This window comes from Streptomyces sp. YKOK-I1 (assembly GCF_054660435.1).
In genome coordinates, this window is the sequence record NZ_BAAGDR010000001.1 from 9,328,915 (window position 1) to 9,441,816 (window position 112,902).

100 protein-coding genes and 5 pseudogenes (2 of these 105 cut by a window edge) are annotated in these 112,902 nt (G+C 72.7%); 42 read left to right on the top strand and 63 right to left on the bottom strand.

Annotated elements, in window-relative coordinates:
- Together ACYQ8Q_RS41495 and ACYQ8Q_RS41500 are read right to left on the bottom strand one after the other, a co-directional pair.
- A protein-coding gene (locus tag ACYQ8Q_RS41495; protein WP_460072168.1) for a hypothetical protein crosses the window boundary here: on the bottom strand, nt 1–31 show its beginning. Its footprint begins 161 nt before the window's first position; the window shows 31 of its 192 coding nt (coding positions 1–31); it begins with the start codon at nt 29–31; the stop codon falls past the left edge of the window.
- Between the two features lie 107 nt (nt 32–138).
- Nucleotides 139–1,317 carry a phytanoyl-CoA dioxygenase family protein gene (locus tag ACYQ8Q_RS41500; RefSeq protein ID WP_460072170.1) on the bottom strand — a complete coding sequence of 393 codons (1,179 nt, stop codon included), beginning with the start codon at nt 1,315–1,317 and terminating at the stop codon, nt 139–141.
- 110 nt (nt 1,318–1,427) lie between these two features.
- Here ACYQ8Q_RS41500 and ACYQ8Q_RS41505 point away from each other — a divergent pair, with 110 nt between their 5' ends.
- Both ACYQ8Q_RS41505 and ACYQ8Q_RS41510 read left to right on the top strand, forming a co-directional pair.
- Entirely contained in the window at nt 1,428–2,477 is a 1,050-nt protein-coding gene (locus ACYQ8Q_RS41505) for a LacI family DNA-binding transcriptional regulator (protein WP_460072172.1), read from the top strand.
- Between the two features lie 155 nt (nt 2,478–2,632).
- Nucleotides 2,633–4,243 (top strand): MFS transporter, encoded by a 1,611-nt coding sequence (locus tag ACYQ8Q_RS41510; protein WP_460072173.1) that lies wholly within the window; start codon nt 2,633–2,635, stop codon nt 4,241–4,243.
- Nucleotides 4,244–4,441: 198 nt separating this feature from the next.
- On the opposite strand, the gene ACYQ8Q_RS41515 is transcribed toward ACYQ8Q_RS41510, so the two are convergent.
- Entirely contained in the window at nt 4,442–6,355 is a 1,914-nt protein-coding gene (locus ACYQ8Q_RS41515; protein ID WP_460072175.1) for an RICIN domain-containing protein, read from the bottom strand.
- 175 nt (nt 6,356–6,530) lie between these two features.
- Between ACYQ8Q_RS41515 and ACYQ8Q_RS41520 the strand changes: the two genes are divergently transcribed.
- Together ACYQ8Q_RS41520 and ACYQ8Q_RS41525 are read left to right on the top strand one after the other, a co-directional pair.
- Nucleotides 6,531–7,163 carry a TetR/AcrR family transcriptional regulator gene (locus ACYQ8Q_RS41520; RefSeq protein WP_460072177.1) on the top strand — a complete coding sequence of 211 codons (633 nt, stop codon included), beginning with the start codon at nt 6,531–6,533 and terminating at the stop codon, nt 7,161–7,163.
- Nucleotides 7,164–7,206: 43 nt separating this feature from the next.
- The gene (locus ACYQ8Q_RS41525; protein ID WP_460072179.1) at nt 7,207–8,880 is read left to right on the top strand and encodes an FAD-binding dehydrogenase; all 1,674 of its coding nucleotides are present in this window, start codon (nt 7,207–7,209) and stop codon (nt 8,878–8,880) included.
- A gap of 7 nt (nt 8,881–8,887) precedes the next feature.
- Here the strand turns inward: ACYQ8Q_RS41525 and ACYQ8Q_RS41530 are convergent, their stop codons facing one another.
- Nucleotides 8,888–9,235 (bottom strand): DUF488 domain-containing protein, encoded by a 348-nt coding sequence (locus ACYQ8Q_RS41530; protein WP_460072181.1) that lies wholly within the window; start codon nt 9,233–9,235, stop codon nt 8,888–8,890.
- Between the two features lie 133 nt (nt 9,236–9,368).
- On the opposite strand from ACYQ8Q_RS41530, the gene ACYQ8Q_RS41535 reads away from it, so the two are divergent.
- A complete protein-coding gene (locus ACYQ8Q_RS41535; RefSeq protein WP_460072183.1) occupies nt 9,369–10,784 on the top strand; it encodes a M1 family metallopeptidase in 1,416 nt (471 codons plus the stop codon).
- Nucleotides 10,785–10,937: 153 nt separating this feature from the next.
- Here ACYQ8Q_RS41535 and ACYQ8Q_RS41540 read toward each other — a convergent pair whose 3' ends face one another.
- The gene (locus ACYQ8Q_RS41540; RefSeq protein WP_460072185.1) at nt 10,938–12,155 is read right to left on the bottom strand and encodes a saccharopine dehydrogenase family protein; all 1,218 of its coding nucleotides are present in this window, start codon (nt 12,153–12,155) and stop codon (nt 10,938–10,940) included.
- A 142-nt stretch (nt 12,156–12,297) separates the two neighbouring features.
- Between ACYQ8Q_RS41540 and ACYQ8Q_RS41545 the strand changes: the two genes are divergently transcribed.
- The gene (locus ACYQ8Q_RS41545) at nt 12,298–13,005 is read left to right on the top strand and encodes a TetR/AcrR family transcriptional regulator (protein ID WP_460072187.1); all 708 of its coding nucleotides are present in this window, start codon (nt 12,298–12,300) and stop codon (nt 13,003–13,005) included.
- A gap of 90 nt (nt 13,006–13,095) precedes the next feature.
- Here ACYQ8Q_RS41545 and ACYQ8Q_RS41550 read toward each other — a convergent pair whose 3' ends face one another.
- A complete protein-coding gene (locus ACYQ8Q_RS41550) occupies nt 13,096–13,998 on the bottom strand; it encodes a LysR family transcriptional regulator ArgP (protein WP_460072189.1) in 903 nt (300 codons plus the stop codon).
- Nucleotides 13,999–14,075: 77 nt separating this feature from the next.
- On the opposite strand from ACYQ8Q_RS41550, the gene ACYQ8Q_RS41555 reads away from it, so the two are divergent.
- Nucleotides 14,076–14,693, top strand: a complete 618-nt coding sequence (locus tag ACYQ8Q_RS41555; protein WP_460072191.1) for a LysE/ArgO family amino acid transporter — start codon at nt 14,076–14,078, stop codon at nt 14,691–14,693.
- A 119-nt stretch (nt 14,694–14,812) separates the two neighbouring features.
- Nucleotides 14,813–16,123: an MFS transporter gene (locus ACYQ8Q_RS41560; protein ID WP_460072193.1), complete on the top strand. Its 1,311-nt coding sequence runs from the start codon at nt 14,813–14,815 to the stop codon at nt 16,121–16,123.
- Between the two features lie 437 nt (nt 16,124–16,560).
- Here ACYQ8Q_RS41560 and ACYQ8Q_RS41565 read toward each other — a convergent pair whose 3' ends face one another.
- The gene (locus ACYQ8Q_RS41565) at nt 16,561–17,016 is read right to left on the bottom strand and encodes a cyclic nucleotide-binding domain-containing protein (RefSeq protein ID WP_460072194.1); all 456 of its coding nucleotides are present in this window, start codon (nt 17,014–17,016) and stop codon (nt 16,561–16,563) included.
- A 279-nt stretch (nt 17,017–17,295) separates the two neighbouring features.
- Nucleotides 17,296–17,517 (bottom strand): hypothetical protein, encoded by a 222-nt coding sequence (locus ACYQ8Q_RS41570; protein ID WP_358985033.1) that lies wholly within the window; start codon nt 17,515–17,517, stop codon nt 17,296–17,298.
- Between the two features lie 174 nt (nt 17,518–17,691).
- On the opposite strand from ACYQ8Q_RS41570, the gene ACYQ8Q_RS41575 reads away from it, so the two are divergent.
- From ACYQ8Q_RS41575 to ACYQ8Q_RS41585, 3 genes and pseudogenes are all read left to right on the top strand, one after another.
- A complete protein-coding gene (locus ACYQ8Q_RS41575; protein WP_460072196.1) occupies nt 17,692–18,162 on the top strand; it encodes an ATP-binding protein in 471 nt (156 codons plus the stop codon).
- A gap of 213 nt (nt 18,163–18,375) precedes the next feature.
- Nucleotides 18,376–19,179: pseudogene (locus ACYQ8Q_RS41580) on the top strand (SigB/SigF/SigG family RNA polymerase sigma factor); the annotation flags it as partial.
- A 266-nt stretch (nt 19,180–19,445) separates the two neighbouring features.
- Nucleotides 19,446–19,877: a hypothetical protein gene (locus ACYQ8Q_RS41585; protein ID WP_460072197.1), complete on the top strand. Its 432-nt coding sequence runs from the start codon at nt 19,446–19,448 to the stop codon at nt 19,875–19,877.
- Between the two features lie 8 nt (nt 19,878–19,885).
- Here the strand turns inward: ACYQ8Q_RS41585 and ACYQ8Q_RS41590 are convergent, their stop codons facing one another.
- Nucleotides 19,886–22,123 carry an FUSC family protein gene (locus ACYQ8Q_RS41590; RefSeq protein ID WP_460072199.1) on the bottom strand — a complete coding sequence of 746 codons (2,238 nt, stop codon included), beginning with the start codon at nt 22,121–22,123 and terminating at the stop codon, nt 19,886–19,888.
- Nucleotides 22,124–22,143: 20 nt separating this feature from the next.
- Entirely contained in the window at nt 22,144–23,529 is a 1,386-nt protein-coding gene (locus ACYQ8Q_RS41595; RefSeq protein WP_460072201.1) for an NAD(P)/FAD-dependent oxidoreductase, read from the bottom strand.
- 225 nt (nt 23,530–23,754) lie between these two features.
- Here ACYQ8Q_RS41595 and ACYQ8Q_RS41600 point away from each other — a divergent pair, with 225 nt between their 5' ends.
- On the top strand, nt 23,755–24,216 hold the full coding sequence (locus tag ACYQ8Q_RS41600; protein WP_460072203.1) for a MarR family winged helix-turn-helix transcriptional regulator: 462 nt from the start codon (nt 23,755–23,757) through the stop codon (nt 24,214–24,216).
- Between the two features lie 327 nt (nt 24,217–24,543).
- Here ACYQ8Q_RS41600 and ACYQ8Q_RS41605 read toward each other — a convergent pair whose 3' ends face one another.
- The 6 genes from ACYQ8Q_RS41605 to ACYQ8Q_RS41630 are packed head-to-tail and all read right to left on the bottom strand — an operon-like array spanning nt 24,544 to nt 30,316.
- A complete protein-coding gene (locus ACYQ8Q_RS41605; RefSeq protein WP_460072205.1) occupies nt 24,544–26,262 on the bottom strand; it encodes a PP2C family protein-serine/threonine phosphatase in 1,719 nt (572 codons plus the stop codon).
- The gene (locus tag ACYQ8Q_RS41610) at nt 26,259–27,308 is read right to left on the bottom strand and encodes an anti-sigma regulatory factor (protein WP_460073714.1); all 1,050 of its coding nucleotides are present in this window, start codon (nt 27,306–27,308) and stop codon (nt 26,259–26,261) included. Before ACYQ8Q_RS41610 ends, ACYQ8Q_RS41605 begins: the two co-directional genes overlap by 4 nt.
- Entirely contained in the window at nt 27,308–27,751 is a 444-nt protein-coding gene (locus ACYQ8Q_RS41615; RefSeq protein WP_460072207.1) for an anti-sigma regulatory factor, read from the bottom strand. Before ACYQ8Q_RS41615 ends, ACYQ8Q_RS41610 begins: the two co-directional genes overlap by 1 nt.
- Nucleotides 27,748–28,164 carry an STAS domain-containing protein gene (locus ACYQ8Q_RS41620; RefSeq protein ID WP_460072209.1) on the bottom strand — a complete coding sequence of 139 codons (417 nt, stop codon included), beginning with the start codon at nt 28,162–28,164 and terminating at the stop codon, nt 27,748–27,750. The genes ACYQ8Q_RS41615 and ACYQ8Q_RS41620 overlap by 4 nt, the downstream gene beginning before the upstream one ends.
- On the bottom strand, nt 28,161–29,060 hold the full coding sequence (locus ACYQ8Q_RS41625; protein ID WP_460072211.1) for an STAS domain-containing protein: 900 nt from the start codon (nt 29,058–29,060) through the stop codon (nt 28,161–28,163). The genes ACYQ8Q_RS41620 and ACYQ8Q_RS41625 overlap by 4 nt, the downstream gene beginning before the upstream one ends.
- A gap of 38 nt (nt 29,061–29,098) precedes the next feature.
- The gene (locus ACYQ8Q_RS41630; RefSeq protein ID WP_460072213.1) at nt 29,099–30,316 is read right to left on the bottom strand and encodes a PP2C family protein-serine/threonine phosphatase; all 1,218 of its coding nucleotides are present in this window, start codon (nt 30,314–30,316) and stop codon (nt 29,099–29,101) included.
- Nucleotides 30,317–30,433: 117 nt separating this feature from the next.
- Between ACYQ8Q_RS41630 and ACYQ8Q_RS41635 the strand changes: the two genes are divergently transcribed.
- Nucleotides 30,434–30,928 (top strand): MarR family winged helix-turn-helix transcriptional regulator, encoded by a 495-nt coding sequence (locus ACYQ8Q_RS41635; RefSeq protein ID WP_460072215.1) that lies wholly within the window; start codon nt 30,434–30,436, stop codon nt 30,926–30,928.
- Between the two features lie 187 nt (nt 30,929–31,115).
- On the opposite strand, the pseudogene ACYQ8Q_RS41640 reads toward ACYQ8Q_RS41635, so the two are convergent.
- From ACYQ8Q_RS41640 to ACYQ8Q_RS41680, 9 genes and pseudogenes are all read right to left on the bottom strand, one after another.
- A pseudogene (locus ACYQ8Q_RS41640) lies at nt 31,116–31,244 on the bottom strand (STAS domain-containing protein); the annotation flags it as partial.
- Between the two features lie 90 nt (nt 31,245–31,334).
- Nucleotides 31,335–31,769 carry an ATP-binding protein gene (locus ACYQ8Q_RS41645; RefSeq protein ID WP_460073715.1) on the bottom strand — a complete coding sequence of 145 codons (435 nt, stop codon included), beginning with the start codon at nt 31,767–31,769 and terminating at the stop codon, nt 31,335–31,337.
- Nucleotides 31,770–31,888: 119 nt separating this feature from the next.
- Nucleotides 31,889–33,787 (bottom strand): AMP-dependent synthetase/ligase, encoded by a 1,899-nt coding sequence (locus tag ACYQ8Q_RS41650; protein WP_460072217.1) that lies wholly within the window; start codon nt 33,785–33,787, stop codon nt 31,889–31,891.
- A gap of 165 nt (nt 33,788–33,952) precedes the next feature.
- On the bottom strand, nt 33,953–35,047 hold the full coding sequence (locus ACYQ8Q_RS41655) for a glutamate--cysteine ligase 2 (RefSeq protein ID WP_460072219.1): 1,095 nt from the start codon (nt 35,045–35,047) through the stop codon (nt 33,953–33,955).
- A 116-nt stretch (nt 35,048–35,163) separates the two neighbouring features.
- Nucleotides 35,164–37,368: a 1,4-alpha-glucan branching enzyme gene (glgB, locus tag ACYQ8Q_RS41660; protein WP_460072221.1), complete on the bottom strand. Its 2,205-nt coding sequence runs from the start codon at nt 37,366–37,368 to the stop codon at nt 35,164–35,166.
- Nucleotides 37,369–37,373: 5 nt separating this feature from the next.
- Nucleotides 37,374–38,735 carry a maltokinase N-terminal cap-like domain-containing protein gene (locus ACYQ8Q_RS41665; protein WP_460072223.1) on the bottom strand — a complete coding sequence of 454 codons (1,362 nt, stop codon included), beginning with the start codon at nt 38,733–38,735 and terminating at the stop codon, nt 37,374–37,376.
- 43 nt (nt 38,736–38,778) lie between these two features.
- Entirely contained in the window at nt 38,779–40,497 is a 1,719-nt protein-coding gene (treS, locus tag ACYQ8Q_RS41670; protein WP_460072225.1) for a maltose alpha-D-glucosyltransferase, read from the bottom strand.
- Nucleotides 40,498–40,529: 32 nt separating this feature from the next.
- The gene (locus tag ACYQ8Q_RS41675) at nt 40,530–42,473 is read right to left on the bottom strand and encodes an alpha-1,4-glucan--maltose-1-phosphate maltosyltransferase (protein WP_460072227.1); all 1,944 of its coding nucleotides are present in this window, start codon (nt 42,471–42,473) and stop codon (nt 40,530–40,532) included.
- Between the two features lie 158 nt (nt 42,474–42,631).
- A complete protein-coding gene (locus ACYQ8Q_RS41680; protein ID WP_358992175.1) occupies nt 42,632–42,931 on the bottom strand; it encodes a DUF5133 domain-containing protein in 300 nt (99 codons plus the stop codon).
- A gap of 226 nt (nt 42,932–43,157) precedes the next feature.
- Between ACYQ8Q_RS41680 and ACYQ8Q_RS41685 the strand changes: the two genes are divergently transcribed.
- Complete coding sequence (locus tag ACYQ8Q_RS41685; RefSeq protein ID WP_460072228.1) at nt 43,158–43,670, top strand: pep a2; 513 nt, start codon at nt 43,158–43,160, stop codon at nt 43,668–43,670.
- Between the two features lie 26 nt (nt 43,671–43,696).
- Nucleotides 43,697–45,814, top strand: a complete 2,118-nt coding sequence (gene glgX / locus ACYQ8Q_RS41690) for a glycogen debranching protein GlgX (RefSeq protein ID WP_460073717.1) — start codon at nt 43,697–43,699, stop codon at nt 45,812–45,814.
- Nucleotides 45,815–45,858: 44 nt separating this feature from the next.
- Here glgX and ACYQ8Q_RS41695 read toward each other — a convergent pair whose 3' ends face one another.
- A complete protein-coding gene (locus ACYQ8Q_RS41695) occupies nt 45,859–46,662 on the bottom strand; it encodes a VOC family protein (RefSeq protein ID WP_460072229.1) in 804 nt (267 codons plus the stop codon).
- 105 nt (nt 46,663–46,767) lie between these two features.
- Here ACYQ8Q_RS41695 and ACYQ8Q_RS41700 point away from each other — a divergent pair, with 105 nt between their 5' ends.
- The gene (locus ACYQ8Q_RS41700; protein WP_460072231.1) at nt 46,768–47,103 is read left to right on the top strand and encodes an ANTAR domain-containing protein; all 336 of its coding nucleotides are present in this window, start codon (nt 46,768–46,770) and stop codon (nt 47,101–47,103) included.
- Between the two features lie 21 nt (nt 47,104–47,124).
- Here ACYQ8Q_RS41700 and ACYQ8Q_RS41705 read toward each other — a convergent pair whose 3' ends face one another.
- Complete coding sequence (locus ACYQ8Q_RS41705; RefSeq protein WP_460072233.1) at nt 47,125–47,916, bottom strand: RNA polymerase sigma factor SigF; 792 nt, start codon at nt 47,914–47,916, stop codon at nt 47,125–47,127.
- A 262-nt stretch (nt 47,917–48,178) separates the two neighbouring features.
- Here ACYQ8Q_RS41705 and ACYQ8Q_RS41710 point away from each other — a divergent pair, with 262 nt between their 5' ends.
- The 4 genes from ACYQ8Q_RS41710 to ACYQ8Q_RS41725 all read left to right on the top strand — a co-directional run bounded on the left by ACYQ8Q_RS41710 (nt 48,179) and on the right by ACYQ8Q_RS41725 (nt 50,986).
- Nucleotides 48,179–48,634, top strand: a complete 456-nt coding sequence (locus tag ACYQ8Q_RS41710; protein WP_460072235.1) for a MarR family winged helix-turn-helix transcriptional regulator — start codon at nt 48,179–48,181, stop codon at nt 48,632–48,634.
- Nucleotides 48,631–49,458 (top strand): ABC transporter ATP-binding protein, encoded by an 828-nt coding sequence (locus ACYQ8Q_RS41715; RefSeq protein WP_460072237.1) that lies wholly within the window; start codon nt 48,631–48,633, stop codon nt 49,456–49,458. Before ACYQ8Q_RS41710 ends, ACYQ8Q_RS41715 begins: the two co-directional genes overlap by 4 nt.
- Nucleotides 49,418–50,278, top strand: coding sequence for an ABC transporter permease (locus ACYQ8Q_RS41720; protein ID WP_460072239.1), 861 nt, complete (start codon nt 49,418–49,420; stop codon nt 50,276–50,278). The genes ACYQ8Q_RS41715 and ACYQ8Q_RS41720 overlap by 41 nt, the downstream gene beginning before the upstream one ends.
- A 189-nt stretch (nt 50,279–50,467) precedes the next feature.
- The gene (locus ACYQ8Q_RS41725; protein WP_460072240.1) at nt 50,468–50,986 is read left to right on the top strand and encodes a hypothetical protein; all 519 of its coding nucleotides are present in this window, start codon (nt 50,468–50,470) and stop codon (nt 50,984–50,986) included.
- A gap of 13 nt (nt 50,987–50,999) precedes the next feature.
- Here ACYQ8Q_RS41725 and hemC read toward each other — a convergent pair whose 3' ends face one another.
- The 9 genes from hemC to ACYQ8Q_RS41770 form a co-directional block, all read right to left on the bottom strand.
- Nucleotides 51,000–51,935: a hydroxymethylbilane synthase gene (gene hemC / locus ACYQ8Q_RS41730; protein WP_460072242.1), complete on the bottom strand. Its 936-nt coding sequence runs from the start codon at nt 51,933–51,935 to the stop codon at nt 51,000–51,002.
- Between the two features lie 115 nt (nt 51,936–52,050).
- On the bottom strand, nt 52,051–52,827 hold the full coding sequence (locus ACYQ8Q_RS41735) for an NPP1 family protein (protein WP_460072244.1): 777 nt from the start codon (nt 52,825–52,827) through the stop codon (nt 52,051–52,053).
- Between the two features lie 155 nt (nt 52,828–52,982).
- A complete protein-coding gene (locus tag ACYQ8Q_RS41740; RefSeq protein ID WP_460072245.1) occupies nt 52,983–53,966 on the bottom strand; it encodes an ATP-dependent DNA ligase in 984 nt (327 codons plus the stop codon).
- A gap of 67 nt (nt 53,967–54,033) precedes the next feature.
- Nucleotides 54,034–54,477: a hypothetical protein gene (locus tag ACYQ8Q_RS41745; RefSeq protein WP_460072247.1), complete on the bottom strand. Its 444-nt coding sequence runs from the start codon at nt 54,475–54,477 to the stop codon at nt 54,034–54,036.
- 70 nt (nt 54,478–54,547) lie between these two features.
- The gene (locus ACYQ8Q_RS41750; RefSeq protein ID WP_460072249.1) at nt 54,548–55,237 is read right to left on the bottom strand and encodes a response regulator; all 690 of its coding nucleotides are present in this window, start codon (nt 55,235–55,237) and stop codon (nt 54,548–54,550) included.
- The gene (locus ACYQ8Q_RS41755) at nt 55,234–56,442 is read right to left on the bottom strand and encodes a sensor histidine kinase (protein ID WP_460073718.1); all 1,209 of its coding nucleotides are present in this window, start codon (nt 56,440–56,442) and stop codon (nt 55,234–55,236) included. Before ACYQ8Q_RS41755 ends, ACYQ8Q_RS41750 begins: the two co-directional genes overlap by 4 nt.
- Nucleotides 56,443–56,591: 149 nt before the next feature.
- Nucleotides 56,592–57,749 (bottom strand): sensor histidine kinase, encoded by a 1,158-nt coding sequence (locus ACYQ8Q_RS41760; protein ID WP_460072251.1) that lies wholly within the window; start codon nt 57,747–57,749, stop codon nt 56,592–56,594.
- A gap of 103 nt (nt 57,750–57,852) precedes the next feature.
- Entirely contained in the window at nt 57,853–58,896 is a 1,044-nt protein-coding gene (locus ACYQ8Q_RS41765; protein ID WP_460072253.1) for a zinc-dependent alcohol dehydrogenase, read from the bottom strand.
- Nucleotides 58,897–58,965: 69 nt separating this feature from the next.
- Complete coding sequence (locus tag ACYQ8Q_RS41770; protein ID WP_460072255.1) at nt 58,966–59,892, bottom strand: SGNH/GDSL hydrolase family protein; 927 nt, start codon at nt 59,890–59,892, stop codon at nt 58,966–58,968.
- A 297-nt stretch (nt 59,893–60,189) separates the two neighbouring features.
- Between ACYQ8Q_RS41770 and ACYQ8Q_RS41775 the strand changes: the two are divergent.
- The 6 genes and pseudogenes from ACYQ8Q_RS41775 to ACYQ8Q_RS41800 all read left to right on the top strand — a co-directional run.
- Nucleotides 60,190–60,654 (top strand): annotated as a pseudogene (locus ACYQ8Q_RS41775) (MarR family winged helix-turn-helix transcriptional regulator); the annotation flags it as partial.
- 1,025 nt (nt 60,655–61,679) lie between these two features.
- Entirely contained in the window at nt 61,680–62,405 is a 726-nt protein-coding gene (locus ACYQ8Q_RS41780; protein WP_460072257.1) for a response regulator transcription factor, read from the top strand.
- 156 nt (nt 62,406–62,561) lie between these two features.
- A complete protein-coding gene (locus tag ACYQ8Q_RS41785) occupies nt 62,562–63,794 on the top strand; it encodes a cytochrome P450 (RefSeq protein ID WP_460072259.1) in 1,233 nt (410 codons plus the stop codon).
- Between the two features lie 41 nt (nt 63,795–63,835).
- Nucleotides 63,836–64,039, top strand: a complete 204-nt coding sequence (locus tag ACYQ8Q_RS41790) for a ferredoxin (RefSeq protein ID WP_460072260.1) — start codon at nt 63,836–63,838, stop codon at nt 64,037–64,039.
- The gene (locus ACYQ8Q_RS41795) at nt 64,036–65,208 is read left to right on the top strand and encodes an NAD(P)/FAD-dependent oxidoreductase (protein WP_460072262.1); all 1,173 of its coding nucleotides are present in this window, start codon (nt 64,036–64,038) and stop codon (nt 65,206–65,208) included. Before ACYQ8Q_RS41790 ends, ACYQ8Q_RS41795 begins: the two co-directional genes overlap by 4 nt.
- A gap of 145 nt (nt 65,209–65,353) precedes the next feature.
- A complete protein-coding gene (locus tag ACYQ8Q_RS41800) occupies nt 65,354–65,866 on the top strand; it encodes a MarR family winged helix-turn-helix transcriptional regulator (protein ID WP_460072264.1) in 513 nt (170 codons plus the stop codon).
- Here the strand turns inward: ACYQ8Q_RS41800 and ACYQ8Q_RS41805 are convergent.
- Nucleotides 65,856–66,113 (bottom strand): annotated as a pseudogene (locus tag ACYQ8Q_RS41805) (MFS transporter); the annotation flags it as partial. The gene ACYQ8Q_RS41800 and the pseudogene ACYQ8Q_RS41805 overlap by 11 nt on opposite strands.
- 233 nt (nt 66,114–66,346) lie before the next feature.
- On the opposite strand from ACYQ8Q_RS41805, the gene ACYQ8Q_RS41810 reads away from it, so the two are divergent.
- From ACYQ8Q_RS41810 to ACYQ8Q_RS41820, 3 genes are all read left to right on the top strand, one after another.
- Complete coding sequence (locus ACYQ8Q_RS41810; RefSeq protein WP_460072266.1) at nt 66,347–66,727, top strand: DoxX family protein; 381 nt, start codon at nt 66,347–66,349, stop codon at nt 66,725–66,727.
- A complete protein-coding gene (locus tag ACYQ8Q_RS41815; protein WP_460072268.1) occupies nt 66,724–67,191 on the top strand; it encodes a peroxiredoxin in 468 nt (155 codons plus the stop codon). Before ACYQ8Q_RS41810 ends, ACYQ8Q_RS41815 begins: the two co-directional genes overlap by 4 nt.
- A 100-nt stretch (nt 67,192–67,291) precedes the next feature.
- The gene (locus ACYQ8Q_RS41820) at nt 67,292–69,634 is read left to right on the top strand and encodes an ATP-binding SpoIIE family protein phosphatase (RefSeq protein ID WP_460072270.1); all 2,343 of its coding nucleotides are present in this window, start codon (nt 67,292–67,294) and stop codon (nt 69,632–69,634) included.
- 34 nt (nt 69,635–69,668) lie between these two features.
- Here ACYQ8Q_RS41820 and ACYQ8Q_RS41825 read toward each other — a convergent pair whose 3' ends face one another.
- Nucleotides 69,669–70,106, bottom strand: a complete 438-nt coding sequence (locus tag ACYQ8Q_RS41825) for a cupin domain-containing protein (RefSeq protein WP_460073720.1) — start codon at nt 70,104–70,106, stop codon at nt 69,669–69,671.
- A 268-nt stretch (nt 70,107–70,374) separates the two neighbouring features.
- On the opposite strand from ACYQ8Q_RS41825, the gene ACYQ8Q_RS41830 reads away from it, so the two are divergent.
- Nucleotides 70,375–70,611 (top strand): hypothetical protein, encoded by a 237-nt coding sequence (locus tag ACYQ8Q_RS41830; protein WP_460072271.1) that lies wholly within the window; start codon nt 70,375–70,377, stop codon nt 70,609–70,611.
- Nucleotides 70,612–70,812: 201 nt separating this feature from the next.
- Here ACYQ8Q_RS41830 and ACYQ8Q_RS41835 read toward each other — a convergent pair whose 3' ends face one another.
- Complete coding sequence (locus ACYQ8Q_RS41835; protein WP_460072273.1) at nt 70,813–71,643, bottom strand: aldo/keto reductase; 831 nt, start codon at nt 71,641–71,643, stop codon at nt 70,813–70,815.
- A gap of 152 nt (nt 71,644–71,795) precedes the next feature.
- Between ACYQ8Q_RS41835 and ACYQ8Q_RS41840 the strand changes: the two genes are divergently transcribed.
- Nucleotides 71,796–72,764, top strand: coding sequence for a TauD/TfdA dioxygenase family protein (locus ACYQ8Q_RS41840; protein ID WP_460072274.1), 969 nt, complete (start codon nt 71,796–71,798; stop codon nt 72,762–72,764).
- 2 nt (nt 72,765–72,766) lie between these two features.
- Here ACYQ8Q_RS41840 and ACYQ8Q_RS41845 read toward each other — a convergent pair whose 3' ends face one another.
- From ACYQ8Q_RS41845 to ACYQ8Q_RS41860, 4 genes are all read right to left on the bottom strand, one after another.
- A complete protein-coding gene (locus ACYQ8Q_RS41845) occupies nt 72,767–73,300 on the bottom strand; it encodes a hypothetical protein (RefSeq protein ID WP_460072275.1) in 534 nt (177 codons plus the stop codon).
- A 5-nt stretch (nt 73,301–73,305) separates the two neighbouring features.
- Nucleotides 73,306–74,367 carry an LLM class flavin-dependent oxidoreductase gene (locus ACYQ8Q_RS41850; protein ID WP_460072277.1) on the bottom strand — a complete coding sequence of 354 codons (1,062 nt, stop codon included), beginning with the start codon at nt 74,365–74,367 and terminating at the stop codon, nt 73,306–73,308.
- Between the two features lie 66 nt (nt 74,368–74,433).
- Nucleotides 74,434–75,939 (bottom strand): metallophosphoesterase family protein, encoded by a 1,506-nt coding sequence (locus tag ACYQ8Q_RS41855; protein ID WP_460072279.1) that lies wholly within the window; start codon nt 75,937–75,939, stop codon nt 74,434–74,436.
- A gap of 118 nt (nt 75,940–76,057) precedes the next feature.
- Nucleotides 76,058–76,870, bottom strand: a complete 813-nt coding sequence (locus ACYQ8Q_RS41860) for an MHYT domain-containing protein (RefSeq protein WP_460072281.1) — start codon at nt 76,868–76,870, stop codon at nt 76,058–76,060.
- A gap of 367 nt (nt 76,871–77,237) precedes the next feature.
- Between ACYQ8Q_RS41860 and ACYQ8Q_RS41865 the strand changes: the two genes are divergently transcribed.
- Complete coding sequence (locus tag ACYQ8Q_RS41865; protein ID WP_460072283.1) at nt 77,238–79,637, top strand: M4 family metallopeptidase; 2,400 nt, start codon at nt 77,238–77,240, stop codon at nt 79,635–79,637.
- Between the two features lie 62 nt (nt 79,638–79,699).
- On the opposite strand, the gene ACYQ8Q_RS41870 is transcribed toward ACYQ8Q_RS41865, so the two are convergent.
- Together ACYQ8Q_RS41870 and ACYQ8Q_RS41875 are read right to left on the bottom strand one after the other, a co-directional pair.
- The gene (locus tag ACYQ8Q_RS41870) at nt 79,700–80,884 is read right to left on the bottom strand and encodes a glycoside hydrolase family 64 protein (RefSeq protein ID WP_460072285.1); all 1,185 of its coding nucleotides are present in this window, start codon (nt 80,882–80,884) and stop codon (nt 79,700–79,702) included.
- Between the two features lie 133 nt (nt 80,885–81,017).
- A complete protein-coding gene (locus ACYQ8Q_RS41875; protein ID WP_460072287.1) occupies nt 81,018–81,773 on the bottom strand; it encodes a dienelactone hydrolase family protein in 756 nt (251 codons plus the stop codon).
- A gap of 208 nt (nt 81,774–81,981) precedes the next feature.
- Between ACYQ8Q_RS41875 and ACYQ8Q_RS41880 the strand changes: the two genes are divergently transcribed.
- Entirely contained in the window at nt 81,982–85,353 is a 3,372-nt protein-coding gene (locus ACYQ8Q_RS41880) for a S8 family peptidase (RefSeq protein WP_460072288.1), read from the top strand.
- A gap of 72 nt (nt 85,354–85,425) precedes the next feature.
- Here the strand turns inward: ACYQ8Q_RS41880 and ACYQ8Q_RS41885 are convergent, their stop codons facing one another.
- Both ACYQ8Q_RS41885 and ACYQ8Q_RS41890 read right to left on the bottom strand, forming a co-directional pair.
- On the bottom strand, nt 85,426–86,046 hold the full coding sequence (locus ACYQ8Q_RS41885) for an L-threonylcarbamoyladenylate synthase (RefSeq protein ID WP_460072290.1): 621 nt from the start codon (nt 86,044–86,046) through the stop codon (nt 85,426–85,428).
- Between the two features lie 22 nt (nt 86,047–86,068).
- A complete protein-coding gene (locus ACYQ8Q_RS41890) occupies nt 86,069–86,662 on the bottom strand; it encodes a TetR/AcrR family transcriptional regulator (RefSeq protein WP_460072292.1) in 594 nt (197 codons plus the stop codon).
- Between the two features lie 135 nt (nt 86,663–86,797).
- Between ACYQ8Q_RS41890 and ACYQ8Q_RS41895 the strand changes: the two genes are divergently transcribed.
- Nucleotides 86,798–88,324, top strand: a complete 1,527-nt coding sequence (locus tag ACYQ8Q_RS41895) for a helix-turn-helix domain-containing protein (RefSeq protein WP_460073722.1) — start codon at nt 86,798–86,800, stop codon at nt 88,322–88,324.
- A 120-nt stretch (nt 88,325–88,444) separates the two neighbouring features.
- On the opposite strand, the gene ACYQ8Q_RS41900 is transcribed toward ACYQ8Q_RS41895, so the two are convergent.
- From ACYQ8Q_RS41900 to ACYQ8Q_RS41945, 10 genes are all read right to left on the bottom strand, one after another.
- Complete coding sequence (locus ACYQ8Q_RS41900) at nt 88,445–89,662, bottom strand: cytochrome P450 family protein (RefSeq protein ID WP_460072294.1); 1,218 nt, start codon at nt 89,660–89,662, stop codon at nt 88,445–88,447.
- Nucleotides 89,659–90,903, bottom strand: a complete 1,245-nt coding sequence (locus tag ACYQ8Q_RS41905; protein WP_460072296.1) for a cytochrome P450 family protein — start codon at nt 90,901–90,903, stop codon at nt 89,659–89,661. The genes ACYQ8Q_RS41900 and ACYQ8Q_RS41905 overlap by 4 nt, the downstream gene beginning before the upstream one ends.
- Complete coding sequence (locus ACYQ8Q_RS41910; protein ID WP_460072298.1) at nt 90,900–91,547, bottom strand: GTP-binding protein; 648 nt, start codon at nt 91,545–91,547, stop codon at nt 90,900–90,902. The genes ACYQ8Q_RS41905 and ACYQ8Q_RS41910 overlap by 4 nt, the downstream gene beginning before the upstream one ends.
- Nucleotides 91,519–91,905 (bottom strand): DUF742 domain-containing protein, encoded by a 387-nt coding sequence (locus ACYQ8Q_RS41915; protein WP_460072299.1) that lies wholly within the window; start codon nt 91,903–91,905, stop codon nt 91,519–91,521. Before ACYQ8Q_RS41915 ends, ACYQ8Q_RS41910 begins: the two co-directional genes overlap by 29 nt.
- A complete protein-coding gene (locus tag ACYQ8Q_RS41920) occupies nt 91,902–92,324 on the bottom strand; it encodes a roadblock/LC7 domain-containing protein (RefSeq protein WP_460072301.1) in 423 nt (140 codons plus the stop codon). The genes ACYQ8Q_RS41915 and ACYQ8Q_RS41920 overlap by 4 nt, the downstream gene beginning before the upstream one ends.
- The gene (locus ACYQ8Q_RS41925) at nt 92,321–93,715 is read right to left on the bottom strand and encodes an ATP-binding protein (RefSeq protein ID WP_460072303.1); all 1,395 of its coding nucleotides are present in this window, start codon (nt 93,713–93,715) and stop codon (nt 92,321–92,323) included. The genes ACYQ8Q_RS41920 and ACYQ8Q_RS41925 overlap by 4 nt, the downstream gene beginning before the upstream one ends.
- Before the next feature lie 197 nt (nt 93,716–93,912).
- On the bottom strand, nt 93,913–94,380 hold the full coding sequence (locus ACYQ8Q_RS41930; RefSeq protein WP_460072305.1) for a hypothetical protein: 468 nt from the start codon (nt 94,378–94,380) through the stop codon (nt 93,913–93,915).
- Between the two features lie 207 nt (nt 94,381–94,587).
- Entirely contained in the window at nt 94,588–95,892 is a 1,305-nt protein-coding gene (locus ACYQ8Q_RS41935) for a DUF3500 domain-containing protein (RefSeq protein ID WP_460072307.1), read from the bottom strand.
- A 121-nt stretch (nt 95,893–96,013) separates the two neighbouring features.
- Nucleotides 96,014–96,382 carry an ArsR/SmtB family transcription factor gene (locus tag ACYQ8Q_RS41940; protein WP_460073724.1) on the bottom strand — a complete coding sequence of 123 codons (369 nt, stop codon included), beginning with the start codon at nt 96,380–96,382 and terminating at the stop codon, nt 96,014–96,016.
- 215 nt (nt 96,383–96,597) lie between these two features.
- On the bottom strand, nt 96,598–96,972 hold the full coding sequence (locus tag ACYQ8Q_RS41945; protein WP_055633293.1) for a roadblock/LC7 domain-containing protein: 375 nt from the start codon (nt 96,970–96,972) through the stop codon (nt 96,598–96,600).
- 220 nt (nt 96,973–97,192) lie between these two features.
- On the opposite strand from ACYQ8Q_RS41945, the gene ACYQ8Q_RS41950 reads away from it, so the two are divergent.
- The gene (locus tag ACYQ8Q_RS41950; RefSeq protein ID WP_460072309.1) at nt 97,193–97,645 is read left to right on the top strand and encodes a flavodoxin family protein; all 453 of its coding nucleotides are present in this window, start codon (nt 97,193–97,195) and stop codon (nt 97,643–97,645) included.
- Between the two features lie 7 nt (nt 97,646–97,652).
- Here ACYQ8Q_RS41950 and ACYQ8Q_RS41955 read toward each other — a convergent pair whose 3' ends face one another.
- Nucleotides 97,653–98,105 carry a hypothetical protein gene (locus tag ACYQ8Q_RS41955; protein WP_460072311.1) on the bottom strand — a complete coding sequence of 151 codons (453 nt, stop codon included), beginning with the start codon at nt 98,103–98,105 and terminating at the stop codon, nt 97,653–97,655.
- A gap of 410 nt (nt 98,106–98,515) precedes the next feature.
- Between ACYQ8Q_RS41955 and ACYQ8Q_RS41960 the strand changes: the two genes are divergently transcribed.
- Complete coding sequence (locus tag ACYQ8Q_RS41960; protein ID WP_460072312.1) at nt 98,516–100,786, top strand: M4 family metallopeptidase; 2,271 nt, start codon at nt 98,516–98,518, stop codon at nt 100,784–100,786.
- Between the two features lie 157 nt (nt 100,787–100,943).
- On the opposite strand, the gene ACYQ8Q_RS41965 is transcribed toward ACYQ8Q_RS41960, so the two are convergent.
- On the bottom strand, nt 100,944–101,642 hold the full coding sequence (locus ACYQ8Q_RS41965) for a hypothetical protein (protein WP_460072314.1): 699 nt from the start codon (nt 101,640–101,642) through the stop codon (nt 100,944–100,946).
- Nucleotides 101,643–101,840: 198 nt separating this feature from the next.
- Between ACYQ8Q_RS41965 and ACYQ8Q_RS41970 the strand changes: the two genes are divergently transcribed.
- From ACYQ8Q_RS41970 to ACYQ8Q_RS41980, 3 genes are all read left to right on the top strand, one after another.
- Nucleotides 101,841–102,113, top strand: a complete 273-nt coding sequence (locus tag ACYQ8Q_RS41970; protein ID WP_460072316.1) for a hypothetical protein — start codon at nt 101,841–101,843, stop codon at nt 102,111–102,113.
- Between the two features lie 14 nt (nt 102,114–102,127).
- Nucleotides 102,128–103,171 carry an L-glyceraldehyde 3-phosphate reductase gene (gene mgrA / locus ACYQ8Q_RS41975; RefSeq protein ID WP_460072317.1) on the top strand — a complete coding sequence of 348 codons (1,044 nt, stop codon included), beginning with the start codon at nt 102,128–102,130 and terminating at the stop codon, nt 103,169–103,171.
- Between the two features lie 168 nt (nt 103,172–103,339).
- Complete coding sequence (locus ACYQ8Q_RS41980) at nt 103,340–104,161, top strand: chitosanase (protein WP_460072319.1); 822 nt, start codon at nt 103,340–103,342, stop codon at nt 104,159–104,161.
- Nucleotides 104,162–104,175: 14 nt separating this feature from the next.
- Here the strand turns inward: ACYQ8Q_RS41980 and ACYQ8Q_RS41985 are convergent, their stop codons facing one another.
- Both ACYQ8Q_RS41985 and ACYQ8Q_RS41990 read right to left on the bottom strand, forming a co-directional pair.
- Nucleotides 104,176–104,685 carry a molybdenum cofactor biosysynthesis protein gene (locus ACYQ8Q_RS41985; protein ID WP_460072321.1) on the bottom strand — a complete coding sequence of 170 codons (510 nt, stop codon included), beginning with the start codon at nt 104,683–104,685 and terminating at the stop codon, nt 104,176–104,178.
- 85 nt (nt 104,686–104,770) lie between these two features.
- Nucleotides 104,771–106,102, bottom strand: coding sequence for an alpha/beta fold hydrolase (locus ACYQ8Q_RS41990; RefSeq protein ID WP_460072323.1), 1,332 nt, complete (start codon nt 106,100–106,102; stop codon nt 104,771–104,773).
- Between the two features lie 241 nt (nt 106,103–106,343).
- Between ACYQ8Q_RS41990 and ACYQ8Q_RS41995 the strand changes: the two are divergent.
- Nucleotides 106,344–107,306 (top strand): annotated as a pseudogene (locus ACYQ8Q_RS41995) (helix-turn-helix domain-containing protein); the annotation flags it as partial.
- A 976-nt stretch (nt 107,307–108,282) separates the two neighbouring features.
- Complete coding sequence (locus tag ACYQ8Q_RS42000; protein ID WP_460072325.1) at nt 108,283–109,836, top strand: MFS transporter; 1,554 nt, start codon at nt 108,283–108,285, stop codon at nt 109,834–109,836.
- Nucleotides 109,837–109,962: 126 nt separating this feature from the next.
- Here the strand turns inward: ACYQ8Q_RS42000 and ACYQ8Q_RS42005 are convergent, their stop codons facing one another.
- Complete coding sequence (locus tag ACYQ8Q_RS42005; RefSeq protein WP_460072327.1) at nt 109,963–110,520, bottom strand: HEAT repeat domain-containing protein; 558 nt, start codon at nt 110,518–110,520, stop codon at nt 109,963–109,965.
- 66 nt (nt 110,521–110,586) lie between these two features.
- Nucleotides 110,587–111,297, bottom strand: coding sequence for a 2-phosphosulfolactate phosphatase (locus tag ACYQ8Q_RS42010; RefSeq protein WP_460072330.1), 711 nt, complete (start codon nt 111,295–111,297; stop codon nt 110,587–110,589).
- A gap of 150 nt (nt 111,298–111,447) precedes the next feature.
- Here ACYQ8Q_RS42010 and ACYQ8Q_RS42015 point away from each other — a divergent pair, with 150 nt between their 5' ends.
- Nucleotides 111,448–112,902: the beginning of a glycosyl hydrolase gene (locus tag ACYQ8Q_RS42015; protein ID WP_460072332.1), read on the top strand. The gene runs 1,560 nt beyond the window's last position; 1,455 of the gene's 3,015 nt are visible here — the first part of the coding sequence; its start codon is at nt 111,448–111,450; the stop codon falls past the right edge of the window.

A 112,902-nucleotide genomic window follows, 5' to 3' on the forward strand; every position in this document is an offset into this window, starting at 1 on the left:
CGCCGGTGAGGAGCATGTCGACGTTCTTCACACCCCCACCAACGTGCGGGGGCGTCACAAAGTAATGCCCCGTTACTTTGCCGCGGGCCGTGACTCGGTGCACCGCGGCGCTCGCGGCGCGGCCCGGCGCACGCCGGTTCAGCTCCTGCGCCGCTCCGCGCCCGCCGCCAGCTCCCGCCGCAGCCGCTCCGGCTCCCAGCCCTCGGCGACCGCCTGCCAGAGGGTGTCCGCCTGGGAGGGCGGGGCCAGACCGTCGACCGGCGGGTCGAGATCGAGGTTGGTGGGGAAGGGGTAGCCCTCGGCGGTGGCGGCGACCACGCGGCGCAGCCAGTCCTCCCCGGCCCCCTCCGCCTTCCGCTCCCGCAGGACCGGGAACAGCGCGTTCGCCATCGCCGCCCGGTCGACCGTCTCCATCGCCCGGCCGAACGCGGAGGAGATCTGGAGCAGATTGGCCATCCGCCGGATGTCGGGGGAGACGTTGTGCCCGGCCGCGTGGAACAGCGCCGGGTTGAAGAAGGCCGCGTCCCCCTTCTCCAGCGGGAGCTGGACGTGGTGCGCGTCGAAGTACGCGATGAACTCGGGCAGCCGCCAGGCGAGATAGCCGGGCTCGAACTTCTGCGAGTGCGGCAGGTACAGGGTCGGACCGGACTCCACGGGCATGTCGCAGTGGGCGACCGCGCCCTGGAGGGTCAGCACCGGAGACAGCCGGTGCACATGCGCCGGGTACGCCGCCGCCCGCGCCTGGGACAGGAAGCCGAGATGGTAGTCGCGGTGCGGGCTCTGCGCGGCGCCGCCCGGGTTGACCACGTTGACCTGCGAGGTCACCTGGTAGGCGGGGCCGAGCCAGGCCTCGGCGATCAGCTCCAGCATGTCGTTGGCGTAGTAGTCGGCGAACACCTCCGGCGCCCGCAGGGCCATCTTGTCGAGGGCGTTCCACACCCGGTCGTTCGCGCCCGGCTTGGCGAAGTGGTCTCCGCGGGCCGTGCCCGAGGCCCGCTCCTCCTCGATCAGCGCCCGGAACGCCTCCGACGCCCGGTCCACCACCGCCGGGTCGGTGTACGCGCCCTTGAGGACCACGACACCCGGACCGTCCAGCAGGGTCCGCACCAGCTCGCCCTGCACCTCCCGGCGCCCCTCGGCGGTGGCCGTCAGCTCGCGCAGCCGGCCGCTGTCGTAGAGCGGGACGTCGCGCTCGATCCGCAGGGCCGAGGGGTGGTCGGCGGGGTCGGTGCGCTGCTCTACGAGCGAGCGGAACACCTCGAGATCGCAGTCCTCCTCGGTCAGCCAGGTCCGGGAGCGCACAGGGGTGGGGATCATCACGGGTCCTTTCTCAGCCCTCGCTTTTCTGCCAGTCTTCTGAGGGAGAACCCCTCATTCAAGGCTCGGCAGTACATCAAAAACACATCAGGAACCGTGGGAAATCAGGCATGCGACACCCCTATACGATCAAAGAGATCGCCCGCCAGTCCGGCCTGAGCACGGCCACGGTCGACCGGGTCCTCAACCGCCGCGGCGGTGTCCGCGAGAGCACGGTCCGCGAGGTTCGGCGGGCCGTCGAGGACCTCGACCGCCAGCAGACCCAGGTCCGCATCGGCGGCCGTACCTTCATGATCGACATCGTGATGCAGGCGCCGGAGCGGTTCTCCACCGCCGTACGCGAGGCCCTGGAGGCCGAACTGCCGTCGCTGCACCCCGCCGTGGTGCGCTCACGCTTCCACTTCCGGCAGACCGCGCCCGTCGGCGAACTGACCGGCATCCTCGACCGGATCGCCCGGCGGGGCTCGCAGGGGGTGATCCTCAAGGCGCCCGACCTGCCCGAGACCACCGCCGCCGTCGGCCGGCTCACGGCCGCCGGCATCCCCGTCGTCACCCTGGTCACCGATCTGCCGGCGAGCGCCCGCGTGGCGTACGTCGGGATCGACAACCGGGCCGCCGGGAGCACCGCCGCCTACCTCCTCGGCCAGTGGCTCGGCGACCGGCCCGGCCATGTCCTGACCACCATCAGCCGGGGCTCCTTCCGGGGCGAGGAGGAGCGCGAGATGGGCTTCCGCAGCGCGATGCGCCTCGCCCACCCCCGGCGCGCCCTGGTGGAGGTCACCGACAGCGACGGCCTCGACGCCACCCAGCGCGACCTGGTCCTCGGGGCGCTGCGCCGGGACGAGGACATCGTCGCCGTGTACTCCATGGGCGGCGGCAACCTGGCGACGCTGGCCGCCTTCGACGAACTGGGCCGCACCTGCGCGGTGTTCGTCGCCCACGACCTCGACCACGACAACACCCGGCTGCTGCGCGAGCGCCGGCTGTCCGCGGTCCTCCACCACGATCTGCGCCAGGACGTGCGACGCGCCTGCCAGACCGTGATGCGGGCGCACGGGGCACTCCCGGACGACGGGCCCGCGCTGCCCTCGGCGATCCAGGTGGTGACACCGTTCAATCTGCCCCCGGAGGTCTCCGCGCAGGCCCAGCCGTCGGGGTGAGGGATGTCGAGGATCCGGGGAAAGCGGGCCCCGGATGTCGAGGGTCCGCGTCCCAGGGTCCGTGGCTCGCCTGAAGCGGCCGGTGTCACGGACAGTGGCGGCCGTCAGCCCCACTCCAGCGCCCGGTGCCCGGGCGCCGTCAGGAAGAGTCCTCCGTGAATGTCACGACCACGGCGCACGAGCCGCGGGAACGACGGACCGCCACACTCGTCATGGCCTGCGTCGGTGTGTTCGTCGCCTATCTGCCGGTGACCACCGTCTCGGCGAGCCTGCCCGCCATCCAGCGGGCCCTGAACGCCTCGACCGCTCAGCTGTCCTGGGTCTCCGACGCGTTCGTGCTGCCGATGGCGGCCCTCATCCTCACCGCGGGCGTCTTCGGCGACGTCCATGGCCGCAAGAAGGTCTACCAGGCCGGACTCGGCCTCAGCGCCCTGGGCGCACTCGTCGCCCTGTGCGCGCAGAACGTCCAGACGCTCTGGGTCGGCCAGGCGCTCGCCGGGCTGGGCTCGGCCGCCCTGCTGCCCACCACCCTGGCCCTGATCAGCCACGCCGTCCCCGACCCGCGGGAGCGGGGCAGGTTCATCGGCCTGTGGGCCACCTCCCTGACGGCCGCGCTGGCCCTCGGCCCGGTCATCGCGGGCGCCGTCCTCGACCACGTCGACTGGCGCTGGATCCACCTCCTGCCGATCCCGGTCTCCCTCGCCGCCCTGGCCTGCGCGGCCAAGCTGCTGACCGACTCCCGCGCGCCGGGCTCCCGGCGCCTGGACTGGCCCGGCCAGCTCACCGCCGCCCTGGCGATCACCGCGTTGGTCTACGGCATCATCGAGGGCGGCGCCGGGTCCTTCACCGACGTCGAGGTGATGGTCGCCCTGTTCACCGCCGCGGTCTGCGCCGTCGCGTTCGTCCTGGTGGAACGCGCCAGTGACAGCCCCATGCTGGACCTCACCCTGTTCCGCAGCCCGGCCTTCACCGCCACCACCCTGATCGCCATGATCAGCTTCCTGGGCCTGATCGGGTTCTTCTTCGCCCTCAGCCTCTACTTCGGCATGGTCCAGCGGCTGTCCACGCTCGACGCCGCCTGGCGGCTGCTGATGGTGTCCTCGGTCCCGCTCGTGCTCGGCGCCCCCGTCGGCCGGCTCGTCCACCGGGTCCCGGCGCGGCTGCTCATCCCCGGCGGGCTGCTGGTCTCCACGGCCGCCCTGCTGACCCTGACGGACATCGACGCGCACACCTCGTTCGGCTCGCTGGCCTGGCGGCTGGCGCTGCTGGGCCTCGGCATGGCCTTCGTCATCACGCCGATGACGGCCACCGCCGTCGGCTCGGTGCCCTTCCGGCAGGCCGGCATGGCCGCCGCCGGCAACAACGCCTTCCGCCAGGTCGGCGCCGCCCTCGGCCCCGCCGTGCTCGGCGCGCTGCTCTCCGGCAAGGCGGTGGACGCCCTCCCGGGTCACCTCACCGGGGCGGGCCTGGGCGCCGGGACGGTCCAGCAGGTCATGGGGGTCGCCGAACGGGGCGGCATCGGCGCCGTCGCCGGGATCGACCTGGGCGCGGACACGCCCCGGGTCCTCGGCGCACTGTCCGAGGCCTTCCTGGACGGCCTGCATCTCTGCCTGATCGTCTCCGCCGTCCTGACCCTGCTCGCCGCCGCCGTGGGAGTGCTCCTGCTCGGCCGCGCGCAGCGTACGGCACCTCCCGCGGTCGGCGGTCCCGGCGCGGACGGCCCCGCGGCGGCTCCCTCCCTGGCGGGCGACCACGCCGGAGGCTGATCCCGGCGTATCCGGCGCACGGCGTACCGAGCGGCACGTCGGCCGGGTACCGGCGCCGCCCGCGGGGACGGGCGGCGCCGCGCGCCCGCCGGTGCCCGGGCACCGGCGGGGCCGCGAGCGGTCACGACACCCCCACTCCCGCCGCACGCCCCGGTACGAGGGTCCCGGGCACCGCCCGCCGAACGCGCCCCGTCCCGCTCAGCCGACGGCGAGACGCGCGATCGACAGGGTCGTGGTCGTCGGCGAGGCGCCGGACAGAGCGGAGCCGTAGTCCGGGGCCGCGGACACGAAGGCCCAGGCGAGGCTGCCGTCCGCCAGGGTCGTCAGATCACCGGAGACGTGCGCGTCGACGACCTCGTCGTCGGAGACCGGCTTCCCGGTGGGGTCGATGACCCGCAGATGCGTCCCGGTGAACTTGCCGGTGCAGGTGCCGTCCTTGCAGCTGGCGTTCGCGACGCTCTCCCAGGAGACCAGCAGGTTCTTGCCGTACGGGGCGATGTGGACGTTGACGTGGTCGGTGCCGGGGTCGTCGGTGAGCGTCACCGTGCTGCCGGGGGTCCCGGCGTCCTTGAGCAGGGCGACCGTCACCTGGTGGGTGTCGGTCTTCGGGGTGACGGTCCAGCCCCGGCCGCTGCTGTCCGCGCTGTTCTTCACGGCCGAGGCCGCGCCCCGGTCCGCGAAGGCGGTGGCGTACCCGCCGGTGGAGGTCTTCACCAGGTCGCCGGAGGAGCTGGGGTACGCCCCGCCGCAGTAGCCCGCCCAGCACTGCTCGCGCTGCACCACGGGGGCCTCGTCCGGTGCCGCGATCCCGGTGCTGACGAACAGTCCGGACCGCCAGTCGTCGAAGCACAGTGAGGGGAAGGCCCCCGAGTCGCCCGGGGCCAGGGCTATGCCCTCGTTGTGGCTGCACCCCCAGTCCCAGCCACCGGACTCGGTGGCCCCGGCGGCGTCGAGATAGGCGAGCTTGTCGCCGTAGTGCCCGTCGGTGAAGCCGCCCGCGCCGTGCACGACGAAGTAGGCGCCGTACTGGCTGCCGTTCCACTGGAGCGCACCGTCGAGCACCGGCGAGGTGTCGTTGCTGGCGGTCCCGGTCAGCTTCTTGCTGAAGAGCGCGGAGCCGTTCTTGTACCGGATCAGGGCGGCGGCCGTGTCGTTCCACTTGTTGGAGTCCGCGACCCTGGTCAGGAGCGCGAACCCGTCGTCGTGGGCGACCAGTCCGCCGACCTCCTCGGTGCCCGGGACCACCGTGTCGCTGCCCTCGCGGGCCAGCTTCGAGGACAGCGAGGTGACATGGACGCCGTCCGACGCCGGCCACGCCACCCGCACCGAACCGTCGGGCGCCGCCTGGGTGGCGACCCGCGTCCACTGCGGGAGCCCGTTGTAGCCGGACTCCTGGTACGGGAAGGCCGTGGGCAGGGTCACCGTGGAGACGGTGAGGCGCCCGGCGAGCGAGCTCCCGGACGCCGTGGACGCGGAGGTCGGACTCTGGGACGGGGAAGGGGAGGCCGAGGGCGACGCCGACGGGCTCGCCGAGGCGCCGGTGCCGGGCACCGCCGCCAGCTTCCACTGCTGGTTGGTGCCCCCGTTGGACTTGTACTGGACGATGCCCGCGCCCTCGGCGGTGGACTTCGCCTTGACGTCCAGCACCTTGCCGCTGTGCCGGTTGACGACCTTCAGGGCGCCGCCGGTCAGCTCCTCGATCTTCCACTGCTGGTGCGCGGCGCCCGCGTCGGCGCTCTGGTCGACGACGGCGTTGTTCGCCGTCGAGGCGCTCCTGACCTCCAGCACCTTGCCGCTGCCCCGGTTCACCAGCTCGTAGTAGCCGTCGTCGGTCGCCCGCAGCCGCCACTGCTGGTCCGCGCCGCCGTCGTCGGCGCCCTGGACGGCCTTCGCGGCGTCGGCCGTGGACGCCCCGGCGACCTCCAGCACCTTCCCGCTGCGCACCGACACCAGCCGGTAGTAGGCGTCGCCGTCGATCGTCGCGGCCTCGGACTTCGACGGGGGCGAGAGCAGCAGGTACGGCCCCAGCACGGCGGGCACGCCGATCAGCAGGCCGGTCGCCGTCCACCGCTTGCGATGGCGCCCGCCGGACCGCCGGTTGAGGTCGCTCATATGACAGATCTCCTTCGATGACACCGTGCGGACCCGGCAGAGGTCGCCGGATCCGTCTCTCAGTGGTCACCGAAGCCACAGAGGTTGCCGCGCCCGATCACATGCGAATCGAGTGCGAACTCTTTCGATACATGAATGCATCCGATACATTCGCGTATCGAACGGAGGTCCGACAGTGGCGACGGAGCAGAACGAACGGGCGACCGCCCGGGTCACCCGGCGCCGGGTGCGCACCCGGGCCAATCTGCTCGACGCCGCCTTCGCCGTGTTCGCCGCCAAGGGATTCGGGCGGGTCTCCATCGAGGAGGTCTGCGAGGCCGCCGGCTACAGCCGGGGCGCCTTCTACTCCAACTTCGCCACCCTGGACGAGCTGTTCTTCGCGCTCTACCGGGAGCGTGCCGACCTGATCGCCCACCAGGTCGCCGACGCCCTCGCCGGCGACGGCCCCGATCTCGACGTACCGGCCTCCGTGGACCGGGTCACCGAGGTGCTGCTGCTCGACCTCGACTGGCTGCTGGTGAAGACGGACTTCCTGGTGCACGCGGCACGGGACCCGGCCGTCGCGCAGACCCTCCTGGAACACCGGGCCCGGCTGCGCCGCGCGATCGCCGACCGGCTGGCCCGCGCCCGTGGTCACATCCCGCTGCCCGCCGTCCTCGGCGACGCCGACTCCGCCGCCCACGCGGTCGTGGCCGCGTACGACGGGGTCACCACCCAACTGCTGCTGGACCAGGACGTGGACGCCGCCCGCGCCTGGCTCAAGCAGCTGCTCACCGCGCTGCTGACCGACGGCAGCGCACCGGAATAGCACCTCTTCGCAGCTCCCCAGTCAGAGAAAGGCAACGGTCGCCATGGACGCGGACGTCATCGTCGTCGGAGCGGGCCTCGCGGGCCTGGTCGCGGCGCACGAACTCACCAGCAGGGGCAGGCGGGTCGCCCTGGTCGACCAGGAGAACGCCGCCAACCTCGGCGGCCAGGCGTTCTGGTCCTTCGGCGGGCTGTTCCTCGTCGACTCCCCCGAGCAGCGCCGCCTCGGCATCAAGGACTCCCTCGACCTCGCCTGGAACGACTGGCAGGGCAGCGCGCAGTTCGACCGCACCGAGGACGAGGACTCCTGGGCGGTGCGCTGGGCCCGCGCCTACGTCGAGTGGGCGGCGGGGGAGAAGCGCACCTGGCTGACCGGGCACGGGATCTCGTTCGTGCCGACCGTCGGCTGGGCCGAGCGCGGCGACCTGCGCGCCGACGGCCACGGCAACTCCGTGCCCCGCTTCCATGTCGCCTGGGGCACCGGCACCGGCGTCGTCGAGCCGTTCGCCCGCTACGCCAAGCAGGCCGCGAAGGACGGCCTGCTGACCTTCCACCACCGTCACCGCGTGGACGAGCTGGTCATGACGGACGGCGCCGCCCGCGGCGTACGCGGCACGGTCCTCGCGCCCGACGACTCCGCCCGCGGAGTCGCCTCCAACCGCGAGGCGATCGGCGCGTTCGAGCTGACCGCCCAGGCCGTCGTCGTCACCAGCGGCGGCATCGGCGCCGACCACGAGATCGTGCGCCGCTACTGGCCCGAGCGCCTGGGCACCCCGCCCACCGAGATGGTCACCGGCGTGCCCGCCTACGTCGACGGCCGCATGCTCGACATCAGCGCCGCGGCCGGCGTCCGGCTGGTCAACCGCGACCGTATGTGGCACTACACCGAGGGCATCCAGAACTGGGACCCCATCTGGCCCGGCCACGGCATCCGCATCCTGCCCGGCCCGTCCTCGATGTGGTTCGACGCGCTCGGCCGCCGGCTGCCCGACCCCTGCCTGCCGGGCTACGACACCCTCAACACCCTCAAGTACCTGCGCACCACCGAGGACATCGCGGGGTACGACCACTCCTGGTTCGTCCTCAGCCAGAAGATCGTCGAGAAGGAGTTCGCGCTCTCCGGCTCCGAGCAGAACCCCGACATCACGGCCAAGGACCGCCGGGCCGTCCTGCGCGACCGGCTGCTCGGCAAGGGCGCCCCGGCCCCCGTGCAGGCGTTCCTCGACCACGGCGCGGACTTCGTCGTCGCCGACACCCTCGACCGGCTCGTCGAGAAGATGAACGCGCTCACCGACAAGCCGCTGCTCGACGCGGACGGACTGCGCCGCCAGATCCGCGCCCGCGACCTCCAGATCGACAACGCGTACAGCAAGGACGCCCAGGTCCAGGGCATCCGCAACGCCCGCCGCTACATCGGCGACCGCCTCGGCCGGGTCGCGACCCCGCACCGCCTCCTCGACCCCGAGGCCGGCCCGCTGATCGCGGTCAAGCTGCACGTGCTCACCCGCAAGACGCTCGGCGGCATCCAGACCGACCTCGACTCCCGCGCCATCGGCGCCGACGGACAGCCCATCGAGGGCCTGTACGCGGCGGGCGAGGTGGCCGGCTTCGGCGGCGGCGGGGTCCACGGCTACAACGCCCTCGAAGGCACCTTCCTCGGCGGCTGCCTGTTCTCGGGCCGCGCGGCGGGCCGGGCGGCGGCCGGCCAGACCGGCTGAGCCGGCGTCAGCCCAGCAGCCCCAGCAGGACGGCCGCGTGACTCTCCTGCGGGGACTTCGCGGCCGTCAGCAGGGTCACCGGCCCCTCCTGGACCAACGCCCGCACATGGTCCAGGAGTTCGGCCGCCTCGGGAGCGGCCAGCTCCGCCTCGTAACGGCGGGAGAACTCCTCGTACGACGCCTCGCCCGCGTGGTACCAGCGGCGCAGCTCCGTCGAGGGGGTCATCGCCTTGGGCCACTCGTCGATCCGCGCCGCGTCCTTGGCCAGGCCGCGCGGCCACAGCCGGTCGACGAGGACACGGACGCCGTCCCCGGGCTCGGGCGGTTCGTAGACACGGCGCACACGGACAGTCATGCCGCCGAGCGTAGGGCCTGCCCACGACCGTCCCCCGACGGCGCGCGGCTTGACCTGGAGGAGGGCGAATCCGGGCGGCGCGTTGCCTAGTCTGATGGGCGTTTGATCACTCGCCACCCCCCAAGGAGCGCACGTGACCCTCTCCCGCAGACGCCCCGCCCCGCTACGGCGGGAAGCCGTCGTCGCCACCGTCCCGATCGCCGTGGCGGCCCTGCTGACGGCGGCCGGACCGGCCACCGCGGCCGGTTCGGCGGGCGCGCCCGGCGTCGGCGACCCGTACTTCCCGCTCGCCGGGAACGGCGGCTACCACGTCTCCCACTACGGTCTGACGCTCGGTTACGACCCGGGCAGCGGCCACCTCACCGGCCGGGCCGTCCTGACCGCCCGCGCCACCCAGCGCCTCAGCCGCTTCGACCTCGACCTCAAGGGCCTGAGCATCACCGGCCTGACGGTCGATCACCGCACGGCCGCCCACCGGCGCGACGGCCAGGAACTCGTCGTCACCCCCGCCCGCCCGCTCCGCAAGGGCCAGACCTTCCGCGTCACCGTCACCTACCAGGGCAAGCCCGGCCCCGTCACCGACCCCGACGGCTCCCTCGACGGCTGGATCCCCACCGACGACGGCGCCTTCGTCGCGGGGGAGCCGCAGGGCGCCATGACCTGGTTCCCCGCCAACAACCATCCCCTCGACAAGTCCGCGTACGACATCACGATCACCGTCCCCAAGGGTCGCACCGCCGTCTCCAACGGCGTCCTGCTCGGACAGCGCACCCGCAACGGGAAGACCACGTTCCGGTGGCGCCAGAAGGAACCCATGGCCGCCTACCTCGCCACCGCCACCGTGGGGAAGTTCCAGGTCAAGCAGTACACGACCCGCGACGGCGTCAAGGTGTACGACGCCGTCGACCCGCGCGAGGCCAACGCCGCCGCGCCGGTGCTGAAGAAGCTGCCGTCCGTGCTGGAGTGGGAGAGCGGGCTCTTCGGGCCCTACCCCTACCGCGCCGCCGGCTCGATCGTCGACCACGCGCCCAACGTCGGCTACGCCCTGGAGACCCAGACCCGGCCGCTGTACGACAGCGCGCCCAGCCTGGACACCCTCGTCCACGAGAGCGCCCACCAGTGGTTCGGCGACTCGGTCTCCCTGACGTCCTGGAAGGACATCTGGCTCAACGAGGGCTTCGCCACCTACGCCGAGTGGCTCTACTCCGAACAGCACGGCGGCGACAGCGCCCAGAAGAAGTTCGACGCCCTGTACGCCACCCCCGCCACCGACGGCGTCTGGGCCTTCCCGCCCGGCAACCCCGGCAGCGGCGCCAACATCTTCGGCAGCCCCGTCTACGCCCGCGGCGCCATGACCCTCCAGGCCCTGCGGGTCGCGATCGGCGACCGGGCCTTCTTCCGTGTGCTGCGTGCCTGGGCGCAGCAGCACCGTTACGGCCACGGCACCACCGCCCAGCTGGAGCGGCTCGCGGAGCGGGAGTCCGGCCAGGACCTCGGGCCGCTGTTCCAGAAGTGGCTGTACCGGCCGGGCAAGCCCAGCACCCCGTGACGGCCGGGGCGGCGCGCGTCAGGTACCGCGGCGCGCGCCGGTCCGCCGCCCCACACGCCCACGGCTTGGTCCGTGTCCCGATGTGCCGATCGGGAAGAAGAGGTCGGGGTCCTCACCGGGACGGAGGTGAAACGGACGAGACAGGGAAATCCCTCACTGCTCCCGCATGCCCCAGGGGGAGCCGTACGCCGTCAGCAGGTCGAGGAAGGGCCGGGCGGGGAACGCCTCGGGCCCGAGGACACCCGTGCCGGACCAGGCGCCGCCGGCCAGGAGTTCCAGCGCGACGACGGGGTTGACGGCCGTCTGCCAGACCACGGCCTGGCTGCCGTACTCGGCCATGGACCACTGGTTGTCGACCACGTGGTACAGGTACACCTCGCGCGGCGCGCCGTCCTTCACGCCCCGCACCCAGGTGCCGGCGCAGGTCTTGCCGTGCATGCGCTCGCCCAGTGTCGCCGGGTCGGGCAGACAGGCGGCGACCACGTCCCGGGGCGAGACCGGCACCGGGCCCGCCGCGCTCGGCACGGTCACCGGCGCGGTGCGGTCCAGCTCCAGCTTGTGCAGCGTCTTCAGGGTGTCGACGAACTCGCGGCCCAGGCCGTACTTGAAGGTGACCCGGCGGGCGTCCACCCAGCGCGGGACGAGCAGCACCTCCTCGTGCTCCACGTTGACGCACTCCACCGGGCCGATGCCCTCGGGGAAGTCGAACACCTCCGGCTCGCTGAAGGGCGCGGTGGTGAACCAGCCGCGGTCGGCCTCGTAGACCACCGGAGGGTTGAGGCACTCCTCGATGGTGGTCCAGATGTTGAAGGAGGGCGCGAAGTCGGCGCCGTCGACGGTGAGGTTCGCGCCGTCCCGGATGCCGATCTCCTCGATCTCGTCGAAGAGCTCGTCGGCGGCGTACCGCGCGAACACGTCCGACAGCCCCGGCTCCACCCCCATGCCGACCAGGGCAAGTCCGCCCCTCGCCGCCCACTCCTCGGCCTGCGCGAACTGCGCGTCGCCGAGCTTGACCCCGCACTCCTCGTAGGGCCGCTCCGGATGCGGCCGGGACAGCGACATCGCCATGTCGACATAGGTGGCCCCGGCGGTGCGCGCCGCGCCGAACAGGGGCATCACGAAGCGCGGGTCGGTGGCGTTGAGGAGCACGTCGCAGCGGTGCCGGGCGAGCAGCGCGGCGACCGCCTCCTCGTCGCCCGCGTCGACCCGCTCGGCGGTGAACCGGTCGTCGCCGTCGAGCGCGGCGACGGCGGCCGCGGCACGGGCGGGGTCGTAGTCGGCGACCACCATCGCCTCGAAGAACGGGCGCCGGGCGGCGATCCGGGTGACGGCGGTGCCGACGCCGCCGGCACCCACGAGCAGGACACGCATGACGAGAACTCCCTCGGTCGAAGAGGTGCAAGGTGTGCGAAAGGTGTGCGAAAGAAGGGGGCCCTGTCCGCGATACAACGCCTTTCCCTGCCGTAAGGTCAATGGCGTTGGCATAAGGAGGCGGCGGGGAAAGGCGGCGAGGATGCCGAAGACGGTCGTACCGGAGGAGAAGCGGAGGCGGCGCAGGCCCACCCGGAGCGGCACCGTGCTGTCCGAGCGGCTGATCGTCGAGGCCGCGCTGCGGCTGCTGCGCGAGCACGGCAGCAGTGGACTGACCGCGCGCCGTCTCGGCCTCGCCCTGGACTGCGACCCCAGCACGCTCTACCGCTACTTCCGGGGCATGGACGAGCTGACCCTGGCCATCGGTGACGCGCTGATCGGCGAGGCGCTGCGTGGCTGGGAGCCGACGGGGGAGTGGCGGGCGGACCTGCACGCGATCGGGCTGCGCATCCACGCCGCGTACGTCGCGCATCCGCAGGCGGCCCAGCTCACCGCGAGCCGGGTCACCGGCCGGGCCAACGAACTGGCCGCCGACGAGGCCGTCCTCGACGTCCTGCGCACCGCGGGCTTCCCGCTGCCGGAGACGGTCCGGGTCTACCACGCCTTCATCGACCAGACGCTGGCCTTCGCCGCCCTGGACGCGGCCTCCCTCGCCCTGCCCCGCGCCTCACAGCGCGCCGACGACGCCAAGTGGGCCTCGACCTACGCCCGCCTCCCCGCCGCCACCCACCCCCGCATCGCCGAGGCGGCCCCCCTGCTCTCCGCCCGCATGGTCACCAGCGCGTACCCGACGGCCCTGGCGATGCTCCTGGACAGCGCGGCGAACACCCTGGACCGCCTCGCCTCCTGAGGCCGGGAGGCGGGCGCGTCGGCGTCGGTGTCTCGCGGCTCGGCTCGCCGGGAAGGCGCACCCGGAGAGTGGCGCGGGTGCCCGGCGCGGTCAGCGTCTGAGCGTCCGTGCCGCCTCCTCCGCCACCGCCTCGGCGACCGCCGCCAGGGCCGGTGAGTCGAGTTTCCACTGCTGCCAGTGCAGCGGGACGTCCAGCGGGCGGTCGGGGGCCAGCGGGATCAGGCGGCCGGTGCGCAGGAGGGCGCCGGCCTGGGCCTCGGGGACCATGCCCCAGCCGAACCCGGCGGCCACCGCGGCCACGAAACCCTCCGAGGTCGGCACGGCGTGTCGTACCGGACCCGCACCCGGGGCGCCGCGCCGCAGCCCGCGGACGAACGCGTCCTGGAGGTCGTCGCTGCGGTCGAAGGTCATCACGGGGGCCCGCCCCAGGGTCTCCCCGAGGGGGCCGTCCTCGAGATGCCGGGCCACGAAGTCCGGGCTGGCGGCGGCCAGATAGCGCATCGTGCCCAGCGCCCGCACCGAACACCCGGTCACGGCCTCCGGCGAGGAGGTGACCGCGGCCATCACGAGCCCCTCGCGCAGCAGCTCCGCCGTGCGGGTCTCGTCCTCGCGATGGAGTTCGAAGCAGAGCGGCGGTTCCTGCGGCACCCGGGTCAGGGCGGGCAGGAACCAGGTCGCCAGCGAGTCCGCGTTCACCGCGACCGTCACCCGGGTCGGCTCCCCGGCCCCGCTCATGCCCAGCTCGGACCGCGTGTCGCGCTCCAGCCGGGCCAGCTGCCGGGCGAACCGTACGACGATCTCACCGGACTCCGTCGGCCGCACCGGCTTGGTGCGCAGCAGCAGGACCCGGCCCGTGCGCTGCTCCAGCGCCTTCACCCGCTGACTGACCGCCGACGGCGTCACGTGCAGGACGGCCGCCGCCGCGTCGAAGGTGCCCTCGTCGACCACGGCCAGCAGCGTCCGCACCTGCTCCAGCGGGAGGTCGGTCATCATGACGTCATCACGAGCGCTAATGGTACGTAAAAATCTTTAGCTGTACGTGCGGTGATCGCCTCCTTAGCGTGGAGGCCATGTCCACCGCACTCGCCGCCGCGGCCGCAGGCTTCGGCACCGGTCTCTCGCTCATCGTCGCCATCGGCGCCCAGAACGCCTTCGTCCTGCGGCAGGGGATCCGCCGCGACGCCGTCCTGGCCGTCGTCGGGATCTGCGCCCTGTCCGACGCCCTCCTCATCGCCCTCGGGGTGGGCGGAGTGGGCGCCCTGGTGGTGGCCTGGCCGGACGCCCTGACCGTGGTCGGCTGGGTCGGCGGCGCGTTCCTGCTCGGCTACGGGCTGCTCGCGGCCCGCCGGGTGGTCCGGCCCGGCGCGGACGCGCTGCGCGCCGACGGCGAGGCGGCCGGCTCGCGCCGCCGGGCCGTGCTCACCTGTCTGGCGCTGACCTGGCTCAACCCGCACGTCTACCTCGACACCGTCTTCCTGCTGGGCTCGATCGCCGCCGACCGCGGCCCGCTGCGCTGGACCTTCGGCCTGGGCGCCGCCTTCGCCAGCCTGTGCTGGTTCGCCGCCCTGGGCTTCGGCGCCCGGCTGCTCGGCCGCTTCCTGACCCGGCCCGCCGCCTGGCGGGTGCTGGACGGTCTGGTCGCCGCCACGATGATCACCCTCGGCGTGCTGCTCGTCACGGGCGCCTGATTCCGTAGCGCGTTCATTCCACACTCTGAGACCGCATGTCCAAAAGGGCCGCGTCACCACAGGTGCTGCTGAAATAGTGGCCCCCGACCCGAAAGATGTAACGAGCAACCAGGACGCGCGTGGACACCAGCGAGAGCAGCGGCACGGTACCCGGGGCCGGTACCGACGACGGGCCGAGTACCGACGAGACGCCCCGGCGCGGCTGGCGCCGCTGGGCGATGGACACCCGCCCCCTGCGCCGCCCCGCCTACCGCAGACTGTGGTCCTCGACCATCGTCACGGCCGTCGGCAGCCAGCTGACGGCCGTCGCCGTGCCCAAGCAGATCTACGACATCACCGGGTCCTCCGCCTGGGTCGGCTACGCCAGTCTCGCCGGGCTGGTGCCGATGGTGCTGTTCGCGCTGTGGGGCGGCGCGGTCGCCGACACCGTGGACCGGCGCAGACTGCTGCTGATCACCAACAGCGGGATCGCCGTCACCTCGGTGCTGTTCTGGCTCCAGGCCGTCGCGGGCCTGGACTCGGTGGCCGTCCTGATGGTGCTGCTCGCCGCCCAGCAGGCGTTCTTCGGCCTCAACGCGCCCGCCCGCAACGCCTCGATCGCCCGGCTGGTCCCGGCGGGGGAGCTGGCCGCCGCCAACGCCCTCGGTTCCACGGTCATGCAGACCGGACTGGTCGCGGGCCCGCTGCTCGCCGGCGCCCTGATCCCGGTGATCGGTCTGCCCGAGCTGTATCTGCTCGACGCCCTCGCCCTGACCGTCACCCTGTGGGCCGTCGTCCGGCTGCCCGCGCTGCCACCGCTCGCGACCACCGCGGCCAGGCGGGCCGGGGTGCGCGAGATCGCGGAGGGCTTCCGGTACATATCCCGGCACAAGGTCCTGCTGCTGTCCTTCCTCGCCGATGTCGTCGCCATGGTCTTCGGCATGCCCCGCGCCCTGTTCCCGCAGCTCGCCGACCGGACGTACGCCTCCTACGGCGAAGGGCTCGCGCTCGGCCTGCTGTTCGCGGCGATCCCCATCGGAGCGGTGCTGGGCGGACTGTTCTCCGGGACGTTCTCGCGGGCCCGTCGGCACGGCTGGATGGTGATCGGCGCGGTCGTCGCCTGGGGCGCCGCGATCACCGGGTTCGGGCTGAGCACCAGCCTGTGGCTCGCCGTGCTGTTCCTGGCCGCCGCCGGGGTCGCCGACATGGTCTCCATGGTCTTCCGCGGCGCGATCCTGCTCTCCGCCGCCACCGACGAGATGCGCGGCCGGATGCAGGGCGTCTTCACGGTCGTCGTCGCCGGCGGGCCGCGGCTCGCCGACGTCCTGCACGGCACCGCGGGCGCCGCCTTCGGCCCCCGCGCGGCGGTAGCGGGCGGCGGTCTGCTGGTCGTCGCCCTGATGCTGGGCCTGGCCACCGCCGTACCGGCCCTGCGCCGCTACCGCGTCTGACGGCCCCGGCGCCTGAACCACCCGACCGGTCACGTCCCGGTGGTTGTCACCTCGGACGGTCCCGTCCGGTGGTTGTTGCGCTGGTGGTCGTGTCCGGGTGGTTGTCGTGTGTGGGGATCGGGTCCGGGTGGTTGTTGCGCTCGGTGGTCGTGCCCCGGTGGTTGTCGCGTGTGACGGTCCCCTCCGGTGGCTGCCGCGTCCGATCGGTCGCGTCCCGGTGGTTGTCGCGCTTGGTGGTCGTGCCCCGGTGGTTGTCGCGTGTGAGGGTCGGGTCCGGTGGTTGTCGCGCTCGGTGGTCCCGTCCGGTGGTTGTCGCGTGTGATGGTTCCCTCCGGTGGCTGCCGCGTCCGATCGGGGCGCGTCCCGGTGGTTGTCGCCTCGGACGGTCCCGTTCCGGTGGTCGCCGTGTTCGCCCGGGGCTCCCGGGTCCCGGCGGGCTACAGCGACCGGTGCCGGTGCGTCCCGTACTGGTCCAGCAACCGGCCCCGGGTCATCTCCAGCCGGTGGGCGAGGATCTCGGCCACGATCCGCACCAGCGTCACCCCGAGCGCCGGATCCTCCTCGCACAGCTTCAGCACCGGCTGCGCCTCGAACTCGTAGGCGCGGACCGGGCTGAACGCCTCGGCGCCGAAGTCCCACTCGTACGGTGGGAACAGCCAGGACCAGCCGAGCAGATCACCGGCGCCGAGGCTCGCGACGGTGACCCGCTGCACCGAGGTCACCTGCTGGATGAGGGAGACCGCGCCGGAGCGGACCACCCAGAAACGGTCGGCCCGGCCGCCCGCCTCGAAGATCAGGGCGTCCTCCGGGAAGGAGACCTCCCGGGCCAGCTCCATCAGCCTGCGGCGCTGGGGCGGGGGAAGGGCGGTCAGCAGTTTGGTCGCTTTGGTCATGGCGCGGTGCTCCTCGCCGGGCGATCGGTCGCGGTGCTTGTCTCCACAGCCCATTTCAGCCGCTGCCGGCCCACCGGGCACCTCGGCGGAGGTGACTTTCGGCACCGGGGCAGGAAAAAGCCCTGGCTGGACGGGGGAAGCCAGCCAGGGCCGTCAAGGATGGTGTGCGAAGGAGACAGAGGCTCGACCTCGCTCACCGCCTATGGGTGAACCGTAAACCATCCGCGGAGATTTCGCGTACCCGGAAGCCGGTCACGTGACCCGTTTCACTTCGCCGGGTCAGTGCCGCACACCGGCCCGGCCCGGCGTCACGATCTCGTCCAGGATCCTGAGCACCGCCTCGTACGCCAGACCCCGCACCCGCGCCTCGCGCGCCGCGTCCGGATCGTCCCGCTCCAGCTCACCGCTCCGGGCCCGCCAGCTCCGCAGCTCCTCCCGCGCACAGGCCCTCGCGCGCTGGATGCGGCGCAGCAGCTCACCCGCGTCCACGACATCGGTCATGCCTGATATGTACCCTCCGCGGGCCGCTCCGACGACTCCCGGCGCCCCGCAGGTTTGGAGTCCGCCGGGGCGGCCAGCCGCAACGGAGAGGGGCCCGCGCAGCCCGGAGGGGAGAGCACCGGGCGCACCCCTCGGTCCGACCAACCGCACGGGAACGGCCAGGGGAGCGAAAGGATGCATGTCAACGAAACGACCGACCGTACGGACGCACTCGACGCACTCGACGCACTCGACGCACCGCGCGGACCCGATCCGGACCCGGAGCAGGGCCCCTGCCGGCCCTGCGACGTCCGCCGGGCCGTACGGCGGGCGGTGACCGGGCAGTGCGGGGGCGGCGGCCGTCCGTACGACGAGCAGGCCCTCTGCGACGCCCTGCTCGTCGCCTCGGAACTCACCACCAACGCCATCCTCCACGGCGGCGGTGTCACCGCGTACGACGTCGACCTCGACGGACCCGCCGTCCGGGTCTCCGTGAGCGACCGCAGCGACCAGCTGCCGGTGGTCGCCCCGACGCTCGACGAGCACGGGCGGACCCGCACCGGCGGCCGGGGCTGGCCGATCGTGTGCCGGCTGGCCCGTGACGTCCAGGTGTCCGGCCTGCCCTCCGGCGGCAAGCGCATCACCGCCGTGGTCCCCGTGTACTGAAAGACCTGTGCACCGGAGGACCTGTGCACCGAAAGGCCGTCCCCCGAACGGAGTTTGTTCCTCCGGCCCCAGGGCAGACGGAGGTTCGTGCTTCGGACCGGAGGCGCGCCGACGGGAGTGGTATGTCCGCTCCGGGCCGCTCCCGCGAGCCCCGGACGACGGCGGCCCTCCCGTGGTCAATCCCCGAGACGACCGTTCAGGAGCCGATCCCTCATGCTCATCGACCTGTCGACCAGCCGTTCCGCAGGATCCGCCCGCCCCACGGGGCGGACCCGGCGGCCCCATGACGACGCCCCTGACACCGCCCGCCAGTTCGCACGGCTCACCGGTCTCGCGCAGGGACCGGAACGGGACGCCGTGCGCGACGAGATCGTCACCGCCTGGCTGCCCATGGCCCACCGCATCGCCGGCCGGTTCCGCGACCGCGGCGAGGCCGTCGAGGACCTGCGGCAAGTGGCCGCGCTCGGCCTGGTGAAGGCCGTCGACCGCTTCGACCCCGAGCGCGGCGCCTTCGAGAGCTACGCCGTGCCCACCATCACCGGCGAGATCAAGCGGCACTTCCGGGACCGGATGTGGGCGCTGCGCGTCCCGCGCCGGGTCCAGGAACTGCGCAACAAGGTCCGGATCGCCCGCCGTGAGCTCACCCAGAACCCGGGCTCCCCCGAGCCCTCCGTCGCCGACCTCGCCGCCCGCACGGGCCTGACCGAGGACGAGGTCCGCGCCGGTCTGGAGGCCCTGGACAGCTTCAGCACCCTCTCCCTGGACGCCGAACTGCGCACCGACGACGAGGGCCACAGCCTCGCCGACACCCTGGGCGGCCCGGACTCCTCGTACGACACCGTCGTCGACCGCGAGTCCGCCCGGCAGGGCCTGCGCGGCCTGCCCGAACGCGAACGCGCCATCCTCTACATGCGCTTCTTCGAGGACATGACCCAGAGCCGGATAGCCGACCGGCTCGGCATCTCCCAGATGCACGTCTCCCGGCTCATCAGCCGCCGCTGCGCTTCCCGCCGGGCGAGGAGCCGGCTGGCGGCCGCAGCCGGGGCGCGGTGCTGGGCGCCGTGCCCGGCCGGACACTCGACGTGGTCGGCACCGACATGGGCAATGTGCAGACCGTCGACCGGGCCACCGGGCAGCTGCGTCGGCATGGTCTCGGCGCACACCGACCGCCCGCCGGCTGGGCTGGCACGAACGCACGGTCCTGCTGGACGCCCTGGAGTATCCGCACGCCCTGGGCCGGGGACGCGAGGTCTGACACCCGGATGCCGGGGAACCCGCAGCACATGAACGAATCCGAGTTCCCGCCGGACGCACGGCCCGTCGACATGTACCTCGGCCTTCTGCGCCTCCGCATGGAGAGCGAGGACTACCGGCTGCTGATGAGGATCGTCGGCCCGGCGTTGCGCGCCCTGGAAGAACAGCCACCGGAGACTCTCGACTTCGCCCTGGATCCGGACGACAGCGACGAGCTGCCCCAGGAGATCCGCGACGAGGCCGCCCTGGTCATCGCCACCGCCCTCACCGGCCGCCTGGACAACCAGCTCGTCGAGATCCACGTCGACGGCACCGGCCCGGTCCGGGTGGTCACCGACGCGGTCACCGCCGAGGACCCCGTCCGGCTGGCCGAGATCGCCGGCTGCATCCGGCAACGGCAGCACGACCTCGAGCAACTGCGCGGCATCGCCGCCGCGAGCGACCTGCCCGCCGACTTCTGACGGTCGCGTCATACCGGTGCCCGGGGCCCGCCGGCCGGCACCCCCAGCGGCCGTGTCACCGGCACCCCCAGCGGCCGGGCGAGCCCCAGCACGGCCTCGTCCAGCCGCTGGAGATGCCGGAGCACCCGGTCGGTGACCCGGCCGTAGCGCGGGGTGCCGATCCCGCCCGGTTTCAGCAGCGAGGCCACGCTCGGCCCGCCGACCACCTCGGCCGTGGCGGGCTCCCCGGCGACCCGGGCGGCGATCGCGCGGATGTTGTGCAGGATCCGCTGCCCGGCCCCGCGCAGCCGCGGATCCGCCGCGATCGAGGGATGCGTGGGCAGCAGCTCCGCGGTCGCGGCCAGCGACCGGGCGTGGTACGCGCAGGTCTCCAGCAGCGCGACCACGTACTGCGCGGTGTCCCGCCGGGTCCGCAGCGGGGTCACCGGATGCGTCAGCGGCTGGGTGGCCGCCCGCAGGTCCGCCAGTGCCTCGTCGAGATCCCGGGCCAGGTCCAGCAGCTCGGCCGGCGGCTCCCCGCTGAGCTGGTCCACCGCGGCCGAGGTGACATCGGCCAGCCGGTCCAGCACCGTCGTCAGCAGCTCGTTCGTCCGGCGGTCGGTGTGCACCGGCAGCACCAGCGCCGCCGCGGTCACCCCGCAGGCCGCCCCGATCGCCGTCTCCTCGATCCGCAGCACCAGCACCGACAGGCTGTAGGTGTGCAGCAGCGTGTACAGCACCCCGAGCGCCGCCGTGACGAAGAACGACGAGAGCGTGTACGACAGCGGCGCCGTGTAGAACATCGCGAACACGCACAGCAGCACCACCGCGAACGCCGTCCAGGTGTGATGCCCGACGATCCCCGCGAGCAGGATGCCCGCGACCACCCCGAGCACGGTCCCCAGCAGCCGGCGGGAGCCCTTGACCACGATCTCCCCGGTCGACGCGGTGTTGAGGAACACGATCCAGCAGGTCAGCACCGCCCAGTACCACCGGTGCGCGGACAGCAGTTCGCCCCCGACCATGGCCAGCGACGAGCCGACGGCGACCTGCACCGCTGCCCGGGTGGTCGGCCGGCGCAGCCCCGTCTCCCCGGGCTCCTCCTCCTCGGCGGCGATGGCCGCGTCCTCCGCGTCCAGCTCCTCCCGGGAGCGGGCGGTCTCGGCACTGTCCTGCGACTCGTCCTGCGGCCCGTCGAGCGCGATCCGCAGCCCCAGCACCGCCCGCGTCGCCTCGCCCAGCCCCCGGAACACGTCCTGCACGTCCGGGGACGCCGCCGGAAGGTTCTCCTCGTCCCGGTACCCGAGCAGCCGGTTGCGCACCTGCGCCATGCCCGTGCCGTCCGCCACGGGCTGCCGTACGAGCAGCCGAAGGGCCGTCAGATCCCGGCGCAGGACGTCCAGCGCCTCGTCCCGCACCGGCAGCTCACCCCCCTCCGGCAGCGGCGCCCCGGGCAGATGCATGGTCAGGGTGTCGGCCCGCTCCGCGCTGCGCGCCGTCAGCAGCAGCAGGCCCAGCCGCTCGGCGGTGATCTCCGCGTCGGCGATCCGGCGCTGCACCAGCCGGGCCACCGCCTCGTCCGAGGTGCCCTCCTCCAGCCGACCCTGGATCATCATGGCCGTCTCGTGCAGCCGCGCGGTGCCCTCCCGGGCGTGCTCCAGCGCCTTCTCCACGTCCTCGGGGCCGGCGTCCAGCAACTCCAGCTGGGCGTCGAGCAGCTGCGCCAGCCGGGCCCGGAACGCCTGCCGCAGCCGCTCCAGGACCGCCGTCGGGGTCTGTGGCACCAGCATGAACCGGGCCGTCGCGCTGCACACGAACGCGACGGCGATCACCCCGCAGAACCCGGCCAGGTCCTCGGTGGTGACGCCGACGAACAGGGCCAGGAAGTAGACCTGGAAGCCGATCAGCCCCAGCGTGGTGCCCCGGTCGCCGAACCGGCGGCCGTACACCGCGCAGAAGATGAGCACCACGAAGAAGACGTCACCGGCCACCTGACGGGTGCCGAGCAGCGCCGCCACCGACACCGAGGCGAGCGCCGTCGGCAGGCCCAGCGCCAGCGTGACCGCCTGCCGGGGCCGCTGCTTCTCCCGGATGGCGAACGTGGCCACCATCGCCGCGATGGCCCCCGCGACCAGATGCTGGACGTCCGCTCCGAGCAGCGAGAGCACGGCCAGCGTGAGCGAGATCGCGGCCACCGTGCGCAGCCCCGCCGCCAGCCGCAGCAGCCCGGGATCGGACGCGGCGACCCGGTCGCGCCACCGGGCCACCGCGCTCGTCCCCGCCGCCGTCACCCGGACCCGGGACCCGAGCCCTCGACGTGCGCCCGCACCTGCTCGGGCGTCAGATAGCTGTCCGTGTACTCGAAGTCCTTCAGCTTGGCGGGCCGGCGCGCCTGGAACCCGGTGCGGACGAAATCGTCGCCCGCGATCGCGTTCAGCGTCCAGTTCGTCAGCACCCGTGCCTTGGCCACGCCCGTGCGCAGCGCCGACCAGTGGTAGCCGCGCGCCACGGCCTGCGCGGGCAGCCCCCGCAGTTCGATGCCGAGCGGCTTGGACACCGCGTCGGTGCCGCCGAGGTCGACGACCAGACCGAGGTCCTTGTGCACGTACGGCCGTGTCGGCCGCCCGCGCAGCTTCGCCACGACGTTGTCGGCGACGACCTTGCCCTGCCGCATGGCGTGCTGCGCGGTGGGCGGGCAGACCGCGGCCTCCTCGCCCTTGGCGGCCTTCGCCTCGTCCGGCACCGCGGCCGCGTCACCGAGCGCGAACACCCCGTCCTGGCCCGGCAGGTCCAGGTGGGAGCTGACCGCGAGCCGTCCGCGCACGGTCTGTTCGCCGAGCGTGGCGATCAGCGGGCTGGCCACCACCCCGGCCGTCCAGATCAGCGTACGGGTCGGGATCACCCGTCCGTCGGTGAAGGTGACCTCCTCCGGGCCGGCCTTGGCGATGGACACGCCCAGCGAGATGTCGATGCCGCGCCGGCGCAGCACCTTCTGTGCGCCGGCGCCGAGCTTGTCGCCCAGCTCCGGCATCAACTTGGGCGCGATGTCGATGAGATGCCACTTGATCAGGGCGGGGTCGATCCGGGGATAGCGCTTGACCGCGTTGTGCGTGAGCAGTTGCAGACAGGCGGCGGTCTCGGTGCCCGCGTAGCCGCCGCCCACGACCACGAACTGGAGCCGGGAGGCCCGCTCGGCGGGGTCGTGGCTGGCGTCGGCGAGGTCGAGCTGGGAGATGACGTGGTCACGGACGTACGCGGCCTCGGCGAGCGTCTTCATGCCGAAGGCGTGCTCGGTCAGCCCCGGGATGTCGAAGGTGCGGGTCACACTGCCGGGAGCCAGCACGATGTAGTCGTACGGCTCGTTCACGATCTCGTCGGTGATGGTGCGGATGACGCAGACCTTCGCCTTCAGGTCCACGCCGATGGCGCCGCCCGGGATGATCCGGGTGCGGTACTTCTTGCTGCGCCGCAGCGACACGGCGATCGACTGGGGCGTCAGCACCCCCGAGGCGACCTGCGGCAGCAGCGGCAGATAGAGCTGGTAGGCGAACGGCGTCACCAGAGTGATCTCGGCTTCCTCGGTGGCGAGCCGGCGTTCCAGACGTCGAACGCATCCCACTCCGGCGAAGCCCGCGCCCACCACCAGGATCCTGGGTCGTGTCACGGTGTCCATCCCTTTCTGCGGCTCCAGGCGTCTGACGTCATGCGTGTGCCCTCCCGCGAGCCGTCGCACCCCATCGATCCCACCGCGCCCGGACCGGTTCCGCCAGCCGGGCGAGGCATGCAGACGAACGTTTCTGCTGAGGCTCCCGTCGTACCCCGGACAAGGGTCGTGTACGCCAGGTACCTCCGGGTAGGCCGAGGTACATGACAACTGTGGTGGCCGGAGGATACTGACGTGGAGCGCGCGGAGGGCTGCGACGCCCCGGGAGGCCCCCAGGCGGCGGCGCGGCAGCTGGCCGACGCGGTGGAGTCCCTGGTCGCCTGCTGGCTCGCGGCGGCCGAGGAGGCGGTGCCCCGGCTGCCCGCCCGGCAACTGCTCGCGCTCAGGACGGTCCGGCGCAGACCCGAGCTCAATCTGACCGCGCTCGCCGAGCACCTCGGCATCGGCGTGCCCACCGCGAGCCGGCTCTGCGACCGGATGGAGGCCGCGGGCCTGATCGAGCGGACCGTGCAGCCGCGCAACCGGCGCGAGGTCCAGCTCGTGGTCACGGCCTACGGCAGCCGGGTCCTCACCGACGTCACCGAACGCCGGGTCCACCACCTCGCGACGGTACTGGCCGACCTGACCCCCACCCAGCGCACGGCCCTGGAACAGGGCCTGTACGCCTTCAGCCACGCCTACACCACCGAGGGCTGAGCAGGGGGCGGCGCCCGGCCGCCCTGGCGTCGGTTTCGCCGGGGGCGGCGGTGCCGGGCCGCCTTGGCGTCGCGGTGACCGCTGGGGCTGGGCTGTGGTCGGCGGTGCCTGGTTGCCCCGGCGTGGCGGTTGTCGCTGAGGGTTGCGCGGCGGGGTCGGCGGCCCCGGGCTGTCGGCTTCGCCGGTGGGGGCTGAGCTGGGGGGCAAGGTTCCCGGGCTGTCCTGGCGTCGGCTTTGGCGGATTGGCGGTGTGGGGCCGGCTTGGCGTCGTGGTGGCCGCTGGGGCTGGGCTGTGGTCGGCGGTGCCTGGTTGCCCCGGCGTGGCGGTTATCGCGGTCCGTGGCGCTCGGCCGTCTCGGTGTCGAGGTGGCACAGGAGCAGGCACACGTCGTCGTCGCGTTCCGAGTCGCTCAGCATCGGGTCCAGGACGCGTTCCGCCGCGGCGGACAGATCTCCCTCCAGTTCCTCCGTGCGGAATCCGCCCAGGGTCGCCGCGAGGCGTTCGATGCCCGGGTCTATGCCCTGGGCGCGCCGCTCGACCAGCCCGTCCGTGTACAGCGCCAGCGTCGATCCGGGCGCGAGCGGGACCGTGTGGTCGGCGATCTCCTGGCGCAGCGGGATGCCGAGCATCGCCCCGGGCTTGGCGTCCAGGGTGCGCACCCGCCCGTCCGGACCGCGCAGCACCGGCGGCGGATGACCGGCGGCGGCCCAGGTCAGCGAGGGCTCCCCGGGCCGGAACCGGGCGATCACGGCGGTGGCGTACAGATCGGGCTGGAGCTGGTGGAGGAAGACGTGCAGCCGGGTCAGCAGCTGCCCGGGGCTGGCGCCGTCGACGGCGTAGGCGCGCAGCGCGGTGCGCAGCTGGCTCATCATCACGGCCGCGTGCAGCCCGTGCCCGGTGACGTCCCCGATGACGACGATCAGGCTGCCGTCCGGGCGGCGGAACGCGTCGTACCAGTCGCCGCCGATGTTCAGCCCGTATGTGGCGGGCAGATAGCGAGCCGCGAGGCGCAGACCGGGGACCCCCGGCAGTTCGGTGAGAAGGGCTCGCTGGAGCGTCTCGGCGATGTCCCGGTTGTGCTCGAAGCGGCGCGCGTTGTCCAGGGCGGTGCTCGCCCGCCGGGTCAGCTCCACCAGCATCACCGCGTCGTCGGGGTCCCAGCGCTCGCCCGGCGGGGTCAGCGTCAGCACGCCGAACGGGGCGCGCCGGGTCGCCAGCGGCACGCACAGCATCGGACGGGAGGGATCCAGCGCCGACGGCGGGTGGTCGTCCATGCCCGGCAGCCCGCCGGGGGCCGCGGCCGCGTACTGGGGCCGTCCGGTGCGGGCGGCGAGCACGGCCGCCGCCGGGTGCGCGGCCCGTTCCCCCCGGTCGTCCTCGGCGTCGAACAGCCAGAGGTCGACCGTGCGGGCGTACTCGGGGACCAGCAGCTCGGGCAGCCGGCGCACGATCTGCTCCTGGTTCAGGGACGCCGTCAGCGCGGCGCTGGCGTCCGCCAGGAACGTCAGCCGGCGGCGGGCGCTCTCCGCCTCCCGGTGGGCCGCCCGCTCCGCCGAGAACGCCTCGCGCTGCGCCCGCCCGGCGGCGTCGAGCTCCGCGTGCAGTGCCAGCACCCCCTGGTTCGTCTGGTGCAGCTCCTCGCGGTGGAAGCCGACGAGCTCCTCCTGCTCGGCGAGCCGGTCCAGGACCAGCGAGGTGTCCTCGTCGGCGCCCAGCAGGGCCTCCGCGAGCAGCGCCGGATCGTCCGCGACCTCGGTGCAGACCACCGCTTCCGACGGCTCCGGGCAGGGCGCCGCCGCCCGCCACACGGCTTCCCCGGCACCGGACAGGGGCAGCACCTCCAGCGCGAGCAGACCGTCCGCGACCTGCGCGGTCAGCCGCCAGTCGCCGCCCTTGGCCAGACACCGGCGCAGCCGTCCGCTGAGCGCCGCCGCGAGCCGGGTGCGCTCCAGGGGCGGCACGCCGGACGCGGCGGCGAGGCGGGCGGTGGCGATCCGGGCGCGCGCCGCGTCGGTGACGGTGGTGATCCGCCAGTCGTGCGTCATGGGAGGTCCGGCGGGTCGGGGGACAGGACGGCCACCGCGGTGTCGTCGCGCACCGGGCGCGCGGAACTGCCCGCGTCGCGCACGGTCACCGCGGCCGTGACGGCGGGGTCGGCGCCCGGCAGACCGGGGCCGCACGGCGGCACCCAGCGGCTGGGCAGCCCGTCGGTGTGCAGGATCAGCAGCCGGTCCGCCGCCCACGGCACCTCGGTCTCGGGCACGGTCGCGGGCCGGTGCACGCCGACGATGCCCGGCCGCGACAGCAGCGGACGCCAGGCGCCGCCCTCGTACAGCCGGGCGCCCGTGTTGCCGACGCCCGCGAACCGCAGCCGCCCGGCCCGCGGATCGAGCTGTGCCACCGCGACGGCCGCGCCCCGGGTGCCGCGCAGCGCCCCGTCGAGACACCTCAGCAGCTCGGCGGGGGAGAGCGCGGGGGACAGCCGGGCGCACCGCCGCAGCTCCTCGGCCGCCGCCGTCGAGGCGTGCGCGGCCTCGGGGCCGTGCCCGAGCCCGTCGGCCAGCATCAGGGTGAGCCGGCCGGCCGCGTGGACGCAGGTCCACAGGTCGCCGGAGTAAGCCGCGCCCGCGAACGGCACATTGATCCCGCCGACCCGTGCGCCGACGGCGGGGACCTTCGGCGGGGCGTCCAGCCGGGCCACGGCGACCGTGCCCCGGCCCGGGGAGCCGTCCAGGCCGAAGGCGTCGGCCAGTCGGCGGCAGGTGCCGAGCCCGGCGCCGAGCGAACCCGTCGTGGAGAACCCGTCCACCAGGGCGGCCGGCACGTCCGCGATGCCCGGGCCGTGGTCGACCGCGGCGATCTGGAGCGCCGGCGCCGCACCCTGCCCGGTGGGCGGCGCCACCGCCTCCACCAGCAGCTGCCCGCCGCCCGCGTGCTTGAGCAGGTTGGTGGCCAGCTCCGTCGCGATCAGGGCGGCCGCCGCGGTGCGCGACTCGTCCAGACCGGCCAGCGCGGCCGCGTCCTCGGCGGCCACCCGGGCGTCGCGCACCCGCGTCGAGTCGTGCACCGGTACGTCCCACACCCGCGCCATCAGAACCTCCCGCGCTGCCGGGGCGTCCGCGCCGTCCACGAGGTCACCGTGACGGTGGTGCCGACGCCGGGCGTGCTGTCGATGGCGAACTCGTGCACCAGCCGCCGTGCCCCGCCGAGCCCGAGCCCCAGCCCGTCGCCGGAGGTGTAGCCGTCGCTGAGGGCCCGCTCCAGGTCGGGGATGCCCGGCCCGCGGTCGCTGAACGTCAGCCGCAGCCCCTCGCGGCGGCCGTCGCCGACCCGGAGGGCCGCCACCTCGCCGCCACCGCCGTACACCAGGGTGTTGCGGGCCAGTTCGCTGGCCGCGGTGACCAGCTTGGTCTGGTCCACCAGCCCGAAACCGAGCGCGGCGGACGCCTGGCGCACATGCTGGCGGACCCGGACCAGATCGAGGTCCGAGCGGATCGGCAGCCGGGCCTCGACGCCCGCGGCGGCCGCGCTCACCTGGCGTCCCGGTGCGGGCCGCCGGACCGGGCCGCGTCCGCCCGGCCGAGCAGTTCCAGCGCCGCCTCGGCGCTCAGCGCGGTGCGCAGCCCCGGCAGGGTCAGACCGAGTTCCACCAGGGTGAGCGCGACCGCCGGCCGCATCCCGGCCACCACGGTCCGCGCGGCCAGCAGCCGGGCGTGCTCCGCGATCTCGGCCAGCACCCGGCCGAGGAAGGAGTCGACGATCTCCACCCCCGAGATGTCGATGACCACACCGGTCACCCGGCTGTCCACGATCGCCTGCGCGATGTCCTGCTGGAGCCGCGCGGCCATGCCGTCGTACAGATCGCCCTGGAGGGTGACCAGCAGGACGTCACCGAGTCTGAGCACCGGTACGGAGACCGTGCCGGGCTGCGGGAAGTCGTCGTTCACCTGGCCGTCGCACCGCCGGGCGCCGCGCGCACGATGTCCGCGCCCAGCCGGTGCAGGGCGTACCCGAGGGCGTCGGCGAGGCTCGCCCGGGTGATCACCGTGCCCAGGTCGAGGCCGAGGTGCACGATGGTCTGCGCGATCGCGGGCCGGATGCCCGAGACGACGCACTCGGCGCCCATCAGCCGGACCGCCGCCACGGTCTTCATCAGATGCTGGGCGACCAGCGAGTCCACGGTCGGCACACCGGTGATGTCGAGGATCGCGAACCGGGCCTGCTCGTTCACGACCGACTCCAGCAGCGTCTCCATCACCACCTGGCTGCGGGCGCTGTCCAGGGTCCCGATCAGCGGGACCGCGACGATCCCGTCCCACAGCCGGATGACGGGGGTCGCCACCTCCAGCAGTTGCAGCCGCTGCCGGTCGATCAGGGCCTCGCCTTCTGTCAGCGAGGTCTCCATCACCACCAGGCGCAGGGTGCCCATCAGGACGGTCAGCGCCGTGGTGCACGCCCGTACGTGGTCGGCCGACGCCTCCGGCAGCTCCGCGACGAGCAGCTCGGCGGCGGGCACCCGCAGCGCGTCCACCTCGGTCGACACCCGGGACGGGGTGAGCCCGGTGCGGGCACGCGCGGCCGCCATCCGCGACAACTGCTCGCGTACGACGATGAATCCGGGGTCTCCCGGGTCCTCCAGGCGGCCGTGCCCGGCCACCTGGGCGAGCGCGTCGACCACGACCCGCCCCGCCTCCACCGCCTCGTCCCGGGCGACGGTGAACACCGTGCGGAACAGGGGCTCGTCGGCCCACCGCTGGGCGAGCTGCTCCCGCCTCCGGCGCAGGAACGCCCCGACCTCGTTCCCGGGCGTCCCGTGCTGTGCGGCCGTCTCGTACTCCGGCAACCTGCTTCACTCCTCGTCTGGGTCGTGCCGCTGCTGGGTCAGGGGGTGCCGGACGGCGGCGCGGTGGGCCCGCCGAACCAGTCGAGGCACACCACCAGCGCGTCGTCGTCCGGCTCGGGTCTGCCGCGGTGGCCGGAGAGTTCCCGCAGGACCGCGGCCGGCACCTCCGCCGCCGGCAGCAGCGCCGCGGCGTTCACCGCCCGGGCCAGCGCCCGCTCGCCGTAGATCTCCCCGCCGGGCCCGGGCACCGCGTGCACGCCGTCGCTGACGAACAGCAGCCGGTCGCCCGGCTCCAGGGTGAACTCCTGGGCGACGTAGTCCGTCTCCTCGAACATGCCGAGCGGCAGCTGCGCCTCCAGGTCCACCGCGGTCAGCACCCGGTCGCGCAGCAGGAGCATCCGCGGCGAGCCCGCGTCGACGACCTGCGCCCGGCCCGTGGACAGCTCGATGTCCACCAGGAGCACGGACAGATGCGCCTCGCCCCGGTAGTGGGCGTGGATCGCCTGGTCCGCCAGCGCCGCCTGGTCCGCGATCGGGATGCCCGCGCGGCGGGCGTTGCGCAGCGCGTTGATGCCGAGACCGGTGAGCAGGGACGCCTCGATGCCCTCGCCCATGCCGTTGGTGACGTACACCATCAGATGGTCCGCGGACGCCGACCAGTCGAAGTTGTCGCCGTGGATCGCGTACGCGGGCTCCAGCTGGGCGCCGAGCGCGTAGGCGTCCCGGGCGCAGGACCGGGCCGGCAGCAGCTGCCACTGCATCTCCGCGGCCAGCGTCAGCCGGTCGGTGCGGCGGGCCTGGAGATAGCGGTCGGTGTCGCGTTCGGCGACCACCAGCTCATGGCCGAGCAGCCGTGCCACCTCGGCGAGTTCGGCGAGCGGGCCGGGTCCGGCCGCCTCGGCGGGCAGGGTCACGGACAGCACGCCGAGCCGGTCGCCGCGCACGGTGACGGGCAGATGCGCGCGCACCAGGCCGCCGTCGAGCCGCTCGACGTGGGGCTCCTGGGCGCCGTACGCCCGCCCGGGGGCGCCGGCGCGCACCGGCAGCGGGTCGGGCGCGGACTCGGGGACGACGCCGTACGGCGCGGGGGAGACGGGCAGCAGGACGGTCGCGCCGTAGTCGGCGAGGCACAACTCGGCCTTCTCGGCGGCGTAATGGGCGCGGAGCACCTCGCGCAGCGCCTCGGGCACCTCGTGGGCGGCCGCGGAGCGCAGGGCGCGCCCGGCGGTCACGAGCCGGTTCACGATGTCGGTCACGCCTTTCTCCGAGTGGGGCCGGGACGGTCCGCGGTGGCCGCGGTGACGCGGCGGCCGGGCGGTGTCCGGCGGGGGTGGGCTGACAGCGTCACGGAAGCCTGGGAGAGTGGCTCCGTGATGTCCCCGCCCTCGCGCTCCTCGTACTCCTCGCGTCCGCAGCCCCAGGAGGTCGCGCGGGTGACCTCGGAGGCGGCGGAGCTGCTGGAGGTGCTGTGGGGCCGTGCCTCCACGGCCCCGGTGTCCGCCTCCCAGCTGAGGGTGCTGTTCATCCTGGAGCACAACGAAGGCATCAACCTGCGGACACTCGCCGACCATCTGGGCTCGACCCCGCCGTCCACCAGCCGGCTGTGCGACCGGTTGCAGGCCGTGGGCTTCGTCGAGCGCAGGGCGGCCGCGAACAGCCGCCGCGAACTCCAGCTCTTCCTGAGCCGGCACGGGCGTGCCTTCCTCGCCGATCTGCGCGCGCGGCGCGAGAGCGCCCTGGAGGCCGTGCTGGAGCAGATGCCGGCCGCGCAGCGCGACGCGCTGCTGCGGGGTCTGGAGGCCTTCTGCGCCGCCGCGGCCGAACAGATCCACGAGCCGTCCGGCCCGGCCGACGCGGCCACGGCCTGAGCTGCGCGGGCGTCCGCCGCGGGTGGTCGTCCTCGCCCACCGGCACATCCGTGTTCCCTCCCGCGTGACTGCCCCGCACACTTTGTTGCCTCATGCTCACAGTTGTCAAATGGCAACTGTTGCCCATGGGTGCCCGCCGCACCTGCGCCTTTCCGGCGGGTGCGGTGCGGCCGCCGACTCAGGCCTGATCGAGCACGCGCCGTACGGCGGGCGCCGGGGCGATGACATGGACGCTGCCGGGCAGCACACGGGCCTCGTGGTTGGCGTGCAGGATGATGTTCATGCCGGACGAGTCCATGAACGGCACGGATGACACGACTACCTCCGAGAGCGGGAACTGCGGCCTTCTTCTTGCGCCGAGCGGCTACCCCGGAACCCGCCCCTCATGCCCCGGCACCGACCTGCCTCACCACGGCAGGAACACATGAACCTCCTTGCCCGCCCCGTCCGGGACCACGCTGACCTGTGTGCACAGCGCCTCGATCAGGTACCAGCCGATGCCGCCGCCCCCGGTGTCCGGCCGGAAGGGCCGCGGGGACGGCCGTACCGCACTGGTGTCGTGCAGGGTGACGTGCACCCCGTCGAACGTCGGCCGCAGCGCCAGCTCGAACGGCCCCGGCGCGAACCGCACGGCGTTGGACGCCAGCTCCGTGACGATCAGCACGATGTCGTGCCAGCACTCCGGCGCGGACGGCGGGGCGACCTCCGCGAGCGCGTCGAGGAACTCCTCCGCGGCCAGCCGCGCGCCCGTCACATCCCGCGGCTCGCCCGCGAACCGCATGGTCCGGGCCGGTACGGCCGTACCGGCCCGGGAGTCGTCGCCGCGCGGGTCGATCGCCATGTCGTCGGTGCGGCCCACCGCCAGCGGGGGCCGGTGTCCTCTCTCGTACGGATCTCTCTCGTCGCCACTCACAGGGTTCCCGGGTCGGTCCGTCCTACGCGCCCCGTGCGCCCTCACCCTCAGCGGAAGACGTCGTCCGCGTCGTCCCAGCTCAGGATCTCCTCCGTCGGCGTCTGCCGGGGCAGCCGGGCCCTCGCCTGGTACATCGCCTCGATCTCCGCCGCGTAGTGCTGCACGATCGAGTCGCGGCGCAGCTTCATGGACGGGGTCAGCAGCCCGTTGGTCTGGTCGAAGGGCTGGGGCAGGATCCGGAAGGCGCGGATCGACTCCGAGCGGGACACCGTGCTGTTGGCCGCGGCGACCGCCCGGGCGATCTCCTCCCGCAGCGCGTTCTCCTCGCGGGCCTCCCGGCTCTCCCCGTACAGCGTCAGGTTGCCGCGCCAGTGCGCGAGGAACTCGGGGTCCAGGGTGATCAGCGCGCCCACGCAGGGCCGGTTGTCGCCGACGACCACCGCCTGGTGCACGAGCGGATGCATCCGCAGCCGCTGCTCCAGCGCGGCCGGCGCCACGCTCTTGCCGCTGCTGGTGATGATGACGTCCTTCTTGCGCCCGGTGATGGTCAGATAGCCGTCGTTGTCCAGGAAGCCCAGGTCACCCGTGGCCAGCCAGCCGCCCCGCAGCGCGGCCCGGGTCGCGCCGTCGTCGTTGACATAGCCCTGGAACACCGACGGGCCGCGCACCAGGATCTCCCCGTCGTCCGCCACCCGGATGTCGGTGCCCGGCAGGGCCTGCCCGACCGTCCCGGACCGCTCCCGGCCCAGCGGCTGCATGGTGACCCCGCCGCTGGTCTCGGTGAGCCCGTACCCGTCGTGCACGTACACCCCGATGCCCTCGTAGAACAGCGAAAGGTCGCGGTGGAGCGGGGAGCCGCCCGAGGTGGCGCGGTGCACCCGGCCGCCCAGCGCCGCGCGCAGCCGCCGGTACACCGTCCGCTCGAACAGCGCGTGCTGGAGCCGCAGGTCGAAGCCGGGCCCCGAACCCCGGCCCAGCCGATTGCGCTCGACGGCCGCCGCGAAGTCCCGGGCCGTCTCCGCGGCCCGCTCGAACAGCGCCCCGCGGCCCGACTCCTGAGCCACCCGCAGGAAGTTCTTGTAGATCTTCTCGAACACCGACGGCACCGCGTACAGATACGTCGGCCGGAAGGACTGGAGCGCCGCCGAGAGCGACGCCGCGCCGAGATCGGGCTCGTGCCCCATCAGGATGCCCCCGCGCAGACACAGCCCCTGGATCATCAGGCCGTACACGTGCGAGAACGGCAGGAACGCGAGGACGGAGGCCTGTTCCCCGGGCGGCGCGGCGGTCTGTCCCCAGCCGGCCAGCAGGGTGTCGCAGGGGCTGGCCAGGCTGCGGTGGCTCAGCGCACAGCCGAGGGGGCGGCCCGAGGTGCCCGAGGTGTACGCGATCACCGCGGTGGAGCCGGGCAGCACGATCCGGCGCAGCGAGTCCACGGTGGTCACCGGGACGTACTCACCGCGCCGCGCGAGCTCCTCCAGCGCCCCCGTGTCGAGCTGCCAGACGTGCCGCAGCCGGGGCAGGGTCGCGCACACCGACCCCACCGTCATCACGCTCTGCTCGTCCTCGACGACCACGCCCACGCAGGCCGAGTCCCGCAGGATCCACTCCACCTGGTCCCGTGAGGAGGTCGGGTACACGGGCACCACCTCGGCGCCCACCGCCCACAGGGCGTAACTGAGGACGGTCCACTCGTACCGGGTGCGCGCCATGATCGCGACCCGGTGGCCGGGGGAGATCCCGCACGCCACGAACCCCTTGGCCAGGTCCACCACCTGGTCGCGCAGCTCGACGGCGGTCACCTCGTCCCAGCCGGCGGAGCCGGGCTCACCGCGACGGGCCAGGACGGCGAGCATCGGGGTGCGGGCGGCTGTCTCGAAAACGCTGTCGGCGAGCCCGCCGGTCAGGGGCGAAACGGCTGGGGGAGCGACAGCGAAGTCGCGCATACGCTGCTCCTGACATGTACGAAGGGTGACCCCGTCGACGAGAACTGTTATCGACGCTGGCGAATGTAGCCCAGGGGGGACCGGTTGTGGCCGGGAACCGACTAAACGATGAGCGTCGGTGACCTGGCCCGTCGCGGGCAGCCGTCGGAAACCGGCCAACCGGCCTCAGGACTGGGTCTGCCGCACGCAGGTGGTGACGACCTCGCGCAGGCTGCCCGTCCGCGCGAACACCTCCTGCTGCACCTGCGACCCGTTGCCGTTCCGCAGCAGCCCGGCGCACGCCTCCATGGCCCGCTGCAGGTCCCCGCTGTCCGTGAGCGCGTCCTCGACGTACTCCAGCAGCGACCGTACGACGGTCTCGGCGGGCGCGTTCCGCATGGTCAGGGGGTCGACCAGGTCCCCGGTCAGACCGGAGCGGGCGGCCCGCCAGTCGGCCAGCCGCAGCAGACTGACGCTGTGGTCCGCCGGCTCCTTCCCGGCCTCCCAGTCCCGGGCGGCCGTCTCCACGAGGGCCCGCGCCAGCGTCGCGACGAGGACGGCGGTGTCCGCGTGCAGACAGACATCGGCCACCCGCACCTCCACCGTCGGCCAGCGCGCCGACAGCCGGGCGTCGAAGTAGACCATCTTCTCGTCGAGGATCGTCCCCGTGGCCAGCATGTCCGCCACCCGCCGGTGGTAGCGCTCGGCCGACCCGAACAGCTCGGTCGGGCCGGCCGACGGCCAGCGCAGCCAGACCCGGCTGCGATAACTGCTGTACCCCGTCTCCCGGCCCTGCCAGAAGGGTGAGTTGGCGCTCAGCGCGGTCAGCACCGACAGCCACGGCCGGAGCCGGTCGATGACCGCGACCCCCTCCTCGTCGGAGTCGACCGAGACATGCACGTGACAGCCGCACACGATCTGCTCCCGGGTCGCGATGCGGTACTGGTCCGCCATCCACCGGTAGCGCGTCCCGATGCTCACGGAGGGGCGCACCGCCAGCGGGGAGGTGGCGAGCGCGGCGACCGCGCAGCCCGCCTCCCGCGCGTGCTTGGCCGCCTCCGCCCGGATCCGGACGATGTCCGCGCCGAGCTCCGCCATCTCCGCCTGGGGATGGGTGGCGAACTCGACCATCTGGTTGTGCAGTTCCTTCTGGAAGACGGGCTCCTCCTCCGCCACCTCGTGCCGCGCCGCGCGGGCGAGGACCGCGGCGGACAGCGCCCTGGGCTCCCCGGTCTCCGGGTCGACCAGGAGGAGCTCCTCCTCCACTCCGACGGTGCGCACGCGATGCGGCCTTTCTCTGCGCCCTGCCTGCTGACGGTGGGACTGCTGACGGCTGGGACTGACGGCTGGGACTGCTGACGGGTGGCACGCACCCGACTGCCCCTTCAGGGGTTGTCTCACACGGACGACGGCCTCAGCCACACCGTGGCCAGCGGCGGCAGCGTGAGCATCAGCTCCCCGTTCGCCGCCTTGACCGGATCGGCGTGGACGACGTCACCGCCGCCGTACCGCGCCGCGTCGGTGTTGAGGACCTCCTCCCACACGGGTGCCTCACCGGGGACGGGCAGCAGGTAGTCGTGGCGCACCACCGGCGAGAAGTTGCTCACCGCGAGCAGCGGGGTGCCGTCGGCGCCGTACCGCAGGAACGCGAAGACGTTGTCGTCGGCGGCGTCCCCGACCACCCACCGGAACCCGGCCGGGTCGGTGTCGCGCTCCCACAGCGCCGGGGTCGACCGGTACAGCGTGTTCAGATCACGCACCAGGTCCTGGACGCCCCGGTGATCGCCCGCGGACGCGTACCCGGCGTCGAGCAGCCACCACTCGGGACCGTGCGCCTCGGACCACTCGGCCCCCTGCGCGAACTCCTGCCCCATGAACAACAGCTGCTTGCCGGGATGGGCCCACATGAACCCCAGGTACGCCCGGTGGTTCGCGCGCCGCTGCCACCAGTCGCCGGGCATCTTCGACACCAGCGCCTGCTTGCCGTGCACCACCTCGTCGTGGGAGATCGGCAGCACGTAGTTCTCGCTGTAGGCGTACACCATCGAGAAGGTCATCTCGTTGTGGTGGTACTTGCGGTGCACCGGTTCCTTCGCCATGTACTGGAGCGAGTCGTGCATCCAGCCCATGTTCCACTTCAGCCCGAAGCCCAGCCCGCCGCTGTCGGTCGGCCGGGTCACCCCGCCCCAGGCGGTCGACTCCTCCGCGATCGTGACGACCCCCGGGCACCGCCGGTACACGGTGGCGTTCATCTCCTGCAGGAACGCCATCGCGGCCAGATCCTCCCGCCCGCCGTACGCATTGGGCTCCCACTGCCCGGAGTCCCGCGAGTAGTCCAGGTAGAGCATCGAGGCGACGGCGTCCACCCGCAGCCCGTCGACGTGGAACTCCTCGCACCAGTACGTGGCGTTGGCGACCAGGAAGTTGCGCACCTCGGTGCGCGCGTAGTCGAACTCGAACGTCCCCCAGTCCGGGTGCTCGGCCCGCCGCGCGTCCCCGGGCTCGTACAGCGGATCCCCGTCGAACCGGGCCAGCGCCCAGTCGTCCTTCGGGAAGTGCGCCGGCACCCAGTCCACGATCACCCCGACCCCGGCCCGGTGCAGGGCGTCCACCAGGTACTTGAAGTCGTCCGGGGTGCCGAGCCGGGCCGTCGGCGCGTAGAACCCGGTGACCTGGTAGCCCCAGGAACCGGCGAAGGGGTGCTGGGCGACCGGCATGAACTCCACATGGGTGAAGCCGAGGTCGGTCACATACACCGGGAGCACCTCGGCCAGCTGCCGGTACGTCAGCCCCGGCCGCCAGGACGGCAGATGGACCTCGTAGACCGAGAACGGCGCCCGGTGCACGGGGACGTCACCCCGGTGCGCCATCCACTCCGCGTCGCCCCACTCATGGTGCGAGGCGTGCACGACCGACGCCGTGTCCGGCGGGACCTCCGCCCGCCGCGCCATGGGGTCGGCCTTCAGGAACCGCCCGCCGTGCCGGGAGGTGATCTCGAACTTGTACCGGGCGCCCTCGCCGATGCCGGGCAGGAACAGCTCCCACACCCCGGCCGCGCCGAGCGAGCGCATCGGGAACGCGGTCCCGTCCCAGCAGCAGAAGTCGCCCGCGACCCGCACGCCCCGCGCGTTCGGCGCCCACACCGTGAACCGGGTGCCGGCCACCCCCTGGTGGGTCATCGGCTCGGCGCCCAGCGCCCGCCACAGCTCCTCGTGCCGGCCCTCCCGCACCAGATGCAGATCCAGATCACCGAGCGCGGGCAGGAACCGGTAGGGGTCCTCCACCTCGATCGGATCGCCGTCGTACGCCACCCGCAGCGTGTACGCCGGCACCTCGTCCAGCGGCAGTACGGCGGCGAAGAGGCCGTCCTCCTCCGAGGCGAGCGGGATCGCCGAACCGTCGACGACCACGCTCACGGAGTCGGCGAACGGGCGCAGGGCCCGGAACAGCACGCCCCCCGCCACCGGGTGCGCGCCCAGCAGGGCGTGCGGGTCGTGATGGGCGCCCGACAGCAGCCGGGCGCGGTCGGCGGGGTCGAGCGCGGGCGCCGCGAGCGGCCGGGGACCGGCGGCCTCGGGGGGAGCGGTGTCGCGCAGGGCCATGGGGGTCAGCCTCCTCGGACGGCGAGTCGTTCGATCGCCGCCATGGGTACGGGTAGCCAGTCGGGCCGGTTGCGGGCCTCGTACAGCACTTCGTAAACGGCGCGATCCGTCTCATAGGCACGCAGAAGGGCGTGCTTCTTCCGGGGATCCCAGCCCGCCCGGGCCGCGTAGCCCGCGCAGTACGCCTCACGGCAGCGGCGCGCCCACTCCGGCCGCCAGGGCCGCCGCTGCCGGGCGGCGTAGTCGAAGGAGCGCAGCATGCCCGCGATGTCCCGCACCGGGGAGTGGGCGAGCCGCCGCTCGGCCAGCGGCCGGGACGGCTCGCCCTCGAAGTCGATGACGAACCAGTCGCGCCCGGCCCGCAGCACCTGTCCCAGATGCAGATCGCCGTGGATGCGCTGGGCGGGCGGCCCCTGGTCGCACACCGCGAGCGCGGCGAACGCCGTGGTCAGCCCCGGGACGAACGGCCGCAACGCCGGCACGTGGTGCGCCGCCGCCTCCAGCCGCTCCGTCATCGCGGCCGCCGTCCGCCCGTCCTCGGCGTCCGGACCGGCCGGCAGGGCCGCCGCGAGCGCCAGATGCACATCGGCCGTCGCCCGGCCCAGCTCCTCGGCCTCCGAGGTGAAGTCCTCGCCCCGGGCCAGCGCCTGCAACGCCAGCGTCCAGCCGTCCGCAGCGTCGGGCAGGAACGGTTGGAGCACCCCGAGCGTGGCCTCCTGGGGGTGGGTGGTCCGGAACCAGGCCACCGGCGCGGGGACCCGCCCGCACCCCTGGCCGGCCAGCGCCACCGGCACCTCCAGGTCGGGGTTCACCCCCGGCTGGATCCGCCGGAAGATCTTCAGGATGTACGCGTCGCCGTACACCAGCGAGGTGTTGGACTGCTCGGCCTCCAGCAGCCGCGGCGCGAGCCCGGCGGGCAGCGACACCGACGGATCCGATTCGAAGCACAGCGGGCCGAGCGTGCCGGGGTGCCTCATCCGCTCCAGGAGCAGCTGCGCCGACCGGGGGTCCTGCAACGCGTCGTGCACCGTCAGCCCGGCCAGCGGGCCGTCCTCGACCCTGCCGATCAGGGCCCGGCCCAGGCGGGGCGACAGATGCTCCTGGAGACCGAGGAGCAGCTGGTAGCAGTCACCGGCCGGGGGAGTGCCCCCGGGCGTCGGCACCCCGGACTGGCCGGCGTGCACGAGCAGATGGAGACAGCCCGGGTACAGCTCCGTCATCGACAGCATGCGCAGATCGGTGAGCGGCCGGTCCTTGCCGGCGAACCAGCGCTGCCGGGGCAGCCACTCGCGCAGCAGCGCGACGAGCGGACCCCCGGAGCGGAAGGCGCTCGCGGTGCTCGGCCTGAGCGGGGCGGTCTTCGTCACGATGACCCATCCTTTCCTCGGCGTACGCTCACAGGCGTCGCGCTCACAGGCGTCGGCCGACCCGGGCCGCGGCTCGGGTGAGGCGGAACCAGTAGAAGCCGTGCCCGGCCAGCGTGAGCAGATAGGGCAGTTCACCGATGGCCGGGAAGCGCACCCCGCCGAACAGCTCGACCGGATGGCGTCCGTCGAAGCGGCGCAGGTCGAGCTCGGTGGGCTGGGCGAAACGCGAGAAGTTGTGCACGCACAGGACGAGGTCGTCCTCGAATTCGCGCAGGAACGCGAGCACGGCCGGGTTGGAGGACGGCAGCTCGGTGAAGGTGCCGAGGCCGAAGGCGGGGTTCTGCTTGCGGATCTCGATCATCCGGCGGGTCCAGTGCAGCAGCGAGGACGGATCCGCCATCGAGGCCTCGACGTTGGTGACCTGGTAGCCGTAGACGGGGTCCATGATGGTCGGCAGATAGAGCCGCCCGGGGTCGCTGGACGAGAAGCCCGCGTTGCGGTCCGGGGTCCACTGCATCGGGGTGCGGACGGCGTCGCGGTCGCCGAGCCAGATGTTGTCGCCCATGCCGATCTCGTCGCCGTAGTAGAGGATCGGCGAGCCGGGCAGCGAGAGCAGGAGAGCCGTGAACAGCTCGATCTGGTTGCGGTCGTTGTCGAGCAGGGGGGCGAGGCGGCGGCGGATGCCGATGTTGGCGCGCATCCGCGGGTCCTTGGCGTACTCCGCGTACATGTAGTCGCGCTCCTCGTCGGTGACCATCTCCAGGGTCAGCTCGTCGTGGTTGCGCAGGAAGATGCCCCACTGGCACTTGGCCGGAATGGCCGGGGTCTTCGCCAGGATCTCGGAGACGGGGTGACGGGATTCCCGGCGGACGGCCATGAAGATGCGGGGCATGACGGGGAAGTGGAACGCCATGTGGCATTCGTCGCCGCCGGAGGCGTAGTCGCCGAAGTAGTCCACCACGTCCTCGGGCCACTGGTTGGCCTCGGCGAGGATCACCGTGTCCGGATACATCGCGTCGATCTCGCGCCGCACCCGCTTGAGGAACGTGTGCGTGGCGGGCAGGTTCTCGCAGTTGGTGCCCTCCCGTGCGTACAGGTACGGCACGGCGTCCAGCCGGAACCCGTCGATGCCGAGGTCCAGCCAGAAGCGGAGGGCGGCGAGGATCTCCTCCTGGACGGCCGGGTTCTCGTAGTTGAGGTCGGGCTGGTGGGCGAAGAAGCGGTGGAAGAAGTACTGCTTGCGGACCGGGTCGAAGGTCCAGTTGGAGACCTCGGTGTCGACGAAGATGATGCGGGCGTCGGCGTACTGCTTGTCGTCGTCGGCCCACATGTAGTAGTCGCCGTAGGGCCCGTCGGGGTCCTTCCTCGACTCCTGGAACCACGGGTGCTGGTCACTCGTGTGGTTCATGACGAAGTCGATGATCACCCGCATACCGCGCTGATGGGCGTGGTCGACGAATTCCACGAAGTCGGCGAGGTCGCCGAACTCGGGGAGCACGGAGGTGTAGTCGGAGACGTCGTATCCGCCGTCGCGCAGGGGCGACTTGAAGAAGGGCGGCAGCCAGAGGCAGTCGACACCGAGCCACTGGAGATAGTCGAGCCTGGCGGTGAGCCCCTTCAGATCGCCGACGCCGTCGCCGTCGCTGTCCTGGAAGGAACGGACGAGGACCTCGTAGAAGACGGCTCGTTTGAACCAGTCGGGGTCGCGGTCCTTGGCGGGGGTGTCCTCGAACGTGTCCGGAACAGGTGAGTTGACGGTCATGGCGGTCTGGGGCCTCCGATCTGCGGTGCGGATCACCGGACGTGGAACACGTGGGCCGGGCTCGTGCCGGGGTCCAGACGCACATAGTTGTGCCGGCCCCAGGAGTAGGACTCACCCGTCAGCTCGTCGTGCACCGACAGCAACGCGTGCTCGTCCAGGCCGAGTCGGGGCAGGTCCAGCGAGACCGTGGCCTCCTGGGTGTGGTGCGGGTCGAGATTGACGACGACGATCACCGTGTCCGCCCCGGTGCGCTTGCTGTAGACGAGGACGGAGTCGTTGTCCGCGTCGTGGAAGCGCAGGTTCCTGAGGTGGTGGAGCGCCGGGTGGCTCCGCCGGATGGTGTTGAGGCGGGTGATGAGGGGGGCGAGGGTGTCGGGGGTGTCCCAGTCGCGGGCTTTGAGCTGGTATTTCTCGGAGTCGAGGTATTCCTCGCTGCCGGGGCGCAGGGGGGTGTTCTCGCAGAGTTCGTAGCCGCTGTAGATGCCCCAGGTGGGGGAGAGGGTGGCGGCGAGGACGGCGCGGACGGCGAAGGCGGGCGGGCCGCCGTGCTGGAGGTAGGCGTGCAGGATGTCGGGGGTGTTGGCGAAGAGGTTGGGCCGCATGTAGGAGGCGGCGTCCCCCGACAGTTCGGTGAGGTACTCGGTCAGTTCGGCTTTGGTGGTGCGCCAGGTGAAGTAGGTGTAGGACTGCTGGAAGCCGGTCTGGGCGAGGGTGTGCATCATCGCGGGGCGGGTGAAGGCCTCGGCGAGGAAGAGGACGTCGGGGTCGGTGCGGTTGATGTCGGCGATGACCCGTTCCCAGAAGACGACGGGTTTGGTGTGGGGGTTGTCGACGCGGAAGATCCGCACGCCGTGGGACATCCAGTGGCGCAGGACGCGCAGGGTCTCGGTGATGAGTCCGTCGAGGTCGGCGTCGAAGGCGATGGGGTAGATGTCCTGGTACTTCTTGGGGGGGTTCTCGGCGTGGGCGATGGTGCCGTCGGGGCGGTGGTGGAACCACTCGGGGTGTTTGTGCACCCAGGGGTGGTCGGGGGAGCACTGCAGGGCGAAGTCGAGGGCGGTCTCCAGGCCGAGGGCGCGGGCCTGGTCGACGAAGCGGGTGAAGTCCTCGAGGGTGCCGAGGGCGGGGTGGACGGTGTCGTGGCCGCCTTCGGGGGAGCCGATGGCCCAGGGGACGCCGACGTCGTCGGGGGTGGCGTGCAGGGTGTTGTTGCGGCCCTTGCGGTGGGTGGTGCCGATGGGGTGGATCGGGGGGAGGTAGACGACGTCGAAGCCCATCGCGGCGATGGCGGGCAGCCGGCGGGCGGCGGTGCGGAAGGTGCCGTGGGGGTTCTCGGGGGTGCCCTCGGAGCGGGGGAAGAACTCGTACCAGGCGCCGTACAGGGCGCGTTCGCGTTCCACCAGCAGGGGCAGCGGTGCGGAGGCGGTGAGCAGCTCCCGCAGCGGGTGGCGGGCCAGGACCGCGTCCACCTCCGGCGTCAACGCCGCCGCCAGCCGGGAGGCCGGCGGCAGGGAGTCGTCGCCCAGGGTCCGAGCCGCCTTGAGGACCGTCGTACGGGCCTTGCCCCTCGGTACCCCGGCCGCCGCGCGCTCGTGGAGCTCGGCGCCCTCCTCCAGCACCAGCCCCACGTCGAGGCCGGCCGGGACCTTGATCCGCGCCGTCCGCCGCCAGGTGGTGACCGGGTCGCTCCAGGCCTCGACGGTGTACGTCCAGCGGCCCGGTGCGTCCGGGGTGACCTCGGCGCCCCAGCGGTCGCTGCCCGGGGCGAGTTCACGCATCGGCGTCCACGGACCACGCCGGCCCTTGGGCCCGCGCAGGACGACATTGGCGGCCACCGCGTCATGGCCCTCCCGGAACACCGTCGCCGTCACCTGGAAGCTCTCCCCCGGGACCGCCTTGGCCGGGCGTCTGCCGCCCTCCACCGCGGGCCGCACGTCGCGGACCGGGATCCGGCCGATGACAGGGGTCGGGCTCATTCGTCTCACCTTCGTTGGGCTCATGGCCGGGCTAACGGCCGGATCGGCCGGGCGGTTCTGCGCCGGGTCATCCGTACGGCCCGCAGCCGAATCTGTCGTCATGTCGTCCGCCGGGCCCACCGCCCGGCTCCCGCTCCACCACCGGAACGGGTCCGCCGTCACGGCGTCGCCGGAGCGAGCCGGGCCACCGCCCGGCCCCCGCGCCGCGCGGCGCCGGCCGGCCGCGACCGGCCGTCCTGCTCCTGCAGGTAGACGGCGAGCGTGGTGCGCAGATACCGCTCCGCCGCGTCCGCGGCCTCGCGCGCGCAGCGCTTTCCCATGAGCACACACAAGGTGTAGCCCGAGTCCTCGAAGGTGGCCCGCACCGCGCGGTCGGCCGGGGAGGCGAGCATGACGCGCTCCCACGCCCGGTACCGCCGCAACTGCCTGGCGACCTCGGTCTTGGCCGGTAGCAGCATGACGCAGTCACCTTTCGGGCTCGATGAATGTTTCACTCATGGTGCACGCGCCGACACCCAGCGTCTTGTTGGATCTTCAACCACCCCGGAGTGCGCTCGTGTTGCACGAATGGACTAACGCCCGCACTGTGGGAGGTGACTCAGAAGCGATCAGCGCTCACCCTCCGTATATTCGGCCCGCGGGGGCCCACGGAGCGGGAGCCTCGCCGGTGAGGAGCCAACGACGATGAAGACCGCAGTTCCCTGCTACTACCACCTCGACGTGGACGTCAGTCCGGAGCGCGTCGCACAGGTCGGCCGGATCCTGGCCGCCCATCTGAGGTACTGGGACCTCGAAACCCTCGTCGCCCCCGTCTGCGGCGGCGCCGGGATGCTGTTGACGGCCATCGACGAGAACGCGACGGACAAGTCCCTCTCGATCGAGATGTGGTGGAACGGCCAGCATCTGATCACGGCCGTCGGCGGCAACGACCGTGAGCTGCGCCCGGACCAGGATCTGCGGAGCTGCCTGGAGCAGATCGCCGCGATGAGCGACGGCTGGGGCTGCTGCGCCACCGCCACCGGCAGCAAGGTCATCTGGTTCTCGCAGCGCGCCCGTTCCGGCGAGCGCGTCCCGCTGGTGCCGACCCCGCCGTCGCCCAGCCTGCGCGAGGGGCGCCCGGTGCCCCGCGCCCTCCCGGTGGCCGCGCTGGCCGCCCGTGCGGCCGGGGAACCCCGGGTCCTGGAGGCGGTTCGGTGACCTCACCGCCGTACCGGAAGGCAGGGGTGCCCGCGTGGAGCGGGCACCCCTACCCCCTGGGCGCCGACTTCGACGGCAAGGGCACCAACTTCGCGCTGTTCAGCGAGGTCGCCGAGCGCGTCGACCTGGTGCTCGTCGAGGACGACGACAGCCACCGGACCGTCCCGCTGACCGAGGTCGACGGCTTCGTCTGGCACGGACACCTGCCCGGCATCGGCCCCGGACAGCGCTACGGCTACCGGGTGCACGGCCCCTGGGACCCGGCCGGCGGACACCGCTGCAACCCGGCGAAGCTGCTCCTGGACCCCTACGCGCGCGCCGTCGACGGCCGGACCGACCACCACCCCTCCCTCTTCGAACGCGCCGGGGACGGCCCCGACCCCGCCGACAGCGCCGGGCACACCCCGCTCGGCGTGGTCACCGACCCCGCCTTCGACTGGGGCGGGGACACCTCACCCCGGCGCTCGTACGCCGACACGGTGATCTACGAGGCCCATGTCCGCGGGCTCACCCGCACCCACCCCGACGTCCCGCGCGCCCTGCGCGGCACCTACGCCGGTCTCGCCCACCCCGCGGTGACCGAGCACCTCACCTCGCTGGGCGTGACGGCGATCGAGCTGATGCCGGTCCATCAGTACGTGCAGGACGGTGTGCTCATCGACCGGGGCCTCTCCAACTACTGGGGCTACAACACCATCGGCTTCTTCGCGCCGCACCACGCCTACGCCGCGCACGGCACCCGGGGACAGCAGGTCACCGAGTTCAAGGAGATGGTGAAGGCGCTGCACGCGGCCGGCCTCGAGGTGATCCTCGACGTCGTCTACAACCACACCGCCGAGGGCAACGAGAAGGGGCCCACGCTCTCCTTCCGGGGCATCGACAACGCCTCGTACTACCGGCTGGTGGACGGCGACTGGTCGCACTACTACGACACCACCGGCACCGGCAACAGCCTGCTCATGCGCCACCCGTACGTGCTCCAGCTCATCATGGACTCGCTGCGCTACTGGGTGACCGAGATGCACGTCGACGGTTTCCGCTTCGACCTGGCGGCCACCCTGGCCCGGCAGTTCCACGAGGTGGACCGGCTGTCGGCGTTCTTCGACCTGATCCAGCAGGACCCGGTGATCAGCCGCGTCAAGCTGATCGCCGAGCCCTGGGACGTGGGCGAGGGCGGCTACCAGGTGGGCAACTTCCCGCCGCTGTGGTCGGAGTGGAACGGCAAGTACCGGGACGCCGTACGGGACTTCTGGCGGGCCGAGCCGCACTCCCTCGGCGAGTTCGCCTCCCGGCTGACCGGCTCCTCCGACCTGTACGCCCACACCAGGCGCCGCCCGCGCGCCAGCGTCAACTTCGTGACCGCGCACGACGGTTTCACCCTGCGCGACCTCGTCTCGTACAACCACAAGCACAACCAGGCCAACGGCGAGGGCGACCGCGACGGCGAGAGCCACAACCGGTCCTGGAACTGCGGGGCGGAGGGCGAGACCGACGACCCGGCCGTCCTGGAGCTGCGCGCCCGCCAGCAGCGCAACCTCCTCGCCACCCTGCTGCTCTCCCAGGGCATCCCGATGATCGGCCACGGCGACGAACTCGGCCGCACCCAGCGCGGCAACAACAACGCCTACTGCCAGGACAACCCGGTCTCCTGGATCGACTGGCGGCTCACCGAGGAACAGCGCCGGCTCACCGACTTCTGCCGCCGCCTCCTCGCCCTGCGCGCCGCCCACCCCGTGCTGCGCCGGCGCCGCTTCTTCCTGGGCGAGACCGTCACCCACGCCGGACAGCCCCTGCCCGACCTGGTGTGGCTCCAGCCGGACGCCCGCGAGATGCGTGACCGCGACTGGCTGCGCTCCGACGTGCACAGCGTCGGTGTCTTCCTCAACGGCGACGCCATCGCCGAACCCGACCCCCGGGGCCGCCCGGTGGTCGACGACTCCTTCCTCCTGCTCTTCAACAGCTACTGGGAACCGGTCCCCTTCCGCCTCCCCGGAGCGTCCTACGGCGAACGCTGGACGGTCTGCGCGGACACGGCGGAACCGGACGAGGCCCGGGACGAGACGGAGTACAAGGCGGGCGCGGCGCTGACACTGGAACCCCGCAGCCTGATCGTCCTGTCGAGACCCCCACGCCGCTCGGAATGAAGGATGGGGCGCAGCGCGCCCCATCCTTCAGGGAAGAACCACGGTTACCGCCCCCGGCGCGACGTCACCGTGAACTGCGCCCCGTCCGGATCCCGGAGAATCGCCTCCTCCTCCCTCTCCCGCAGCACACTCCCCCCATGCTTCTCCGCAGCCCGCACAGCCCCCGGAACATCGCCGACGGCAAAATGCACCTGCCAGTGCGGCCGAATGGTGGGATCCGGCGCCGCCTCCAACGCCCCCGACTCGATCCGCGCCACGACATCGCCCCCGCTGCGCAGCACGACCTCGCCGCCCTCGTACCGCACCTCGCAGCACCCGGGCCGGTCCGTGGCCCAGTCGAGGATCTCGCCGTAGAAGATCGCGGAGTCGAAGGCGTCGCGGGTGTGCAGCCGGATGAAAGAGGGGGCGGCCTGCCGCCACGCCTCCCAGTTGCCGATCAGCTTGCCCTCCCACACCCCGAAGGTCGCCCCCTCCCGGTCGGCCAGCAGCGCCGCCCGGCCCGGCGGCAGCGAGATCGGCCCCACCGCCACGGTCCCCCCGCGTTCCCGGGTCCGGGAGGCGGCGTCGTCGGCGCTGGGGACGGCGAAGTACGGCGTCCACGCCACCGCCATCTGCCACATCGCGGCGACGGCGGCGATCCCGGCCACCGGGACGTCGTCCACCAGCGCCGTACGGAAGTGGCCGCCCAGGGTGCCGCGCCGCCACCGCCAGCCGAGGACGGCCCCGTAGAACTCCTGGGTGGCCTCCAGGTCGCGGCTGGTCAGGCTCACCCAGCAGGGCGCGCCGAACACGGCGTCGGTGGAGAGGACTTCCCGCGCACCGCGGGCTGAGGACGGGTGATCGTTCATGGGGCTCGCGTTCCTGTCTCCGGGCCGACGGCCGGCGGCTCTCCTCCAGTGTCCGGCCGGACGCCGCGGCGGCGCCTGCCGAGGACGCGGTGGCACGATGGAGTGGTGGCACGAGTACCGCGCGACCCAGGCGACGAAACGGCCCGGATCCTCCAGCTCCAGCAGGAGGTCGAGCAGCTCAAGGAGGCGGTCGCCTCGCATGCCGTGGTGGACCAGGCGATCGGTGTGATCGTCGCGCTCGGACGGGTGACGCCGGACGAGGGCTGGGTGATCCTGCGGGAGGTCTCCCAGCACACCAACATCAAGCTGCGCAATGTCTCGGAGCTGATCCTCATCTGGGGGCGCAGCGGGGAGATGCCCGAGCGGATCGGGGCGGAACTGGAGACGCTGCTGGACCAGCACGGGCCGACGCAGATCCCCGGCGCGCCGCCATGGGAGTGACCGCGCCACCGGGGTCGGTAGTCACTGCGTCTGCGGCACGACCTCCTCGCGCAGCCGGGCGAAGCAACTGCTGAGCAGCCGTGAGACATGCATCTGCGAGATGCCGAGCCGCTCGGCGATCGTGTTCTGGGTCATGCCCTGGAAGAACCGCAGATAGAGGATGGTGCGTTCGCGCTCCGGAAGCGCCCGCAGACAGGGCGCCACGGCGACGCGGTCGACGACGGTGTCGTAGCCGGGGTCGGGTTCGCCGAGGGCGTCCGTGAGGGCGTAGCCGTCGGTGCCGGGCAGCTCGGCGTCCAGCGACAGCGCGGAGAAGCACTCCAGCGCCTCCATGCCGTTGTGCACCTCTTCCTCGCTGAGCTGCGCGTACGCGGCGATCTCGGCGACGGTCGGCGCCCGGCCGGGGGTCGTCTGGGCGAGTTCCTTCGTGGCGTGCCGCACCCGGTTGCGCAGGTCCTGGACCCGGCGGGGCACGTGCAGCGTCCACATGTGGTCACGGAAGTGGCGCTTGATCTCGCCGGTGATCGTGGGCACCGCGTAGGCCTCGAAGGCCCGGCCGCGGCCGGGGTCGTAATGGTCGACGGCCTTGACCAGTCCGAGGGCCGCGACCTGGTACAGGTCCTCCAGAGCCTCGCCGCGGCCGCGGAAGCGGACGGCGATCCGCTCGGCCATCGGCAGCCACAGCCGGACCAGTTCGTCCCGCAGCGCCCGGCGCTGCGGCCCGTCGGGCAGGGTGGCCAGCCGTGCGAACGACTCGGTGGTGTCCGGGGCGTCGTCGTGCGGGTGCTGCCTGGTTCTGGCGGTGGAACGCATCGCGCGTGCCTTCCCGAGAGGGGTGCCGAACGATGGAAGGGCACCGTGGAAGACGCGAGCTCGGACGGATTCGGCGATCGCCCGGGACGGCCCGCTCGGCGGGGATCCCACGGACGTGCCTCCTGTCCGAAGCACCTTCCTGCGGATGCCCGCGTAGGAGGGTTCTGAAACCGTTGGTCCTTATATATCCGTATATATCCCTGATTTCTTTTTGCCTTTCCCTGGGGGGATTTACCTCTGACTCAGAGGTAATCTCGGCGGTGTGGACGAGGAGACCTTCCCGGAAGAGCTCGCCGACGCGCTCGTCGGCATCCAGCGGCTGCTGCGGCGCCGGCTGCGCGCCGGACTGACCGTGCCCCGGCTGCGCGGCGCGGAGGTCGAACTGCTGCGGCTCGTCGAGTCCCGGCCCGGCATCGGGATCTCCGAAGCCGCCAAGGAGCTGTACCTCGCGGGAAACTCCGTCTCGACCCTGGTCAACCAGCTCGTCAGGGACGGGTACCTGGTCCGGGAGACCGATCCCGCCGACCGGCGTGCCGCCCGGCTGCTGCTCACCGAGGCCGCCGAGACGCGGCTGCGGGCCTGGAAGGCGCGCCGTGCCGCACTCGTCCACCGGCATGTCACCGGGCTCGACGCCGCCGACCGGGACGCCCTGCGCGCCGCGCTCCCGGCGCTGCGCTCGCTCGCCGTCAGTCTGCACGAGGAGGCCGAGGAATCATGACCGCCGCCGTCACCTGCACCGCGCTCGCCCACGCCTTCGGGGACACCAGGGCCGTCGACGGGCTCGACCTCACCGTCCGCGAGGGGGAGGTCTTCGGCCTGCTCGGCCCCAACGGGGCGGGCAAGACCACCGCCCTGCGCTGCATCACCACCCTGCTGCCCGTCCCGTCCGGCATGGTCGCCGTCTTCGGCCGGGACGCCGCCCGCGACCGCATGGCCGTACGACGGCTGCTCGGGTACGTCCCCCAGCAGCTGTCCGCCGACCAGAACCTCACCGGCCGGGAGAACGTCGTCCTGTTCGCCCGGGTCTTCGACGTGCCCCGCAGGGAACGCGCCGAACGCGTCGCCCAGTCGCTGGCCGCCGTCGGCCTCACGGACGCCGCCGACCGGCTGGCCGGCACCTACTCCGGCGGTATGGTCCGCCGCCTCGAACTGGCCCAGGCCCTGGTCAGCGCACCCCGGCTGCTGATCCTCGACGAGCCCACCATCGGTCTCGACCCCATCGCCCGCACCGGTGTCTGGGAGCACATCACCGCCGTACGCGAGGCCACCGGCATGACCGTCCTGGTGACCACTCACTACATGGACGAGGCCGACCAGTACTGCGACCGGGTCGGTCTGATGCACCGCGGCCGCATCCGCGCCCTCGGCACCCCGGCCGAGCTGCGCCGCGGGCTCGGCGAACGCCGCGGCCTCGCGCCCACCGACCCGCCGCCGAGCCTGGAGGACGTCTTCCGGGACGTCGCCGGCAGCGGCCTCGACGACACGTCAGGAGACTTCCGCGATGTCCGAAGCACCCGCCGCACCGCGCAGCGCGTCGGCTGACCGGGCCCGAGAGCGGGGCATCGACCTGCTGCTGCGGCCGCCCGTTCCCCGGGCCGGCTGGCGGGTGCTCCCGGCCCGGGTCGCCGCCCTGTGCGCCGTCGAACTCCAGAAGCTGAGCCACGACCGCACCGAGCTCTACACCCGGGCCGTGCAGCCCGCCCTCTGGCTGCTGATCTTCGGCCAGACCTTCAGCCGGATCCGGGCGATCCCCACCGGCGGCATCCCCTACATCGACTACCTCGCGCCCGGCATCATCGCCCAGTCCGCGATGTTCATCGCCATCTTCTACGGCATCATGATCATCTGGGAGCGGGACGCCGGCGTCCTCAGCAAACTCCTCGTCACCCCCACCCCGCGCTCGGCGCTGATCACCGGCAAGGCCTTCGCGGCCGGAGTGAAGTCGCTGATCCAGGCCGTCGTGGTGATCCTCATCGCCGCCCTGCTCGGGGTCGCCCTGACCTGGAACCCGCTGAAGCTGCTAGCGGTCGCCGGGATCGTCGTGCTCGGCTCGGCGTTCTTCTCCTGTCTGTCCATGTCCATCGCGGGCATCGTCCTCAGCCGGGACCGGCTGATGGGCATCGGCCAGGCCATCACCATGCCGCTGTTCTTCGGCTCCAGCGCTCTCTACCCGGTCGCCATCATGCCGGGCTGGCTCCAGGTGATCAGCAAGGTCAACCCGCTCAGCTACGAGGTGGACGCCCTGCGGGGTCTCCTCCTCGGCACCCCCGCGCACCTCGCGCTCGACTTCGGGGTGCTCGTCCTGGCCGCCGCGCTCGGCATCACCGCGGCCTCCGCGCTGCTCGGCCGGCTGGCCCGCTGATCTTGTCCGGGACGTGATGTGCGGCACGCCCGCGGACCGCTCCGCGACGGCCGTCGGCGGATTCTTCCTGCGCACGGCTTGATCGACGATCAAAAGGGGTGAACCCCCTGGCCACAGCGCATTCCGCTCATTTGACAGTGCGCTGAGCACACGGATAGGAAGCAGCCGATAGAAGTCGAGAGGTGGACTGTGGACGAGCCGAACGTGGTCGGGGACTGGCAGGAGTACGACGAGCAGGCCGGTCTGCGGGTCCGTGTCCACCAGCTGGAGGAGTCCGAGCCGCCGAGGGGCCGCGACGACGCGGCCGAGGGGCTGACCTATTTCCGGCTGCGGGTGACCGTGGAGAACCGTGGCACCGGACACGCCACGATCCATCTCGAGGACGGCCAGATCGACGTACGGATCGGGCCCGACGGCGAGAGCGCGTTCATCGACTGGCGCAACTCGCAGTTCATCGAGGGCTTCGACGTCTACCCGCTGCGCCGCGCGACCGCCGTCCTCTACGCCGCGGGGCCCGAGGCCGCGCTCGGCCAGGTGGACGTGCAGATCCAGCTGCGGGTCGACGACGAGTGGGCCGACCGCCGGCTGTGGACCGGCGGTATCGGTCTGCGGGACGGCGCGCTGCCGACGGGGGCGTGCCGGGACAGCCTGGCCGGCCAGGTGAGCAACTTCCTGCGGGACCAGGCCGCCGAGGAGGGCACCGCCTGAGGGTGCCCCCGGATCAGTGCGGGATGCCGTCGATGATCTCGCGGGCGCCCTGACGCAGCAGCGCCACCGCGACCGACGTGCCGAGGGTCGCCGGGTCGAGCGGGCCCGCCCACTCGTGGGCGTTGAGCCGCACCTTGCCGTCGGGCGTGAACACACAGGCCCGCAGGGACAGTTCCCCGCTGCGGTCCACCCGCGCGAACCCGGCGATCGGGCTGTTGCAGTGTCCCTGGAGGACATGCAGGAACATGCGCTCCGCCGTGGCCTCCCGGTGGGTGGCCGGATCGCCGAGCCCGCTGACGGCGTCGATCAGCCCGGTGTCGCCCTCGCGGCACTGGAGCGCGAGGATGCCCGCGCCGATCGGCGGCATCATCGTCTCCGGCGACAGCACCTCGCTGATCACGTCCGTACGGCCGATGCGCTCCAGACCGGACACCGCCAGCAGCAGCGCGTCCGCCTCGCCCGCCGCCAGCTTCTCCAGCCGCCGGTTGGCGTTGCCGCGGAACGGCACGCACTCCAGCTGCGGGTGGGTCGCGGCCAGCTGGGCGATCCGGCGCACCGAGGAGGTGCCGATGCGGGTGCCGTCCGGCAGTTCGTCGAGGGTGAGTCCGCCCGGGTGGATCAGGGCGTCGCGGATGTCGTCGCGCCTGAGGAAGGCGGCGAACACCGTGCCCTTGGGCAGCGGCCGGTCCGCCGGCACGTCCTTGACGCAGTGCACCGCCAGATCGGCCTCACCGGCCAGCAGCGCCGCGTCCACCTCCTTGGTGAACGCGCCCTTGCCCTCGACCTGGGACAGATCACCCATCCACTTGTCGCCGGTCGTCTTCACGGGGACGACCTCGGTGCGCACCCCCGGATGCAGCACGGCCAACTCGGCGCGGACACGCTCCACCTGGGCCAGCGCCATGGGGGAGTCTCGGGACACGATGCGGATCAGCTCCGGAACGGACATGCGGGACACGATAGACCCTCGTGCCCCGCACTCCGCACCGCTTCCCGGTTTCCGGCCACGCGTCACGGTGTGGACCGTGGCCGGACGGGGTAGGACGGATCGTTCGCCCGCGCCGTCACGCGCTGGGGTCGAAGGTGATCCCCGACGGCTTCGCCGACGTCAGATGGGCGGCGAAGTTGGCGTCCTTGAGGCCGAAGTTGGCGCTGCCGAAGTCGTACGCGCTCAGCTTGTCGCGCAGGCCCGACGGGTAGCCGTTCCAGCCGACCAGCGGCGGGTACTGCCAGGTGTGCTTGTCGTTCTCCGGCGGCTCGTCATTGGAGTTGCCGAGCCGGAAGCAGTGCGTGCTGATGCCGTCCTTGTGGTAGACGATCTTCGCGTGCGTGCCCTCGAAGCGGACGTCGGACACCGGGTGCACGGTGAACGAGCCGTGGTTGGACGTCGACACGTACTGGATGGCGCCGTTCTGCACCCAGACCACGACGTGCTCCCAGTCGTGCCGGTGCCCGCCGATGCTGCTGCCCGAGATGGCCTGGTCCTTCTCGAAGTACAGGCCGTACATGTACGCGCACCAGCCGTTGTTGCACTTGTAGCGCGAGTAGGTGTTGGTGTTGTCCAGGTCGGACGCGTCATGGCAGTCGCCGCTGAGCGAACCGGTCGGCTTCAGGCCGCCGTTGATGGTGCCGTCCGGGCCGATGGCGGGGGTGGAGTAGCAGCCGTCCGTGTCGTAGTCGAACGCGGGCTGGTACGTCAGTTCCGCCGCCTCGGCGTTCTGCGGCAGCGCCGCAGGGGGAGCCGCGAAGGCGACCGAGGGGACGGCGAGCACGAGGGCGGCGGCACCGGCGAGTCCGGTGAGCCACCTCCTGCTGTGGGCCTTGAACGTTGATGACGACACTGCGTCCTCCTCGGGGATCCGGGCGCAGCCGAACGGCTGGGGGGGAAGGGGGAGTTGAAGGCAGCTCAGCTTCCACGGTTTTCGCTCCCAAGCCAAGGGGTCGCAGGCGTATCAGTGGTGAAGCACAGCCCAACAGTTGGCCGTTCGGTGCCGTGTCAGGCGGAGTTGTCCGGAAGGTCGGCCGCCGACTCCTCGGCGGTGAGGTCGGTGCGCAGCCGCAGCCAGGAGGGCTGGCGCAGCAGTCCGGCCCGGGTCCGGGTGCTGTACCGGACCTCGCCGACCAGCCGGGGCGTCACCCACCGGGCACCGGGAGCCGGAGGCGCGGGGTCGAAGGGGCACACCCCGGTGGCCTCGGCCCGCAGCAGCGCGGCGAGTTCGGTGCGCTCGGCCTCGCTCCAGCCGGTGCCCACGCTGCCGACGTACCGCAGGGCGCCCGTGCCGGTCCGCTGCCCGACCAGAACCGCCCCGGGCAGCCCGGCCAGCCGTCCCTTCCCCGGCGACCAGCCGCCGACCAGCACATCGGCCGTGCGCAGGTTGCGGATCTTGATCCAGGCCCGGGAGCGCACCCCGGGCTCGTACACCGAGTCCAGCCGCTTGCAGACGAGCCCCTCCAGCCCGTGGACCCGGGTGGCCTCCAGGGCCTCGCGTCCGTGTCCGACGAGCGCGCGCGGCGTCGACCAGAACGGCCCCTCCAGTCCGAGCGACTCCAGCAGCGCCCGGCGCTCCGCGTAGGGCAGCCGCAGCAGCGGGTCCCCGCCGAGGTGCATGACGTCGAACAGCACGAGATGCACCGGCACCGCGGCCGCCCTCCGCGCCGCCCTGCCCGGCGCCCGCACCAGCCCCATCCGGGACTGCAGCAGCTGGAAGTCGGCCCGGCCCTGCGCGTCCAGCGCCAGCACCTCTCCGTCCAGTACGGCGGCCGTCGCCCCCAGCGCCGCGCCGAGCGGCCGCAGCTCCGGATAGGCCCCGGTGATGTCCTCGCCCGACCGGGCCCGCAGCCGGAGCGTCCCGTCCCCGGGGAGGTACACCACGGCCCGCTGCCCGTCCTGCTTGGTCTCGTAGGCCCAGCGCGCGTCCTGGGCGACCGGCGGCAGCCCGCCGGACGTGGCGAGCATGGGCGGGATGAGAGGGAGCGTCACGGGTGAGGTGTCGACCCCCGCGCCCCGTGGCACGCGCCCGGGGCGGCGGTTTCCCCCGGACGGCGGCTCAGTCCCCCGAACAGCCGAAGACGCCCAGGTGGCTCGGCCGGTCGCCGGTATAGAGCAGGACGTACCGGCCGGTCCAGCGCACGGCGCACTCGGCGCTCAGCGCGGGCCCGGCGTCGTACACCTCCCGGAACCGCTGCGGTGTCGGTCTGCCGCTGCCGAAGTGGTGTCTCACCCGGTCCGCGGCGAGCGGCCGCAGCGTGTTGCCGTCGTCGTCGGCGTACTCGTCCGGCGGTGCCGAGGTGCCGACGACATGCAGGATGTCGAGGATCGAGTGCGTCCCCTCCCCGCTCATGAACTCCGCGTCCGCCCAGAGCTCCTCCAGGCTCGCGTAGGTGCCGTCGGCGCCGTACTCCCGCGCGAACTCCTCGGCGTGCAGCGCCCTCAGGGACTCCTCGACGCCGCCCGTGTACGGCGTGACGTAGTCCCAGCAACTCGCGCCCATCGCGCCCCCCTTGCGATCGGTGAACCGTCCCGTGATCGCCAAGGTAGGGCAGGGCACTGACAACGGGCCCTCAGCCTGCCGCGCCCAGCGGGGGCGGGGCCTGGACCAGGCCCGTCTGGTAGGCCATGACGACGAGCTGGGCGCGGTCGCGGGCGCCGAGCTTGGTCATCGCCCGGTGGACGTGGGTGCGCACGGTGAGGGGGCTGACGAAGAGCTTCCCGGCGACCTCCTCGTTGGAGTGGCCCTCGGCCACCCGGGCCATCACCTCGCGCTCGCGGGCGGTGAGCGCGCCGAGGTCGGCCGGGACGGCGAGCCGGGCGCCCTGAGCGGGGGCGGCGAGGAAACGGGTGATCAGGGAGCGGGTGGCGAGCGGGGAGAGCAGGGACTCGCCGGCGGCGACCGTGCGGATGCCGTCGAGCAGCGCGTCGGCGGTGACGTCCTTGCCGAGGAACCCGCTCGCCCCCGCCCGCAGCGCCCCGGCGACGTACTCGTCGATCTCGAACGTCGTCAGGATGAGCACGCGCGTGTCCGACAGTGCGGGATCCGCGCAGACGGCGGCGGTCGCGGCGATCCCGTCGGTGCCGGGCATCCGGATGTCCATCAGGATCAGGTCCGGACGGAGCTCGCGGGCGAGTTCGATCGTCTCGGCGCCGTCGGTGGCCTCGGCGATCACCTCCATGTCGGCGCAGGAATCGATCAGGATCCGGAAGGTGGCCCGCAGCAGGGCCTGGTCGTCGGCGAGGAGCACGCGCAGGGTCATGGGGTCCGTTCTCGGGGCGCCGGGGTGTCGGGGTACAGGGGGAGCCGGGTGGTGACCTGGAAACCGCCTTCGGGGCGGTGCCCGGCCTGGAGCGCGCCGCCCACCGAACGGGCCCGCTCGCGCATGCCGATCAGACCGAAGCCCTGGCCGCCGCCGGTCGCCGAGGGCGCCGCGGTCCCGTCGTCGGTGACCGTGATCGTCAGCCGGTCGCGGCCGAACCTCAGCCGCACCTGCGCCGAGCGCGCCGCCGCGTGCCGGGTGACGTTGGTCAGCGCCTCCTGCACGATGCGGTACGCCGTCAGATCCACCCCGGGGGTGAGGGGCCGTACCGTGCCCTCCACGGCGACCCGCACGTCCAGCCCCGCGGCGGCGCAGGACTGCGTCAGCTCGGAGAGCCGACCGAGGCCGGGACTCGGGGCCAGCGGCGCCTCGCCCTCGTCTCCGTGGCGCAGCAGGCCCACGGTCGCCTTGAGCTCGCGCAGCGCCGAGGACATCGTCCCCGTGAGGTCGGTCAGGATCCGCTGGGCCTGGTCGGGGTGGGTGCGGGCGAGATGGGCGGCCGTGCCCGCCTGGGCGTTGGCCAGGGCCAGATGGTGGGCGACCACGTCGTGCAGCTCGCGGGCGATGCGCACCCGCTCCTCCACGACCCGGTGCCGCGCCTCCTCCTCCCGGCCGCGCTCGGCGTACTCGGCCCGCGCCTGCACGGCCTCCACATAGCGCCGCTGGAGGCGGACCAGACTGCCGGTGACCACCGGGAACAGCAGCCAGATCACGGGGCTGACGGTCTTCGTCACCCAGGGGTGCGCCACCGGGTCCAGGACCAGGGCCGCCGGGACGATCAGCGCGACGGCCGTGAGGTAGCAGCGCCTGGTCGTGCGGCGCCGGGTGGTCGCCGCCACCCGGTACAGGGCGAGCATCGTCGGCGCCAGCAGCAGCGGGGTGATCAGATGGCCGAGCGCACTGGCGCCGGCCGCACAGCACGCCGTCACGGCCGTGGTCGCGCGGGGCCTGGTGTGCTGCCACAGCAGCAGCGTCCCGCAGGCGACGGCCGCGAGGACGATCGTCGGGACCGTCGCGTCCGGCTGGTCCGCGCGGGGCATGGTGATCTCGCTGCCGAAGAGGAAGACGGCGAACAGCAGGGCGGCCGTCATCGTGTCCACGGTGCGGGCGTGCCCGCCCGCGTAGCGCTGCCAGCAGGTGAGCATCGGATTCTCCGGTCGGGCCGGTCCCGGGGCGGGCGGTCCCGTCACGGCCGACGGATCACGGGCGGTCTCCGGGCGAGCCGCTTCGGCGGCCACCCCGCCGAGCCGCCGAGCTGGGCCGACACCGGCGGTCCGGGCGGCCGTGGGGCCGCTCACCACACGCACGGCAGTTCCACGTCCACCACCGTCGGCCCGCCCACGGGGCTGGAGACCCGTACCGTCCCGTCGAGCGCGGCCACCCGGCGCCGTATCCCCAAAAGGCCCGAGCCCGCGCTCTCGTCGGCGCCCCCGCACCCCTCGTCCCGCACCCGCACGTCCAGCCCGGTCCGGGACCGGGCCAGCACCACCCCGGCCTCCTCCGACCCGCTGTACTTGGCCGCGTTGGTGAGCGCCTCCGCGATCACGAAGTACGCGGCCGCCTCCACCGCGGCGGGCGCCCGTACCTCCTCCGGGAGCCCGTCGGCGCGGACGTCCACCCGCAGCCCGCTCGCCGCCGCGAGGGCCCGTACGGCCCCCACCAGCCCCCGGTCGGTGAGGATCGGCGGGTGGATGGCGCGCACCACGTGCCGCAGTTCGGTCAGGGCCTCCTCGGCCTGGTCCTGCGCGTCGGCGAGCAGCTTGCGCGCGGCGTCGGGGTCGGCGCCGTACGCCCGCCGGGCCAGCCCGATCCGCATCGACAGGGCGACCAGGCGGGCCTGGGCGCCGTCGTGCAGGTCCCGCTCGATGCGCCGCAGCTCGGCGCCGTGCGCGGCCACCGCGTCCGCCCGGGTCGTGGTGAGGTGCTCGACCCGCCGGGTCAGCAGCGCCTGGGGCGAGGGCCGCAGCAGCGCCGCCGACCAGGCCGCCTCGACGTCGGCCAGCCGAACGATCAGCGGCAGGACGAGCGCCCGGCGGCCCAGCAGCCCGCTCCACACCCCGTCGACGACCAGCCCGAGCGGCCACAGCGGCAGCATCAGCACGGTCAGCCAGGGATAGGCGTAGTGCGCGGCCATCCAGCGCGCGTCGGTGAGGGTGCCGGGGTCGCGTACGGCCGTGCGCACCCGCACCCGCTGCCGCACCGGACCGGTGAGCGGTGTGTACGCCTCGGGGATCTCCCGGCCGGTCCAGGAGGCGGTGAGCCGTCGCTTGGCCCCGGCGATCCGGCGGACCAGCAGCACGGTCTCGGGCAGCAGCCAGATCCCGACCAGGGTCAGCGCGCCGGTCGCGGTGATCAGCAGGACGGTGACGAAGATGTACGACCCGAAGGCCATGGCGGCGGTCAGCAGCAGGTGGACCGAGGCCCGCGCCGCCTGTCGCAGGGTCGCGCGCATGAGGTGCCGTTCCTGTCGTCGAGGAGGGGTGGGGCGGGGGAGGGTGGAAGCGACGGGGTCGTGACCGCCGGGCTGGGGGAGGCCCGGCGGCCACGGTGGGGGCTCAGTCGTCCAGGGTGACGACGACCTTCTCCGCCGCGCCCGGCGTCAGCGTCAGCTCGAAGGCCCGCTCGGCCTCCGCGAACGGGACCCGGTGGCTGATCAGCTTGGCGAACCGCTCCTGGTGCTCGACCAGTTCGGGCGTCACCTCGAAGATCTCGGTCGGGTAGCCCTGGGAGGCGATCAGGGTCAGCTCGCTGCGGAGCATGCCGCCCAGGTCGATCTCGGAGCCCTTCTTGTGGACCGCCACCATCACCAGCTTCGCACCCCACTTGGCGGAGTTCACCACGGTGTTGAACACCGCGGCCACACCGGCCGCGTCGAGGAAGACGTCCGTGCCCGGCCGGGGCTGGCCGAGCGCGTTGGCGCTCTGGCCGTGCAGCTCGGTCAGCCGCGCCGCCACGTCCTCCTGCGCCGAGTCGACGACGGCGTCCGCACCCACGGCCAGTGCCTTCTCCAGCCGGGAGGGGATGACGTCGACGACCACCACATGCTCCACCCCGCGCAGCTTCAGCCAGATCGCCGCGCCCAGCCCGATGGGGCCGGCGCCGAACACGACGACCTTGTCACCGGGGCCGGCCTCGGAGCGGTTGACGGCGTGCCGGGCCACGGCCATCGGCTCGTTGAGCGAGGCCACGTCGAAGGGCACGGTGTCGGGGAAGACGGCGACGCTCCTGCCGACCTCTGCGTTCTCGATCAGCAGGAACTCGCTCATACCGCCGTACGCGCCGCCGCAGCCGATGATGCCGGTGGGGGCGTCCTGCGGGTTGACGACCACCCGGTCGCCGATGTTCAGGCCCTCCACGTCGGAGCCGAGCTCCACGATCTCACCGGCCGGCTCGTGGCCGAGCGACACCGGGACCAGCTCGCCGCCGAGATGGGCGCGGGCGGGCATACCGCCCATGTGGAGGAACGTGACATCGGTGCCGCAGATGCCGCAGGCCCGGATCCGGACCAGGGCGTCCTTGGGGCCGGGCACGGGCCGCTCGACGTCGACGACCTCGATCTTGTCGACGCCGCCGGTCCGGACGGACTTCATCGTGCTCATGGGGAGAACCTCTCTCGGGTGTCGCTTGTCGGTTATCGGTTATCGGTCATCGGCGGCGCACAACGGCGGTCACACGCCGAGGCGCCTCAGGACGGCGTCCGCCATGCCCTGTTCGCCGCGTTCGTTGGGGTGGACGGCGGCGGCCGGGGCGAGCGGTACGAGCGGCTCGACCCAGCGCACCCGCCGGTCGGCGCAGGCGTCGCGTCCGACCGAGGGCGTGTACGTGTCGACATAGCCGGCGCCCGCCTTCCCGGCCCGTTTCCGCAGCATCGTGTTGAGCTGCTGTTCCTTCTCGTGCAGATAGGTGATGTCACCGGCCGTGAGCCCCATCTCGGCGCCGCAGCCCGTGGTGCGGGACGGCAGGATCGCCGGGTAGCCGACGACGTAGACCCGGGCCTTCGGCGCGCGCCGCCGGACCTCGGCGAGCGCGTGCGCCAGTCGCTTGTCGGCCGCGGCGATCCGCTGCCCGACCTCGTCGGTGCCGCCGGAGACGTACCGGGCGCGGCAGGGCGCCGCGGCGCCGGTGCCGGCCCGGAGACCGTCGAGGGCGAAGGTGAGCACGCCCGCCTTCACACAGGTCTTCACCAGCGAGGCGAAGCCGATGTCGTTGCCGCCCATGCCGAGCGTGACCAGACCGGTGCGGCTGTCGAGGGCGGACAGCTGGGCGGGGTTGGTGCCCCGGTCCGTGGACTGCGGTCCTGTCAGGTCCGCCAGGGTCGCCCCGGTGCAGCTCATGTCGTGGAAGTCCCGGGCGGGCAGGCCGAGGCGCCGGGCCACGAGGGCCGGGTAGTTGCGGTCGGAGCGCTCGCAGCCGGCGGGGGAGCCGGTCCGGTCCGGGATCTCGGGGCCCGCGGTGTAGGAATCGCCCAGCGCGACATACGGGCCGTGGGGCGGTGGAGGGCCGGCCGGGTCGCCGTGCCGGCCCGCCACGAGCGCGGTGGTGAGCACGCCGCAGGCGAGCGCCCCGGCCAGCGCGGCGCGTACGGGGGTCTTCATACGGGTCTCCAGGGCTCCCGGGGGGTCTCCGGGGGAGGGGGCGGTCGGTCGTTGCGGGCGGATTCACGCCGGTGGTGGTGTCCCCGGGCCCGGGCCGACAGGGGGGAGTGCGTCGGTGGCCGGGCCCGGGGCGTGGGCCGCTCCCCGTCCCCACGGGTGCGGCGCCGGGGAGCCGCCTCCGCTCAAGGCGGCTCCGGTCCGGGTTGCTTGAGTTAGGCAAACACATGTGGATTACTTGAGTCAAGCAAGCGTGGAGATTTACTTGAGTTAGGCAAGCAGAAAGGTAGGGTGAGATCCATGTCCCCCTCGCCGCCCGCCGTGCCGGCCGCCTCGCCCGCGGTGGTCGAGATCGAACGGTCCCTCACGCGCGTCGCCTATCTGAGCGTCCGCGCACGTCAGCACGACCGGCTGGTCGCGATGGCGGGCGTACCGCTGGACCGGGCCGCCGTCGCGATGCTGCGCCGGATCGCCGAGCACGATCCGCTGCGCCCGGGGGAGCTGGCGCAGGTGCTCGCCGTCCAGGCCTCGCACGTGACCCGCCAGGTACAGCGGCTCCAGCAGGCCGGGTACGTCACCCGGGTCCCCGACCCGGAGGACCCCCGCGCCCGGCGGATCCGTCTCACCGCGCTCGGCGAGGACGCCGTGGCCCGGCTCGGGGAGGCCGGCGCACGCGGGATGCAGCTGGTGCTCGCCGACTGGTCACCGACCGAACTCCGCCTGCTCGCCCGCATGGTGGGCCGCATGGCGGACGTCCTCCTGACAGAGAACCCCGCCTCCACCGGGCCTGCTGTCCTCACCGGGCCTGCAGTCCTTGCCGGGCTTGCTGGTCCCACTGGGCCTGCTGGTTCCAGTGGGCTTGGTGTCCCCAGCAGGTCTGCTGTCCTCACCGGGCTTGCTGGTCCCACTGGGCCTGCTGGTTCCAGTGGGCTTGGTGTCCCCAGCGGGTCTGCTGTCCTCACCGGGCTTGCTGGTCCCACTGGGCCTGCCGGCCCCACTGGGCCTGCCGGCCCCAGCGAGCCTGCTGTCCCCGCCGGGCCTGCCTGCCCCGCCGGTCCCACTGACCTCACCGGCCCTACCGGCCTTGCCGGTCCTGTCGACCCCGCAGGGTCTGCCGGTCCCACTGGGCCTGCTGTCCCCGCCGGTCCCGTCGACTTCGCCGGGCCAGCCGGCCTTGCTGGTCCCACTGAGTTTGCCGGGCCTGCCGGTCACGCTGAGCTTGCCGGCCTTGCGGGGTCTGCCGGGCTCGCCGGTCCCGTCGACCCAGTCGGTCCTGCTGGCCTCATCAGGCCCGCCGGTGCCACCGGGCCTGCTGGCCTCACCGGACTCGCCGGTGCCACCGGGCCTGCCGGGCTCGCCGGTCCTACTGACCTCACTGGCCCTACCGGCCTTGCCGGTCCTGTCGACCTCGCAGGGTCTGCCGGTCCCACTGGGCCTGCCGGCCCTGCCGGCCCTGTCGGTCCCGTCGACCCAGTCGGGCCTGCTGGCCCCACCGGACTCGCCGGTGCCACCGGGCCTGTCGGTCTCACCGGCCCTGTTGGTCCCGTCGGTCCCGTCGGTCCCGTCGGTCCCGTTGGGTCTGTCGGTCCCGTCGGGTCCGCCGGTCTTGCTGGTCCTGTTGGTTCCGTCGGTCTTGGTGTTCGCTCGGTGGAAAGGTTTGGTTTCTGATGCGTGTGACCCGGTCGTCCCGGTGGGACGAACATCCGGCTCGTGGGCTTCTGTACTCGTCCGGTCCGGCCGAGCCCCCCGGGCCGTTATCCCGCCCGGCTCCCTCGCGTACGGTCTCGCCCATGCCTGCCGACCCGAACGCGAAACCCTCGCTCGCCCGGGGTGCCGGGCAGCATGTGCTGATCCTCGCCGGAGAACCGGACACCGCCGAACTGCTCGCCACCACCCTGGAGTTGGCCGGCTACCGGATCGGCCTCACCGACACCGCCGCCGACGCGCTGGCGCGGCTCGACACGCACCGCTTCGATCTGCTCGTCGTCGACACCACCCTCCCCGATCTGCCCGGCATCGCCCGCGCCGGCCGCCCGGTGATCGCCCACCGGCCACCCGTCCTCTACCTCACCCCGTACGACTCCCTCGGCAGCCTGCTGCCCGAACTCGGCCCGGGGGAGAAGGACTACGTCACCAAGCCGTTCCGGGTGGCGGAGGTGCTGGCCCGGATGCAGGTCCTGCTGCGCGGCACCGCCGCCCCCGGCCGCGTCGGCCACTCCCCGTGCTACGAGGACCTCGTCCTGGACGACACCCTCTGCCGGGCCCGGCGCGGCCCCCGCGCCCTCGCCCTCACCCCCGCCGAGTACCGCCTGCTCCGCCATCTCATGGTCAACGCGCACCGGGTGCTCTCGAAGGAGCAGATCAGCCGGTACGTCTGGGGCGACTTCCGCGGCGACAACGCGATCGAGCAGCTCGTCTCCCGGCTGCGGCGCAAGGTGGACCGGGACGGGCCGCCGCTGATCCATACCCGGCGGGGTTTCGGCTACTGGCTCGGGAGGGCGGAAGGGGACGGCTGACGGGGGCGGCTGACAGAGCGTCATGTTGCCATGTGATCCAGGTCACGTCAGGTTGCTGTCAGGGAACTGACCGGAAGCCGTCAGCCCCCTCTGTTTGCCTGTGCTCATCGAGGACTCGACCTCCCTCCCTTCTTTCATCCCCCACCGAGGAGAGCCATGGCCGACACCCTGACCGGCCCGGTGCCCGACGCGCCGGACGCGGTCCCCGAGTTCCCGATGCCCAGGGCGGCCGGCTGTCCCTTCGACCCGCCGCCCGCCCTCCGGGAGCTCCGGGAGCGCGCGCCGCTGACCAGGGTGCGGCTCTGGGACGGCACCGAGCCCTGGCTCGTCACCCGCTACGCCGACCAGCGGGCACTGCTGGGCGACCCCCGGGTCAGCGCGGACACCGACAGCCCCGGCTACCCGGCCAAGGCCAGCCCCGAGGGCGGTGAGGGCAAGCTCGGCTTCATCATGATGGACGACCCCGAGCACGCCCGGCTGCGCCGGATGGTGACGGCGCCGTTCGCCATCAAGAAGGTCGAGGCCATGCGTCCGGCCGTGCAGCGGATCGTGGACGACCTGCTCGACGAGCTGCTGGCCGGCCCGAACCCGGTCGACCTGGTGGAGGCGTTCGCGCTGCCGATCCCCTCGCTGGTGATCTGCGAACTGCTCGGCGTGCCCTACGCCGACCACGCCTTCTTCCAGGACAGCACCAAGACGATGGTCCACCGGGACGCGACCCCCGAGCAGCGGGGCGCGGCCGGCCGGGAGATCGCCGCCTACCTCGGCGGACTCGTCGGCAAGAGGCTCGCCGATCCGTGCGACGACCTGCTGTCGGGCATCGCCGCCCGGGTGGCGGCCGGTGAGATCGACCACCAGATGGCCACCGAGATGGCGCTGCTGCTGCTCTTCGCCGGTCACGAGACCACCGCGAACATGATCGCGCTCGGCACCCTGGCCCTGCTCCGGCACCCCGACCAGCTGGCCCTCCTGCGGGAGACCGACGACCCCAGGCTGGTCGCCTCCGCCGTCGAGGAGCTGTTGCGCTATCTCCACATCACCCACCTCGGCCGGCGCCGCGCGGTGACCGAGGACATCGAGATCGGCGGGCAGGTCATCAGGGCCGGCGAAGGCGTGATCATGGTCAACGAGATCGCCAACCGCGACCCCGAGGTCTTCACGGACCCCGACCGGCTCGACCTCACCCGGGACGCGCGCCGCCATGTCGCGTTCGGCTTCGGCGTCCACCAGTGCCTGGGCCAGCCGCTCGCCCGGATGGAGCTCCAGGTCGTCTACGGCACCCTCTACCGGCGCATCCCGACCCTGAAGCTGGCCGGCTCGTTCGACGACGTCCGCTTCAAGCACGACGCCTTCATCTACGGCGTCCACGCCCTGCCCGTGACCTGGTGACGTAGAGCGACGAACGCAGAAACGCAGGAAAGGGGAACCCCATGACCTCCCACAAGGTGGAGCTGGAAGCCGACAAGTGCGTCGCCTCGGGCCAGTGCGTGGTCGCCGCCATGCAGGTCTTCGACCAGGACGACGACGGCATCGCGATCCTGCTGGAGGAGTCGCCCGCGCCCGAGCTACTCGACGACGTCCGCGAGGCCGTCGCCGTCTGTCCGGCCGCCGCGATCCGACTGGTCGAGCGGTGAACCGCATCGTGGTCGTCGGGGCCTCGGCCGCCGGACTCGCGGCGGTCGAGACGCTCCGCCGCGAAGGGTACGACGGCGCCCTCACCCTCGTCGGCGACGAACCGCATCCGCCCTACGACCGCCCGCCGCTGTCCAAGCAGCTCCTGGCCTCCGAATGGGAGGAGGACCGCCTCGGGCTGCGCCGCCCCGAGGACCTCGCCTCCCTCGGTCTGGATCTGCGGCTCGGCACCGCCGCGCACGGCCTCGACGTGGCGGAGCGCCGGGTGCGGCTCGCCGACGGCGGTGTGCTGCCGTACGACGGACTGATCGTCGCCACCGGCGTACGGCCGCGTCGGCTGCCCGGTGAGGGGGCGCATGTGCTGCGCACCCTGGAGGACGCCCTCACCCTGCGGGAACGGCTGGAGCCGGGCCGTCGGCTGGTCGTCGTCGGCGCCGGTTTCCTCGGCGCGGAGGCGGCGGCCGTCGCCTGGCGGCTGGGCGCCCTCGTCACCCTGCTGGAACCGGCGGCGGTGCCGCTGGCCCACGCCGTCGGCGAGGACGTCGGACGCGTGCTGTCGCAGGCCCACCGCGACCGGGGCGTCGACCTGCGCTGCGGGGTGGCCGTCACCGAGGTGACCGAGGACGGCGTACGGCTCGCGGACGGCTCGGTCGTCGACGCCGACGAGGTGCTCGTCGCGGTCGGCTCGCTGCCCAACACCGACTGGCTGGCGGGCAGCGGACTGCCGCTCGGCGACGGTGTCGTGTGCGACGAGTACCTGGCGGCCGCCCGGGACGTGTACGCCGCGGGGGACGTGGCCCGCTGGTACAACCCGCTGTTCGGTAGGTCGATGAGGATCGAGCACCGCACCAACGCGGCCGAGCAGGGCATGGCCGCCGCCCGTAATCTGCTCGCCGCCCCTCAGGCCCGCAAGCCGTTCGCGCCGGTGCCGTACTTCTGGTCGGACCAGTACGACATGAAGATCCAGGCCTACGGCTTCCTGCGCGGCCACGACGAGATGGCCGTCGTCGAGGGCGACCTCGCCGAACGCCGGTTCGTGGCCGCGTACCGCACGGGCGACCGGGTGAGCGGGGCCCTCGCGGTCGGCATGCCGCCGAAGGCGATCCGCCTGTGGCGCCAGGCGATCGCCACGGGAGCGTCCTGGGGCGAGAGCGTCCGCGTCCCGGCCTAGCGGAAGCGGAAGAGGGGCCCCGGCGGGCGGTACGAGCCCGCCGGGGCCCTTACGCTTGCCCCGGCGTCATCCTTCCGGAGTACCGGAGAGTCAACGCATGCAGTAACTTACTTGAGTTACGCAACAAGATGGTAAAGTGGGTCGCATGTCCAGCGAACCGCTCCCCCTGCCCGCCGCGGCCACCCCGGAAGTGATCGAGATCGAGCGCGCGCTCACCCGGATCACCTATCTGAGCACCCGTGCCCGCCAGCACGACCGGCTGATGGCGATGGCCGGCGTCCCCCTGGACCGGGCCGCCGTGGCGCTGCTGCGCCAGGTCGCCGACTCCGAGCCGCTGCGGCCGGGGGAGCTGGCCCAGCGCCTGGGCGTGGAGGCCTCCCATGTGACCCGCACGGTGCAGCAGCTCCAGAAGGCCGGCTATGTCACCCGGGTCCCCGACCCCGACGACGGCCGGGCCCAGCGGATCCAGCTCACCGGCGCCGGTCGTGAGGCGATCGACCGGGTCCGGGACGCGGGCGCCCGCGGGATGCAGCTGGCCCTGTCCGGCTGGTCCCCCGAAGAGCTCGGCCAGCTCGCCACGCTCTTCCACCGCATGGTCGACGACTTCCTCTCCTACGCCGTCGACGAGGACACCGACCAGTCGCCCGTCACCGCCTGACCCGCTCCCGGCCGGCCGCCACGACGGCGGCCCCGCCCGGCTCCCGCGGCCCGCGCGGCAGCAGCCAGGCCACCACCGGCGGGACCAGGCCCGTGCGCAGGCTCGTGGCGTCCGCGAGCGCCCCGAGGGCCGCAGCGGTGAGCCCGCCGACGCTCACCGTCAGTCCCAGGGTGACGCCGCTCGCCGTCCCCATGGGTCGGGGCAGACAGTCCTGGCCCAGGGTCACATGCAGCGAGAACGGCACGTAGGGCCTGCTCCCGGCCGGCGTCCCCACCGCGCCGCCCGCGTAGTCAGACGAGGACCACCGAGCGGCACCGGGGAACGCACGCTCAGCCGTCTCTTCCGCCGCGTGACCTGACCGGAGCGCCATCGGCACCGGCGGGCACGGGAGTTGGGGGCGCCCGCACGGCCGTACCCCCGCCTCCGGAGTCCCCACTACCGTCCAGTAATGTCGGGTGCCAGGACTTCAGAGGAGGAACCTTGTCCCGGTCCGGACGCTCACCCCTGCTGCTGGCCGGCCTGCTGGCCACCGCGGGCGTGGCCCATTTCGCCGCCCCCCGCTCCTTCGACGCCACGATCCCGCGCGCCCTGCCGGGTTCGCCCAGGGCCTGGACGTACGGCAGCGGCGTCGCCGAGCTGGCGCTGGCGGCCGGACTCGCGCTGCCCCGGACCCGCAGGGCGGCCGCCCTGGCCAGCGCCGCGTTCTTCGTCGGCGTCTTCCCCGCCAACGTCAAGATGGCGCTGGACTGGCGCGACCGTCCCACCCCCCTCAAGGCCGCCGCGTTCGGCCGGCTGCCCCTGCAGGTGCCCCTCGTGCTGTGGGCCCGCAGCGTCGCGAACGGCACGGAAGGACGGTCATGACGAAGACGCTGGAGACCGGCGACAAGGTCGAGGACTTCTCGCTCCCCGACGAGACCGGCACGGTGCGCAGCCTCACCGAACTGCTCGCCGACGGCCCCGTCGTCCTCTTCTTCTACCCCGCCGCGCTCAGCCCCGGCTGCACCGCCGAGGCCTGCCACTTCCGCGACCTCGCCGCCGAGTTCGCCGCCGCGGGCGCCCGGCCGATCGGCATCAGCGGGGACTCCGTCGACCGCCAGCAGGAGTTCGCCGGCCGCCACACCCTCGGGATGACCCTGCTGTCCGACGGCGACGGCGAGGTGCGGGAGCTGTTCGGCGTGAAGCGGGGCGTCTCCCTGATGCCCACCAAGCGGGCCACCTTCGTCATCGCCCAGGACCGCACCGTCCTGGAGGTCGTCCGCAGCGAACTGCGCATGAACACCCACGCCGACCGCGCCCTGGACGCCCTGCGCGCCCACCGCGCCTGAGCGGCGCGCCCGCCCCGGGGCCGGCCGGCGCCCGGACCCCCGGTCCACGACCGGCCCCGCGCGGTTGATGCACCCGGGCAAAGGGACCATTCTGGACGACATGGAGCATGTCGTCGCTGCGGCGGTCGTCGATGCCCGGGGCATCGTGACGGGCTGGAGCGAGGGTGCCCGACTGCTGACGGGGCATCCGGCCGAGGAGGCCGTGGGGCGGGCGGCGGCCGACCTGCTCGCCGAGGACCTCCCGGCCGCCGCCGGAGGGGCCTGGAGCCGGCCGGTCGTCGTACGCCACCGCGACGGGCACCCCGTCACCCTCGCCGTCACCGCCTGTCCCCTGCTCGGCACCGGGGGAGAGGCCCTGGGCTGGACCCTCACCGCGGAACGCGCCGCCGCCCCGGAACCCACCCTGGCCGGGCGCGCCTTCCAGCAGGCGTCCATGTCGATGTCCGTCTTCGACCCGGGGCAGCGCTATCTGCGGCTGAACGAGGTCGCCTGCAAGGTCATGGGCGTCTCCGAGGACGTCCTGCTCGGCCGCCACTTCCCGGACACCGTGGAGGAGGCCGAACACAGCAAGGGCTTCAACTGGCACCTGCGCCAGGTCGCCGAGACCGGCCTCCCCCTGCGCTACGAGAGCTACACGGGCGCCCCGTCCCTCAACCGGGAACACGCCTGGACCACCGAGATGTGGCCGGTGCGGGACGCCGCCGGCGAGGTCACCGGGGTCGCCCTGGCCGCCTTCGACAGCAGCGACCAGTACTGGGCCCGCGCCCGCCTGGCCATGCTGAACGAGGCCGCCGCCTCCATCGGCACCACCCTCGACGTCGTCCGCACCGCCGAGGAGGTCGTCGAACTCCTCGTCCCCCGCTTTGCCGACTTCGCCAGCGTCGACCTCCTCGACTGGGTCCTCGGCGCCGACGAGCCACCGCCCGTGCCCGAGGGGGAGATCGTGCTCCGCCGGGTCGCCCACGGCTCCGGCCGGGACGGCACCCCCGAGGCCGCGGTCCACCTCGGCGGCACCGACACCCATCCGCCGTTCAGCCCGCCCGCCCGCGCGCTGCGGGAAGGCCGCGCGATCCGCAGCCAGGCCGGTGAGCCCGACTTCATGCGCTGGCTCATCGAGCGCGACACGCGCTCCCCGGAGGGCCGCCCCTACCGGCGCGGCGTCCACTCCATGATCTCGGTGCCGCTGCGCGCCCGCGGCACCACCCTCGGTGTGCTGGTCGGCATCCGGATCGCCCACCCCGACGACTACGAGGCCGACGACGCCGTCTTCGCCGAGGAGCTCGCCAGCCGGGCCGCCGTCTGCGTCGACAACGCCCGCCGCTTCGCCCGTGAACGCACCACCGCGCTCGCCCTCCAGCACAGCCTCCTGCCGCGCGGACTGCCCGGACAGGCCGCCGTCGAGGTCGCCCACCGCTATCTGCCCAGCGGTTCCACGGCCGGTATCGGCGGCGACTGGTTCGATGTGATCCCGCTCTCCGGCAGCCGGGTCGCCCTGGTCGTCGGGGACGTCGTCGGGCACGGCATCCCGTCCTCGGCCACCATGGGCCGGCTCTGCATGGCCGTGCGCACCCTCGCCGACGTGGACCTGCCGCCCGACGAACTGCTCACCCACCTCGACGACCTCGTCACCCATCTGGCGGGCTACCAGGAGGGCGCCGACGAGGTCGCGGAACTGGGCGCCACCTGCCTGTACGCCGTCTACGACCCGGTCAGCCGACGGCTCGCCCTCGCCGCCGCCGGCCATCCCGCGCCGGCCCTGCTGCTGCCGGACGGCCGCGCGGAGCTGGTCCGGATGACGCCCGGTCCCCCGCTCGGCGTCGGCGGGCTGCCGTTCGAGGCGGTCGAGCTGGAACTGCCCGAGGGCGCGGTCGTCGCCCTGTACACCGACGGCCTGATCGAGGACCGGGACCGTGACGTCGACCGCGCCACCGGTGAACTGTGCAGCGCCCTCACCGCACCGGTCGCCACCCTCGACGCCCTGTGCGACACCGTGCTCAAGGCGGTCCTGCCGGAGGAGCCCGGCGACGACGTGGCCCTGCTGCTGGCCCGCACCCGCGCCCTCGGCGCCGACCGGGTCGCCACCTGGGACGTGGACCCCGACCCCGCCCGGGTCGCCGCCACCCGGCAGGCCGCCACCGAGCAACTCGCCGCATGGGGGCTGGAGGAGACCGCCTTCGTCACCGAACTCGTCGTGAGCGAACTGGTGACCAACGCCATCCGCTACGGCGAACCCCCCATCCAGCTCCGGCTGATCCGCGACCGCAGCCTCATCTGCGAGGTCTCCGACGGCAGTTCCACCTCGCCGCACCTGCGCCGCGCCCACGCCTTCGACGAGGGCGGGCGCGGCCTGCTGCTGGTCGCACAGCTCACCCAGCGCTGGGGCAGCCGGCAGACGGACCGGGGCAAGACGATCTGGGCGGAACAGAGCCTCGAACCGCAGTGATCGCGCCGGGGCGCGGCCCGGTCGCCTGGCCCGGTCACTCGAAGGGGCAGCCCGGGTTCGGCGCGTCCTCGGAGAACGGCGCGCCGTGCGGCAGCACGTACAGGACCTCCAGCACCACCGGTGTGTCGCCGAGGTTGCGGCCTATGTGCACGTTCCCCGGCCCGGCCGGCTCCTGGACGACACTGCCCGCGGGATAGACGCCGTCGGAGGCGCACGTCGAGGCGAAGTGACTGAGCGTGCCCGCCTTCACCACGGCGTACAGCGGACCGTCGTGGTAGTGCCAGCCGGTGGCCTGGCCGGGCGGGACGGTGATCTCCCGGAGCGTGTAGTCGGTGTCCCCGACGGTCCGCTGCGCGATCAGCCGGGCCGTGACCCCGGGGCCGGCCGGTGTGGCCCGGGCGGCGGCCGGGCCCGCGAGGACGCTGCCGACGACGACCGCGCCGGCCGTCGCTGCTCGGAGTGGAATACGCATGCGCATGGCGAGAGCCCTCCTGATGGATGTTCCCGTGGGCGGCGATGACGACACATCGGGGTGAACATACGTGTGGGGGAGGGGAGTTGGGGCCGGATTCCGGATGTCGCCGCCGGTCGCCCGTCCGGGCCGGTGGAGCGCCGCCGGAGGAGGCCGCGTCGTACGCCTTCGCAAGGCAACGCCTGATGCATCACGTGCGTTGCACAACGGTTCCGGCGGAGGAACTGTGGCGCACCACCATTCCGCCGGGCCGAAGGGCGCCTCCGGCATGAGGACTGACGACGACCTCTGTCTCACTCCCGCGACCGAGCCGGCCGCGGCGATCCGGCGCCGGGAGGTGTCCCCGGTCGACGTCACCACCGCGGCCCTGGCCCGGATCGAGCGCCTCCAGCCGACGCTGAACTGCTTCGTCACCGTCGTCCCCGCACGGCGGCCGTCGCCGTCGCCGCGACCGTCCTGCTCACCGCGCTCCTGGCCCTGGTCGTCGACCACATCGACCCGCTGACCGACGCCGGCCCCAGGACCGACGCCGTCCTGCTCGTCGTCCCCGTGATCGCGTTCGCCGCCGGCGGCGCCGTCGCCGTGTACCTCAAGCGCGCCAGGCCCGACGTACGTCAAGCGCGCCAGGCCCGACGGGTACGACCGCATCGGCGGCGAGGAGGCCGGGAGGATCCAGGCAGTGCTGGTGGCCGGGCGGACCTGAACCTCAGAACTCCTCGTGGGACTCCGGATCGCCGCCCAGCCGCTCCTGGGCCCGGTCCGCGATCACGCCCATCTGCGCCGGACCGAGCGCGAAGCCGAAGACGTCCAGGTTGGCGCCCTGCCGCCCGGGATCGGCGGACTTCGGGACGGGAACCGCGCCGAGCTGGACGTGCCAGCGCAGCACGACCTGGGCGGGGGTGACCCCGAGCGCCTCCGCGACCTGGACCACCGCGGGGTCCTGGAGCAGGGCCGAGCCCCGCCCCAGCGGGCTCCAGCTCTCCGTGACGATGCCCTTCGCCGCGTGGAAGGCCCGCAGCCCGTCCTGCGGGAAGAGCGGGTGCAGCTCGATCTGGTTCACCGACGGCAGGACACCCGTCTCCTTCTCCAGGCGCTCGATGTGCTCGGGCATGAAGTTCGAGACGCCGATCGAACGGACCAGACCCTCCTCCCGCAGCCTGATCATCGCCCGCCACGAGTCGACGTACCTGCCGACCCGGGGGAGCGGCCAATGGATCAGATAGAGGTCGACGTGGTCGAGGCCGAGACGGCGGCGGGACTCCTCGAAGGAGGCCAGGGTCTCCTCGTAGCCGTGATGGCGGCCCGGGAGCTTGGTGGTGACCACGATGTCCTCGCGCGGGACCCCGCTCCGCGCCACCCCGCGCCCGACCCCCCTCTCGTTGCGGTAGTTCGCCGCCGAGTCGATCAGCCGGTAGCCCAGCCCGAGCGCCCCGGCCACCGCCTCCTCCGCCTGCGCGTCGTCCATCGGCCAGGTACCCAGACCGAGGGCCGGGAGCGCCGTACCGTCGTTGAGCGTGTGCACCGGAATGTCGATCACCGTCTGCCCTTCCCCTGGAGCGGAATGAGTCCCTCCAGCCTCACGGACGAAGGGGACACGATCAACCGGACCGGGCCGCAGGCACTGTCGCCACGGCGGCGATTCGCTGTCACGATCTTCGGCGAGGGGTGTTCACGACGATCGGAGCGGGCATGACGACGGACTTCGACAGCCAGGCGACGGACGCGGCCGGGGTCGAGGTGAAACCGGTCGCAGGGCACCTGGGCGCCGAGATCGAGGGCGTGGACCTGGCCGCCGGCCTCGACGACGCGCAGGTCGCCGCGATCCGGGCGGCCGTGCTGCGCTGGAAGGTGGTGTTCTTCCGCGGCCAGCGCCTCGACCACGCCGGGCATGTGGCCTTCGCCCGGCGCTTCGGTGAGCCGGTCGTCCTGCGCAAGCGCGGGAGCGCCTCACCGGCGGACTTCCCGGAGATCGAGACCACCGCCGACCGGCTGGAGCTGGGCGGCCGGTTCGGCATGGACCACGACGAATGGCTCCAGCGCCGGCGGCACACCCTGCTGCGCGGCTGGCACTGCGACCACGGCGCCCGGATCGACCCGCCGGCCGCGACGATCCTGCGCGCCGAGACCGTCCCGCCCTACGGCGGCGACACCACCTGGTCCAACCTGGCCGCCGCCTACGCCGGACTGTCCGCGCCCGTGCGGGAGTTCGTGGACGGGCTCAGGGCCGAACACCGCCTCGGCGTCGGCTACCAGCCCCGGCCCGGCGAGGACGCCTACGTCCGCCATCTGCTCGACCACCAGGTCGCCGCACTGCACCCGCTGGTCCGGGTCCACCCGGAGACCGGGGAGCGGATCCTGTACGTCAACGGCTACTACGTCGAGCAGATCGCCGATGTCTCCCGGGCCGAGAGCCGCGCCCTCCTCGACCTGCTGCTGGAACAGGCGGTGCGCCCCGAGTACACCGTCCGCTTCCGCTGGGAGCCGGGCAGCGTCGCCTTCTGGGACAACCGGGCCACCATCCATCTCGCCCCCGGCGACAACGCTCACCTCGGCTTCCCCCGCACCATGCACCGTGTGATGCTCGCCGGCGACATCCCGGTCGGGGTCGACGGCAAGCCCTCCGAGCCGATCACCGGCACCGAGCCGGGCCGCTGGTGAGGTCAGGCCCCGGGCTCGGCGCGGGCCACGAACGGACGCCCGTCCTCCGGGAGGAACACGAGGAACTCCCGGCTGCCATGGACCACGCGGGCCAGGCCCAGCCGCCGGTCCGCGCGCACCACGGCCTCGACGAGTGCGCCGCCCTCGACGATCCGCTCGGGGCGCGCGTGCCGCCGTACCAGCTCCGCCGCCCGCCCTTCGACCCAGAGTCCGACCCGCGCCCCCTGCTTCAGGGCCCCCAGCAGTTCCTCCCGCGGGGGTCCCGGCACCGCACCCCCGACCCGGTGGCGCAGGAGATCCTCGAGCGTGGGCTCGGGATCTCCGAGCGTCCGCGCCCGGCAGCCCGGGCAGGCCGAGTCCCGCGTCGGGTCGAACGGGCCGCGGTACACCGTGAGCCGCTCGCCGGGAATCCCGCACAGGGAGGCGCCCTTCGACAGCCCGTGGCCCGTGCCCGGCGCGTCGCTCTCCTCGCAGAGCGCGAGGAACGGCCGGCGCCCGGACCCGGGACGCCACCCGTCCGTCCGCGGACCCCGCACGGCGGTCAGCCGGCCGCCGCCGGCCGCCAGCCCAGCGCCGGGCCCAGCTTCGTCGCCGTGTCGGTGAGGATCTGCACGTAGTCCTCGTGCTCGAAGGTGAAGGGCAGCGCGAAGGCCACCTCGTCGATCTCACGGAACGCGGCGTGCGCGTGCAGCCGTTCGGCGATCTCCTCGGACGTGCCGACCAGGTCCGGCGCGAACAGCAGCCGCGCCGGACCCTGCGGGGACCGGGTGCGCGGCAGCCGCTTCGCGGCGAACTCCACGTACCTGGCGCGCTGTTCGGGCGAGGCGGAGTCGGTGGGGATGACCACGAGCCCCTGCGAGACACGGGCGGCCCCGCCGTCGGGGTGCGCGGCGCGGAAGGCCCGCACATGGGAGAGCTGGATCTCGGCGAAGTCCCGTGTGTCGTCCGGGCCTTCGGCCTTGACGACGCTGCTCGTGAGGAAGTTCATCCCGTGCTCCCCGGCCCACACGGCGGAACTCACGCTGCCGCCGCCGTACCACAGGCGCCGCCCGAGGCCGGGGGAGTGCGGCTGCACCCGGTCCGAGCTGAATTCGATGTCCGGCTGCCGCCGGGTGGCCTCGAAGCCCTCGACCCCGCTGAAGTCGCTCGCGGACTTGCCCCGCACCAGGTCCAGCAGCCGCCGCACCCGCTCGTAGCCGAAGTCCTCGGCGTCCGCCGTGTCCGGGTACAGGGCGTCCTTGACCTGGTCGTAGTGCATCGGCGGGCCGACGCTCACCCCCGGGTTGAGCCGGCCGCCGGACAGGACGTCGACCGTCGCCAGGTCTTCGGCCAGCCGCAGCGGGTTCTCCCAGCCCAGCGGGATCACCGCGGTGCCGAGCTCGATACGGCGGGTGCGCTGCGAGGCGGCCGCCAGGACGGCGACGGGGGAGGAGATGCCGTACTGGAGATGGCGGTGGCGCACCCACGCGCTGTCGAAGCCGAGCCGCTCGCCCAGCTCGATGATCTCCAGTGTGGTCTCGTGCCCCCGGCGCGGGTCGTCCCCGTCGAACAGCCCGATGGTGAGGAATCCGAGCTTGCGCAACGGGCGTGGGGTGGGCGGCACGGGATCCTCCGGCGGTCGTACGGCGGTACTCCCCGATTGTGGCAGCCGAACATTGCGGGCGTGTGATCAGACGAGCGGGATGACCACCTCGTCCTCGACCGGGGGGTTGAGTTCCTGGGCCCGGTTGCCGGTGGCCGCGTGGCAGCGCAGACGGATCGACTCCGGGGTGACGTCCAGACGCAGGAAGCACTTGAAGAACGGCGGGCTGTACGTCGCGGAGCCCGGCGAGAACAGCTGGGTGTAGATCTTGCGCACGGGCAGCCGGAAGCGCCGCCTGCGTTCCGGGCGGCTTCCGGTGCCCAGCAGGCCCGCGATCAGCCGGATCCGGCGGGTGACACGGACCTCCGGCCCGGGGGCGCGGGTGGCCGGGATGCCGAGCCGTTCGGCGACGACCGCCTGGGCCTCGGCCTCGCTGAGGGCGAAGAGGCGGCGCAGCCGCAGCCGGCGTCCGTAGAGCCTGCTGTAGAAGGCGAGGGAGTCGCCGCGCAGCGGGTAGCAGCGGAAGTCCTGCTCGCGGACCCCGGCGACCGAGACCCGGGGGATGGTGTGCGTGGCGTGCATGAAGGCCCCGCCGCCGCCCGACACGACGTACTGGAGGGTGCGGCCGTCCGGCAACGGCACCGGATAGCGCTGGTAGTTGTGGATGTCGCCGCCGATCGCGGCCACATAGCGGTGCTCCGGCGCGCGCACGATGTCGTCCACCGTCCCGCCGCCCTCGATGGGGCACGGGTGGTGCTCCCCGTCGACGTACAGCGGCGAGCCCGTGACCAGTATCTTCGGCCGGGGTCCCTGGGACACCTCGCGCAACCAGGCGCCCTGGGCCGCGTCGAGGGTGCCCAGCAGACCGGTGTCTATGCCGATGATCCGCACCGGCCCGGCGTCGATCGCCCAGTACGGCCCTGGCTGCACGGCCAGTTGGTCCGCCGCCGACCGCAACTTCCGGGCCTCGTCGAGGTGTTGTCCGTCGTGAGGGCGCGACCGGTGCCACAGCCGGGCGCGCAGCCAGGCGCGGGTGAGCGGGCGCGGCGCGGGTTCGGCGGGCAGCGGCGGGGCGTCGTCGCAGAAGACCCGCATGAAGGCGCCGAGGTCCTCGTACCAGTCGTGGTTCCCCGGTATCGCGTAGACGGGCGCGCGGTAGTCCCGGTACGGGCGGAAGAACTTGGTGCCGTAGTCGTCCGCGCTGCCGACCGGGTAGATGACGTCGCTGGCGAGGACGGTGAAGGCGGTGCCCTGACTCACCTTCAGAAACCCTGGCACGACGGCGTATTGAGGGTCGTCGCCCTCGCCCGTGTCGCCGATGACCATGAAGGAGAAGCGGTCGGGGTCGGAGCGCCGGATCACCTTGTCGGCGGGCGCCCCGGCCGCCTGCCGCTGGGCCACCCACCGGTCGCGCGTACGGCCCGTGGGGTCCCCGAACCAGGAGGCCAGCACCCCGTTGCGGGCGGCCCACAGCAACCGTGGATCGAACCAGGAGATCTTCTCGGTCCGGCCGGGCATCAGCGCGCGGTAGGCGCCGGGTTCCGCCTCGCCCCAGCCGGCGCCCGCGGCGGTATCACGTGAGGAGTCAGACACGCGGTGCACCGTAGCAATCGGGCCGCTCCGGGTTCCCGGCCGACCCTGATGTCACAAACGCGCATCCTCGACGACACCGGAACGACTCCGTGCGAGCACCTCGGGCTGCGCGCACCGCTCAGCCACCGCTCCACGACCGGCTGACCTGGCGCTTCGGGGTCTCGGCCCGCTCGTTTGGAGCGGGCCGGTTCCACTCGCCGTCGCCGAGCACCAGCAGCGGGTCGAACATCACCACCACGCCCGCGAGGACCAGGAAGATCACCGGTCCGATCAGCATCGGCAGCAGCAGCGAGGCGGGGGAGTCGCCGGCCCGGGACGAGGTCGTGCCGTGCACATGGACGCCGACCGCGGCCATCGCCGTGTAGTGCATGCCGGAGACGGCGAGGCCCATCACCAGGCTGGCGCCGAGGCTCGTCAGGAAGCCGCGGACCGTGACGGCCGCCCACAGCGCGGCGGTGGCCGCGCCGACCGCGATCAGCACCGAGAGGGCGACCAGGAGCGGGTCGTACACGAGGGTGCCGTCGAGCCGCATCGCCGCCATGCCCAGGTAGTGCATCGCGGCGACACCGAGACCGGTGACGGCGCCCGCGAGGGGCAGCGCGCCGCGGCCCGCGCCCCGGCGGCCGACGAGGGACACGCCGACGCCGACCACGGCGACCGCGATCGCGAGGCTGAGCACGGTCGGCCAGACCGCGTAGCCGATCCGGGTCTCCCGCACCCGGAAGCCGATCATCGCGATGAAGTGCATCGTCCAGATGCCGCAGCCGATCGAGGTGGCCCCCAGCACCAGCCATCCCGTCCTGAAGGAGTCCTTGTCCATCAGGGACCGCACGATGCAGCGCAGCCCCAGGGCCCCTCCCAGGCACGCCATCAGATAGGCCGCCACCGGGGTCACGATCCCGTACCGGAAGCCGTCAATCGTGCCTTCCATCGCCAACTCGCCCCCAGAGTCACGGATGTTCGTGGAGGATTGTCTACGTGTAAGAGTGGGGTGAGGGCAAGCCGATCCGGCGTGTCGCACCGGGCGGACAGGGTACGCACAGCTTGCTCACAGAAACGCCGGGGGGTGACGGTCCGCGCCGGGCCCGGCACCGAGGGATAACCCTCGAAGCATCCGGGTCGGGCTGACATGTAACCGTCAACCCTGCCATTCTCCCTCCCAACGTGCCGCACACCAGCGGCACGCCAGCCCCCACACGGTTCCACGGTCCCGCACCACTCAGCTCGTCCCGGACAGCACACCCGTCTGCCCGGTCTGTCACCGGCCGTACCCCTCGGCCGCCGCAGTAGGAGAACGAGTGAGACCCAACCCCCGCAAGCGGACCGCGGTCGGAGCGGCCCTGCTCTCCACCGCCGCCCTTCTGGCCCTCGGCGTCCAGTCGGTCCCGGCAGCCGCGAAGCCCGCAGCCCCCCACCCCACCCCCCTGCGCAGCGGCGGCCTCGCCGCCGACGTCACGCCCGCCCAGCGCACCGCGCTCATCAAGGGCGCCCAGGCGAAGACGGAGCAGACGACGGAGTCCCTGGGCCTGCCCGCCCAGACGAAGCTCATCGTCAAGGACGTCGTCAAGGACAACGACGGCACCGTGCACACGCGCTACGAGCGCACCTACGCCGGACTGCCCGTCCTCGGCGGTGACTTCGTCGTGCACACGGCCCCGGCCTCGCTGGCCGCCGGCACCGTGAGCACGACCTTCAACAACAACCGCCGCGCCATCTCGGTCAAGTCGACCAAGGCGACGTACAGCAAGGCCTCCGCCGAGACCAAGGCGCTGAAGCGGGCCGCGGCGCTCGACGCGACGGACCCTGCCACGCAGAGCGCCCGCAAGGTGATCTGGGCCGGCCAGGGCACGCCGAAGCTCGCCTGGGAGACCGTGGTCACCGGCCTCCAGGACGACGGCACGCCGAGCCGCCTGCACGTCGTCACCGACGCCCTGACCGGAGCGAAGCTCTCCGAGTTCCAGGACATCAAGACCGGTACCGGCAACAGCCAGTACAGCGGCACCGTCACCATCGGCACCACGCTGTCCGGGTCGACGTACCAGCTGTACGACACCACCCGCGGCGGCCACAAGACGTACAGCCTCAACAACGGCACGTCGGGCACCGGCACCCTGATGACCGACACCGACGACACCTGGGGCACCGGCTCCGGCTCCAACACCCAGACCGCCGGTGTAGACGCCCACTTCGGCGCCCAGGTCACCTGGGACTTCTACAAGAACACCTTCGGGCGCAGCGGCATCAAGAACGACGGCGTCGCCGCCTACTCCCGCGTCCACTACAGCTCGGCGTACGTCAACGCCTTCTGGGACGACGACTGCTTCTGCATGACCTACGGCGACGGCTCCGGCAGCACGCACGCGCTGACCTCGCTGGACGTGGCCGGCCACGAGATGAGCCACGGCGTCACCTCCAACACCGCGGGCCTGAACTACTCGGGCGAGCCGGGCGGTCTGAACGAGGCCACCTCGGACATCTTCGGCACCGGTGTCGAGTTCTACGCGGCCAACTCCTCCGACGTGGGCGACTACCTCATCGGCGAGAAGATCGACATCAACGGCGACGGCACCCCGCTGCGCTACATGGACGAGCCCGACAAGGACGGCAGCTCCGCCGACAGCTGGTACTCCGGCGTCGGCAACCTCGACGTCCACTACTCCTCGGGCCCGGCGAACCACATGTTCTACCTGCTGTCCGAGGGCAGCGGCAGCAAGACCATCAACGGCGTCACCTACAACAGCCCGACCTCCGACGGCGTCGCCGTCGCCGGTATCGGCCGGGCAGCGGCGCTCCAGGTCTGGTACAAGGCGCTGACGACGTACATGACGTCCAGCACCAACTACGCGGGCGCCCGCACCGCCGCCCTGAACGCCGCCACGGCGCTCTACGGCTCCAGCTCCACCCAGTACGCGGGGGTCGGCAACGCCTTCGCGGGCATCAACGTCGGCAGCCACATCACGGTCCCGTCGACCGGCGTGACGGTCACCAACCCGGGCAGCCAGTCGACCACCGTCGGCACCGCGGTCAGCCTGCAGATCTCGGCCAGCAGCACCAACAGCGGCACGCTGACCTACGCCGCCAGCGGTCTGCCCACCGGCCTGTCGATCAGCTCGACCGGTCTGATCTCGGGTACGCCGACCACGGCCGGCTCCTACAGCACCACCGTCACGGTGACCGACTCCACCGGCGCCACCGGCACGGCGTCCTTCACCTGGACGGTCAGCTCCTCGGGCAGCGGCTCCTGCACCTCGACCCAGCTGCTGGGCAACAACGGCTTCGAGTCCGGCAACACCACCTGGACGGCGTCGAGCGGTGTCATCACCAACTCGAGCAGCCAGGCGGCCCGTACCGGCTCCTACAAGGCGTGGCTCGACGGCTACGGCTCGACCCACACCGACACGCTGTCCCAGTCGGTGACGATCCCGAGCGGCTGCACCAACACCACGTTCACCTTCTACCTCCACGTCGACACGGCCGAGACCACCACCAGCACCCAGTACGACAAGCTGACGGTCACCGCCGGTTCGACCACCCTGGCCACGTACTCGAACCTCAACGCGGCCTCCGGGTACGTCCAGAAGTCCTTCAGCCTCGGCTCCTACGCGGGCACGACGGTGGCGCTGAAGTTCACCGGCGTCGAGGACTCCTCGCTCCAGACCAGCTTCGTCATCGACGACACCGCCGTGACGACCGGCTGATCCGCACCACCTGACCGACGTCCCGCACGCAGGCTCCCCCCGCGTGCGGGACGTCGGCGTGGTCAGGAGAGCGGGTCGAGCGTCAGATACGCCTGGCGCGGCGAGCCGTCGTGGACGAGGGACTCCTGCTGTCCCACGTCGTCGAAGGCGAAGGCGTACGCCTTGCCGTCGGCCGTCCGCGCGTGGATCGCCCGGGCGTACTGATTGGTCACCGCGTCCTGGTAGAAGTTCGCGGTACCGGTGTCCGGCTGGCTGGGGTTGACCAGGAGCGTCGACCGGTTGAAGCCCGCGCACAGGGTGCGGGAGATCGGCCCGCGCACGGCGTCGTTCGGGGCGTCGAGCAGCCTGTGGCAGCCGAACACGCTGGCCGCGTCCGGCTTCTGGAAGCGGGTGACGACCGCGCCGGAGGCGTCGGTGAAGTTCAGGACCCCGCCCGAGACCCGGCCGTGGTACCGGGTGCCGGGCTGGTCGGCGAACGGGGTCACGGTCAGGGTCGTGGTCGTGTACTTCTGCCACACACGGTTGACGTAGTCGTCCATGACGGTCGCCGGGAGCGCCCCGGTCTCCACCCCGTACAGCGGCGAGAGCGCGCGCAGGACCGTGCCGTCGGAGCGGGTCTGGACCAGGTTCGCCCAGCCGCCGGGGCGACCGCGCAGATCGTCGAGGACCCCGTGGTAGCCGCCCGCCTTGAGGTGCCCGGTGCTCACGGTGCTGCCGTCGGCGCGCTGCACGCCGACCGCGTAGGGCGCGGAGAACATGTCCACCTGGGTGCTGTTCAGCCACAGCCCGGAGTCGTTCAGGGTGTACTCCGACCAGTTGAACAGGATGTTCCGGTTGGGGTCGCCCGGGTTCTGCACGGCCGGCTGCACCAGGCCGCCGGTGGTCAGCTTGAACACGAGCTTCTGGCCGTACGAGAAGTAGATCCGGCCGGAGAACTTCGGGATCCGTACGGTGGTCGACCGCCCCGCCGCCGGACCGGGGATCGAGGCGTCCGGCGCCGGGGTGGGCGGGTTGCCGCCGGCCGGCCAGGCGTGGAAGGCGCCGTTCGCGTCCGCCCAGCCCTGCTGACCGGTCGTCAGCAGAGTGCCGAGGTTGTAGACGTGGAGGGCCTCGCCGCGGCCCGAGTCGTTGGTGATCGTGAGCGGGATCGTGTCGGGGACGGCGGCCCCGGCCGGTGGGCCGAGGGTGAGCAGCGCGCCGACGAGGGCGACCGCTCCGAACAGTGCCGTGGTGATCCTTGCGAGCACTCTCCACCTCCGTGCGGGTAGGCCTGTGGGGTTGGTCCATACCTTTTTGAGAGCGCTCTCACAGTCACGCCGAGGTGTGCCCATGTCAACGGGCGGGGAGGAGAGGGGCGCCCGTGGCGGCGCCCCCCCTCGCTCAGAAGGTCCGCTTCAGCAGATCGAGCAGCGCCGCCCAGTGCCGCTCCGCCGCCTCCTCGTCGTACGACGCGGTGTCCGCCTGGGTGAAGCCGTGCTGCGCGCCCTCGTAGACCTCGCAGGTGTGCCGTACACCGGCCGCCGTCAGGGTCTCCTCCAGCCGCTGGATCTGCTCGGGCGGCAGGGAGTGGTCGTTGTCGGCGTGCCCGAAGTACAGCTCGGCGGTGATCCGGCCGGCCACCAGGTGCGGGCTCTCCGGGGTGTCGGTGGCGAGGCGTCCGCCGTGGAAGCCCGCCGCCGCCGCGACCCGCTCGGGATGGGTGCCGGCGGTCAGCAGGGAGAGCCGCGCGCCCATGCAGTACCCGGTGAGCGCGACCGGGCCGTCCGCGACCAGCGGGCTCTCCTCCAGCCAGCGCAGATACGCGTCGGCGTCCCGTGCCGTGAGGTCGTTCGTCAGGGACTGCATGATCGGCATCAGACTGCCGAAGATCTCCGGCCGCGCGGCGGGATCGATGAACTCCGGCATCTCCACCACCGGTGCGCGGCCGTGCCGGTAGAACACGTTGGGCACGAGGACCGTGTAGCCCGCCGCCGCGAGCCGGTCGGCCATCGCCTTCAGGTGCGGGCGCAGTCCGAACGCGTCCTGGTACAGCAGCACGCCCGGCCGGGGCGTCCCGTCGCCGGGGTGGGCGAGATAGGCGTCCGCGACGCCGTCCTCGGTGGGGATGTCCACGGCTGTGCCCTGTACGGAGGTCATGGGGGTGCCTCTCTGCGTCGTGCAACGGGTGCGGCGGCACTCATCGTTGCACGCACCACCCACCTCCCGGCGAGGCCCCCCGTCCGAGCGCCGTTGCCGTTCCGTTATCGAGCGGTCCAGGCCCGGTCACAAGGCGACTGCACCCTCGTGGACCGTGATCATGTACGGCCTCCCCACAGCCCTTTCCGAGATGAGACAGGTGATCAGCATGTCCGGGTCCCCCAGCAGAGGCTTACGCGTGGCGGCGGTGATCGCCATGGCCGTCGTCCTGGCCGCGACCGGCACACCGGTCATGAGCCAGACCCTCGCGGCGGCCGCCGACGCGTCGGCCGGGCGGAGCGCGCGAACGGTGACCCTGATCACCGGTGACAAGGTGACGGTCGCCCCCGACGGTTCCGTCGCCGGGATCCAGCGGGCCGAGGGGCGGGAGAAGGCGTCCTTCCAGGTCCGCACGATCGACGGGCACACCTACGTCGTTCCCGGCGACGCCGCCCTGGCGACCGCCCGGGGCACCCTCGACCGGCGGCTGTTCGACGTGACGCAGCTGCTGGCGGACGGGTACGCCGACAAGAACGGCTCCGATCTGCCGCTCATCGTCACCTACACCGGGGGCGGGACGCCCGCCGCGAGCGCCTTCCGCCCGGCACGGGCCCGGGTGAGCAGGACGCTCGACGAGGTCAACGGCGTGGCGCTGCGGGCGGACCGGCGCGGGGGAGCCGCGTTCTGGGACACCTTCACCGACGGCGGCGACCGCGGCGAGGGCACCGCGCGGCTGGGCGGCTCACCCGCGGTGAAGAAGGTCGAGAAGGTCTGGCTGGACGGCAAGCGCAAGGTCAGCCTGGACCGGAGCGTGCCGCAGATCGGCGCGCCGGCCGCCTGGGAGGCCGGGTTCGACGGCACGGGCGTCAAGGTCGCCGTGCTGGACACCGGGGTGGACCGCACTCATCCCGACCTGGCGGGTCAGGTGATCGCGCACCGGAACTTCTCCGATCCCGCCTCCGAGGACACCGTCGACGCCAACGGCCACGGCACCCATGTGGCCTCCACCATCGCCGGTACCGGCGCCGAGTCCCAGGGGAAGTACAAGGGCGTCGCGCCGGGCGCCCGCATCCTGGACGGCAAGATCCTGAATGACCAGGGCTACGGCTGGGACTCCGACATCATCGCGGGCATGGAGTGGGCGGTCGCCGAGGACGCCGATGTCGTCAGCATGAGCCTGGGCGGCACCGACACCCTGGGCGTCGACCCGCTGGAGGAGACGGTCAACCGTCTCTCCGCCGAGTCGGACGCCCTGTTCGTCATCGCCGCGGGCAACGCGGGCTACGCCGGCGAGAGCACCGTCGGATCGCCCGGCAGCGCCGAGTCCGCGCTGACCGTCGGCGCGGTGGACAAGGACGACCAGCTCGCCGACTTCTCCAGCCGCGGCCCGCGCGTGGGCGACGGCGGGCTCAAGCCGGACCTGACCGCACCGGGTGTCGACATCACGGCCGCGGCCTCCACCACGAGCGACATCGAGGACCACTACCCCTCCGGGACGCCCGGCTACGCCACGCTGAGCGGCACCTCGATGGCCACCCCGCACGTCGCGGGCGCCGCCGCCCTCCTGGCGCAGGAGCACCCGGACTGGACCGGTGAACGGATCAAGGCGGTGCTGACCGGCTCCACCGAGCCCGGCCCGTACAGCGCCTACCAGCAGGGCACCGGCCGCACGGACGTGGCGCGCGCGATCGGGCAGACCGTCGTCGCCGAGAACGGTCCGATCAGCTTCGGCCGCCCCGCGTGGCCGCACACCGACGACCAGCCGGTGACCAAGGAGATCACCTACCGCAACCTCGGCACCGAGCCCGTCGTCCTGGACCTGTCCATGGACGCGCTCGGGGTGGACGGCAAGCCCGCCCCCGACGGCCTGTTCGCCCTCTCGGCGCGCCGGGTGACCGTCCCCGCGGGCGGTACGGCGCATGTCGCGGTCACCGCCGACACCCGCGTCGGCGGCGAGGTGTTCGGCTCCTGGGGCGGCTCGGTGACCGCGGCCTCGGCGGACGGCACGACCTCGGTGCGCACCGCCTTCGGTGTGGAGCGCGAGGCCGAGTCGTACAACCTGACCGTGAAGATGCTCGACGACGAGGGCAAGCCGTCCGGCAACGGCTACACGATGATCGACGGCCGGGACCGCGCCTACGCCGGCGACCTCGCCGAGTCGGACGGTGAGGCCACCATCCGCCTGCCCAAGGGCAGCTACGCCCTCACCGGGCTGCTCGGCGGGGCTGACGAGTCCGCCGCGGACTCGTACTTCCTGGCGCCGGCCGTGGACCTGGACAAGGACACCACGATCGTCATGGACGCCCGCGAGGCCGAGTCCGCGCGGATCACCCTGCCCGACGCCGAGGCGAAGAGCACCCACGCCCAGCTGATGCCGGGCTACACGAACACGGACGGGACGGCCCTCGACGCCATCTCCGTCTTCGCCTTCCCCGACTTCCAGAGCTTCAAGGTCGGGCAGATCGGCGACGAGACGCCGAAGGACGTGGCATACGCCCAGTACAGCGGCTTCTGGACACGTGAGGACGCCGACGGGCGCGCCGTGACCTACCGCATGGCGTGGAACCGCACGGGGTCGCTCGGCGGCTTCAGCACCGAGGTCCGGCGCGAGGACCTCGCCAAGATCGACATGACCTTCGGCTCCCCTCTTCAGGACACCGGGGTGGTCTTCGCGATGCCCTACTCGCCCGACGAGCGGATCGCGGCCGACTTCAGCACCCCCGTCTGGCGTGACCTGCCGGAGCGGAGCACCGAGTACGTCCTCGGCAACGGCGTGAAGTGGGCGTACGCCGCGCAGGGGTGGAATGCGCTGTCCTCGTTCCAGGGGCAGTTCAGGGCGTACGAGCCGGGCAGGAACTACACCAGGAGGCTCAGCATCGGTGTCTTCGGTCCGTCCCTGCCCCCGGCCCAGGGGGAACCGTCGGACCTGTATCCCGGGCTCGCGCGGCGCGGGAACACGATCAGGGCGTCCCTGCCCCTGTTCGGCGACGGCGAGGGGAACGTGGGATCCAGCGCCTACACGCTGGACGCCTCGCTCCGCGCCGACGGCGAGGAGATCCCCGTCCACGGCGACCCGCTGTACCGGGCCGAGTACACGGTCCCGGCGGGGGACCACGGGTACGCGCTGAGCCTCGACGCGACCCGGGACCCCGGGATGTACCCGGTCAGCACCCGGGTGCGGGCGCGGTGGACGTTCCGCTCGGCGGAGGTGGCCGAGGACAGCTGGACGAGGCTGCCGCTGTCCGTGGTCCGGTTCTCCCCCGAACTGTCGCCGACCAGCACCGCCAAGGCGGGGGAGCGGTTCGAGGTGCCCTTCACGGTGGAGGGCGCGGCCGACCGGCGGACCGTGAAGAAGCTGACGTTCGAGGTGTCGTACGACGACGGCGGGACCTGGGCCCCGGCGCGGACCGTGCACGGCGACCGTCTTTCGCTGAAGCACCCCGCCGAGCCGGGCACCGTCTCCCTGCGGGCCAGGCTGACCGACCGTGACGGCAACACCCTGGTCCAGACGGTGGACCGGGCCTACCTCACGGTCCGGTAGGCGGAAGACCGCACGGCGTGTCCGGGACCTGTCCGCGTCCCGGGCACGCCGTTGCCGTCGCGGGCCGTGGGCTCACTCGAACCGCGAGGCGTCCCCGGCCCCGTGCCGCACGACCACCGCCTCGCCCTCGGAGAAGTCGATGACCGTGGTCGGCTCGGTGCCGCAGTCCCCGGAGTCGACCACCCCGTCCACCACGTGGTCGAGCTGGTCCTTGATCTCCCAGCCCTGGGTCATCGGCTCGTCCTCGCCGGGCAGCAGCAGGGTGCTCGACAGCAGGGGCTCGCCGAGCTCGGCGAGCAGGGCCTGGGTGACGACGTGGTCGGGGATGCGGACGCCCACGGTCTTCTTCTTCGCGTGCTGGAGCATGCGCGGCACCTCCCTCGTCGCCGGGAGGATGAAGGTGTAGCTGCCCGGCGTCGATGCCTTGATCGCGCGGAACACGTCGTTGTCCAGCCGCACGAACTGCCCGAGCTGGGCGAAGTCCCGGCACACGAGGGTGAAGTGGTGCCGGTCGTCCAGTTTGCGGATGGACCGGATCCGGTCGATGCCGTCCTTGCTGCCCAGCCGGCAGCCCAGCGCGTAGCAGGAGTCCGTCGGGTACGCGATCAGCGCGTCCTCCCGGATCGCCTGCGCGACCTGTGCGATGGTGCGCGGCTGGGGGTTGTCGGGGTGCACGTCGTAGTACTTGGCCATTGGCCGAGCTTATCCGTGGGCCCTAATCCGCGGGCCGGCCGAGCAGATGCACCCAGCTGTCCGTGAGGAGACCCAGCGCCATCTCCGGGTCGCTCTGCCAGCCGTGCCGCATCCACTGCCGCGCCAGCCGGTCGAGCTGGGCGAGCGCCAGGAAGCCGCGCAGGCGCCGGGAGCCCGGATCGAACCGGCCGGCCCCGTCGAGAGCGGCCCGGACGTCGGCGACCAGCCCCTCGAACCGGCCCTCGACCAGCTCGCGCACCTCCGGGTCCACGGCCGCCGCCTCCTCCGCGGCCAGGACGTAGGACCGTATCCCCGGCCAGCGCCAGGCCGTGGCGGCCAGCCAGGCCCCGATGCCGTCCCGCCCGCCCTCGCGCACGACGTCGACGAGACCCTCGGTGTCCTCGGCGGTCAGCTCCGCCAGCTCGCCGCAGAGCGCCGTCATCAGGGCCGTGCGGGAGGGGAAGTACGCGTAGAAGGTCACCCGGGTGGTGCCCGCGGCCCGCGCGATGTCGTCGACCGTCGTCCCCGCGTAGCCACGCTTCCCGAACAGCTCCAGCGCCGTCGACAGCAGCAGCCGACGGGTCATCTGCTTCTGGGCGGCACGCAGCTGGGCCACGCCCCCATCGTACGGCGCAACCCCCGCGCGCCGGGACGGCGGCATCGGAGCCGGCGGCGGTGTGAGGTAACGTCCCCGACCGAAATGACTGGTCCCGGCCCCGAGCGGGCCGGGCGGGACGAGGAGAGCACGCGCATGGCCGGCCGGGACGACGGGAACCGCCACACCGAGGCGACGGACGGCACGGACTCCTCGTGGGCGCAGGAACTGCTCGACCACCTGCGCCCCGCCGCCTCCGGCGCACGGCGGGTCGTCGGCTGGCTGGCCACCACCCTCGACGCGACGGTGTCCCTCCTGGACCGCGGCGGCGAGCCGCTCGCCGGGCAGCGGATGCCGCTGGACGAGGACCTGTTCGGCGACCTCGTCTGCGGTCGCCTCGCCTCCGCCGCCTGGGAGGGCGACGGCCGCCATCTGCGGCTCGTCCGGGTCGAACTCCCCGGGCCCGGCACGGCAGGCGTCCTCGCCGTCAGCCGGACCGCCCCCTACGACCGGCGCGCCGCCGACATCCTCCGGCGCGCCGCGAGCGTCCTGGAACTGCTGCTGCGCGCCCAGCAGACCGTGGCCACCGGCGACCGCCTCGCCCGCGCCACCGCCGACCTGCGCCTGGCGATCCTGCAACTGCTCATGGTCGAGGACATCGTCGCCGCCCGCCGGGTCGCCGCCGGACTCTGGCCCGGCCTGCTCGACACCGAGACCGCGTGCGTCTACGTCGTGGAGACCAGCCCCGCCGACCGTGACCGCCTCGCCGAGGCCTGCGTCGAGGCCACCGGCGACGAGGCCCTCGTCGTCCGCTGCCCGGCCATGGACGGCCATGTCATCGTCGTCGTCCCCGACGACACCACGGCCGCCGCGCTGCGCAGGGTGTGCGACCGCACCCCCGACGCCCTGCTCGGCGGCAGCGCCCGGCAGAGCCTCGCCGGCACCGCCACCGCGTACGGGCAGGCCGTCAGCGCGCTCGCCGTCGCCCGCTTCCGCCCCGACCAGACCGCCGTCTACGCCGAGCGCACCCACCCCGAACGCCTGATGGACCCGGACATCCTGCGCTCCTGGACCACCCGGCTGCTGCGCCCGCTCGACACCCTCCCGCACCACACCCGCGCCGAGCTCCTCGCCACCACCCGCCTCGGCCTGGAGTTCACCGCCGTCAGCGCCGCGAAGGTGCTCGGCGTCAGCCGCAACACCGTCCGCGCCCGTATGGAGCGCGTCGAGAACCTCCTCGGCACCGACTTCTCCGACCTCACCGTCCGGGCCACCGTCCACCTGGCCCTCAACACCGAGGTCGCCCTGACCGAGGGCACCACGGGCCGGCCGGCCGCCCCCGCCCGGCTCGGCGACCTGCTCACCGAACCCGCCCTCGGCACCTGGGCCCGCGACCTGCTGGCCCGCCTGGACACCGACGCCCGTGACCTGCGCCGCACCCTGCGCGCCTGGATCGCCGCCGGAGGCAACGCCGAACGCGCCGCACAGCTGCTCGGCGTGCACGCGCAGACCGTGCGCGAGCACGTCCGCAGTGCCGAACCCGTCCTGGAACGCCAGCTCCTGGCCTCCGGCAGCGACCTCTACGAGGTCGTCCTCGCGCACCTCGCCACCCGCGAACTCGACCAGCCCGACCTGCGCGGGGACCGGGAATCGGGCCATCCGGACTCACCTGTGCACAAGTGAGTCCTCAACGCCCGCGAACGGGCATCGCCACGATTCACATCCCCGTCCCGCGGCACGTAGGTTCGGGGCACCGCGGGGGTGCGACCGGCACGGGGGTCTGGTCGCACCCCACGGGTGTGCTCAGCCGCGCAGCCGGACGGGGATCGCCTGCCAGCCGAACGCGATGAACGACGGCACCTGCTCCAGCTTCCCCTCGACAGCGGTCAACTCCGGGAACCGCTCGAACAGGGTGCTCAGCGCGATCGACGCCTCCATCCGGGCCAGCGGCGCCCCGATGCAGCGGTGCACCCCGATCCCGAACGACAGATGGTCCTCCGCCGCCCGCGTCGCGTCGAACACGTCCGCGTCCGGGCCGTAGTGCGCGGGGTCCAGATTCGCCGCCGCGTACGTCGTGATGATCGCGTCCCCGGCCGGGATCGTCACCTCGCCGACCTTCAGGTCGCTCACCGCGAACCGCAGCGGCAGCGAGGCGATCGACGGGTGCGCCCGCAGCGTCTCGTCGATCACCGCGTCCCAGGAGATCTCCCCGGCGCGCACCGCCGCCAGCTGCTCGGGCCGCCCCAGCAGCGCCACCACCGCGTTCCCCACCAGGTTCACGGTCGTCTCGAACCCGGCCCCGATGACCAGCAGCAGCGTGTACAGCAGCTCCTCGTCGCTGAGGCGGTCCCCGTCCTCGTCCCGCACCCGGATCAGCTCGGTCGTCATGTCGTCGCCCGGATGCTCCGACTTGTGGGCGATGAGCCCGCCCAGGACCGTGCCGATCTGCTCCTGCACGAACGCGGCGTGCTCCGGGCTCGGGTCCGAGGTGTCCATGATCGCCGCGATCAGCCGGCCGACGGCGTCCCGCATCTCCTCCGGCACCCCGAACAGCTCGCAGATGATCCGCATCGGCAGCGGATGCGCCAGCCCGGCCTTCAGGTCCACCACCTCGCCGCCCCGCTCCAGCTCGTCCAGCAGCTCGGCGGTGATCGCCTCCACCCGCTCCCGCAGGGCCTCGGTGCGCCGGTGCGTGAAGCTCGGCGCCACCAGCTTGCGCAGCCGGGTGTGGTCGGCGCCGTACGTCGACAGCATGTTGACCACACCGACCCAGCCGAGGATCCAGCCCCAGGACAGGTGCTCGCCGAGCTCCGGCCACAACCGCCAGTGCCTGCGCGGGTCCTTGCTGACCTCGGGGTCGAGGATCAGCTGTTTCAGCGTGTCGTACCCGGTGGGCGCCCAGGCGGGGATACCGCCGGGCAGCTCGACGGGCACGACGGGGCCGAGGGCACGCAGCCGGGCGCTCTCGGCGGTGATGTCGGCGCCGAGCGGGTCGAGGGCGATGCGGTCGGTCACGGTCACGAAGGCACTCCTGGCTGGTCGGAAGAGGGCGAACGGGGGCTGAAACGGACGGGCAGGGCGGTCAGCGAGCGGTGGAACGGCCCGGGCCGCCAGGACAGCCGCGCCCGGGGCAGCACCGGTTCCAGGTCCGGCAGCCACTGGGTGAGCTGCTCGATAGCCTCGGTGACGAGCAGCAGCGTGTGCTGCTTGACCGGGCAGGCGTGCGCGCCCGCGCCCCACGACAGGTGCGAGGCGTCGTTCGGATGCCGGCCCTCGGTGACCTCCTGTTCCGAGAAGTGCCCGAGCGCCCCGTACGACACCACCACCGGCACCGCGTCCCGCAGCCACACCCCGTGGAAGGAGACCGGTCTGCGCGCGTAGTAGATGCCGTAGTTGGCCAGCGGGGTCTCGTGGTGCAGCACCTCCACCACCGCGTCCAGCACCGGACGGGCGCCGCTGGTGAGGGTGGAGTAGTAGGCCGGGTTGCCGAGGATCCGGGACAGCGTGTTGGACAGCAGGTTCGCGGTCGGCTCGTAGCCGGCCCCGAGAGTGAGGAACACCTGCCAGGTGACCTCCTCGCGGGTGAGCCGGGCCGGATGGTCCAGCAGCCGGCTCGGCAGATCGTCCCCCGGCGTCCGGGCCTTGGCGTCGATCAGCTCCAGGACGTACTGCGCGTACCGGGCCTCGCCCTCGGCGGCCCGCGCGCCGCCCTCCATCATCGTGCCCAGGCTCTCGTTGAGCCGGTCGCCCTCGTGGTCCGGCAGCCCGAACAGGTCGTTGAGCACCAGCGCCAGCAGCGGTCGCGCGAAGTCCCCCACCAGATCGGCCTCGCCGCGCGGACCGATCCGGCCCGCGAGCAGCCGTACCGCCCGGTGCACCCGGCCGCGCAGATCGTGCGGCTCCACCAGGTCGAAGACATCGATCAGCGTGGTGCGGTAGCGGACGTGGGCGGCGCCGTCGGAGAACAGCGCGTTGGGCCGCCAGCGCATCATGCCGAGCACCGGCGAGTCGACCGGGACGGTCGTCTCCCAGGCCCTCGGGTCGTGCGAGAACGTCTCCTCGTCGTGCAGCACCTCCAGCGCCGCCCGCCGGTCCGTGACCACGTACGCCGGCACCCCGGGCGCCAGCTCCGCCCAGCCCACCGGACCCTGGGCGCGCAGCGCGCCGTAGTAGTGGCGCGGGTCCGCGGCGAAGCCCTCCTCCCACAGACGCACCGGCGCCGAGCGCGAGAAGTCCCGCTGGTCCGGGGGATAGGTGGTCACCGGGCCTCCACCGGGTCACGGGTGAGCAGATGGTCGACCAGCGCCAGCAACGCGTCGATCGAGGAGTTCGCGTCCCGGGCGTCGCAGGTCACCATCGGGGTGTCCGCCTCCAGGTCCAGGGCCCGGCGCAGCCGCTCCACCCCGTGGTGCCGGGGCGCGTCCGGGAACTCGTTGAACGCCACCGCGTACGGCAGTCCGCTCTCCTCGACCAGCCCCAGCACGTCGAACGAGGCGTCGATCCGGCGGCTGTCCACCAGGACCAGCGCGCCCAGCGCCCCGTAGGCGATGTCGTCCCACAGCGCCCGGAACCGCTCCTGGCCCGGCGTGCCGAACAGATACAGCACCACCCCGCCGGGCAGGCTCACCCGGCCGAAGTCGATCGCGACGGTCGTCGTCGTCTTGTCCCGCACCCCCGCCAGATCGTCCACCTGCGCGGACGCCTCGCTCAGATGCTCCTCGGTGTGCAGCGGCCGGATCTCCGAGACCGAGCCGATCAGGGTCGTCTTGCCCACCCCGAACGGCCCCGCGACCAGGATCTTCACCAGATCGCGGGCGGTGTCGGGGAGATGGACGCGCTCCGTCTCGCCGGGCGCGCTGGTCGTGCCGGAGGGTGCGCTAGTCGTGCTTGAGGGCGCGGAGGCCATCGGCCACTCTCTTCAGCAGGTCGGGGTCGAACCGCCCGGCGGGCGGGATGGGCGGCCGGGCGAGTACCAGGCGCCGGTCTTCGAGGTCGGCCGCCAGCACCCGCACCGCGGACACCGGCAGCCGCAGCAGCGCCGCCGCCTCCACCACGGCCAGCGAGCCGCCCTCCAGGGCTTCCAGCAGGGCGAGTCCGGCGGCGGGCAGTCCCTCGGGCAGTCCTTCGGGCGGGCCCTGGGGCAGCGGTTCGCCGGTGAGGGCGAGCACCGTCAGCCGCTCCATGTGCGGGCGGCTGGGCCGGGCCACGCCCCCGGTCGACAGATACGCGGGGACCAGGGGGCGGCCGGCCGGACGCCCGGTCATGTCGACGCGTTGTCGTCGGCTCCTCTGGGCGCGGCCGCCATGGCCTTCTCACCCAGTCGCGCCACCTGGGAGTGCACCCGGTGCGCCAGCAGGTCGAGGCGCGCCTCGACCCCGCCGTACGCGGCCACACAGGTGCCATGGTCGGTCGGCACGATGAGGACGTACCCGTGGTCGGACTCGATGACGATCTGCCGGACCTCCGCCCGTTCCCGGTCGGCGAAGGCGGCCGCGGCCGTCCGGCACGCCCCCTGTACGGTGCTGGTGATGGCGGCCACCCGTTCGGCCGACGGCTGCGACAGCGCGTCGGTGTACCCCGTCACGAGGCCGTCCCGGGTGAGCATGACGGCGGCCACCACGTGCGGCACCTGCAGGATCGGCTCCAGCACCCATGCGGTGTCGCCCGTGTCGCGGCTGGTCATCGGGCCGCTCCTCCTTCTGCGTGGTCGGTCTGGTCGGTCTGGTCGGTGTCGTCCCCGGCCCCCTGCCCGGTGGCCGGCTCGTCCGCGCCGGAGCGGGCCGCCGCGGTGCCGGACTGGAGCGCGCCGAGTGCGGCGGCGGCCTCCTCCGGACGGCGGGCCGGCCGGACGGCCGCGGAGTCCTCGGTCACGGCCGCGCGGGAACGGCGGCGGCGCTGGGGCAGGCCGTCGGCGTCCCGGGAGCCGTGGTGCCCGGCGGGCTCCGCGTCCTGGTTCTCCGTTCCGTACGTGTGGGAGGGGGAGTTGCGTTCAGGAGCCGTCCGGCGCGTGGTGCGCGGGGCGCTGGCCGCCGGGGGCCGCTCCTCGGGGTCGACCTTGCTGAGCAGATGGCTGTCGACGCGCAGCACCGCGCGCACCCCGCCGTAGGGGGAGGCCGAGGAGACGTCGACGCCCAGGTCGAACTGGCGGGTGAGGCGGCCGATCGCGGCCAGTCCCATGCGCGGCGGATCGCCGAGTCCGGCCAGCAGGATCGGCTCGTCGCCGGCCACCAGCCGCTGGGCGCGCTCGCGTTCGTCGCGGGTCATGCCGAGGCCCGCGTCGTCGATGGTGACGCACACCCCGTGATGGACGTGCTCCAGGCCGACCACGACGTCGGTGTCGGGGGAGGAGTGCCGCAGCGCGTTGTCGAGCAGTTCGGCGACGATGATCGCGACCGGCTCCACGGCGTGCGAGACGAGGGCGGTGCCGGGCTCCAGATGGTTGTGGACCCGCACCCGCTGGTAGCCCGCGAGCCGGGCCTGGCCGCCGGTCACCGCGTCCACGACGTGGGACTCCTCGCGGGCGAGCCCCACCCAGGCCCCGCAGACCACCGCGGTGACCTGGGCGCGGCGCAGCGACTGCTCGTTCTCGTGGTCGAGCCGGAACAGGGTCTGGGCCAGCTCCGGGTCGTCGTAGCGCTGCTGCAGCACGCGCAGGGCGTCCTGGAGGCGGTACAGGGCCGCCTGGATCTCCCGGGTGGCGCCGCGCATCCCGGCCTGCGCGGCGGCGTCGACCCGGGTGCGCTGGGCGAGCACCTCGGACTGGAGCGCGAGCAGCACGTTCTCCAGGGCGATGCCGAGCGGGGTGCCGACGGTCAACGGCTGGAGCGGGCCCGGGACATCGAGGTGCCGATGGGCCACGTGGCGGGCGGCGGCGGGCACGCGGTGCGCCGCCAGATGCTCGACCTCGGCCGTGAACGCCCGCACCGTCCCGTCGAGTTGCGTGCGCAGGGCGGCTATCTCCGCGTGGGCGCGGGCACGTTGCCGCCGGGCCCGCAGCAGGCCGCTGCCCAGGGCGAGCGCGGACAGTGTGCCGACGGCCAGACCGCCGGCCACCAGGTCCGGTAATTCGATCATCGATTCGGGTTCCAGAAGGGGTCGCATGGGGGTACTCGCAGCACAGTACACACCGTCATTGGCCGCTCTCGCACGGTTGGGCGAGACTTCACCGCGAAAGTGACCGGCTTCTGTTCGGTTCTGCGTCGAGTGCCTGAAATGCCGTTGCCCGCCAGTGAGTTGAAAACCCCGGGAGCGGCTCCGTCCTGGGCGACGCGCTAGTCTGCGCCGAGTGGGGTCAGCACGGCCAGGGTGCCGTTGGCCTGGCGCAGCGCCAGTTCCAGCATGCCGGGCGGGTGCAGGGCGCCGGTGCCGTCCGGTGGCACGAGCCACTCCAGGAACCGGGCCGGCCGGTACGGCGGGGGCACCGCGACCCAGGAGCCCCGGCGGGCGTGCCGCAGCCCCGCCCCGATCCACCGGCTGCCCGGGTCGGGCGGCAGGAAGAAGCCCACCCGGTGGGCCGCCGTGTCCACCAGGGTCGGCCCCGGCACCGGCAGCGCCGGCTGCCACAGCAGATCCAGCGTGAGCAGACCGAGCCGGTCCGGGACGCTCAGCACGTCCCAGTACCGGCCCGCCTGGAGCAGGGCGATCCCGTCGCCCTGGTCCCACTCGCGTTTGCAGACCCGAGGGTCCGTCGCGGCGGCGGAGAGCCACTCCACGCCGCGTTCCCACATCGCATCGCTCATCGTCCGGCTCCGTGTGCTGTCCCCAGGACCCGGCGATGGACCAGCGCGGCACCGGGCAAGGCCGTCGGCCGCACTGTGCCGACTCGGCATATGCATGCTGGTAGATATTTCTACCTGGCGGAAGGGGTGGCGGACCGTGGCGTTTTGGTCTGTTTCGTTCGATTCTCGCGCCGGTGTTCGGGCGGGAGTGGCGGTTCGCGTCCTGTCCTAGTGGTCGTTCTCCAGGTGCAGCTTGAGCAGGTCCACGCCGTAGTCGCCGCCGTTGGGGGTGCGCACGATGGTGTGGATGTGGTGCTGGCTGGGGTTGCGGTTCTGGGTCTCGTAGGCGATCGGGGACTGGGCGTCGTACTCGATCAGGACCACCGGACTGTGCACGCGGTAGTAGAAGGCGGAGGAGTCCTCCGTCTCACCGATCCAGTAGAAGTAGGTGTCGTCGAGGTGCTTCTCGACCTCCGTCATCTTCACCTCGGCGTGGCCGTCGTCCAGGTTGCCGACATAGACGCGGACGAGGTCGAGGAGGTGGCTCCTCTGCGCCTCGGTCCAGTCCTTCGCGGCCAGCCCCTGGTAGGCGAGCTGGGCGTTGTCCTGTCCGGCGCCGGCCTTGAAGTTGTCGCCGGCCTTGGTCTCCGAGGAGACGGCCTTCTTCCGCTGGGCGGCGGTCAGCGACCGCAGCAGCGTCAGCCCGGCCCTGGTCTCGGTCCTGAAGAGGGTGATCTTCTCGCCGTCGTAGGTGGCGGAGGTCGGCTCCGAGCCCATGAAGGTCGGGGTCATCACGACCTGGTCGCCGAGGACGAAGTAGTTGATGGCCAGGTGGTGGCCCTCGTACTGGAAGCCCCAGGGCTTGGTGGTGGACGGGGTCCCCATGAAGGTGAAGAAGTACGCGCCCTCGGTCAGGGTCTCCTTGCCGCCGCCGCTGTACTCGCCCAGGTAGCCGTTGAGTTTCATGATGTTGCGGGACTGGGTGAGCCCGTCGGCGGACAGGGCGGCGCCGAGCAGGGCGTAGCCGAGGTCGCGCTGCTTCTCGGTCAGGTCCCCCATCCGGGCGCCCTGGCGCTCGTACCCGTCGACGTTGCTCCACTTCAGCCACTCGTCGTCGTCCACGTCGAAGACGGACGCCTTGCGCTCCTTGCCGGTCAGCCCGTCCAGGAAGGCCTGCGCGGCCTGGACGACCTTGTCGGTGGAGACGTCGGTCGAGTGGACGGAGTACAGGTCGTCGACGACCTTGCCGTCCGTGGTGACCCCGACGAAGTCCGCGTACGTGACCTCACTCGCCCCGGGGCCCATGCCCCCGGCGCCGCCGCCGGGTCCTCCGGACGGCATGCCCGAGGGCATGCCGCCGCCCGGGCCGCCGTACGAGGCGGAGGCCGCCGTGCCGGAGGAGTTCGAGGAGCATCCCGTCATCGTCGCCACGGCGGCGACTCCGCCGGCGAGCAGCGCCTTGTTCATGAACCAGCGGCGGCTGCGCTCGGCTTCGGGGGTGCGGGGGCGGTGTCCGTGGTCGTGTCCGTGCATGCGGTCGAGGCTCCAGGGCCCACCTGAAGCGAACCTGAAGACGACCGCACCCCTGCCGGCGCTCCCCGTGACGACGCCCGTCACCTCCGCCGCCGCATCCACCGCCCCGTCCTCTCCGCCGTCACCCCCGCCGGCCACCGCCCTGCGGCACCGGCAGCGGCGGATCCGCCTGGCGCAGTTCGGCCAGCAGCTCGTTCTGGCCCGCCAGGAGCTCGGTGAGGATCCGGCGGGCCGCCCGCAGCAGTTCGGCCACGTCGCCGCCGGCGAGCGCGTAGCTCACCGTCGACCCCTCCCGGATCGACACCACGATCCCGGAGCGGCGCAGCACGGCCAGCTGCTGGGACAGACTGGACGGTTCGATCTCGATCTCGGTGAGCAGGTCCCGTACGGGGACGGGGCCGCCCTGCAGCAGTTCGAGGACCCGGATGCGCACTGGATGCCCGAGCATGCGGAAGAACTCGGCCTTGGCCTGATAGAGGGGGACCTGCATGGTCAATCGCTCGCTCCTGCCGCGTTCGCCGGATGGTTCCCGCCCGCGCGGCGGCCCGGCGTCGTACGCCGCCGCGCGTGGTCCTGCGTCGGGATCCCGCTCCCGATCCTCCTGGTTGGGGGCTCCGCACACCCGTGTGATGCGCTGATCTGGATGTGTCGAGATGAAGAAATCTTCAATTCGTGGGCGTGCGAAGCCGAGGACCGTGGAGGTGTCTACACCTCGATCTCGTTCTCGATGCGCTTGAGCTGGTGGCGGGCCATGGCCAGGTTGGAGCGCTCCCGGTCCAGGACGAGATAGATGAACAGCCCGCTGCCCGTACGGCCCTTGACGAGCCGGATGAGGTGGTACTGGCTGCCCAGGGTGATCAGGATGTCCTCGATCTCGCCCTTCAGGCCCAGGTGTTCCATGGTGCGCACCTTGGCCCGGATCACATCGGTGTTGCCCGCGGCGGCGACGGCCAGGTCGAGGTCCTTGCCGCCGCCCATCGTGCCCAGGGCCATCCCGCTCGTGTAGTCCACGACGGCGGCCCCCATCGCGCCCTCCACCGCGGTCATCATCTCCTTGAGAGAGATCTCCACATTCGCCATGGCGCTCCTCCTGCCGGTTGCACGGGCCCGGACTCCTCCGGCCCCGCTGGTGCATCCGAACGTACGGACCGCGTCCGCCGCGAGGGCCGTGTGCTCCGGGACTGGCCCAAGGACGTTCGAAACACGAAGATCCACGCGACTTTTTGACCGCCGGGATGTGGGAGTTGACCGGGTGCTCCTCACTTGCGGTGGGTCGGTCCAGCGGGCAGGGTTCCGTGGCGTGGCCACCCTGCTGATCGTTCATCACACCCCGTCCCCCCACTGCCAGGCGATGTTCGAGGCGGTGCTCTCGGGGGCGACCGACCCGGAGATCGAGGGCGTACGGGTCGTACGGCGGGCCGCCCTCGCCGCCACCGCGTCGGACGTCCTGGAGGCCGACGGCTATCTGCTGGGCACCCCCGCGAACCTCGGGTACATGTCGGGCGCGCTCAAGCACTTCTTCGACCAGGTCTACTACCCCTGCCTCGACAGCACCCGGAGCCGCCCCTTCGGCTATTACGTCCACGGCGGCAACGACGTCACCGGCGCCGTACGCGCCGTCGGGACCGTCACCACCGGACTGGGCTGGCGCAGCGCGGCCGACCCGGTCACCGTCACCGGGGAACCGGGCAAGGCGGACCTGCGGGCCTGCTGGGAGCTGGGCGCGACGGTGGCCGCCGGCCTGATGGAGTGAGCCGGGCTCAGTTCCAGAGCGGGTAGGTCACCACGCGCGGGAAGTGGTCCGGCCGGGCCCCGGTGTAGGTGAGGGTCATCCGGCTGTAGTGCTGCACCTGCGGGTGCTTCTTCCACGGCTTGGGATGGTCGAGCCTCACCTTCACGGCGTACGGGTGGAAGTGCCCGGCCGCGCAGTACGGAACGCAGTCGTTGACGACGTTGACCCCGCTCGCCCGTGCCGTCCGCGTGCCCCAGTGGCGCCAGTGCAGCGAGGTCAGCCGGCTGTTGCCGTCGCCGCAGGCCAGCACGAAGGCGCTCGGCCGGACCTGCGCGTGCCAGAAGCAGTCCACCAGCACCGGCGCGGCCACCTGCCGCGCCCCGGCCGACGGCGCGCCCGGCGTGGCCGAGGCGGTGCCGATCGCCGCGGTGAGTCCCAGCGCCGCACAGAGCATCACCGCTGTCCTCGTGAGGTGTCGCATGTCGGCTCCCGCCCGCCCGTCCCGGGACCGGGTGCGTCCCGGGGACTTCGGTACCGACCGTACGACGATGCGCGCAGGACGACCACTCGAACGGAGTAGCGCCGACCCGCTCGGCGCAAGCCGCCGAGGACGGGGCGGCCGAAAATCTGCGTTCACGGGGCCGAATCCCCAGTCGGGCATGGTCATTTCCGGCCGAAGTTTTGGCATTCCCATGACAAAGCTGTGCACGCGGTGCCACTCTGCTGCGGGCATTCACCGTTCCTTCACACGCACCTCACTAGGTGGATGCCCTTCCACCCCCCACCTCCTTCCACCCGCCAGTCGTGCAGCGCTCCGGACCGGCCCATCCCGTCGGTCCGCCCCCCATCGGCCCCCACCAGGGGCCGACCGTCGCACCGAAGGAGAACCCGTTGCCCCGGCGACACCATGCCACCCCCCGGCGCAGACGCGCCTCGCTCATCGCCCTCACCACCGCCGGCACCCTGCTCACCCTCGGGATGCAGACCGGCGCCGCCTCGGCGGCACCCACCGACCCCGGCCCCGGCAGGATCTCCGCCACGCCCCGGGCCGGCGCCGAACCGACCGCCCTGTCCCCGGCCCGCCGCGCCTCGCTGATCAAGAGCGCGCAGACCGCCGCCGGCTCGACGGCCAGGACACTCGGTCTCGGAAGCCAGGAGAAGCTGGTCGCCAAGGACGTCATCAAGGACGCCGACGGCACCACCCACACCCGCTACGAGCGCACCTACGGCGGACTGCCCGTCCTCGGCGGTGACCTGGTCGTGCACGACAAGAGCGGCCGCACCACCGTGACGAAGGCGAGCGGAGCCACCCTGAAGGTGTCCTCGCTGACGCCGAAGCTCTCCGCCTCGAACGCCGGCGACAAGGCCCTCGCCGCCTCGAAGAAGGCCGACGTCAAGGGCTCGAAGGCCGAGAACGCGCCCCGGCTGGTCGTCTGGGCCGGCACCGGCAAGCCCGTCCTGGCCTGGGAGACGGTCGTCGAGGGCGTCCAGAAGGACGGCACCCCGAGCGAACTCCAGGTCGTCACCGACGCCACCACGGGCAAGCAGATCCAGGCCGCGGAGAAGGTGCACACCGGAACCGGCACCGGCCAGTACGTCGGCACGGTCCCGCTCGGCACCACCCTGTCCGGATCGACGTACCAGCTCACCGACCCCGACCGCGCCGGGCACAAGACGTACGACCTCAACCAGGGGACGTCCGGCACCGGGACCCTCTTCACGGACGACAACGATGTCTGGGGCACCGGTCTGCCGTCCAACCGCCAGACCGCCGGTGTCGACGTGGCCTTCGGCGCCGCAGCCACCTGGGACTACTACAAAGAGGTTTACGGCCGCAACGGCATCCGCAACGACGGGGTCGCCGCCTACAGCCGGGCCCACTACGGCAGCTCCTACGTCAACGCGTTCTGGCAGGACAGCTGCTTCTGCATGACGTACGGCGACGGCTCGGGCAACACCCACCCGCTGACCGCCCTCGACGTGGCCGCCCACGAGATGAGCCACGGCGTCACCGCCGCCACCGCCAACCTCACCTACTCCGGTGAGTCCGGCGGCCTGAACGAGGCGACCTCGGACATCTTCGCCGCGGCCGTCGAGTTCTACGAGAACCTCCCGGCCGACCCCGGTGACTACCTGGTCGGCGAGAAGATCGACATCAACGGCAACGGCACCCCGCTGCGCTACATGGACAAGCCCTCCAAGGACGGCTCCTCCCGCGACAGCTGGAGCTCCACCCTGGGCAGCATCGACGTCCACTACTCCTCGGGCCCCGCGAACCACTTCTTCTACCTGCTCTCCGAGGGCAGCGGCGCCAAGACGATCAACGGCGTCTCCTACGACAGCCCGACCTCCGACGGCCAGGCCGTGACCGGCATCGGCATCACCAACGCCGCCGCGATCTGGTACCGGGCGCTGACGACGTACATGACCTCGTCGACGAACTACGCCGGCGCCCGCACCGCCACCCTGTCGGCCGCCGCCGACCTCTTCGGCGCCTACAGCCCGACCTACCTCGCCGTCGCCGACGCCTGGGCGGGCATCAACGTCGGCAACCGGATCGCCCTCGGCGTCAACGTCGCCCCGATCGCCGACCAGACCAGCGGCATCGGCCAGGCGGTCAGCCTCCAGGTGGACGCCTACACCACCAACTCGGGCGCCGGCCTGACCTACGAGGCGACCGGACTGCCGGACGGGCTGAGCATCAGCGCGAGCGGTCTGATCACGGGCACGCCGACCACCCTGGGCACCGGTGACGTGACCCTCAAGGTCACCGACAGCACGGGGGCGTCCGTCACGGACACCTTCAGCTGGCGGATCGCGTACATCTACGCCAACGCCACCCGGGTCGACATCCCCGACAACGGCGCCGCCGTCGAGTCCCCGGTCACCATCACCGGCCGCGACGGGAACGCCTCCGCCACCACCTCGGTCTACGTCAACATCGTCCACACCTACCGCGGGGACCTGACGGTCGACCTCGTCGGCCCGAACGGCACGGTCTACTCGCTGCTCAACCGCAGCGGCGGCTCCGCCGACAACGTCGACCAGACCTTCACCGTGAACGCCTCCGCCCAGCCGCTCAACGGCACCTGGAAGCTCCGCGTCCAGGACCGCGCGTCGATCGACGTGGGCTACATCCAGAACTGGCAGCTGACGCCCTGATCAGGGCCCTCTGATCCGGGCCCTCTGATCCGGGTCCTCTGATCCGGGTCGTCCCCTGACCTCGGGCGGCGCAGCCGAGCCGAGGCCGGGGGAACGCTCCACGACCGCCGCCGCCCGGGCCCTCCAGGTTCCGGGCGGCGGCCCGTGCCGCCGGCCCTCACCGCTGGGGAGCGGCGTCCGCCGCGAGCTGGGCCAGCGGAGTCCCGCCCGCCCACAGCAGCAGCCGGGGGCCGTCGATCAGATACGTATGGCTCTGGCGCGCGGCCCACACCTCGTCCCGATGGGTGAACGTGCCCCGGTGCACCACCAGCCGCAGCGCCGGAGCCGCCCAGCCGCGCGCCGCCGGCCGCGTCCGGCAGGAACAGGCCTCGTCCTCGTCGGGCAGCGGTTCGGCCACCGGACGGAACGCCACGTCCAGCACCCGCCCCCGGCCGTCCCGGGCGGCGAGATGCAGGGCGTCGTGGCGCGGCGGCGGCAGCACCCGCCAGCCGTCCCGCCGCAGCATCCGGGCCACCGCCGCCACCAGCGCCGGCATGTCCAGCTCCGCCAGCTCCTCCGGGGTGTAGCGACCGCCGCGCCGCCGGGAGTACGGCCGGGAGCGGCGCCGTACGGCGCCCCCGACGACCCCCAGCACCACCAGGACCGGGACACAGGCCCAGGCGCCGAACCGGCGGGAGACCAGCACCAGCCCCACGACCAGCGCGCACACGGCCAGGATCAGCAGGGCCAGCGCGGGCAGGACCTCCCGCAACCGGGGCCCGTCACGGCCCGCCGCCCGCAGCTCCCGCACCGCGCGGCGCCGCCGGTCCCGCCCCGACTCGTCCTCCGGTAATCGCTCCAGCCCGTCCGCCGTCACGGTCGCCCCCCAGCCCGTACACCCCGATGTGCGAATGAGAGCAGGGCTACCCGCCGACGCGCCCACGATGCGGAAGACGCTTCCGTGCGCCCCTGTGCGCCCCGCATTCCGACCCGGGCCCGGGAGCCGGTCCGGGGCCCTCGGCGGTGGGGCGTCGCCGGTGGGGCGTTGTCAGTGGGGCGTGCCAAGCTGCTGGTCATGGACGAGGCTGACTTCTTGCGGGGCCGGGTGTACGGCGCGGACCACGACGACGCGGGCCCCCGCCCGGACCGTGCGTACGCCGAGCTGGTGGGCGGCCCGCTCGACGGCCTGCTGCTCGACGTCACGGACCGCACCGACCACGAGCCGGGCGAGGTGGAACTCACCACGGAGATAGGCCGCTACGGCCCCGGCGGCCGGACCCTGTACGTACGGCGCCCCACCGACGCCGCCCGCTTCGACTGGCGCGGCGACACTCCCGGCGCCCCCTGAAGGGAGACCCTGTCATGACCCATGTCGCGCACCCCGAGCGCTACGACAACGGCATGCTGTACCGCCGCACCGGCCGCTCCGGACTCGACCTCCCCGTCCTGTCCCTCGGGTACTGGCACAACTTCGGTGACGACCGGCCGTTCGAGAAGCAGCGGGAGATCGCCCTGCGCGCCTTCGATCTCGGGATCACCCACCACGATCTGGCCAACAACTACGGTCCCCCCTACGGCGCGGCCGAGCTCACTTTCGGCCGCCTGATGAAGCAGGACCTCGGGCCCTACCGCGACGAACTGGTGATCTCCACCAAGGCCGGCTGGGACATGTGGCCCGGCCCCTACGGACAGGGCGGCGGCTCGCGCAAGTACCTCCTGGCCTCCCTGGACCAGTCCCTCAGCCGCATGGGCGTCGACCATGTCGACATCTTCTACTCCCACCGCCTGGACACCACCACACCCCTGGAGGAGACGATGTCGGCGCTGGCCTCCGCGGTGCGCCAGGGCAAGGCCCGCTACGTCGGCATCTCCTCCTACGACGCGGAGCGCACCCGCATCGCCGCGGGCCTGCTGCGGGAACTGGGCACGCCGCTGCTCATCCACCAGCCGTCGTACAGCATGCTCAACCGCTGGATAGAGACCGACGGCCTGCTGGACGTCACCCGGGAGGAGGGCGTCGGCGTCATCGGGTTCACGGCGCTGGCCCAAGGGATGCTGACCGGGCGTTACCTCAAGGGCGTCCCCGAGGACTCGCGCGCGGCACAGGGCACCTCGCTGGACGCGGCATGGCTCTCCGACGACATGGTCGAGCGGCTGCGCGCCCTCGACGCCGTCGCGGCGCGGCGCGGGCAGACCCTGGCCCAGATGGCCCTGGCCTGGGCGTTGCGCGACCCGAGGGTCACCTCCCTCGTCATCGGGGCCTCCCGGACCGAGCAACTCGAGCAGAACGCGGCCGCGCTGAAGAACCTTCACTTCAGCGCCGGGGAACTCGCCGAGATCGACCGGTACGCCACCGACGCGGGCGTCGACCTGTGGCAGGACGCCCGCCTCGGCAAGCTGCGCTGAGCCCGGGGCGCCCGCACACGGACGTGGCCGGAAGTGTGCTCGTTCGATCGTACGAACATGCTTGCGGTGGGGTTACTTCTCCGACCCCGACTTGATAGGAAACTTTCCTGTCAGTTTGGTATTACCGGCACGGACTCACCCCACCCCCCACTTCCCCCTGGAGTCACCGTGGTGCCCATTCCCGCCTCCCGCCGTACCTTCCTCGCCCTGACCGGTGCCCTGGCCGGGGCCCTGGCGGCCACCCCGCTGCTCGCCCCGTCCCGGGCGGGCGCCGTGACCGCGGCCGGGCTCGACGACCCGGCGAAGAAGGAGATCGCGATGAAGCTCGTGTCGAGCGCGGAGAACTCCTCGCTCGACTGGAAGGCCCAGTACAAGTACATCGAGGACATCGGCGACGGCCGTGGCTACACCGCCGGGATCATCGGCTTCTGCTCAGGCACCGGCGACATGCTCGACCTCGTGCAGCTCTACACCGACCGCAAGCCCGGCAACGTCCTCGCCAAGTACCTCCCGGCGCTCCGCTCGGTCGACGGCAGCGACTCCCACGCGGGGCTCGACCCGAACTACCCCAAGGACTGGCGCAAGGCCGCCCAGGACGCCGCCTTCCAGCAGGCGCAGAACGACGAGCGCGACCGGGTCTACTTCAACCCGGCCGTCAAACAGGGAAAGACGGACGGACTGCGGGCCCTGGGCCAGTTCGCGTACTACGACGCGATCGTGATGCACGGCGACGGCGACGACCCCACCAGCTTCCGCAACATCCGCAGGCGGGCCCTGCGCAGCGCCAAGCCGCCGGCCCAGGGCGGCAACGAGACGACGTACCTCAACGCCTTCCTCGACGCGCGCGTCTGGGCCATGAAGCAGGAGGAGGCGCACAGCGACACCAGCCGCGTCGACACCGCCCAGCGGGTCTTCCTGCGCAAGGGCAACCTCGACCTCGACCCGCCGCTGGACTGGAAGGTCTACGGCGACAGCTACCACCTCGGCTGACGGGCGCCTCCCCGTCAGATTGGCCCGGGCGGTGCGTCGACCACCTCGAACGTCGCCCGGCCGACGGTCAGCACGCCGTCGGACAACGGCGTGCACCGCACGCCGCCCTTGTCGCGCAGGGCGCGCCGTGCCCCCGGCCCGACCGTGACGTCCATCCAGGCGCACGGCCGGGCCGGCCGGTTCACGGCGAACAGCACGGGACCGGCCCCGCTGTCGAGCGCGATCGTCGAACCGACGCAGGAGTCGATGTCGATGCCCCTGAGCAGGATGTTCCGCCGGGTCTGGCGCAGCCCCGGGGAACCGTCCGGGCGCACCGGCAGACTCTCGACGGCCATGAGGGTCACCGCCGCGTCCCGGTGGGCCGGACGGCCGAAGTACCGGTCGCCGACCAGCCCCAGGCCCCGACGGACCTCCACCCGGGACACCGACTCGTCCTCGGGCCCGTCCGCCGGCCCGTCCGAGGGACGCCCCGCGAACCGGTGCGCGCCCGACACCAGCAACTCCACCACCTCGACCTCGGCCATGACCTCAGCTTAGGGCGGCGGTGGGGGAGCGGTCGGTCGCTCCCCCACCCACCCGTGACGTTGACGGCGTCACGGCGTCACGGCGTCACGGCTTCAGCGGGAGCGTCGCGCAGTTCGACGACGCCGGCTGTCCGTCGAGCCGGTCGGTCAGCCACGAGATCGCGTCGCCCTGGTCGGTGAGCAGGGGAGCGAAGTGGTTGAGCAGCGCCCGGCCCAGACCCGGCAGCACCACCGGCTTGTACGTGACGTCCACGCCCTTCGCGCACCAGGCCACGGCGAGCGCCCGCGCCTGCGCGTGCGGGACGAGGTCGTCGGCGGTGCCGGTCACCAGCCGTACCGGGGACGTCGGCTTCAGCCGGCCGATGCGCTGGTCGGCGAGGAACGCCTGGAGCTCCGGCTCCTCCTCGACGATGTCGCTGATGGAACTGCCGTCGGTGGTCCAGGAGGTGCTGCGGGCCGAGTTGTAGGCGAGCAGGGCGTCGCCCACGCACATGGTCGACAGGTCCTTCAGGGCCGCCTTGCCGGCCGCGTTGAGATGGGCCTCCGCGATCGGCTTCAGCTTGGGGTCGGACTGCACGAACCCGTTCACCGACCAGCCGAGCGCCCCCGCGAGGTCGCTGCCGTCGATGGCCCGGGTGACCGCGGCCAGGTCGGCGGGCGGGGCGCCCGTGTAGGTGCCGGCCAGGGTGATGTCGGGGGCGTACGAGGGCTGGAGTTCGGCGGCGGCCGCCGTGGCCCCGCCGCCCTGGCTGTAGCCGTACAGCGCGACCCGGGAGGCGGCCGTGAGCGACGTACCGCCAAGGGAACGGGCGGCGCGGACGGCGTCCAGGACGGCGTGCGCCTCGTCGACCCGGTTGACGTACGTGTGCAGCCGGTCCGTCGCGCCCAGCCCGGGATAGTCGGTGACCACGACGGCGACGCCGCGCGCGAGCAGCCGGTAGATCGCCAGGTTCTCGTAACCGACCGACAGGGTCTGGAGATTGACGGTGAGGGGACGCTCCAGTCCGAGGGAGGCGGCGCACTGGTCGCCCTGGCCCATGGTGCCGGGGGCCACCACGACCAGCGGACGCGCCCCGCTGCCCCGCCAGGCGGCCGTCGGCTCGATGTAGGCGCCGGTGACCGCGACGGGTCCGCCGGCGGAGTCCGTGGACTTGTACATCAGCCGGGTCGCCGCACCGGGGAGCGGGCCGTCGATGCCGGGCAGGCTCAGGGCGAGGGGGAGGGGTTCGGTGCGGACCAGGGTGCCGTCGGCCGCCGGAAGGGTGGCGGGCGGGTTGTAGAAGGTGGGGATGGTGACACCGCGCGAGACCACGGCGTCCGTGTCCGTGTCGCCGGCGGCGGTGGCCGGGACGGCCGTGGTGCCGAGGCAGGCTGCCACGGTCACGGCCGCGGCCAGCAGTCTGGTGGGGGCGGGCATGGCGGACCTCCGGGGGAGAGGGGAGGCCCGAGCCTTCCTCTGCGGCTCGGGTGGGGGACGGCACGGAGCGCCGGTCGTCCCGACCGCAGCCCCGTACCGCTCTTAGACGAACTGTCAGGACCGTACCGACCAGGGGGTAACCGCGGGTACTGGTCGGTAGGTTACGGTTCGGTAATATGACTGCGGGTGCTCGGGGGGCCACCCTCAACAGGTGCTACGACCTGTGTGGTTGACTGCTTGAATGCTGCGAGAGTCGGTCTTCCGGACGATGGACCTGCCGCCGCGCGACCGCTTCGACGCCTGGGCCCAGCGCATGGGGAGCACCCACGCTCCCATGCGGCTCAGCACCGACCGCACCGAGGACTACCGAGGCCACCAGCGGGTGATCGAGCTGGGTGAGGTCGTCGTGTGGCCGGCGACGATGGACCCCCTCACGTTCCACCGCACGGCCAAGCTCGTCCGGCAGTCCGACCCCGAGACGTACCATCTGTCGCTGCTGCTGAAGGGCGAGGGCGCGGCCGTCTGGGACCGGCGCCAGGCCGTCTACCGGATCAACGACTTCCACACCAACTCCTCGTCGCGGTCCTGGGAGGTGACCACCGGCGCCGACCCCGTCACGATCGTCGGCGTGGAGATCCCCCGCACACTGGTGGCCGTACCGGGGCATCGCGTCGACCGGATCCTGGGAGGCCTCATCTCGGGCCGCGAGGGCAGCGGCGCCCTGCTGGCCCAGTTCCTGCGCCAGCTGATCGGGGACACCGGGCCGTACCGGCCCGCCGACGCCCCTCGGCTCGGCACGGTCGTCGCCGACCTGGTCACGGTCGCCTTCGCGCACGCCGTGGACGCCGATCCGGGCCTGCCGCCGGAGACCCGCAGCCGCACGCTCGTCCTGCACGTCAAGGACCATGTCCGCCGCCACCTGGCCGACCCGGACCTCACGCCCGCCCGGATCGCCGAGGCCCACCACATCTCCCGCAGCTACCTCTACCGCCTCTTCCAGGACGAAGGCGTCGGCATCGCCGCCTACATCCGCGACCAGCGGCTCGCCGGGGCCCACCGCGACCTCGCCGACCCGGCCCTGCGCACCCTGCCGATCCACGCCGTCGCCGCCCGCTGGGGCTTCCTCCGCGCCGCCGAGTTCACCCGGGCCTTCCGCACCGCGTACGGCCTGCCGCCCAGTGAACTGCGGGAGCAGGCGCTGAGTTCGCACGAAGACGGGCGGGGGGCGCGGGCGGAGGTTTCGCCGGGCGGTGGTCCGGGCGTGGAGTTCGTGGGGCGGGATGCGGGGGTGACGACCTCACGAGGCGCCGGGCGCGCTGCGGACGGTGTGGCTTCGCGCGGCAGCGGCCAGGCCTCCGGCCTCGTGGGTTCACGCGGTGGCGGGTGAGACACCGATCCCTTGGCTGTGCGGGGCGGCGGACAGTCTTCGGGCTCGTGGCTGTGCGGGGTGGCGGACAGTCTTCGACGTCGTGACTCTGTGGGGCGGCGGACAGGTCTCCGGGCTCGTGGCTACGCGGGGCGGCGAACAGGACTCCGACCTCGGCTCTGCGCGGCGAGGGGAGCGACGCCGAGCTGGTGACCTCGCGCAGGGGTGAGTGAGACGGGGGTGTGGTGCCTTCGCGAGGCGGGGCTTCGGGAGAGGGGTGCCGACTTCCTACGGCGGCGGACCGGATGCGGGCGCGCTGAATCATCACGCGGCAGGCGGCAGGCGGGCGCGCTGCATTCTCACGGGGCCGGTCCGTGTATTTCACGGCGCGCTGGTCCGGGTAGGGGCGTGCCGCGTGTTCACGGTGCTGGTCCGGGCGCGGAGGCGCGGTGTGTTCACGGTGCTGGTCCGGGCGTGGGCGATCAGTTCGCCGCGCTCAGCAGGACCGGCCCCGGCGGGTGCGGCGGCGGGCCGGATGTGGACGCGGTGCCAACGAGCAGTGGACCGTCCGCCAACGACATACCGCCCTCACCTGTCGCATGCTGGTGATCAACCGCGGCACGGATACCCGCGGCGCCGGTGGCCGGGCCAGGACTGCGGGGGAGTCCTGGCCCGGCACCGCCATGTCGTCCCCCGGGTGATCGAGTGGTGACGGTCTGGGCGGGGGCGTACGGTCGAACGGTGGATCCGGCCCTGGACACCACCGTCCACGGTCACCTCCCTCGGGCCCGCTCCGGGCGGGCGACACGACGTCATGACCAGCGCTCCGCAGCCGACTCCCGCGACCGAGACCACCGCCCCGCAGAACGGCGGTGGCGGACACGCGATGGCGCTGCTGGTCATCGCCTCGTGCCAGTTGATGGTGGTCCTCGACATCACCATCGTGAACATCGCGCTCCCGGACATCCAGCGCGCCCTGGACTTCTCCACCACCAGCCTGTCGTGGGTCGTCAACGCCTACACGCTGACCTTCGGCGGTCTGCTGCTGCTCGGCGGCCGGGCGGGGGACATCCTCGGCAGACGGCGCGTGTTCATCGTCGGCGTGCTGCTGTTCGTCCTCGCGTCCCTGCTCGGCGGCCTCGCCCAGAACGAGGCCCAACTCCTGTCCGCGCGGGCCCTGCAGGGCGTCGGCGGAGCCATCGCCTCCCCGACCTCGCTCGCCCTGATCAGCACCACCTTCCGTGAGGGGCCCGAACGCAACCGCGCCTTCGGTGTGTTCGCGGCGGTCTCGGCCGGCGGCGGCGCGATCGGCCTGCTCGCCGGCGGCATCCTCGTCGAGTACCTGAACTGGCGCTGGGTGCTCTTCGTCAACGTCCCCATCGGCCTGCTGATCGCGCTCGCCACGCCCCGCTACATCAAGGAGTCCGAGCGCCACCCGGGCCGCTTCGACCTCGCGGGGGCCTTCACCTCCACCGTCGGCATGGTGCTGCTGGTCTACGGCTTCATCCGGGCCGGCCAGGACGGCTGGCGCGACGCCCTCACGCTCGCCTCGTTCGGCGCGGCCGTCGTCGTCCTCACCGTGTTCATCCTGATCGAGCGGCGCTCCCGGCAGCCGATCACCCCGCTGCACATGTTCGCCGACCGCAACCGGGCGGGCACGTACGGCATCATGCTCTGTCTGGCCGCCGCGATCTTCGGCATGTTCTTCTTCCTGACGCTCTTCGTCCAGAACGTGCTCGGCTTCAGCCCGCTCGCCGCCGGCTTCGCGTTCCTGCCGGTCAGCGCGGTCATCGCGGTCGGCGCCGGACTCGCGTCACGGTTCCTGCCGACGTACGGCCCCAAACCCTTCATGGTCGGCGGCGCGATCCTCGCCGCGGCCGGCCTGAGCTGGCTGACGCTCACGGACGTCGACTCCACCTACGCGGGCAGCATCCTCGGCCCCATGCTCGTCTTCAGCCTCGGTATGGGCATGGAGTTCGTGTCGCTGACCCTGATGGCACTCTCCAACGTCCCTACGCCCGAGACCGGCGCGGCCTCCGGCCTCCTCAACGCGACGCAGCAGGTGGGCGGTTCACTCGGCCTGTCCATCCTGGTCACCATGTACGGCACGGCCAGCCGCAACGAGGCGAACGACCAGATCCCCGCCTTCCTCGCCCAGGCCACCCCCGCCGAACGCCTGCGCTTCCAGCGCACCGGCCAGCTTCCCGCCCCCTGGTCCGACCACGTCCTCACCGCCGGCGTCTCGGCCGCCTTCATCATGGCCGCCATCTTCACCGCCCTCGCCGCCCTGATCGCCATCGTGGTCATCCAGGTGCGCCCCTCGGACCTGGAACGCCTCCAGGGCAGCACAGGCCCCCCGGGCCTCTGACCGGCTGCCCGGCCGGTGACGGCCCGAGGCGCCAACACCTGAGCGGGGTGTCGGGCCACGGCCGGCACCACTGGCTGAAACAGCTCCCCCCGACCAGCCTGGTGATCACGCCGGTTGAGGCGGTCTTCAAGCGCTGTTCCGCGCCTTGGCGGCCGGCGGAAGGGTCCGTCGGTAGATGGTGCCGCCGGGGGCGTACCAGCCCGACTTCTTGCGTACCGCGCGGCTCGGGTCGTGCGCGTGGGACGCCTGCAGGGCCGCGACCGCGCGTGCGTCGGAGTGGGCGAACTTGCCGACCAGTTCGGCGGCCCTGGACCGGACCTGCGGGTCGGGGTCCGAGCGCAGGTGACGGAGGGCGGGCTCGAGGACCCGGTCCGGGCCCGGAGCACAGGTGTCGCCCTTGCACCGGTCACAGGCCAGCGCGTGGAACGCGGCGATCCTGACGCGAGCGTCGGGATCGTCCGTCATGGCGACGAGTTCACCCATCGACTCGGTGTCCACCAGATGATCGAGAAGCCGGCAACAGCCCTCGCGCACGGCCGGATTCGCGTCACGCAGGCCGACGCGGATCGCGCTCACCGCGCTCTCCCCGCGGCGCAGCAGCTCGCGGTATGCCGCCACCGTGCGCTGGGGGTCGCCCAGGCACGCGACCAATGCTTCGTCGTCGGTCCTCACGAATCCGAGCATGGAATCAGTCTCGACTTGTGCGGCGAACACGGGCAAAGGGTTTTCTGGGCCCGATTCCCGCGCTGGTCATCGATGCGCGTCCTGGCGGCGCAGGATCACACGGCCCTCTTCCACCGCCGCGGCCATCGCGAAGCCGTGCACATCCGCCCGCAGGCACAGGGCCGTGTCCTGCGGGTGGACCCCGAGGTGGCCGCGCCGGACCCCGTCGGCCAGGTCGGCCGCCGCCGCGGAGGCGGCCGCGCGGCGCAGATACGGCGCCGGGTCCGCCGTATGCCCAGCGGCCAGGTCGGCGATGTACCGGGCGCAGGCGAGGTCCTCCTCGGCGCGTCCGCCGTCGCCGGTGATCATGTACGTCACCTGCCGGGGCCGTACCGCCCGCAGCGCGTCCGCGGTCGCCGCGGCCACGGTGAAGCCGGCGCACAGCAGCAGCGGTGCGTCGCGGGCGGCGAGAGCGCCGACGGTGCCGTGGGTCGTCTTCTGCACGAGGGTGCGCCCGGTCAGGTCGAGGGAGCGTATGAGGGCGGGGGAGTTGACGGTGTCGAAGCCCGGCTCGGGTGGTCCGTCCTTGAGCGTGAGCCAGTCCGTGTGACGGGACTTGAGGGCGCGGGCCTCCTCCAACGACTCGGCCAGGACGATCCGCTCCGCGCCCCGCGCGAACGCCCAGGCGGCCGCCGTGAAGGCCCGCAGCACGTCGATCACGACCACCGCCTCGGTCGTCTCGGACGGCCCGCGCCGCCCGTCCTCCCCTTCCGCCGTCCCGATGAAACGTTGCTCCATCCCGGCATCATGACCGATCCGGCACCCCGACAAGGCACATCTGCACACCTCTTGACCTCCTGTGAGAGCCCGGCATAACGTTCCGGCGTTTTGAGAAGGTGGTTGAAACGATTCAATCATCTTCATGGTGTCAACCCTGGGGAGCGTCCTGTGCCGGAGAGCGTCTCGTCGCCCGGTCCGTCCCGCCGTACCGTCCTGGCCGCCGGGCTCACGGCGGGAGCCGTAGCGGCGGTGGGGTCGGGATCCGCCGCCGCAGCGCAGGCGGGAGCGCCGGAGACCGCCCACGGCCCCGGCCCGTCCGCAGACTGGTTCGCCGCACCGGGGCGCGGTCCGCGCCCCAGGTTCCGCTGGTGGTGGCCCGACGGTCTGGTTGACGCCGACGAGATCGCCCGCGAGGTCGACGCGATCGCCGACGCCGGGTTCGGCGGAGCCGAGATCGCCGCGGTCCACCACAGCGTCAAGGACAAGTCGGTCCTGGACACCGCCCACCACGGCTGGGCGAGCCGGCCGTGGCGCGAGGGCGTCGAGGCGGCCCTGCGCCGCGCCGCCCGCCGAGGTCTCACCCTCGACCTCACGCTGGGCCCCAGCTGGCCCGTCGCCGTCCCGGGCCTCACCCCGGACGACGAGGCCGCCGCCCGCGAACTCGTCCTCGGCCAGGTGCGGTTGACCGCAGGAGCCCGCTACGAGGGACCCGTGCCCGCGCCCGGCCGCGCCCCCGCGAGCGGCGTGACCCGCCACCTGCTCCTCGCCGTGCAGGCCGCCCGGATCGAGCCCGCGTACTCCACCCGCAAGGAGACCGGCCTCGACCCCGCCAGCGTCCGCGACCTCACCGCGACCGTCACCGACACCGGCCTGACCTGGACCGCGCCGGACGACGGCGACTGGGTGCTGATCGCCTACTGGCTGCGCGGCTCGGCCCAGCAGCCCGAATCCGGCCCCCACTCCGCGCCCGCCGCCTACGTCGTCGACCACCTCAGCGCGGCCGGCACCGCCGCCGTCACCCGGTTCTGGGAGCGGGAGATCCTGACGCCCACCCTGCGCTCCCTGCTGCGGGCGGCCGGCGGAGCCTTCTTCGAGGACTCCGTGGAGCTGGAGACCGCCGGGCTGACCTGGACTCCCGCTCTGCCCGAGGCCTTCGAGAAACACACCGGACGCTCCCTGCTGCCGTATCTGCCCGCCGTGATCCTCGACGGCTCCAACCAGGTGTTCGCCTTCGAGGCGCAGCTGACCCGCCAGATCCGGCACGACTTCTGGGAGACCGTCTCCGGCCTCTTCAACCGGCACCACGTCCGCGCCCTGCGCGACTGGGCCCACTCCCTCGGCATGCAGCTGCGTGCCCAGCCCTACGGCCTCCAGACCGACGCCATCGCCTCGGCCGCGATCCTCGACATCCCCGAGGGCGAGTCCCTCGGCTTCAAGAACCTCGACGACCACCGCTGTCTGGCCGGCGGCCGGGACATGGCCGGGCACACCGTGCTGTCCTGCGAGGCGGGCGCCTACAACGGGTCGGCGTACAGCACCACGTGGGACCGGTTCCTGCGCACCATGGGCGGGGCCTACGCGGCGGGCGTCAACCAGACCGTCGTCCACGGCTTCTCCTACGCC

Excerpts from the sequence above, each read along its gene's own strand:
- ACYQ8Q_RS41500 (WP_460072170.1), bottom strand. The coding sequence starts at position 1,317 with ATGATCCCCACCCCTGTGCGCTCCCGGACCTGGCTGACCGAGGAGGAC.
- ACYQ8Q_RS41505 (WP_460072172.1), top strand. The coding sequence starts at position 1,428 with ATGCGACACCCCTATACGATCAAAGAGATCGCCCGCCAGTCCGGCCTG.
- ACYQ8Q_RS41515 (WP_460072175.1), bottom strand. The coding sequence starts at position 6,355 with ATGAGCGACCTCAACCGGCGGTCCGGCGGGCGCCATCGCAAGCGGTGG.
- ACYQ8Q_RS41525 (WP_460072179.1), top strand. The coding sequence starts at position 7,207 with ATGGACGCGGACGTCATCGTCGTCGGAGCGGGCCTCGCGGGCCTGGTC.
- ACYQ8Q_RS41530 (WP_460072181.1), bottom strand. The coding sequence starts at position 9,235 with ATGACTGTCCGTGTGCGCCGTGTCTACGAACCGCCCGAGCCCGGGGAC.
- ACYQ8Q_RS41540 (WP_460072185.1), bottom strand. The coding sequence starts at position 12,155 with ATGCGTGTCCTGCTCGTGGGTGCCGGCGGCGTCGGCACCGCCGTCACC.
- ACYQ8Q_RS41545 (WP_460072187.1), top strand. The coding sequence starts at position 12,298 with ATGCCGAAGACGGTCGTACCGGAGGAGAAGCGGAGGCGGCGCAGGCCC.
- ACYQ8Q_RS41550 (WP_460072189.1), bottom strand. The coding sequence starts at position 13,998 with ATGATGACCGACCTCCCGCTGGAGCAGGTGCGGACGCTGCTGGCCGTG.
- ACYQ8Q_RS41555 (WP_460072191.1), top strand. The coding sequence starts at position 14,076 with ATGTCCACCGCACTCGCCGCCGCGGCCGCAGGCTTCGGCACCGGTCTC.
- ACYQ8Q_RS41565 (WP_460072194.1), bottom strand. The coding sequence starts at position 17,016 with ATGACCAAAGCGACCAAACTGCTGACCGCCCTTCCCCCGCCCCAGCGC.
- ACYQ8Q_RS41570 (WP_358985033.1), bottom strand. The coding sequence starts at position 17,517 with ATGACCGATGTCGTGGACGCGGGTGAGCTGCTGCGCCGCATCCAGCGC.
- ACYQ8Q_RS41575 (WP_460072196.1), top strand. The coding sequence starts at position 17,692 with ATGCATGTCAACGAAACGACCGACCGTACGGACGCACTCGACGCACTC.
- ACYQ8Q_RS41585 (WP_460072197.1), top strand. The coding sequence starts at position 19,446 with ATGAACGAATCCGAGTTCCCGCCGGACGCACGGCCCGTCGACATGTAC.
- ACYQ8Q_RS41595 (WP_460072201.1), bottom strand. The coding sequence starts at position 23,529 with ATGGACACCGTGACACGACCCAGGATCCTGGTGGTGGGCGCGGGCTTC.
- ACYQ8Q_RS41605 (WP_460072205.1), bottom strand. The coding sequence starts at position 26,262 with ATGACGCACGACTGGCGGATCACCACCGTCACCGACGCGGCGCGCGCC.
- ACYQ8Q_RS41610 (WP_460073714.1), bottom strand. The coding sequence starts at position 27,308 with ATGGCGCGGGTGTGGGACGTACCGGTGCACGACTCGACGCGGGTGCGC.
- ACYQ8Q_RS41635 (WP_460072215.1), top strand. The coding sequence starts at position 30,434 with ATGTCCCCGCCCTCGCGCTCCTCGTACTCCTCGCGTCCGCAGCCCCAG.
- ACYQ8Q_RS41645 (WP_460073715.1), bottom strand. The coding sequence starts at position 31,769 with ATGGCGATCGACCCGCGCGGCGACGACTCCCGGGCCGGTACGGCCGTA.
- ACYQ8Q_RS41650 (WP_460072217.1), bottom strand. The coding sequence starts at position 33,787 with ATGCGCGACTTCGCTGTCGCTCCCCCAGCCGTTTCGCCCCTGACCGGC.
- glgB (WP_460072221.1), bottom strand. The coding sequence starts at position 37,368 with ATGGCCCTGCGCGACACCGCTCCCCCCGAGGCCGCCGGTCCCCGGCCG.
- treS (WP_460072225.1), bottom strand. The coding sequence starts at position 40,497 with ATGACCGTCAACTCACCTGTTCCGGACACGTTCGAGGACACCCCCGCC.
- ACYQ8Q_RS41675 (WP_460072227.1), bottom strand. The coding sequence starts at position 42,473 with ATGAGCCCGACCCCTGTCATCGGCCGGATCCCGGTCCGCGACGTGCGG.
- ACYQ8Q_RS41680 (WP_358992175.1), bottom strand. The coding sequence starts at position 42,931 with ATGCTGCTACCGGCCAAGACCGAGGTCGCCAGGCAGTTGCGGCGGTAC.
- ACYQ8Q_RS41685 (WP_460072228.1), top strand. The coding sequence starts at position 43,158 with ATGAAGACCGCAGTTCCCTGCTACTACCACCTCGACGTGGACGTCAGT.
- ACYQ8Q_RS41695 (WP_460072229.1), bottom strand. The coding sequence starts at position 46,662 with ATGAACGATCACCCGTCCTCAGCCCGCGGTGCGCGGGAAGTCCTCTCC.
- ACYQ8Q_RS41705 (WP_460072233.1), bottom strand. The coding sequence starts at position 47,916 with ATGCGTTCCACCGCCAGAACCAGGCAGCACCCGCACGACGACGCCCCG.
- ACYQ8Q_RS41715 (WP_460072237.1), top strand. The coding sequence starts at position 48,631 with ATGACCGCCGCCGTCACCTGCACCGCGCTCGCCCACGCCTTCGGGGAC.
- ACYQ8Q_RS41720 (WP_460072239.1), top strand. The coding sequence starts at position 49,418 with ATGTCCGAAGCACCCGCCGCACCGCGCAGCGCGTCGGCTGACCGGGCC.
- hemC (WP_460072242.1), bottom strand. The coding sequence starts at position 51,935 with ATGTCCGTTCCGGAGCTGATCCGCATCGTGTCCCGAGACTCCCCCATG.
- ACYQ8Q_RS41745 (WP_460072247.1), bottom strand. The coding sequence starts at position 54,477 with ATGGGCGCGAGTTGCTGGGACTACGTCACGCCGTACACGGGCGGCGTC.
- ACYQ8Q_RS41750 (WP_460072249.1), bottom strand. The coding sequence starts at position 55,237 with ATGACCCTGCGCGTGCTCCTCGCCGACGACCAGGCCCTGCTGCGGGCC.
- ACYQ8Q_RS41755 (WP_460073718.1), bottom strand. The coding sequence starts at position 56,442 with ATGCTCACCTGCTGGCAGCGCTACGCGGGCGGGCACGCCCGCACCGTG.
- ACYQ8Q_RS41760 (WP_460072251.1), bottom strand. The coding sequence starts at position 57,749 with ATGCGCGCGACCCTGCGACAGGCGGCGCGGGCCTCGGTCCACCTGCTG.
- ACYQ8Q_RS41765 (WP_460072253.1), bottom strand. The coding sequence starts at position 58,896 with ATGAGCACGATGAAGTCCGTCCGGACCGGCGGCGTCGACAAGATCGAG.
- ACYQ8Q_RS41770 (WP_460072255.1), bottom strand. The coding sequence starts at position 59,892 with ATGAAGACCCCCGTACGCGCCGCGCTGGCCGGGGCGCTCGCCTGCGGC.
- ACYQ8Q_RS41780 (WP_460072257.1), top strand. The coding sequence starts at position 61,680 with ATGCCTGCCGACCCGAACGCGAAACCCTCGCTCGCCCGGGGTGCCGGG.
- ACYQ8Q_RS41785 (WP_460072259.1), top strand. The coding sequence starts at position 62,562 with ATGGCCGACACCCTGACCGGCCCGGTGCCCGACGCGCCGGACGCGGTC.
- ACYQ8Q_RS41790 (WP_460072260.1), top strand. The coding sequence starts at position 63,836 with ATGACCTCCCACAAGGTGGAGCTGGAAGCCGACAAGTGCGTCGCCTCG.
- ACYQ8Q_RS41800 (WP_460072264.1), top strand. The coding sequence starts at position 65,354 with ATGTCCAGCGAACCGCTCCCCCTGCCCGCCGCGGCCACCCCGGAAGTG.
- ACYQ8Q_RS41815 (WP_460072268.1), top strand. The coding sequence starts at position 66,724 with ATGACGAAGACGCTGGAGACCGGCGACAAGGTCGAGGACTTCTCGCTC.
- ACYQ8Q_RS41820 (WP_460072270.1), top strand. The coding sequence starts at position 67,292 with ATGGAGCATGTCGTCGCTGCGGCGGTCGTCGATGCCCGGGGCATCGTG.
- ACYQ8Q_RS41825 (WP_460073720.1), bottom strand. The coding sequence starts at position 70,106 with ATGCGTATTCCACTCCGAGCAGCGACGGCCGGCGCGGTCGTCGTCGGC.
- ACYQ8Q_RS41830 (WP_460072271.1), top strand. The coding sequence starts at position 70,375 with ATGAGGACTGACGACGACCTCTGTCTCACTCCCGCGACCGAGCCGGCC.
- ACYQ8Q_RS41840 (WP_460072274.1), top strand. The coding sequence starts at position 71,796 with ATGACGACGGACTTCGACAGCCAGGCGACGGACGCGGCCGGGGTCGAG.
- ACYQ8Q_RS41860 (WP_460072281.1), bottom strand. The coding sequence starts at position 76,870 with ATGGAAGGCACGATTGACGGCTTCCGGTACGGGATCGTGACCCCGGTG.
- ACYQ8Q_RS41875 (WP_460072287.1), bottom strand. The coding sequence starts at position 81,773 with ATGACCTCCGTACAGGGCACAGCCGTGGACATCCCCACCGAGGACGGC.
- ACYQ8Q_RS41880 (WP_460072288.1), top strand. The coding sequence starts at position 81,982 with ATGTCCGGGTCCCCCAGCAGAGGCTTACGCGTGGCGGCGGTGATCGCC.
- ACYQ8Q_RS41885 (WP_460072290.1), bottom strand. The coding sequence starts at position 86,046 with ATGGCCAAGTACTACGACGTGCACCCCGACAACCCCCAGCCGCGCACC.
- ACYQ8Q_RS41895 (WP_460073722.1), top strand. The coding sequence starts at position 86,798 with ATGGCCGGCCGGGACGACGGGAACCGCCACACCGAGGCGACGGACGGC.
- ACYQ8Q_RS41910 (WP_460072298.1), bottom strand. The coding sequence starts at position 91,547 with ATGGCCTCCGCGCCCTCAAGCACGACTAGCGCACCCTCCGGCACGACC.
- ACYQ8Q_RS41915 (WP_460072299.1), bottom strand. The coding sequence starts at position 91,905 with ATGACCGGGCGTCCGGCCGGCCGCCCCCTGGTCCCCGCGTATCTGTCG.
- ACYQ8Q_RS41920 (WP_460072301.1), bottom strand. The coding sequence starts at position 92,324 with ATGACCAGCCGCGACACGGGCGACACCGCATGGGTGCTGGAGCCGATC.
- ACYQ8Q_RS41925 (WP_460072303.1), bottom strand. The coding sequence starts at position 93,715 with ATGATCGAATTACCGGACCTGGTGGCCGGCGGTCTGGCCGTCGGCACA.
- ACYQ8Q_RS41930 (WP_460072305.1), bottom strand. The coding sequence starts at position 94,380 with ATGAGCGATGCGATGTGGGAACGCGGCGTGGAGTGGCTCTCCGCCGCC.
- ACYQ8Q_RS41935 (WP_460072307.1), bottom strand. The coding sequence starts at position 95,892 with ATGCACGGACACGACCACGGACACCGCCCCCGCACCCCCGAAGCCGAG.
- ACYQ8Q_RS41940 (WP_460073724.1), bottom strand. The coding sequence starts at position 96,382 with ATGCAGGTCCCCCTCTATCAGGCCAAGGCCGAGTTCTTCCGCATGCTC.
- ACYQ8Q_RS41945 (WP_055633293.1), bottom strand. The coding sequence starts at position 96,972 with ATGGCGAATGTGGAGATCTCTCTCAAGGAGATGATGACCGCGGTGGAG.
- ACYQ8Q_RS41955 (WP_460072311.1), bottom strand. The coding sequence starts at position 98,105 with ATGCGACACCTCACGAGGACAGCGGTGATGCTCTGTGCGGCGCTGGGA.
- ACYQ8Q_RS41970 (WP_460072316.1), top strand. The coding sequence starts at position 101,841 with ATGGACGAGGCTGACTTCTTGCGGGGCCGGGTGTACGGCGCGGACCAC.
- mgrA (WP_460072317.1), top strand. The coding sequence starts at position 102,128 with ATGACCCATGTCGCGCACCCCGAGCGCTACGACAACGGCATGCTGTAC.
- ACYQ8Q_RS41985 (WP_460072321.1), bottom strand. The coding sequence starts at position 104,685 with ATGGCCGAGGTCGAGGTGGTGGAGTTGCTGGTGTCGGGCGCGCACCGG.
- ACYQ8Q_RS41990 (WP_460072323.1), bottom strand. The coding sequence starts at position 106,102 with ATGCCCGCCCCCACCAGACTGCTGGCCGCGGCCGTGACCGTGGCAGCC.
- ACYQ8Q_RS42000 (WP_460072325.1), top strand. The coding sequence starts at position 108,283 with ATGACCAGCGCTCCGCAGCCGACTCCCGCGACCGAGACCACCGCCCCG.
- ACYQ8Q_RS42005 (WP_460072327.1), bottom strand. The coding sequence starts at position 110,520 with ATGCTCGGATTCGTGAGGACCGACGACGAAGCATTGGTCGCGTGCCTG.
- ACYQ8Q_RS42010 (WP_460072330.1), bottom strand. The coding sequence starts at position 111,297 with ATGGAGCAACGTTTCATCGGGACGGCGGAAGGGGAGGACGGGCGGCGC.